At 67.5% G+C, this 100227-nt stretch carries 107 protein-coding genes and 2 tRNA genes (1 of these 109 cut by a window edge); 55 read left to right on the top strand and 54 right to left on the bottom strand.

The features are described from left to right. The first annotated feature begins 359 nt into the window (after window positions 1-359). The 4 genes from J0I99_RS09580 to J0I99_RS09565 all read left to right on the top strand — a co-directional run bounded on the left by J0I99_RS09580 (window position 360) and on the right by J0I99_RS09565 (window position 5110). Window positions 360-3014 carry a DNA translocase FtsK gene (locus J0I99_RS09580; protein WP_291397229.1) on the top strand — a complete coding sequence of 885 codons (2655 nt, stop codon included), beginning with the start codon at window positions 360-362 and terminating at the stop codon, window positions 3012-3014. Between the two features lie 163 nt (window positions 3015-3177). Continuing rightward, the gene (locus tag J0I99_RS09575) at window positions 3178-3822 is read left to right on the top strand and encodes an outer membrane lipoprotein carrier protein LolA (RefSeq protein WP_291397228.1); all 645 of its coding nucleotides are present in this window, start codon (window positions 3178-3180) and stop codon (window positions 3820-3822) included. 84 nt (window positions 3823-3906) lie between these two features. Next, window positions 3907-4713 (top strand): exodeoxyribonuclease III, encoded by an 807-nt coding sequence (locus tag J0I99_RS09570; RefSeq protein ID WP_291397227.1) that lies wholly within the window; start codon window positions 3907-3909, stop codon window positions 4711-4713. A gap of 10 nt (window positions 4714-4723) precedes the next feature. After that, window positions 4724-5110, top strand: coding sequence for a RidA family protein (locus J0I99_RS09565; protein ID WP_291397226.1), 387 nt, complete (start codon window positions 4724-4726; stop codon window positions 5108-5110). Between the two features lie 28 nt (window positions 5111-5138). Here J0I99_RS09565 and J0I99_RS09560 read toward each other — a convergent pair whose 3' ends face one another. The 3 genes from J0I99_RS09560 to J0I99_RS09550 form a co-directional block, all read right to left on the bottom strand. Then, on the bottom strand, window positions 5139-5594 hold the full coding sequence (locus J0I99_RS09560) for a cyclic nucleotide-binding domain-containing protein (protein ID WP_291397225.1): 456 nt from the start codon (window positions 5592-5594) through the stop codon (window positions 5139-5141). A 210-nt stretch (window positions 5595-5804) separates the two neighbouring features. Then, window positions 5805-6488 (bottom strand): response regulator transcription factor, encoded by a 684-nt coding sequence (locus tag J0I99_RS09555; protein WP_291397224.1) that lies wholly within the window; start codon window positions 6486-6488, stop codon window positions 5805-5807. 302 nt (window positions 6489-6790) lie between these two features. Then, window positions 6791-7453 (bottom strand): YggS family pyridoxal phosphate-dependent enzyme, encoded by a 663-nt coding sequence (locus tag J0I99_RS09550; protein ID WP_291397223.1) that lies wholly within the window; start codon window positions 7451-7453, stop codon window positions 6791-6793. A gap of 101 nt (window positions 7454-7554) precedes the next feature. Between J0I99_RS09550 and leuS the strand changes: the two genes are divergently transcribed. Genes leuS through holA form a run of 3 tightly spaced genes read left to right on the top strand, consistent with a single transcriptional unit; the run spans window position 7555 to window position 11751 of the window. Continuing rightward, a complete protein-coding gene (gene leuS / locus J0I99_RS09545; protein WP_291397222.1) occupies window positions 7555-10173 on the top strand; it encodes a leucine--tRNA ligase in 2619 nt (872 codons plus the stop codon). Further along, on the top strand, window positions 10160-10732 hold the full coding sequence (lptE, locus tag J0I99_RS09540; RefSeq protein WP_291397221.1) for an LPS assembly lipoprotein LptE: 573 nt from the start codon (window positions 10160-10162) through the stop codon (window positions 10730-10732). The genes leuS and lptE overlap by 14 nt, the downstream gene beginning before the upstream one ends. Further along, on the top strand, window positions 10732-11751 hold the full coding sequence (gene holA / locus J0I99_RS09535; protein WP_291397220.1) for a DNA polymerase III subunit delta: 1020 nt from the start codon (window positions 10732-10734) through the stop codon (window positions 11749-11751). Before lptE ends, holA begins: the two co-directional genes overlap by 1 nt. A gap of 366 nt (window positions 11752-12117) precedes the next feature. Here holA and J0I99_RS09530 read toward each other — a convergent pair whose 3' ends face one another. The 8 genes from J0I99_RS09530 to hemE all read right to left on the bottom strand — a co-directional run bounded on the left by J0I99_RS09530 (window position 12118) and on the right by hemE (window position 21110). Beyond that, entirely contained in the window at window positions 12118-12987 is an 870-nt protein-coding gene (locus J0I99_RS09530; protein WP_291391561.1) for a ParB/RepB/Spo0J family partition protein, read from the bottom strand. A gap of 28 nt (window positions 12988-13015) precedes the next feature. Beyond that, on the bottom strand, window positions 13016-13816 hold the full coding sequence (locus J0I99_RS09525; RefSeq protein ID WP_291391560.1) for a ParA family protein: 801 nt from the start codon (window positions 13814-13816) through the stop codon (window positions 13016-13018). Window positions 13817-13844: 28 nt separating this feature from the next. After that, window positions 13845-14477 (bottom strand): 16S rRNA (guanine(527)-N(7))-methyltransferase RsmG, encoded by a 633-nt coding sequence (gene rsmG / locus J0I99_RS09520; RefSeq protein ID WP_291397219.1) that lies wholly within the window; start codon window positions 14475-14477, stop codon window positions 13845-13847. After that, window positions 14478-16340: a tRNA uridine-5-carboxymethylaminomethyl(34) synthesis enzyme MnmG gene (mnmG, locus tag J0I99_RS09515; RefSeq protein ID WP_291397218.1), complete on the bottom strand. Its 1863-nt coding sequence runs from the start codon at window positions 16338-16340 to the stop codon at window positions 14478-14480. It abuts the gene before it with no gap. A gap of 332 nt (window positions 16341-16672) precedes the next feature. Next, the gene (gene mnmE, locus J0I99_RS09510) at window positions 16673-17995 is read right to left on the bottom strand and encodes a tRNA uridine-5-carboxymethylaminomethyl(34) synthesis GTPase MnmE (RefSeq protein WP_291397217.1); all 1323 of its coding nucleotides are present in this window, start codon (window positions 17993-17995) and stop codon (window positions 16673-16675) included. 146 nt (window positions 17996-18141) lie between these two features. Continuing rightward, window positions 18142-19407 carry a transcription termination factor Rho gene (gene rho / locus J0I99_RS09505; RefSeq protein ID WP_291391556.1) on the bottom strand — a complete coding sequence of 422 codons (1266 nt, stop codon included), beginning with the start codon at window positions 19405-19407 and terminating at the stop codon, window positions 18142-18144. 238 nt (window positions 19408-19645) lie between these two features. Continuing rightward, window positions 19646-20071, bottom strand: coding sequence for a protoporphyrinogen oxidase HemJ (gene hemJ, locus J0I99_RS09500; protein WP_291391555.1), 426 nt, complete (start codon window positions 20069-20071; stop codon window positions 19646-19648). Between the two features lies 1 nt (window position 20072). After that, entirely contained in the window at window positions 20073-21110 is a 1038-nt protein-coding gene (hemE, locus tag J0I99_RS09495; protein WP_291397216.1) for a uroporphyrinogen decarboxylase, read from the bottom strand. Window positions 21111-21535: 425 nt separating this feature from the next. On the opposite strand from hemE, the gene J0I99_RS09490 reads away from it, so the two are divergent. Genes J0I99_RS09490 through dnaQ form a run of 4 tightly spaced genes read left to right on the top strand, consistent with a single transcriptional unit; the run spans window position 21536 to window position 24469 of the window. Then, window positions 21536-22339: a Maf family protein gene (locus tag J0I99_RS09490; RefSeq protein ID WP_291397215.1), complete on the top strand. Its 804-nt coding sequence runs from the start codon at window positions 21536-21538 to the stop codon at window positions 22337-22339. Beyond that, window positions 22336-23169, top strand: a complete 834-nt coding sequence (locus J0I99_RS09485) for a shikimate dehydrogenase (protein WP_291397214.1) — start codon at window positions 22336-22338, stop codon at window positions 23167-23169. The genes J0I99_RS09490 and J0I99_RS09485 overlap by 4 nt, the downstream gene beginning before the upstream one ends. Then, window positions 23166-23762, top strand: a complete 597-nt coding sequence (gene coaE, locus J0I99_RS09480) for a dephospho-CoA kinase (protein WP_291397213.1) — start codon at window positions 23166-23168, stop codon at window positions 23760-23762. Before J0I99_RS09485 ends, coaE begins: the two co-directional genes overlap by 4 nt. Continuing rightward, entirely contained in the window at window positions 23759-24469 is a 711-nt protein-coding gene (gene dnaQ, locus J0I99_RS09475; protein ID WP_291391550.1) for a DNA polymerase III subunit epsilon, read from the top strand. Before coaE ends, dnaQ begins: the two co-directional genes overlap by 4 nt. A gap of 136 nt (window positions 24470-24605) precedes the next feature. Here dnaQ and secB read toward each other — a convergent pair whose 3' ends face one another. Together secB and J0I99_RS09465 are read right to left on the bottom strand one after the other, a co-directional pair. Continuing rightward, on the bottom strand, window positions 24606-25100 hold the full coding sequence (gene secB / locus J0I99_RS09470; RefSeq protein ID WP_291391549.1) for a protein-export chaperone SecB: 495 nt from the start codon (window positions 25098-25100) through the stop codon (window positions 24606-24608). Between the two features lie 164 nt (window positions 25101-25264). Further along, window positions 25265-25714: an FxsA family protein gene (locus tag J0I99_RS09465; protein WP_291391548.1), complete on the bottom strand. Its 450-nt coding sequence runs from the start codon at window positions 25712-25714 to the stop codon at window positions 25265-25267. 155 nt (window positions 25715-25869) lie between these two features. Between J0I99_RS09465 and J0I99_RS09460 the strand changes: the two genes are divergently transcribed. From J0I99_RS09460 to J0I99_RS09450, 3 genes are read left to right on the top strand one after another with little or no spacing between them, the layout of a single operon-like run. Beyond that, the gene (locus J0I99_RS09460) at window positions 25870-26586 is read left to right on the top strand and encodes a Tim44/TimA family putative adaptor protein (RefSeq protein WP_291397212.1); all 717 of its coding nucleotides are present in this window, start codon (window positions 25870-25872) and stop codon (window positions 26584-26586) included. Between the two features lie 21 nt (window positions 26587-26607). Then, window positions 26608-27189, top strand: coding sequence for a Smr/MutS family protein (locus J0I99_RS09455; RefSeq protein ID WP_291397211.1), 582 nt, complete (start codon window positions 26608-26610; stop codon window positions 27187-27189). After that, window positions 27186-27545 carry a helix-turn-helix transcriptional regulator gene (locus J0I99_RS09450; protein WP_291391545.1) on the top strand — a complete coding sequence of 120 codons (360 nt, stop codon included), beginning with the start codon at window positions 27186-27188 and terminating at the stop codon, window positions 27543-27545. Before J0I99_RS09455 ends, J0I99_RS09450 begins: the two co-directional genes overlap by 4 nt. An 84-nt stretch (window positions 27546-27629) precedes the next feature. On the opposite strand, the gene hslU is transcribed toward J0I99_RS09450, so the two are convergent. Then, window positions 27630-28931 carry an ATP-dependent protease ATPase subunit HslU gene (gene hslU / locus J0I99_RS09445; protein WP_291397210.1) on the bottom strand — a complete coding sequence of 434 codons (1302 nt, stop codon included), beginning with the start codon at window positions 28929-28931 and terminating at the stop codon, window positions 27630-27632. A gap of 123 nt (window positions 28932-29054) precedes the next feature. Continuing rightward, window positions 29055-29612 carry an ATP-dependent protease subunit HslV gene (hslV, locus tag J0I99_RS09440; RefSeq protein ID WP_291397209.1) on the bottom strand — a complete coding sequence of 186 codons (558 nt, stop codon included), beginning with the start codon at window positions 29610-29612 and terminating at the stop codon, window positions 29055-29057. Window positions 29613-29984: 372 nt separating this feature from the next. Here hslV and hisB point away from each other — a divergent pair, with 372 nt between their 5' ends. Further along, the gene (hisB, locus tag J0I99_RS09435; protein WP_291397208.1) at window positions 29985-30572 is read left to right on the top strand and encodes an imidazoleglycerol-phosphate dehydratase HisB; all 588 of its coding nucleotides are present in this window, start codon (window positions 29985-29987) and stop codon (window positions 30570-30572) included. Window positions 30573-30588: 16 nt separating this feature from the next. Here hisB and J0I99_RS09430 read toward each other — a convergent pair whose 3' ends face one another. Then, window positions 30589-30822 (bottom strand): hypothetical protein, encoded by a 234-nt coding sequence (locus J0I99_RS09430; RefSeq protein ID WP_291397207.1) that lies wholly within the window; start codon window positions 30820-30822, stop codon window positions 30589-30591. 24 nt (window positions 30823-30846) lie between these two features. Between J0I99_RS09430 and J0I99_RS09425 the strand changes: the two genes are divergently transcribed. From J0I99_RS09425 to coaA, 8 genes are all read left to right on the top strand, one after another. Continuing rightward, window positions 30847-31197, top strand: a complete 351-nt coding sequence (locus J0I99_RS09425; protein ID WP_291391540.1) for a DUF2628 domain-containing protein — start codon at window positions 30847-30849, stop codon at window positions 31195-31197. Continuing rightward, window positions 31194-31844, top strand: a complete 651-nt coding sequence (gene hisH / locus J0I99_RS09420) for an imidazole glycerol phosphate synthase subunit HisH (protein WP_291397206.1) — start codon at window positions 31194-31196, stop codon at window positions 31842-31844. The genes J0I99_RS09425 and hisH overlap by 4 nt, the downstream gene beginning before the upstream one ends. 148 nt (window positions 31845-31992) lie before the next feature. Continuing rightward, window positions 31993-32730, top strand: coding sequence for a 1-(5-phosphoribosyl)-5-[(5-phosphoribosylamino)methylideneamino]imidazole-4-carboxamide isomerase (hisA, locus tag J0I99_RS09415; RefSeq protein ID WP_291397205.1), 738 nt, complete (start codon window positions 31993-31995; stop codon window positions 32728-32730). Beyond that, the gene (locus tag J0I99_RS09410; RefSeq protein ID WP_291394251.1) at window positions 32727-33044 is read left to right on the top strand and encodes a hypothetical protein; all 318 of its coding nucleotides are present in this window, start codon (window positions 32727-32729) and stop codon (window positions 33042-33044) included. Before hisA ends, J0I99_RS09410 begins: the two co-directional genes overlap by 4 nt. Next, entirely contained in the window at window positions 33037-33258 is a 222-nt protein-coding gene (locus J0I99_RS09405) for a hypothetical protein (RefSeq protein WP_291397204.1), read from the top strand. The genes J0I99_RS09410 and J0I99_RS09405 overlap by 8 nt, the downstream gene beginning before the upstream one ends. Then, the gene (gene hisF, locus J0I99_RS09400; protein ID WP_291394249.1) at window positions 33255-34061 is read left to right on the top strand and encodes an imidazole glycerol phosphate synthase subunit HisF; all 807 of its coding nucleotides are present in this window, start codon (window positions 33255-33257) and stop codon (window positions 34059-34061) included. The genes J0I99_RS09405 and hisF overlap by 4 nt, the downstream gene beginning before the upstream one ends. Then, window positions 34058-34381, top strand: coding sequence for a phosphoribosyl-ATP diphosphatase (locus tag J0I99_RS09395; RefSeq protein ID WP_291397238.1), 324 nt, complete (start codon window positions 34058-34060; stop codon window positions 34379-34381). Before hisF ends, J0I99_RS09395 begins: the two co-directional genes overlap by 4 nt. Continuing rightward, window positions 34381-35322, top strand: coding sequence for a type I pantothenate kinase (gene coaA / locus J0I99_RS09390; protein WP_291397203.1), 942 nt, complete (start codon window positions 34381-34383; stop codon window positions 35320-35322). The genes J0I99_RS09395 and coaA overlap by 1 nt, the downstream gene beginning before the upstream one ends. 80 nt (window positions 35323-35402) lie before the next feature. Here coaA and J0I99_RS09385 read toward each other — a convergent pair whose 3' ends face one another. Continuing rightward, window positions 35403-36404: an adenosine kinase gene (locus J0I99_RS09385; RefSeq protein ID WP_291397202.1), complete on the bottom strand. Its 1002-nt coding sequence runs from the start codon at window positions 36402-36404 to the stop codon at window positions 35403-35405. Between the two features lie 93 nt (window positions 36405-36497). After that, on the bottom strand, window positions 36498-37169 hold the full coding sequence (gene nth / locus J0I99_RS09380) for an endonuclease III (protein WP_291397201.1): 672 nt from the start codon (window positions 37167-37169) through the stop codon (window positions 36498-36500). A 137-nt stretch (window positions 37170-37306) separates the two neighbouring features. Between nth and J0I99_RS09375 the strand changes: the two genes are divergently transcribed. Beyond that, complete coding sequence (locus tag J0I99_RS09375; RefSeq protein ID WP_291394245.1) at window positions 37307-37687, top strand: DUF2244 domain-containing protein; 381 nt, start codon at window positions 37307-37309, stop codon at window positions 37685-37687. A 273-nt stretch (window positions 37688-37960) separates the two neighbouring features. Then, a complete protein-coding gene (locus J0I99_RS09370) occupies window positions 37961-38824 on the top strand; it encodes a methylated-DNA--[protein]-cysteine S-methyltransferase (RefSeq protein ID WP_291397200.1) in 864 nt (287 codons plus the stop codon). A gap of 130 nt (window positions 38825-38954) precedes the next feature. Here the strand turns inward: J0I99_RS09370 and J0I99_RS09365 are convergent, their stop codons facing one another. The 3 genes from J0I99_RS09365 to pyrF all read right to left on the bottom strand — a co-directional run bounded on the left by J0I99_RS09365 (window position 38955) and on the right by pyrF (window position 41251). Then, window positions 38955-39569: a 2,3-bisphosphoglycerate-dependent phosphoglycerate mutase gene (locus tag J0I99_RS09365; RefSeq protein ID WP_291397199.1), complete on the bottom strand. Its 615-nt coding sequence runs from the start codon at window positions 39567-39569 to the stop codon at window positions 38955-38957. Window positions 39570-39580: 11 nt separating this feature from the next. Continuing rightward, complete coding sequence (dapB, locus tag J0I99_RS09360; RefSeq protein ID WP_291397198.1) at window positions 39581-40390, bottom strand: 4-hydroxy-tetrahydrodipicolinate reductase; 810 nt, start codon at window positions 40388-40390, stop codon at window positions 39581-39583. 162 nt (window positions 40391-40552) lie between these two features. Next, window positions 40553-41251, bottom strand: coding sequence for an orotidine-5'-phosphate decarboxylase (gene pyrF / locus J0I99_RS09355; protein ID WP_291397197.1), 699 nt, complete (start codon window positions 41249-41251; stop codon window positions 40553-40555). Between the two features lie 117 nt (window positions 41252-41368). Here pyrF and J0I99_RS09350 point away from each other — a divergent pair, with 117 nt between their 5' ends. After that, a complete protein-coding gene (locus tag J0I99_RS09350; protein WP_291389839.1) occupies window positions 41369-41809 on the top strand; it encodes a MarR family transcriptional regulator in 441 nt (146 codons plus the stop codon). A 75-nt stretch (window positions 41810-41884) separates the two neighbouring features. Here the strand turns inward: J0I99_RS09350 and pnp are convergent, their stop codons facing one another. From pnp to J0I99_RS09315, 7 genes are all read right to left on the bottom strand, one after another. Beyond that, window positions 41885-44020 carry a polyribonucleotide nucleotidyltransferase gene (gene pnp, locus J0I99_RS09345; protein ID WP_291389833.1) on the bottom strand — a complete coding sequence of 712 codons (2136 nt, stop codon included), beginning with the start codon at window positions 44018-44020 and terminating at the stop codon, window positions 41885-41887. A 337-nt stretch (window positions 44021-44357) separates the two neighbouring features. Continuing rightward, window positions 44358-44627, bottom strand: coding sequence for a 30S ribosomal protein S15 (rpsO, locus tag J0I99_RS09340; protein WP_291389832.1), 270 nt, complete (start codon window positions 44625-44627; stop codon window positions 44358-44360). Window positions 44628-44757: 130 nt separating this feature from the next. Next, window positions 44758-46485: a sensor histidine kinase gene (locus J0I99_RS09335; RefSeq protein WP_291397196.1), complete on the bottom strand. Its 1728-nt coding sequence runs from the start codon at window positions 46483-46485 to the stop codon at window positions 44758-44760. A gap of 83 nt (window positions 46486-46568) precedes the next feature. After that, the gene (truB, locus tag J0I99_RS09330; protein ID WP_291397195.1) at window positions 46569-47468 is read right to left on the bottom strand and encodes a tRNA pseudouridine(55) synthase TruB; all 900 of its coding nucleotides are present in this window, start codon (window positions 47466-47468) and stop codon (window positions 46569-46571) included. A 159-nt stretch (window positions 47469-47627) separates the two neighbouring features. Next, a complete protein-coding gene (gene rbfA / locus J0I99_RS09325; protein WP_291397237.1) occupies window positions 47628-48038 on the bottom strand; it encodes a 30S ribosome-binding factor RbfA in 411 nt (136 codons plus the stop codon). Between the two features lie 52 nt (window positions 48039-48090). Continuing rightward, window positions 48091-48420, bottom strand: a complete 330-nt coding sequence (locus J0I99_RS09320) for an L-rhamnose mutarotase (RefSeq protein ID WP_291389827.1) — start codon at window positions 48418-48420, stop codon at window positions 48091-48093. 180 nt (window positions 48421-48600) lie between these two features. Further along, a complete protein-coding gene (locus J0I99_RS09315) occupies window positions 48601-49359 on the bottom strand; it encodes an IclR family transcriptional regulator (protein ID WP_291389825.1) in 759 nt (252 codons plus the stop codon). A gap of 110 nt (window positions 49360-49469) precedes the next feature. On the opposite strand from J0I99_RS09315, the gene J0I99_RS09310 reads away from it, so the two are divergent. Then, entirely contained in the window at window positions 49470-50576 is a 1107-nt protein-coding gene (locus J0I99_RS09310; RefSeq protein ID WP_291397194.1) for a mandelate racemase/muconate lactonizing enzyme family protein, read from the top strand. Window positions 50577-50663: 87 nt separating this feature from the next. Then, entirely contained in the window at window positions 50664-51395 is a 732-nt protein-coding gene (locus J0I99_RS09305) for an SDR family oxidoreductase (protein WP_291397193.1), read from the top strand. 54 nt (window positions 51396-51449) lie between these two features. Here J0I99_RS09305 and J0I99_RS09300 read toward each other — a convergent pair whose 3' ends face one another. Next, window positions 51450-52847: an AtzE family amidohydrolase gene (locus J0I99_RS09300; RefSeq protein WP_291397192.1), complete on the bottom strand. Its 1398-nt coding sequence runs from the start codon at window positions 52845-52847 to the stop codon at window positions 51450-51452. After that, window positions 52844-53032, bottom strand: coding sequence for a DUF4089 domain-containing protein (locus tag J0I99_RS09295; RefSeq protein ID WP_291389818.1), 189 nt, complete (start codon window positions 53030-53032; stop codon window positions 52844-52846). The genes J0I99_RS09300 and J0I99_RS09295 overlap by 4 nt, the downstream gene beginning before the upstream one ends. Window positions 53033-53284: 252 nt before the next feature. On the opposite strand from J0I99_RS09295, the gene J0I99_RS09290 reads away from it, so the two are divergent. Both J0I99_RS09290 and J0I99_RS09285 read left to right on the top strand, forming a co-directional pair. Beyond that, a complete protein-coding gene (locus tag J0I99_RS09290; protein ID WP_291397191.1) occupies window positions 53285-53971 on the top strand; it encodes a fumarylacetoacetate hydrolase family protein in 687 nt (228 codons plus the stop codon). Beyond that, entirely contained in the window at window positions 53968-55068 is a 1101-nt protein-coding gene (locus tag J0I99_RS09285) for an AAA family ATPase (protein WP_291397236.1), read from the top strand. The genes J0I99_RS09290 and J0I99_RS09285 overlap by 4 nt, the downstream gene beginning before the upstream one ends. 16 nt (window positions 55069-55084) lie before the next feature. Here the strand turns inward: J0I99_RS09285 and J0I99_RS09280 are convergent, their stop codons facing one another. Next, window positions 55085-55666 carry an SH3 domain-containing protein gene (locus tag J0I99_RS09280; RefSeq protein WP_291397190.1) on the bottom strand — a complete coding sequence of 194 codons (582 nt, stop codon included), beginning with the start codon at window positions 55664-55666 and terminating at the stop codon, window positions 55085-55087. A 134-nt stretch (window positions 55667-55800) separates the two neighbouring features. On the opposite strand from J0I99_RS09280, the gene J0I99_RS09275 reads away from it, so the two are divergent. Further along, window positions 55801-56754 carry a D-glycerate dehydrogenase gene (locus tag J0I99_RS09275; protein WP_291397235.1) on the top strand — a complete coding sequence of 318 codons (954 nt, stop codon included), beginning with the start codon at window positions 55801-55803 and terminating at the stop codon, window positions 56752-56754. Between the two features lie 37 nt (window positions 56755-56791). On the opposite strand, the gene J0I99_RS09270 is transcribed toward J0I99_RS09275, so the two are convergent. Both J0I99_RS09270 and J0I99_RS09265 read right to left on the bottom strand, forming a co-directional pair. Next, on the bottom strand, window positions 56792-58027 hold the full coding sequence (locus J0I99_RS09270; protein ID WP_291397189.1) for a DUF6596 domain-containing protein: 1236 nt from the start codon (window positions 58025-58027) through the stop codon (window positions 56792-56794). Then, window positions 58027-58401, bottom strand: a complete 375-nt coding sequence (locus tag J0I99_RS09265) for a YciI family protein (RefSeq protein WP_291397188.1) — start codon at window positions 58399-58401, stop codon at window positions 58027-58029. Before J0I99_RS09265 ends, J0I99_RS09270 begins: the two co-directional genes overlap by 1 nt. Window positions 58402-58646: 245 nt before the next feature. On the opposite strand from J0I99_RS09265, the gene J0I99_RS09260 reads away from it, so the two are divergent. After that, on the top strand, window positions 58647-60383 hold the full coding sequence (locus tag J0I99_RS09260; RefSeq protein ID WP_291397187.1) for a GGDEF domain-containing protein: 1737 nt from the start codon (window positions 58647-58649) through the stop codon (window positions 60381-60383). Between the two features lie 38 nt (window positions 60384-60421). On the opposite strand, the gene J0I99_RS09255 is transcribed toward J0I99_RS09260, so the two are convergent. Both J0I99_RS09255 and J0I99_RS09250 read right to left on the bottom strand, forming a co-directional pair. Next, window positions 60422-60688: a hypothetical protein gene (locus J0I99_RS09255; protein ID WP_291397186.1), complete on the bottom strand. Its 267-nt coding sequence runs from the start codon at window positions 60686-60688 to the stop codon at window positions 60422-60424. A gap of 42 nt (window positions 60689-60730) precedes the next feature. Beyond that, window positions 60731-61789 (bottom strand): LacI family DNA-binding transcriptional regulator, encoded by a 1059-nt coding sequence (locus J0I99_RS09250; RefSeq protein WP_291397185.1) that lies wholly within the window; start codon window positions 61787-61789, stop codon window positions 60731-60733. A 161-nt stretch (window positions 61790-61950) separates the two neighbouring features. On the opposite strand from J0I99_RS09250, the gene J0I99_RS09245 reads away from it, so the two are divergent. Next, complete coding sequence (locus J0I99_RS09245; RefSeq protein WP_291397184.1) at window positions 61951-62130, top strand: hypothetical protein; 180 nt, start codon at window positions 61951-61953, stop codon at window positions 62128-62130. 139 nt (window positions 62131-62269) lie between these two features. Here J0I99_RS09245 and hemW read toward each other — a convergent pair whose 3' ends face one another. The 3 genes from hemW to rph are packed head-to-tail and all read right to left on the bottom strand — an operon-like array spanning window position 62270 to window position 64825. Beyond that, window positions 62270-63460, bottom strand: a complete 1191-nt coding sequence (gene hemW / locus J0I99_RS09240) for a radical SAM family heme chaperone HemW (protein WP_291397183.1) — start codon at window positions 63458-63460, stop codon at window positions 62270-62272. Continuing rightward, window positions 63450-64112, bottom strand: coding sequence for a non-canonical purine NTP pyrophosphatase (locus J0I99_RS09235; protein ID WP_291389807.1), 663 nt, complete (start codon window positions 64110-64112; stop codon window positions 63450-63452). Before J0I99_RS09235 ends, hemW begins: the two co-directional genes overlap by 11 nt. Then, window positions 64112-64825, bottom strand: coding sequence for a ribonuclease PH (rph, locus tag J0I99_RS09230; RefSeq protein WP_291389806.1), 714 nt, complete (start codon window positions 64823-64825; stop codon window positions 64112-64114). Before rph ends, J0I99_RS09235 begins: the two co-directional genes overlap by 1 nt. Before the next feature lie 109 nt (window positions 64826-64934). Here rph and hrcA point away from each other — a divergent pair, with 109 nt between their 5' ends. Next, on the top strand, window positions 64935-66020 hold the full coding sequence (hrcA, locus tag J0I99_RS09225; RefSeq protein WP_291389805.1) for a heat-inducible transcriptional repressor HrcA: 1086 nt from the start codon (window positions 64935-64937) through the stop codon (window positions 66018-66020). 90 nt (window positions 66021-66110) lie between these two features. Then, a complete protein-coding gene (gene grpE / locus J0I99_RS09220) occupies window positions 66111-66725 on the top strand; it encodes a nucleotide exchange factor GrpE (RefSeq protein ID WP_291397182.1) in 615 nt (204 codons plus the stop codon). A gap of 157 nt (window positions 66726-66882) precedes the next feature. Here grpE and J0I99_RS09215 read toward each other — a convergent pair whose 3' ends face one another. Genes J0I99_RS09215 through J0I99_RS09205 form a run of 3 tightly spaced genes read right to left on the bottom strand, consistent with a single transcriptional unit; the run spans window position 66883 to window position 68242 of the window. Then, complete coding sequence (locus J0I99_RS09215) at window positions 66883-67224, bottom strand: hypothetical protein (RefSeq protein ID WP_291397181.1); 342 nt, start codon at window positions 67222-67224, stop codon at window positions 66883-66885. A gap of 7 nt (window positions 67225-67231) precedes the next feature. Then, window positions 67232-67864: a bifunctional nicotinamidase/pyrazinamidase gene (pncA, locus tag J0I99_RS09210; protein ID WP_291397180.1), complete on the bottom strand. Its 633-nt coding sequence runs from the start codon at window positions 67862-67864 to the stop codon at window positions 67232-67234. Between the two features lie 15 nt (window positions 67865-67879). Then, window positions 67880-68242 (bottom strand): hypothetical protein, encoded by a 363-nt coding sequence (locus tag J0I99_RS09205; protein WP_291389801.1) that lies wholly within the window; start codon window positions 68240-68242, stop codon window positions 67880-67882. A gap of 192 nt (window positions 68243-68434) precedes the next feature. On the opposite strand from J0I99_RS09205, the gene J0I99_RS09200 reads away from it, so the two are divergent. From J0I99_RS09200 to J0I99_RS09175, 6 genes are all read left to right on the top strand, one after another. After that, entirely contained in the window at window positions 68435-68770 is a 336-nt protein-coding gene (locus tag J0I99_RS09200; RefSeq protein ID WP_291397179.1) for a hypothetical protein, read from the top strand. A 248-nt stretch (window positions 68771-69018) separates the two neighbouring features. Then, window positions 69019-70926 (top strand): molecular chaperone DnaK, encoded by a 1908-nt coding sequence (gene dnaK / locus J0I99_RS09195; RefSeq protein WP_291389799.1) that lies wholly within the window; start codon window positions 69019-69021, stop codon window positions 70924-70926. Between the two features lie 267 nt (window positions 70927-71193). Further along, window positions 71194-72225 carry an alpha/beta hydrolase gene (locus tag J0I99_RS09190; RefSeq protein ID WP_291397178.1) on the top strand — a complete coding sequence of 344 codons (1032 nt, stop codon included), beginning with the start codon at window positions 71194-71196 and terminating at the stop codon, window positions 72223-72225. Between the two features lie 164 nt (window positions 72226-72389). Continuing rightward, window positions 72390-73517: a molecular chaperone DnaJ gene (gene dnaJ / locus J0I99_RS09185; RefSeq protein WP_291397177.1), complete on the top strand. Its 1128-nt coding sequence runs from the start codon at window positions 72390-72392 to the stop codon at window positions 73515-73517. Window positions 73518-73681: 164 nt separating this feature from the next. Beyond that, a complete protein-coding gene (locus J0I99_RS09180; protein WP_291397176.1) occupies window positions 73682-74257 on the top strand; it encodes an NADPH-dependent FMN reductase in 576 nt (191 codons plus the stop codon). After that, window positions 74258-74869 (top strand): histidine phosphatase family protein, encoded by a 612-nt coding sequence (locus tag J0I99_RS09175; RefSeq protein WP_291397175.1) that lies wholly within the window; start codon window positions 74258-74260, stop codon window positions 74867-74869. It begins immediately after the preceding gene. Window positions 74870-75037: 168 nt separating this feature from the next. Here the strand turns inward: J0I99_RS09175 and J0I99_RS09170 are convergent, their stop codons facing one another. Then, the gene (locus J0I99_RS09170; RefSeq protein ID WP_291397174.1) at window positions 75038-75946 is read right to left on the bottom strand and encodes an SMP-30/gluconolactonase/LRE family protein; all 909 of its coding nucleotides are present in this window, start codon (window positions 75944-75946) and stop codon (window positions 75038-75040) included. Window positions 75947-76142: 196 nt separating this feature from the next. Between J0I99_RS09170 and J0I99_RS09165 the strand changes: the two genes are divergently transcribed. The 6 genes from J0I99_RS09165 (at window position 76143) to J0I99_RS09140 (ending at window position 82505) form a co-directional block, all read left to right on the top strand. Beyond that, window positions 76143-77573, top strand: a complete 1431-nt coding sequence (locus tag J0I99_RS09165; RefSeq protein WP_291389793.1) for a HAMP domain-containing sensor histidine kinase — start codon at window positions 76143-76145, stop codon at window positions 77571-77573. Next, entirely contained in the window at window positions 77570-78241 is a 672-nt protein-coding gene (locus J0I99_RS09160) for a response regulator transcription factor (protein WP_291397173.1), read from the top strand. Before J0I99_RS09165 ends, J0I99_RS09160 begins: the two co-directional genes overlap by 4 nt. Window positions 78242-78372: 131 nt before the next feature. Next, entirely contained in the window at window positions 78373-78573 is a 201-nt protein-coding gene (locus tag J0I99_RS09155; RefSeq protein WP_291397172.1) for a hypothetical protein, read from the top strand. Between the two features lie 117 nt (window positions 78574-78690). After that, the gene (locus J0I99_RS09150; protein WP_291397171.1) at window positions 78691-80550 is read left to right on the top strand and encodes an adenine deaminase; all 1860 of its coding nucleotides are present in this window, start codon (window positions 78691-78693) and stop codon (window positions 80548-80550) included. Window positions 80551-80585: 35 nt separating this feature from the next. Then, the gene (gene guaD, locus J0I99_RS09145; RefSeq protein ID WP_291397170.1) at window positions 80586-81902 is read left to right on the top strand and encodes a guanine deaminase; all 1317 of its coding nucleotides are present in this window, start codon (window positions 80586-80588) and stop codon (window positions 81900-81902) included. Window positions 81903-81935: 33 nt separating this feature from the next. Continuing rightward, window positions 81936-82505 carry a nucleoside 2-deoxyribosyltransferase gene (locus J0I99_RS09140; RefSeq protein ID WP_291397169.1) on the top strand — a complete coding sequence of 190 codons (570 nt, stop codon included), beginning with the start codon at window positions 81936-81938 and terminating at the stop codon, window positions 82503-82505. Between the two features lie 105 nt (window positions 82506-82610). Here J0I99_RS09140 and fabB read toward each other — a convergent pair whose 3' ends face one another. Together fabB and fabA are read right to left on the bottom strand one after the other, a co-directional pair. Then, entirely contained in the window at window positions 82611-83834 is a 1224-nt protein-coding gene (gene fabB / locus J0I99_RS09135; RefSeq protein ID WP_291397168.1) for a beta-ketoacyl-ACP synthase I, read from the bottom strand. 23 nt (window positions 83835-83857) lie between these two features. Next, a complete protein-coding gene (fabA, locus tag J0I99_RS09130) occupies window positions 83858-84361 on the bottom strand; it encodes a 3-hydroxyacyl-[acyl-carrier-protein] dehydratase FabA (protein WP_291394104.1) in 504 nt (167 codons plus the stop codon). Window positions 84362-84519: 158 nt separating this feature from the next. Between fabA and irrA the strand changes: the two genes are divergently transcribed. The 5 genes from irrA to J0I99_RS09105 all read left to right on the top strand — a co-directional run bounded on the left by irrA (window position 84520) and on the right by J0I99_RS09105 (window position 90481). Next, entirely contained in the window at window positions 84520-84966 is a 447-nt protein-coding gene (irrA, locus tag J0I99_RS09125; protein WP_291394105.1) for an iron response transcriptional regulator IrrA, read from the top strand. 233 nt (window positions 84967-85199) lie between these two features. Then, window positions 85200-86246 carry an aldo/keto reductase gene (locus J0I99_RS09120; protein WP_291394106.1) on the top strand — a complete coding sequence of 349 codons (1047 nt, stop codon included), beginning with the start codon at window positions 85200-85202 and terminating at the stop codon, window positions 86244-86246. A gap of 237 nt (window positions 86247-86483) precedes the next feature. Further along, the gene (rirA, locus tag J0I99_RS09115; protein WP_291394107.1) at window positions 86484-86960 is read left to right on the top strand and encodes an iron-responsive transcriptional regulator RirA; all 477 of its coding nucleotides are present in this window, start codon (window positions 86484-86486) and stop codon (window positions 86958-86960) included. A 409-nt stretch (window positions 86961-87369) separates the two neighbouring features. After that, window positions 87370-89175 carry an ABC-F family ATP-binding cassette domain-containing protein gene (locus J0I99_RS09110; RefSeq protein ID WP_291397167.1) on the top strand — a complete coding sequence of 602 codons (1806 nt, stop codon included), beginning with the start codon at window positions 87370-87372 and terminating at the stop codon, window positions 89173-89175. A 274-nt stretch (window positions 89176-89449) separates the two neighbouring features. Beyond that, a complete protein-coding gene (locus J0I99_RS09105) occupies window positions 89450-90481 on the top strand; it encodes an aldo/keto reductase (RefSeq protein ID WP_291391245.1) in 1032 nt (343 codons plus the stop codon). 110 nt (window positions 90482-90591) lie between these two features. On the opposite strand, the gene J0I99_RS09100 is transcribed toward J0I99_RS09105, so the two are convergent. Further along, entirely contained in the window at window positions 90592-91656 is a 1065-nt protein-coding gene (locus tag J0I99_RS09100; RefSeq protein ID WP_291397166.1) for a LacI family transcriptional regulator, read from the bottom strand. Between the two features lie 654 nt (window positions 91657-92310). Between J0I99_RS09100 and J0I99_RS09095 the strand changes: the two genes are divergently transcribed. Then, the gene (locus J0I99_RS09095; protein WP_291391247.1) at window positions 92311-92520 is read left to right on the top strand and encodes a hypothetical protein; all 210 of its coding nucleotides are present in this window, start codon (window positions 92311-92313) and stop codon (window positions 92518-92520) included. A gap of 98 nt (window positions 92521-92618) precedes the next feature. On the opposite strand, the gene J0I99_RS09090 is transcribed toward J0I99_RS09095, so the two are convergent. Further along, window positions 92619-92693: transfer RNA gene (locus J0I99_RS09090), tRNA-Gln, on the bottom strand. A 171-nt stretch (window positions 92694-92864) separates the two neighbouring features. On the opposite strand from J0I99_RS09090, the gene J0I99_RS09085 reads away from it, so the two are divergent. Continuing rightward, window positions 92865-92941: transfer RNA gene (locus J0I99_RS09085), tRNA-Pro, on the top strand. Between the two features lie 96 nt (window positions 92942-93037). Here J0I99_RS09085 and J0I99_RS09080 read toward each other — a convergent pair. The 3 genes from J0I99_RS09080 to J0I99_RS09070 are packed head-to-tail and all read right to left on the bottom strand — an operon-like array spanning window position 93038 to window position 96004. Further along, on the bottom strand, window positions 93038-93718 hold the full coding sequence (locus J0I99_RS09080; protein WP_291397165.1) for an ABC transporter ATP-binding protein: 681 nt from the start codon (window positions 93716-93718) through the stop codon (window positions 93038-93040). Further along, entirely contained in the window at window positions 93715-94923 is a 1209-nt protein-coding gene (locus J0I99_RS09075) for an FtsX-like permease family protein (protein WP_291391249.1), read from the bottom strand. The genes J0I99_RS09080 and J0I99_RS09075 overlap by 4 nt, the downstream gene beginning before the upstream one ends. Before the next feature lies 1 nt (window position 94924). Then, on the bottom strand, window positions 94925-96004 hold the full coding sequence (locus tag J0I99_RS09070) for an efflux RND transporter periplasmic adaptor subunit (RefSeq protein WP_291397164.1): 1080 nt from the start codon (window positions 96002-96004) through the stop codon (window positions 94925-94927). Window positions 96005-96088: 84 nt separating this feature from the next. Here J0I99_RS09070 and J0I99_RS09065 point away from each other — a divergent pair, with 84 nt between their 5' ends. Further along, window positions 96089-96715, top strand: coding sequence for a TetR/AcrR family transcriptional regulator (locus J0I99_RS09065; protein ID WP_291397163.1), 627 nt, complete (start codon window positions 96089-96091; stop codon window positions 96713-96715). 67 nt (window positions 96716-96782) lie between these two features. Here the strand turns inward: J0I99_RS09065 and J0I99_RS09060 are convergent, their stop codons facing one another. From J0I99_RS09060 to J0I99_RS09040, 5 genes are all read right to left on the bottom strand, one after another. Next, the gene (locus J0I99_RS09060) at window positions 96783-97277 is read right to left on the bottom strand and encodes a fasciclin domain-containing protein (protein WP_291391252.1); all 495 of its coding nucleotides are present in this window, start codon (window positions 97275-97277) and stop codon (window positions 96783-96785) included. A gap of 95 nt (window positions 97278-97372) precedes the next feature. Next, complete coding sequence (locus J0I99_RS09055; protein WP_291397162.1) at window positions 97373-98074, bottom strand: phosphatase PAP2 family protein; 702 nt, start codon at window positions 98072-98074, stop codon at window positions 97373-97375. Window positions 98075-98241: 167 nt separating this feature from the next. Next, window positions 98242-99168, bottom strand: a complete 927-nt coding sequence (gene rbsK / locus J0I99_RS09050) for a ribokinase (protein WP_291397161.1) — start codon at window positions 99166-99168, stop codon at window positions 98242-98244. 187 nt (window positions 99169-99355) lie between these two features. Beyond that, window positions 99356-99937, bottom strand: coding sequence for an AAA family ATPase (locus J0I99_RS09045; protein ID WP_291397160.1), 582 nt, complete (start codon window positions 99935-99937; stop codon window positions 99356-99358). Continuing rightward, window positions 99934-100227: the final stretch of a glutamine amidotransferase gene (locus tag J0I99_RS09040; protein ID WP_291397159.1), read on the bottom strand. It continues 456 nt past the right edge of the window; only the last 294 of its 750 coding nucleotides appear in the window; the start codon falls outside the window, past its right edge; its stop codon occupies window positions 99934-99936. Before J0I99_RS09040 ends, J0I99_RS09045 begins: the two co-directional genes overlap by 4 nt.

Genomic DNA, 100227 nt, shown 5'->3' with positions numbered 1-100227 from the left:
TCCGTGCGAGCGGCTAAGTCACTGATGCTCCGTCCACTCTCGGTGTCATCCCTGCGAAAGCAGGGACCCAACGCGCAGCCCGCGCCGGTGGAGAGATGGATCCCAGCTTGCGCTGGGATGACAGCAGTGGGTGGGGCGGGATCGTGCACTACATACGATGCCCCCCGGATACGGTGCCTGCTGGCGGAATGACCTTTTGAGCGTGCATCCCTGGGGGGCATGGCCCGGGGTGGCCGATGGCAGTGCCGTGGCCCCCATCCGATTAGCTCGGGATTAACCCTAACCAGCTAGCATCTGGCTCGATCGGCGTGCCGTCTGTGCGCCGGATCAGCGTTACATTTGTAGAGTGTACCCAGACGATGCCGGCACAGCACCTCCTTGAAGACGCCCGTCGTGGTCCCGCCCCTGTCATCGCGATTCGCATCCCGTATCGCCTGCTCGGCGCGATCGTCCTGGGGCTCGTCGGCCTCGTCCTGATCGCCCTGGCCACCTGGTCCGTCGACGACCCGAGCTTCTCCTACGCATCGGGGCAGCCGGCGCGGAACTGGCTGGGCTTTCCCGGCGCCGTCATTGCCGACATCGCCTTCCAGGTCTTCGGCCTCGGCGTCATCCCGCTTGTCGTGCCGCCCGCGCTGTGGGGCTGGGCCCTGCTGCGCCAGCGCGTACCCTCGCGCATGCCGCTGCGCCTGCCCGCCTGGATCGCCGCCGGCGTGCTGAGCTGCGGCCTCTTCTCGTTCATCGCCGCCCCCGAGAGCTGGCCGCTGCCCACCGGGCTTGGCGGGCTCGTCGGCCAGAGCTTCACCAACCTCGCCGTGCTGGCCACGGGCGAGACGCCGCAGCCGGTAACGGCGGTGCTGTTCGCGATCATCATCGCCGCGCCCACTCTGGCGCTGTTCTGGATCGCCATGGGCCTGGGCAAGGTGGCCCTGCCTGAACTGCCCAAGGGCAAGGCCAAAGCCGCGAAAACGAACGGTGCAAGGTCGACGGCCGCCGACGACGCGGACGAAACGGACCGCGATTCGATCTTCGACGTTGTCCTCGGCTACGCCGTGCACCTCGGCTTTGCCACGCGCGCCGCGCTGAAGCGGGCCGGCGTGAAGATCGCCGAACGGCGCGCCGCCGAGAAGCAGGGCGAGGACTGGCGCGGCGAGGCGGTCGAGCCGAGCATCCACGGTCGTACCCCGTCCATCCCTCCGGTCCAGGTCGAGCCATCGCTGGCCGGCGAGCGCCGCTCCATCGTCGGCGCCCATGAGGAGCCGCCCTTCGACGACTACCCGGACGAGCCCGACGACGAGGCCGAGCCGGCCCGCTGGGAGATGCAGACGCCGCTGCGCGGCCCGATGGCCCAGCGCAATCCGGGTCCGCTGCCGCACGCACCCGCCGCCCACCAGCCCATCGCGACGGCCTCGCCCCGGGTGGCGGCGCCGGCCCCACGTGTCCAGCAGGGCATGCGCGCCGCGCGCGAAGCCCAGGGCTCGCTGCTCGCCGAGCCGGCCGGCTTCGAACTGCCGGCGCTGAGCCTGCTGGCCCAGCCCAAGCACAAGGGCCCGAGCCCCGAGCATGCGCCCGAGCGCCTCGAGGCCATGGCGCGCAAGCTCGAGTCGGTGCTGGCCGACTTCGGCGTCAAGGGCGACATCATCAACGTGCGCCCGGGCCCGGTGGTCACGCTCTACGAACTGGAGCCCGCGCCCGGCATCAAGTCGTCCCGGGTCATCTCGCTCGCCGACGACATCGCCCGCTCGATGAGCGCCATTTCGGCCCGCGTCGCCGTGGTTCCCGGGCGCAACGCCATCGGCATCGAGCTGCCCAACGAGCAGCGCGAGACCGTTTACCTGCGCGAAATGCTGGCCTCGTCCGACTTCGAGAAGATGAAGGGCAAGCTGCCGATCTGCCTGGGCAAGACCATCGGCGGCGAGCCGATCATCGCCGACCTCGCGCGCATGCCGCACCTGCTGATCGCCGGCACCACCGGCTCGGGCAAGTCGGTGGGCATCAACACCTTCATCCTGAGCCTGCTCTACCAGATGACGCCGGAGCAGTGCCGGCTCATCATGATCGACCCCAAGATGCTGGAACTGTCGATCTACGACGGCATCCCGCACCTGCTGACCCCGGTCGTCACCGACCCCTCCAAGGCCGTGGTCGCCCTCAAGTGGGCCGTCCGCGAGATGGAGGACCGCTATCGCAAGATGAGCAAGATCGGCGTGCGCAACATCGACGGCTTCAACAGCCGGGTTTCCGAGGCCCAGGCCCGGGGCGAGGTCATCACCCGCACCGTGCAGACCGGCTTCGACAAGGAGACCGGCGAGGCGATCTTCGAGAGCGAGGAATTCAACCTCGAGCCGCTGCCCTTCATCGTCATCATCATCGACGAGATGGCCGACCTGATGATGGTCGCCGGCAAGGAGATCGAAGGCTCGGTGCAGCGTCTCGCGCAGATGGCGCGCGCCGCCGGCATCCACGTCATCACCGCCACGCAGCGCCCCTCGGTGGACGTCATCACCGGCACCATCAAGGCCAACTTCCCCACCCGCATCTCGTTCATGGTGACATCCAAGATCGACAGCCGCACCATCCTCGGCGAGCAGGGCGCCGAGCAGCTGCTCGGCAACGGCGACATGCTGTACATGGCCGGCGGCGGCCGCATCCGGCGCCTGCATGGCCCGTTCGTCGCCGACGGCGAAGTCGAGGCCATCGTCAACCACCTGAAGTCGCAGGGCGCGCCCGACTACCTCGAATCCATCATCGCCGACGAGGACGAGATGGACGAGGACGGCATGGCCGGTGGCGGCGACGATTTCGGCGGCTCGGGCGACGAGCTCTACGACAAGGCCGTCAACGTCGTCCTGACCGACAAGAAGGTCTCGACCTCGTACATCCAGCGCCGCCTCGCCGTCGGCTACAACAAGGCCGCGACACTGATCGAGCGGATGGAACGTGAAGGCGTCATCTCGGCCGCCAACCATGCCGGCAAGCGCGAAATCCTCGTCGGGAATAACGCCGACGGGTATTGAGCGGCGCCCGGTGCCGGCCACGCAGCCGCCTCGCACACGATGTCATCCTGTGTGGGGGGATGGTACCGCCACCAATGGGTCCAACGGAACCTTCCCGCTGTTGCCGCAATTGATGTCTACGTGCATGTTCCGTTTTCCGGAGCACCAAGGACAGACGCCAACGATGATCCGCCGCAGCTTTCTCGCCTTCGCCGCCCTGCTCGCCGCCTTCCCGGCCCTGGCCCAGCAGCAGGGTCCGGCCGAGCCCCGGCCGTTGACCGAGGCCGAGCGCCAGCTGATCACCGAGATCAACGAGCACAACTCCGCGATCAAGACCATGGTGGGCCGCTTCCTGCAGATCGACACGCAGGGCAGCCGCATCGAGGGCACGTTCTTCCTCGAGCGCCCGGGCAAGATCCTGTTCCGCTACAACCCGCCCTCGTCCGAGCAGATCGTCTCGGTGGGCCGCGGCTTCTACGTCGTCGACCGCAAGGAGCAGACCCAGTACGCCTACCCCCAGGACAAGGTGCCGCTGCGCCAGTTCCTTGATAGCAAGATCGACCTGTTCAAGGCCAACATCGTCGCCGTCGCGCAGTCCGCCGACTATTTCTCGGTGACGCTGCAGGATGACACGCCGGCCGGCATCGTCCGCGTGGCGCTGGTTTTCGACACCGAGAGCAAGGACTTGAAGCAGTGGACGCTGACCCAGCCGTCCGGCGCCGAGCTGACCTTTTCGCTCTACGACGTCGACAAAGACGTCGAGATCCCGAAATCCTATTTCTACATCGACCCCAACTTCCGCGCCGTCTCGGCACCGAAGGAGGAGTGAGGCGCCGGTGCCCCGGTTTCCGGCTTTACGCCCCACCTGCCGCTCTGCATAAGAAGCGCCACCCCTGCGGGAGCGCTTCTCTTCATGCCGACCACCCTTGCTACCTGGAACATCAACTCGGTCCGCCTCAGGCTGCCGCTGGTGCTGGACTTCCTGCGCCAATACCAGCCCGACATCCTGTGCCTGCAGGAGATCAAGTGCCTCAACGACCAGTTCCCGAAAAAGGAACTGACCGCTGCCGGCTACCCCTACCAGGCCGTGCACGGGCAGAAGGGCTACCACGGCGTCGCCATCGTCTCGAGATTTCCGCTGACCGACATCTCGAGCCGGGTCTTCTGCGAGATCGAGGAGAGCCGCCACGTCTCGGCACTGGTCGATTTCGGCAAGGGCCCGTTGACCGTGCACAATTTCTACATCCCGGCCGGCGGCGACGAAGCCGACCCCGAGATCAATCCCAAGTTCAGGCACAAGCTGGGCTTTCTTGCCGAGCTGAAGGCCTGGTTCGGCGAGGATCACTTCAAGGAGCGCCAGCTGATCTGCGGCGACTTCAACATCGCCCCGCTGGAGCATGATGTGTGGAGCCACAAGCAGCTGCTGAAGGTGGTGAGCCACACCCCGGTGGAGACCGAGGCGCTCAACGCCCTGCTGACCGGGGGCCACGGCTGGGTCGACCTGGTGCGCAAGCATTTCCCCACCGACCAGAAGCTCTATTCGTGGTGGAGCTATCGCGCCAAGGACTGGGACGCCGCCGACAAGGGTCGCCGCCTCGACCACATCTGGGCCACCGCCGATATCGCCGCCCACGCGTCGGGAGCCGAAATCATCCGCGCCGCGCGCGGCTGGTCGGCGCAGCCATCCGACCACGTGCCCGTCATCGCCCGCTTTGGCTGAGGATCGCGCCATGTCCCGGCATCTCGTCAGCTCCGGCTCCTACCTCGAGCCGGTGATCGGCTTCTCCCGCGCCGTCCGCGTCGGCAATATCGTCGTGGTCGGCGGCACCGCCCCGATCAGGGCCGAGGGGGGCACGGCGGCGATCGGAGATGTCTACCGCCAGACGAAGCGGTGCCTAGAGATCATCGAGACAGCCCTGAAGGACGCCGGCGCCCGGCTCGAGGACGTGACCCGCACCCGGATCATCCTGACTGACATTTCGCTATGGCAGGACGCCGCGCGCGCCCATGCCGAGGCCTTCGGCACCATCCGCCCGGTGACCACGCTCATGCAGGTCAGCGCCTTCCTCGACCCCGACTGGCTGGTGGAGATCGAGGCCGAAGCGGTGATCGCCTGAGTGATTCACGTGGAACCGGGGTTCGGGATCAGCCCTTCCCGAACCGGCCGCGGGCCGCTTCGATGGCGCCGAGATAGCCGGTGAGTTCGCGCCGGATGCGGTCGGCGGCGCGCGCTGCAAGGTCGGGATACTGCGTCGCCAGTTTCATGAAGGCGGTGCGGGGCACGAACTGCGTTTCGACCGCGTCGACCGCCTTGATCGTCACGGGCCGGGGCTTGGCGACGACCAGCGCCATGGCGCCGAGCACGGCACCCGGTTCGTGGATGAGGAAGGGGTTGTTCTCGGCGCCGTCCTGCGTGCTCGACACGGTGCCCGAGACGAGCACATGCGCGCCCTCCGGCATATCGCCGGCAGCGTAGATCACCGAACCCGGCCGGAACTTCTTGCGCTCGGAGGCAAACGCAAGCAGCCGCCGCTGTTCGGCGTCGCAGATCTCGAAGAAATCCGCACGTCCCAGGATCGTCGCCGCGTCGTCGAGTTGCATCCCGCCCTTGTTCCTGCACCGTGTTCCCGACGGGCGGCCATGCAGGCGCCCGTCGACCAACGGTCCTCGATATAGAGCATTTCTGCCCGCTGTCAGGAACCGAATTCACCGTCGTGGTGGAAAGCCCGGGGGATTGTCACCGCCCGCCGGGTCAACCGGCGGGGACGCGGGGAGGGAGGGGGCCCGCGTCCCCGGCCAGACGGCCGGACCTTACGGCACCAGCCTGTAGCCGCCCTCTTCCGTCACCAGAAGCCGGGCGTTGGAGGGGTCGCGCTCGATCTTCTGGCGCAACCGGTAGATATGGGTCTCGAGGGTGTGGGTGGTGACGCGATTGTTGTAGCCCCACACCTCCTTGAGCAGGATTTCGCGGGTGATGGTCTTGGGCCCCTGGCGGTACAGGTACTTGAGGATCGAGGTTTCCTTGTCGGTCAGCCGGACCTTCTGGCCATCGGGCGCTTCCAGCAACTTGGCCGCCGGCTGAAAGCTGTAGGGCCCGATGGTGAACACCACGTCCTCGCTCTGGTCGTGCTGGCGCAGCGAGGCACGGATGCGCGCCAGCAGGACGGAGAAGCGGAACGGCTTGGTGACGTAGTCGTTGGCGCCCGACTCGAGGCCGAGGATCTCGTCGGAATCGCTGTCCTGGGCGGTGAGCATGATGATCGGGCTCTTGAAGCCCTCGCGGCGCAGGATCTTGACCGCCTCGCGCCCGTCCATATCCGGCAGGCCGACGTCGAGCAGCATCAGATCGACATGCGTGCCGCGCACCTTGCCCAGCGCCTCGGCGGCGCCACCGGCCTCGACCAGCTCGAATTCGCGATACGGGCTCAACTGATCGACGAGCGTCGCGCGCAGGTCGACATCGTCGTCAACGATCAGGATGCGCCGTCTATTCATCGTGTTACCCCAAGCCATTGGCCACGTGTCCCCAGTTAGGCCGGGCCCCGGGGGCCCGCCAATCAAAACGGCGTTACACCACCGCTCAATGAGAAACGTGATTTGACACGGGGAAGTTGCATGGCAGCGCGGGTCTTTTCGATAGATCCGCCCGCTGACGCGGACCTGACGACCAGGTCGGGCCGCGAGACGTCGTTCGACGCCCCGGGAGCGCCCTGACAACAGGGGGATGCCGGCTCCGCCCGCGTGACCCCGGCCCCGCCCGCGTGACCCCGGCCTGGCGGCGCGGGGTCGCCTCGGGCCTAGCCGCGGGTCCCGAACAGGGCGCTGCCGACGCGGACATGTGTCGCGCCCATGGCGATGGCGGTCTCGAAGTCGCCGCTCATGCCCATCGACAGTTGCTCGACCCCGGCGTCGCGGGCGAGCGAGGCCAGGTGGGCGAAGTACGGGCCGGCCGGATCGCCCTCGGGCGGGATGCACATGAGCCCGACCACGTCGAGGCCGTGCTCGTTACGGCAGCGCGCGACGAAGGCGGCGGTTTCGGCCGGGGCGATCCCGGCCTTCTGCGCCTCGAGCCCGATATTGACCTGCACGAACACCGGCAGCCGGCGCCCGGCCCGCTCCATCTCGGTCTTCAGCACGCCGGCGAGCTTGTCGCGATCGACCGTCTGGATCACGTCGAACAGGGCCACCGCATCGCGCGCCTTGTTGGTCTGCAGTGGGCCGATCAGGTGCAGTTCTATGCCGTCATAGGAGGCCTTGAGCTCCGGCCACTTGCCCTGCGCCTCCTGCACCCGGTTCTCGCCGAACCGGCGCTGGCCGGCGTCAAGAAACGGCCGGATTGCTGCGGCATCGAAGGTCTTGGACACGGCGATCAGCTCGACATGGTCCGGCGGCGGACCGAACCGGCGGCGGGCCCGCTCGATCCGGCTGGTGATGATCTCCAGGCGCTCTTGGGCGTTCATGGCGCTCTCTGTTGACCGGTTAACGGAATTCTGATGAAGGTCCGGTAGCCAAAAACCCCCGTGAACGCAACGCAAACCGCGGCTTTGAGGACTTTCGTCAAGTGACTGGTAGAACGAGCGAGCGCTACAACCCGCGTGTCGAGGAACCGCGGTGGCAGAAGGCCTGGGACGAGGCACGCTCCTTCGTGCTCGAGCCCGGCGACACGCGCGAGCCTTACTACGTGCTCGAGATGTTCCCCTACCCGTCTGGCCGCATCCACATGGGCCACGTGCGCAACTATACCATGGGCGACGTGCTGGCGCGCTACAAGCGCGCCCGGGGCTTTGCCGTGCTGCACCCCATGGGCTGGGACGCCTTCGGCCTGCCGGCCGAGAACGCCGCCATGCAGAACAAGGTCCACCCCAAGAGCTGGACCTACGCCAACATCGCCACCATGCGGAACCAGCTCAAGTCGATCGGGCTCGGCATCGACTGGACGCGCGAGTTCGCCACCTGCGACGTCGAATACTATTCCAAGCAGCAGAAGCTGTTCCTCGACATGCTGCGCGAGGGGCTGGTGACGCGGCGCCAGTCCAAGGTGAACTGGGACCCCGTCGACATGACCGTGCTCGCCAACGAGCAGGTGGTCGATGGCCGCGGCTGGCGCTCCGGCGCCGTCGTCGAACAGCGCGAGCTGAACCAGTGGGCCTTCAAGGTCTCCGATTTCGCCGAGGACCTGCTCGACGCGCTGGATGGGCTCGAGCAGTGGCCGGAGAAGGTGCGCACCATGCAGCGCAACTGGATCGGCAAGTCCGAGGGCTTGCGCCTGCTGTTCGAGCTGGACGCGCCGCACGGCGACTTCAGCTCGATCGAGGTGTTCACCACGCGCCCCGATACCATCTTCGGGGCGAGCTTCGTCGCCATCTCGGCCGACCATCCGCTGGCCAAGGCGCTGTCGGAGCAGCCGGCGGTTGCCGCTTTCATCGCCGAGGCGCATCGCCAGGGCACGGCCACCGAGACCATCGACAAGGCCGAAAAGCTCGGCGTCTTCACCGGGCTGCACGTGAAGCATCCGGTCAAGCCCGGCGCCACGCTGCCGGTCTATGTCGCCAATTTCGTGCTGATGGACTACGGCACCGGCGCCATCTTCGGCTGCCCGGCGCATGACCAGCGCGACCTCGACTTCGCCCGCCGCTACGGCCTGCCGGTGGTGCCGGTGGTGCTGCCCGAGGGCGCCGACCCGGCCGAGTTCGAGGTCGATGCCGAGGCCTATACCGGCCCCGGCCGCATCTACCACTCCGAGTTCCTCGACGGGCTCGAGGTCGAGACGGCCAAGAAGAAGATCGCCGGCTATTTCGCTGCCCGCACCGTCGACAATCGGCCCCAGGGCAAGGTCGAGGTCAATTACCGCCTGCGCGACTGGGGCGTCTCCCGGCAGCGCTACTGGGGCTGCCCGATTCCGGTGATCCACTGCGAGTCCTGCGGCATCGTGCCGGTGCCGGACAAGGACCTGCCGGTGGTGCTGCCGGAGGACGTCACCTTCGACCGGCCGGGCAATCCGCTCGACCACCATCCGACCTGGAAGCACGTCGTGTGCCCGAGTTGCGGCGGCGCGGCGACGCGCGAGACCGACACCATGGACACCTTCGTCGACAGCTCGTGGTACTACGCGCGCTTCACCGCCCCGCACGCCGACACCCCGACCATCCCGGACGTCGCCAACTCCTGGCTGCCGGTCGACCAGTATATCGGCGGCATCGAGCACGCCATCCTGCACCTGCTCTATTCGCGCTTCTTCACCCGGGCGATGAAGAAGACCGGGCACCTCAGCCTCGACGAGCCGTTCAAGGGCCTGTTCACCCAGGGCATGGTGGTGCACGAGACCTACAAGGACGCAAGCGGCGAATGGCTGTCGCCCGCCGACGTCACCATCTCGGGCGGCGACGTGCGCACCGCGACGCATGCCGCGACCGGCGCGCCGGTCGAGATCGGCTCCATCGAAAAGATGAGCAAATCCAAGAAGAACGTGGTCGATCCCGACGAGATCGTGCGCACCTACGGCGCCGACACGGCCCGCTGGTTCATGCTCTCGGATTCCCCGCCGGAGCGCGACGTGCAGTGGACCGAGGCCGGCATCGAAGGCTCGTCGCGCTTCCTGCAGCGCATCTGGAAGCTGGTCGGCGACGCACTCGAACTGTTCGACGTGCCCGCCGGCGCGCCCGACATGGCCGATGCGGAGACGGCCGCTATCCGCCGCCTCGTGCACCGCACCGTGGCCAATGTCGGCGCCGAGATCGAAGGCCTGCGCTTCAACCGCGCCGTGGCCCAGATCTACGAGCTGAGCAACGGGCTGGCGAAATTCATCGCCGCCACCGCCGCTGCGCCGACCGCCGGGCGCATCGGCGCCCTGCACGAGGGCATCGAGCGCCTGGTGCAGCTGGTCGCGCCGATGATGCCGCACCTGGCCGAGAGCTGCTGGGCCGCGCTGGGCAAGACCGGCATGGTCTGTGACGCCGGCTGGCCGGAGGCTGATCCGGCCCTGCTGGTCGATGCGAGCGTGGTGCTGCCGGTGCAGGTCAACGGCAAGCGCCGCGGCGAGGTGACCGTGCCCAAGGGCTCGCCGAACGAGCTGGTCGAGCGCGAGGCCTTGTCTCTCGAGGCCGTTGCCCGCATGCTGGAGGGCAAATCACCCAGGAAGGTGGTCATCGTTCCGGACAGGATCGTCAATGTCGTGGTCTAGCGCTGATTTGCCGGTCGGACGCACTGCCCCCCTCCCCCCTGAAGGGAGGGAGGACGTCAGCCGCCTGATCCGGAGTGGCCTGATCGCTCTGGGAGTTGTCGGCGCACTCAGCCTGTCCGCCTGCTCCGGCTTCACGCCGGTCTACGGCGAGCGCGGCATCGCCATCGAGCGCCAGGCCTTCCAGTATGCCGAGCCGCAGACCCGGCTCGACCAGGTGATCTACCAGGAACTGGTGCTGCGCCTCGGCCGCTCGACCGACCCCGGCCGCCCGACGGTGAAGATCACCACCAGCACCAGGCATCGCGAGCTCACCCGCTCCGACGTGGCGCGGCCGTCCGAGGCACGCGAGGCCGTGGTGACCGCGCAGATCGAAGTCACCCGCGCCGATGGCACGGTCCTGCTCAAGACCACCCGTTCGGCGGCCGCCTCCTACATGACCGACAGCCAGGCGCTGGCCGCCTCGGAAGCCGAGAAAGCCGCCTACGAGCAGGCGGCGAAGTCGCTGGCCGACACCATCCGCCTCACCCTGCTCGGCACGCTCGGTCAGTCGGGCGCCTGATGGTTGCGCTCAAGGCGCACGAGGTTCAGCGCTTCGTCGACCGCCCCGACCTCGACGCCGGCATCATCCTCGCCTACGGTCCCGATGCCGGCCTCGTGCGCGAGACCGGGCAGCGCCTGGCGCGGCGCTTCGCCGGAAACGACGCCGACAGCATGAACCTGGTGGTGCTCGACGGCACCGAGCTCGACGCCGATCCGTCGCGGCTTGCCGTCGAGGCGCGAACCACCTCGCTGTTCGGCGATCGGCGCGTGATCCGCGTGCGCGGCGCCGGCAAGTCGCTGGTGATGGCGCTGACCGAGCTGCGCGACGATCCCGGCTCGGTAATCATCCTCGAGGCCAGCAACCTAACGCCCAAGGACCCGCTGCGCGCCCTGATCGAGGCGGCGAAACTGGGCCGCGCCCTGCCCTGCTACCCCGACAGCGACGAATCGCTCGGCCGGCTGGTCGCGGAGACCTTTGCCAAGGCCGGCATCCGCGCCGACCAGGACACGGTGGCGGCGCTGCGCGACACGCTTGGCAATGACCGCGAGATCACCCGGCGCGAGCTGGAAAAGCTCGTGCTCTACGCCGCCGACAGCAAGGTGCTGACGCGCGACGACGTGGTGCTGCTGTGCGCCGACAACGCCGCCCTGGTGCTCGACGAAGTCATCGACGCCACCGCCAGCGGCCACGCTGCCCAACTCGATACGGCGCTCGAACGCGCCATCGCGCAGAACGTCAACGCCCAGCAGATCCTCGCCAGCGCGCTCAACCACTTCGCCACGTTGCGGCGCTGGCGCAGCGAAGCCGATGCCGGCAAGCCGGCGGGCTCCGTGCTCGACGGCGCCCGGCCCAAGCCGCACTTTTCGCGCCGCGCCTCGCTGGAGCGGCAGTTGCGGCTGTGGAGCGACGATGCCCTCGCCGCGGCACTGGAACGGTTGCAGCTGGCGGTTGCCGACAGTCGCAAGCGCTACGGCTTGCAGGAAGTCGTCGGTCGGCGCGCACTCCTCGCAATTTGTGCAATGGCTGCAGAGCGTTAGCCGATTGTTTCACGTGGAGCACCGGGCCGATGGGACAGCCGGGCTGACGTGATGAACGGCCCTTTCTGAACGCTCATGAACGATTTCAGACCCCGGACTGCGCTGGAAGTCCGGGGATTCGACGACGCAAGATGCGGCCAAGGTGCAGCATCCGATCATGAACTTCTGCGCACCTTCGGCATCAGGCTCAATCAATGGCGGGCCGCACGCGGTCGCGAGCCGGCTGCGCTGGGACCGGTACAGCTTCGTGCCCCTCACCCGCCCGCTCGTCGAGGCGACGGTGATCGCATGTGCACACAGGGGTGGCGGGGTCGCCTTCTCCCCTTGCGGGAGAAGGAGGGCCGCAACTCGCCTGGGCCGCTGGGGCTACACCCCGTAGCCCGCGAGCTTCATGCAGATGCCGTCGAGCTGCTCCAAGGTGCGGTAGCGGATCTCGAGCCGGCCACCCTGGTCCTTGTGGTCGATGGCGACATGCAGGCCGAGCGCGTCGGACAGGCGCTTTTCAAGCGCCGCCGTATCGGCATCCTTCTGCGCCGGCGCCGCCTTCTTCTTAGGGGCGCTGAGCTCGCGCTGCGTCATTTCCTCGGCTTCGCGCACCGACAGCCCGCCGCCGACGATGCGGCGCGCCAGCCCGGCCGGATCCTCGGCGGTGATCAGCGTACGGGCATGGCCGGCGGTGAGCTCGCCGCGCGCCAGCATGCCGCGCACGTCCTCGGGCAGCTTCAGCAGCCGCAGCGTGTTGGCGACATGCGAGCGCGACTTGCCGATCACCTGCGCCAGGTCGTTCTGGGTATAGCCGAACTGCTCGATCAGCTGCCCGTAGCCCATCGCTTCTTCGAGCGCGTTGAGGTCGACGCGCTGCACGTTCTCGATGATGGCGAGCTCGAGCGCTTCCTTGTCGTCGACCTCGCGGATGACCACCGGCACGTCGTTGAGTCCGGCGCGCTGCGCCGCGCGCCAGCGCCGCTCGCCGGCGATGATCTCGAACTGGTTCGGATCGCTGGTCGGGCGGACCAGCAGCGGCTGCATGACGCCCTTCTCGCGCACCGAGTTGGTCAGCTCCTCGAGCTGCTCGGCATCGAACTCGCGCCGCGGGTTGGCGCGGTTGGCGATGAGGAAATCGACCGGCAGGCGGCGGCCGGCGCCGCTGTCGGCCAGCCGCGCGCCCTCCATGGTGGCCATGTCGCCGATCAGAGCGGCGAGGCCGCGGCCGAGACGGGAGGGTTTCTCGTTCATCAAAGCTTCCTTCATGCCGCCAGCTTGTTCACGCGGCGACCAGCTGCCGCTCGCGGCGGATCACCTCGGTGGCGAGGCGCAGATACGCCTGGCTGCCGGCACATTTGAGATCATAGAGCAGGGCCGGCTTGCCGTAGGACGGCGCCTCCGACAACCTGACATTGCGGGGTATGACAGTATCGTAGACCAGCGACCCCATTTCCGACCGGACGTCGGCCAGCACCTGCTCGCTGAGGTTGTTGCGCCGGTCGAACATGGTCATCACCACGCCCTGGATGCTGAGCCGCGGGTTCAGCGTCGAGCGGATCTGCTCGATCGTCTGCAGCAGCTGGCTCATGCCCTCGAGGGCGAAGAATTCGCACTGCAGCGGCACCAGCACCGCATCGGCAGCGACGAGCGCGTTGATGGTCAGCAGGTTGAGCGACGGCGGGCAGTCGATCAGCACGTAGCTGACCGGCTTGCCGTTGATGGTCAGCTCGTGCATCGCCCTGAACGCGTCGCGCAGCCGGAAGGCGCGGTCGGCCTGCTGCGCGATGGTCAGCTCGACGCCGAGCAGGTCGAGCGTCGACGGCACGATGGCGACGTTGGGGACACTGGTCATCACCGCCGCTTCGGCGACGCGCGCGTCGCCCATCAGCAGGTCATAGCTCGACACATCGCGGCCCTGGCGGTTGATGCCGAGCCCGGTCGAGGCATTGCCCTGCGGATCGAGGTCGACGATCAGCACACGTTCGCCGATGGCGGCGAGCGCGGTCGCGAGGTTGATGGCGGTAGTGGTCTTGCCGACCCCACCCTTCTGATTGGCGAGGGTCAGGATTCGAGGAGCCAAGGGACGGCCTCCGCAGCGTTGCCGCTAACTAACTGGTTTTCCGACGCAACTTGCTGACCTGCAGCAAGACGGCGCCCGTTTCCGTGGCGCTGTTCGTTAATATCACGTCAAAATCCCACGCCAAACGGCTTTCTTCGAGCTCCCGCGCGTAGTCGCGCCCCTTGTGCAGGATTGCCCGGGTTTCCGGGCCAAAGAAGGGGTGGATAAGTCCCAACAGCTCCGGCAGCGCCGCGAGGGCGCGCGAGGTGATCACGTCGAAGCGTGTTTCACGTGAATCAAGCGTGTCGCTGCGCCCGGCATGCACCGCAGCGGCGAGGCCCAGATCGCGGATGGCCTGGCGCAGGAAGGCGACCTTCTTGCCGATCGGCTCGACCAGCTGGAAGCGCGCCGGCCCGCCCTTCAGTGCGATGGCGAGCGGAATTGCCGGCAGGCCGCCGCCTGAACCGATGTCCAGGATCCGTTCATCCGTGGGGCGAAGCAGCGGCAGAATCTGGATGGAGTCGACGATGTGCCGCTCCCACAGGGCCGTCTCTGTTTCACGTGAAACAAGATTCTGCACCGCGTTCCATTTACGCAGCAGGGCAGAAAACGATTCCAGGTCGCGGCGGACCTCTGGCTCGGGCCGGGCGAAGTACGGCGCATAGAGGGTGATTTCGGCCATTCAGCCAGCCTGGCGCAGGCTGCCGCGCCGGATCACCGACAGGATCAGGGTGATGGCAGCCGGCGTAACCCCATCGATGGCCTGGGCCTGGGCGATGGTGGCCGGGCGGCGATCAGACAGCTTCTGCCGGATCTCCATCGACAGCCCGGGCAGCGCGGCATAGTCGAACCAGTCTGGGATCTCACGGCTTTCGTCGCGCTTCATCGCCGCGATGTCCGCCCTCTGGCGATCGAGATAGACGGCATACTGCGCGTCGATGCTCAGCTGTTCCATCACCGCCGGGGCGACGTTGGCCAACTCCGGCCACAGCGGCAGCAGGCGATCGGCCGTCATCTCGGGGTAGGACAGCAGCTCGAAGGCGCTGCGCTGCTGGCCGTCGGCATTGACGGCGAGGCCGGCCTTGCGCGCCGTGGTGGGTGAGACCGTCAGCGAATCGAGCAGTTGCCGCCCGGAGCGCAACGCCGCCTGCTTTGACCCGAAGCGCTCCCGCCGCTCCGCGCCGACCAGCCCGACCGCAATGGCCGCCGGGGAGAGGCGCTGGTCGGCATTGTCGCTGCGAAGGTGCAGCCGGAACTCGGCGCGCGAGGTGAACATGCGATACGGCTCGGACACACCGCGCGTCACCAGGTCGTCGACCATCACGCCGAGGTAGCTTTCGGTGCGTGACAGACGCAGCGGCGCATCGCCGCGCACTGCGAGCCCGGCATTGGCGCCGGCGTAGAGACCCTGTGCCGCCGCCTCCTCATAGCCGGTTGTGCCATTGATCTGGCCGGCCAGGTACAGGCCCGGCAGCCGCTTCAGCTCGAGCGTCGGGCGCAGTTCGCGCGGATCGACATAGTCGTATTCGATGGCGTAGCCGGGCCGGATGATCCGGACATTCTCGAGGCCCGGCATGGACTTGAGGAAGGTCTCCTGCACCTCGGCGGGCAGCGACGTCGACAAGCCGTTGGGATAGATCGTTGGGTCGTCGAGGCCCTCGGGCTCGAGGAAGATCTGGTGGCTGTCGCGATCGGCGAAGCGGACCACCTTGTCCTCGATCGACGGGCAGTAGCGCGGCCCGCGGCTCTTGATGCGGCCCGAGTACATGGCCGAGCGATGGATATTGTCCGCGATGATGCGATGCGTTTCGGCCGTGGTGCGGGTGATGAAGCAGCTGACCTGGGGCGTGGTGATGGCATCGGTCAGAGCCGAGAACGGCTCCGGCGGATCATCGCCGAGCTGCTCCTCGAGCCCGGAGAAATCGATCGAGGTCGCATCGAGCCGGGCCGGGGTGCCGGTCTTGAGACGGCCCAGCGTGAGGCCGAGCGCTTCCAGGCGGGTCGAGAGGCCGAGCACCGGTTTTTCGCCGACGCGGCCCGCCGGCACCGTCTCTTCGCCGCGATGGATAAGGCCGCGCAGGAACGTGCCGGTGGTGAGCACGACCGCCCCGGCGCCGAAGCGCCGGCCGTCGAGCAGCACGGCGCCAGTGATGCGGCCGCCCTCGACGACCAGATCGTCGACTTCGCCTTCGATAACGGTGAGGTTGGACTGGCTGGTGATCGCCGCCTGCATGGCCTGGCGATAGAGCTTCCGATCGGCCTGGGCGCGCGGACCCCGCACGGCCGGGCCCTTGCGCCGGTTGAGGACGCGGAACTGGATGCCGGCGGCATCGGCGACGCGACCCATCAGCCCGTCCATGGCGTCGATCTCGCGCACCAGGTGGCCCTTTCCGAGCCCGCCGATGGCCGGATTGCAGCTCATTTCGCCAATGGTGGCGAACCTGTGGGTGATCAGCGCCGTGGGCACGCCGAGGCGCGCCGACGCCGCCGCGGCTTCACAGCCCGCATGCCCGCCACCCACGACAATGACGCCGAAATCGCTCATCGCACCAACTCTCTGAGGGAAGGGGGTCTACGCCACTGTTTCACGTGAATCAACCGGGGCCGGACGGGCGGTGGTGCTGGGGTTTGACGCGGAAGCCTCACTCCAGTGCATTCGGCGCTGGTTCAAACGGAGATCCCCGCTTCGCGGGGATGACGCGGGGTGGGTGTCAGGCAGGTGCGCGAGCAGGGGCTCAGGTCACCGCCTGCGCTAGTCGAGAGTTGGATTCCTGCTTGCGCAGGGATGACAGCCGGTGGGAAGGCGGCTCCCGCCGATGATGGTGCCCGTATCCCCCGGTGCGAGAAGCTTCAGGTCCGTCGGCTGCTTCACGTGAATCACTTGCCGATGCAGAAGGCGCTGAACAGGTGGTCGAGCACCGCTTCGGCGTCCATACGGCCGAGAAGGCGTTCGAGCGCGTGGGAGGCGCGGCGGAGGTCCTCGGCCGCGAACTCCAGCTCATCGACGTGGGAGGTGGCATCGGCGAGGGCGGCACTGGCGGCGTGCAGCGCCTCGCGGTCGCGCTCATGGCTCACCAGGATGTCCGCGGTGTGGGCGGCGGGTGCGCCCGACACGCGGTGCAGGAAGGCGAGCAACTCGCTGACGCCGGCCCCCGTCGTCGCCGACACGGAGTGCCGGGCGCCCTCGACGGTACCGAGGTCCTTCTTGGTCGCGATCGTCACCACGTCCGGGGGATTCCAGGCCGGCTGGTCCGGTTCACGGAGGTCGGGAGGTGCCACGCTGACCTGGTCGGGAGCCTGGAGCCATAGGACGAGATCGGCGGCGCGCATGGCGGCGCGGGCCCGATCCACACCGATGGCCTCGGCCCTGGAGGTGGTCTCCCGCAGCCCGGCGCTGTCGATGAGGATGATCAGCTGTCCATCGATGTCGAGCGGAATCTCCTTGAGATCGCGGGTCGTGCCCGGTTCATCCGAGACGATCGCAGCATCCGATCGCGACAGCGCGTTGAGCAGGCTGGACTTGCCAGCATTGGGCGGCCCCGCCAGCACCACGCGATAACCATCGCGCAGGATGCGGCCCTGGCGATAGACCGACAGCGCCCCATCGATGGCCGTGTGGAGGGCCTGGGCATCGTCGGCCCAGCTTGCCGGACTGGCATCGACGTCGCCCTCGTCGGAGAAATCGAGCCGCGCCTCGATATCGGCCCGCATGTCGAGCAGTTGCTCGCGCCAACGCTCGACTTGCCGGGTCAGCCCGCCCTCGAGCCGGGCATGCGCCAGTCTTCGCTGGTTCTCGGTCTCGGCAAGGATCAGGTCGCCAAGCCCCTCCACCTCGGTCAGGTCCAGCTTGCCATTCTCGAAGGCGCGGCGGGTGAATTCGCCGGCCTCGGCGAGCCTCATGCCGGGCTGTGAAGCGAGACCGCGGAGGATGGCACGCACTACCGCCGGGGAGCCGTGCACCTGGAGTTCGGCGCAGTCCTCGCCGGTGAAGCTGTGTGGGCCGGGCATCCAGGCGACGAGGCCACGGTCGAGGGTTTCGCCGCCGATCGAGATGTCGGTGAGCTTCAGCCGGCGCGGCTCGGGCAGGGCGCCGAGCATGTCGGTGAGCACGCGGGCCGCGGCGGGACCGGAGAGGCGGATGATGGCGACGCCTGACGGCACAGAGCCCGAGGAGAGGGCGATGATGGTGTCATTGCTCATTGGGGTGTCTCCCCGCACTCCGGGTCGTGCCCGTGAATGCGGAACCTCCGATTGAGGTCAACACCGTGCCCACCAAAACAGAGATCCCCGCTTTCGCGGGGATGACGTCGCGTTTGTCAATGAGACCGGCGGACACCCGAAGATGCCTAAGTGTTCATCGAGTCAAAGAAGTCGGAGTTGGTCTTGGTCTGGCGGATCTTGTCCATGAGGAACTCCATCGCGTCGACCGTGCCCATCGGGTTGAGGATGCGGCGCAGGACATACATCTTGCGCAGGATATCGGGCTCGACCAGCAGTTCTTCCTTGCGCGTGCCCGACTTGGTGACGTCGAGCGCCGGGAAGATGCGCTTGTCCGAGACCTTGCGGTCGAGGATGATTTCGGAGTTGCCGGTACCCTTGAACTCTTCGAAGATCACTTCATCCATGCGGCTGCCGGTATCGATCAGCGCCGTGGCGATGATGGTCAGCGAGCCGCCATCCTCGATGTTGCGCGCGGCGCCGAAGAAGCGCTTGGGCCGCTGCAGCGCGTTGGCGTCGACACCACCGGTCAGCACCTTGCCCGACGACGGCACAACGGTGTTGTAGGCACGGCCGAGGCGGGTGATCGAATCGAGCAGGATGACGACGTCGCGCTTGTGCTCGACGAGGCGCTTGGCCTTCTCGATCACCATTTCGGCGACCTGTACGTGGCGCGACGCCGGCTCGTCGAAGGTCGAGGAGATGACCTCGCCCTTCACCGAGCGCTGCATGTCGGTGACTTCCTCGGGGCGCTCGTCGATGAGCAGCACGATGAGGTAGCACTCGGGATGGTTGACGGCGATTGATTGTGCAATGTTCTGCAACAGTACCGTCTTACCGGTACGCGGCGGAGCAACGATCAGAGCACGCTGGCCCTTGCCGAGCGGCGCGACCAGGTCCATGACCCGCGCGCTCTTGTCCTTGATCGTCGGATCCGGCAGCTCGAGACGCAGGCGCTCGTCGGGATAGAGCGGCGTCAGGTTGTCGAAGTTGATCTTGTGGCGGACCTTCTCGGGGTCCTCGAAATTGATCGTGTTGACCTTGAGCAGCGCGAAGTAGCGCTCGCCTTCCTTGGGGGAGCGGATCTGCCCCTCGACCGTGTCGCCGGTCCTGAGCGAGAAGCGCCGGATCTGGCTGGGCGAGACGTAGATGTCGTCCGGGCCCGGCAGGTAGTTGGCATCGGGGGACCGCAGGAAGCCGAAGCCGTCAGGAAGGACCTCCACCACGCCTTCGCCGGTGATATCCACTTCGCGCGCCGCCAGCTCCTTGAGGATGGCGAACATCAGTTCCTGCTTGCGCATGGTCGAGGCGTTCTCGACGTCGTTGCTCTCGGCGAACTGCAGCAGTTCGGCAGGCGTCTTGGCCTTCAGCTCGCTGAGCTTGATACTTTCCATTGCGCGTTTGGACCCTTGGGTAAACGAAGTGGCGGGGATGTCGATAGAAGGGGGGTGTGGTGCCCGGAAAGCGCCGGGGAGGCGCCCAGTGGTCAGGCAATGCGCCTCAGATAGCCAAAAGCGCGGCTACATTCAAGTCCGGAACGGCGGGGCGGATTCACGTGAAGCGGTCGGCTTCGGCCTGACCGCGTGGTTTGCGGGCCGTTCCAGGTCGTTCGCGCGGCTGGGTCGCCGCCGCTCAGAACGGCTTCACCACCACTGCGATGACGATGACGATGGCGATGACGAACGGGATCTCGTTGATGGCGCGGAAGAACTTGCCCGACCGGGTGCTCCGGTCATTGGCGAAATCGCGCAGCAGCCTGCCGTAGAAACCGTGCACGCCGCTGAGCGCGATCACCATCACGGCCTTCAGCCACATCCAGCCTTGGCTGAAATCGACGATGCCGAAGCCGAAGGCGAGCCATAGCCCGAATACCCAGGTGGCGATCATCGCCGGCGTGGTGATGCCGCGGTAGAGCCGGCGCTCCATGACCTTGAAGGTCTCGGACTGCACCGAACCCTTCTCGGCCGCGGCGTGATAAACGAACAGGCGCGGCAGGTAGAGCAGTCCCGCCATCCAGGCGATGACGCTCAGGATGTGCAGCGCCTTGACCCATTCCATCTCAGAGTGCTCCCCGCGCCACTTCGATCAGACGCTCGACATGTGCGATCGGCGTCTCCGGCAAGATGCCGTGGCCGAGATTGAAGATATGCGGCCGGTCACGGAACGCCGCCACGATGGCGCGCGTCCGGACCTCCATCTGTTCCCCGCCCGCCAGCAGCCGAAGCGGATCGAGATTGCCTTGTACGCCGATTCCCGGCGGCAGGTTACCGGCGAATGCCAGCGGCGTGGCGAAATCGAGCCCGAGCAGGTTGACCCCGGTGCGCGCGGCATAGGCCGGCAGGTTGCCCGCTGCGCCGCGCGGAAAGCCGATCACCGGTGCATCCGGGATGGCCTGGCGCAGGCCTTCGACGATGCGGCGGTTGGGCTCGATCACCCAGTCGCGGAACGCCACTTCGTCGAGATTGAGGGCCCAGCTCTCGAACAGCTGCACGACATCGGCACCGGCGCGGAACTGCGCCCCGAGATAGGCGATGCTCGCTTCGACGAGGATGTCGATCAGCCGCGCGAACGCCGCCGGCTGGCGCAGCGCGAACAACCGCGCCGCCGCCTGGTCGGGCGAGCCGCGCCCGCCGATCATGTAGGTGGCAACCGTCCAGGGCGAACCGCAGAAGCCGATCAGCGTCTTGTCCGGAGCGAGGCTGGTCCGAACCCGGCGCACGGTCTCGATGACCGGGCTCAGCTTCTCCAAAGCCCGGCTCGGATCGAGCCCAGGGATCGTCTCGACCGTCACAGGCTCGAGGATCGGGCCCTCGCCCGCCTCGAAGCGGACCGACTGGCCGAGGGCGTCGGGAATGACGAGGATGTCGGAGAACAGGATCGCGGCGTCGAGATCGAAGCGACGCAAGGGCTGCAGTGTCACTTCGGCAGCGAGCTCTGGCGTGTAGCACAGATCGAGGAAGGTCCCGGCCCTGGCGCGGACCTCGCGATACTCCGGCAGGTAACGCCCGGCCTGCCGCATGATCCAGATCGGAAGCCGCTCCTGTCGGCGTCCAAGGACAGTCTCGAGCAGGGGTTTGTTCACGGCGTCGGCCGTCATGCCCTCTTCCAATCAAAAAGAGATTCTAGATTCTTCATCTTCATTATCATGGCGGTGTTTTGCAGGAATTCGCGTTTGCCCACAACGGCGGTGCGTGGCGACACAAGCGCGCGGACGGAGCGCCGTCGGGGCTGTTGAAAGGGCGGCGGTGGAGCCGGGGGGCGGCGGCCGGAGTCGGCCGTGTTAACTGGGCATTAACCATGCCACAATCGTTAGCAATCCGTTAACGGGACTGTTGATGACCATCGGGTATCCGCAACCGGTTATCCCCACAACTCACCTTAACCCTTTGTTAACTCTCCCGCGTCGCCGGGCTGTTGATGGATCGGCATGGAGCGGGGAGAAGCCGGTCTTGCTCGCCGACGGCCGGATTTTCCACCGGGCCGGAACTTGAGCATTGGAGGACAGTGTGGAAAACCGCTGCCATGCTGATCCTTGCTTCGAAAAGCGTCGCGCGAAACGCCCTGCTGGCCGGCACCGGGCTGCGATTCGTGGCGAGTCCAGCGCAAATCGACGAGCGGGCCGTGGAAGCCGCCGTGCTGGGGAAAGGCGGCGGTGCCGTCGAGGTGGCCCGGAGGCTGGCCGAGGCCAAGGCATTGACGGTGGCCGCGACTCACCCCGGGGCGCTGGTGATCGGGGCGGACCAGGTGCTGGCGGTATCGGACAATGCTGCAAGCGCCGCGGCGTCTGTTGGGTCGCCTTCTCCCCTTGAGGGAGAAGGTGCCCGAAGGGCGGATGAGGGGTTTGCTTCCGAGTCCGTTGTCGCTCGTCGCTACGCTCCGAACGCGCAGACTCCGTCTGCGCACCCCTCATCCGGCGCTTCGCGCCACCTTCTCCCTCAAGGGGAGAAGGAAGGGCAGCGTGGCGCGGCGAGCATCCTCCACAAGCCCATCGATATGGCCCAGGCGGCGCGGCAGCTCGATCGGCTGCGGGACCGGACACACCATCTCCACTCCGGCATTGCCCTCGCCCGTGATGGCGTCGTGCTGTGGTCGGAGGTCGAGACGGCATCGCTGACCATGCGCGCCTTCTCCGCGGACGAGCGGGACGCCGTGCTGGCGCTTGAGGGCGAGGCGGTGCTGGCTTCGGTCGGCGCCTACCGCCTCGAGGGGCCGTCGATCCGGCTGTTCGAGCGCATCGAGGGTGACTATTTCACTATCCTTGGCCTGCCGCTGCTGCCATTGCTGGCGGCGCTCAGGCGCCACGCCCCCGAATTGCTGCCGGAATGATTCACGTGAAAAAAGCCTTCGTCATCGGCCATCCGATCAAGCATTCGCGCTCGCCGCTGATCCACGGCACGTGGATCGCCGAGCACCGCATCGACGGCAGCTACGAGGCGATCGACGTGGCGCCCGAAGCGTTGCCGGCCTTCGTCGACAGCATCCGGGCCGGCGCCTTCGTCGGCGGCAACGTCACCATCCCGCACAAGGAAGCGGTGTTCGCGCTCTGCGACAGCGTCGATCCGCTGGCGCGGACCATCGGGGCGGTGAACACGCTGGTGGCCCAGCCGGAGGGCCGCATACACGGCTTCAATACCGACTACATGGGCTTTCTCGGCAATCTCGACCAGAACGCCCCGGGCTGGAGCGACCGGCGCGTTCGCGCCATCGTGCTCGGTGCCGGCGGCGCGGCGCGCGCCGTCCTCGTGGCGCTGCGCGAGCGCGGCTTCAGCGAGATCGTGCTGCTCAACCGCACGGTGGACAAGGCAGTGGCGCTGGCCGCCGAGATCGGCGGGCCGGTCGTTGCCGGGGCGCTGGGCGAATTTGCCAGTTATGCGGCGGGCGCCGGCCTCGTCGTCAACACCACCTCGATCGGCATGCACGACACCCGCTTCGAGGATCTCGAGCTGGGGCTGCTGTCCAGGACGGCGCTGGTCACCGACATCGTCTATGTGCCGCTGGTGACCCCGCTGCTGGCCGATGCGCGGGCCCTCGGCCTGCGCACGGTGGACGGGCTGGGCATGCTCCTGCACCAGGCCATCCCTGGGTTCGAGGCCTGGTTCGGCGTGCGGCCCGCGGTGACGCGGGAGCTGCGCGCCCGGGTGGAGGCGACGCTGTGACCTTGAAGCTCGGCCTCACCGGATCGATCGCCACCGGCAAGTCGACGGTGCTGGCGGCATTCGCCGAACTGGGCGTGCCGGTGTTCTCCTCGGACGAGTACGTGCACGAACTCTATCGCGGCGCCGCGGTGGCGCCGGTGGAGGCGGCGTTTCCCGGCGTCACGGCCAATGGCGTTATCGACCGGGAAAGGCTCGGCCGCGTGGTGCTTGGCCAGCCCGAGCGCATCCGGCAGCTCGAGGCCATCGTGCACCCGCTGGTGCGCGACGGAATCCGGACCTTCCTCGCCGAGGCCGAGGCGCGCGGCGAGCCCATCGCCGTGGTCGACATCCCGCTGCTGTTCGAGAACGGCGTCGACTGGGGCCTCGACGGGGTGATCGTCACCACCGTCGACGAGGCCGAGCTGCGTCGGCGCGCCCTGGCCCGGCCGGGGATGACGGTGGAAAAGCTGGATGCCATCCTTGCCCGGCAGCTGCCCCAGGCTGAAAAGATCAGGCGCGCCACCCATGTATTCGACACCTCGGGCACCATCGCAGCGACACGCAGCGCCGTGCGCGCGCTGGTGACGAGGCTCAGGGCCAGAGACCAGCGATGACCCGTGAAATCGTCCTCGATACCGAAACCACCGGCCTCTCGCCGACGAGCGGCGACCGGGTGGTGGAGATCGGCTGCGTCGAGCTGCTGAACCACATTCCAACCGGCCGGCACTTCCACGTCTATCTCAACCCCGAGCGCGACGTGCCTGACGAGGCGTTTCGCGTGCACGGGCTGTCGACCGAGTTCCTGCGCGACAAGCCCCTGTTCGCTGCCGAAGCCGACAATTTCCTCGAGTTCATCGCCGATGCGACGCTGGTCATCCACAACGCCGACTTCGACATGGGTTTTCTCAATTTCGAACTCGAGCGCCTGGGCCGGTCGCGGCTTTCCAACCCGGTGATCGATACCGTGATGGTGGCGCGCGAGCGCCATCCCGGCGCCCGTGTCAGCCTCGACGCGCTGTGCAAGCACTACGGCATCGACAATTCGAGGCGCGTGCTGCACGGGGCGCTGCTCGACAGCGAGATCCTCGCCGATGTCTATCTCGAGTTGATCGGCGGCCGGCAGGTGGCGCTGTCTCTGAGCAGCGACCAGCGCATCGAGATGGGCCGGTCGGCGGTGTTCGCGCCGGCCCGGCAGCGGCCGGTGCCGCTCGCGCCGCGCCTGAGCGATGCCGAGCTCAAGGCGCATGCGGTGCTGGTCGGCACGCTGGGCGCCGACGCGCTGTGGGTGACCTACTCGGAAGTGTCGGTGGCGGCGGAGTAGGGGCTGCATGGCTGCCCCAGCTACTCATTGCCGCGAAAGCGGGAATCTCGGCTTGCGCTGGCGCCAGAAACGGAGATCCCCGCTTTTGCGGGGATGACATCGTGGATGGAGGCAAATGGGTGCCGCCTGGCGGCGATCAGTTCGCCGCGCCCTGGGCCTGCTGTGCCTGCATCGCCTTGAGGTTCTGCACGTAGAGCGCCATGAAGTCGACCGGCTCCATCATCAGCGGCGGGAAGCCGCCGAGCTGGACGACGGTCGCCAGCACGTGGCGGGCGAACGGGAAGATCATGCGCGGGCACTCGACCATCAGCAGCGGCGCCAGCTGGTTCTCGGGCACGTTCTTGACGCGGAACACGCCGCCATAGACCAGTTCGACATTGAACAGCACATTGCTGTCGCGCTCAGCCTTGGCGTTGAGGCTGATCTCGACGGCATAGAGGTCGTCGGCCTGCTTCTTGACCCCGACATTGATGCCGACGTTGAAGTTCGGATTGGCGCCGCCGAGCAGCACCGAGCCGGGCGCGCCCGGATTCTCGAAGCTCAGGTCGCGGGTATACTGGCCCACGAGGCTGTAGCTGGGCGCGGGAGTGGTGGTCGCGTTGGCCGCGCCGGCCGGGGTCTGGTCAGCCATTTCGGAGGGTTCCTCGAACTCTATTTCGGCGCGCTGGCTAGCATTTTTGGGAGGGCCTCACAAGCGCTCGAGCGCCTCAGGTCCGAGAGTCCGGCACTTTGCGCTCCCCTCGCTGTCGAGGGGAGAGGCCGGGGGTGGGGGTCGCAGGGCGGGGCACGGGGCCCTCAGCGCGGCCGCCACTCGTCCGAATCGAGCTCGATCGTTTCGTCCTCGACGCGCGGCGGGGCATAGCCGTAGCTGGCGCTGGTCGTGGTCGCGACGACCTGGACGCGCGAACGGAGCCAGGCGTAGAGCGCGCCGCGCAGCGGCGGGATCAGCAGCAACAGGCCGAGAAGGCCGGTGAAGTAGCCGGGCACGATGAGCAGGATGGCGGCGAGGCCGACCATCATGGTGTCGGCGAGCGAGCGCGCCGGCAGCTGGCCCCGACCCAGCGTGTCGCGCATCTGGTTGACGACGGAAATGCCCTGGTGGCGCAGCAGCAGCACGCCGGCCGCCGCCATCACCAGCACGCCCAGCAGGGTCGGCCACAGCCCGATGGCGTTGCCGATCACGATGAAGCAGGCGATCTCGATCAGCGGCATGGCGAGGAACAGCAGAAACAGCAGGCGGCCCACGGCGTTACCCTTTCGAAAGCACTGCGTCATATCGGCCGTGACGGCCGCTTCAGCCAAACGTGAACTGGTTTCCGGCTGAACGTTTTCCTATATATAGGTCAGCAAGTCCGGCCGCCCATGGCCGGCCGTCCCTTTTCTCGCGAGACCCGTGCCCGATGGATCAGTTTTTCGATATCCCCACGCTGATCGTGATCGGTCTGGCGATCGTGGTGCTCTATCGGCTGCGCCAGGTCTTGGGGACACGCACCGGCAACGAGCGCACGCCGGCCCAGCGCCAGCGCGAAGTGGCGGCGGCCAAGCCCGGCGAGGAGAACGTCGTGCAGATGCGCCCGCGCCCGGTGCCGCAGAGCAACGAGGACCAGGAGCGCTACCAGCGCAAGCTCGAGGCCGAGATCACCCAGTTCGCCCATGGCGACGAGGCGGTGGCGGCGGGGCTGAAGGCAATTGCCGAGGCCGACCCGGCCTTCTCGCCCAAGAGCTTCATGGAAGGCGCCAAGGCGGCCTACGAGATGATCGTCACCGCCTTTGCCTCGGGTGACCGGCAGACGCTCAGGAACCTGCTCGAAAAGGACGTGTTCGACGGCTTCGAGAAGGTGATCAAGGATCGCGAGGCGGCCGGCCGCAAGGTCGAGGTCACCTTCGTCGGCCTGCCCAAGGTCGAGATCTCGGAGGCCGAGCTCGACAAGCGAAACGCCAACGTCACCATCCGCTTCCATGCCGAGGTGGTCTCGGCCACCCGCGACAAGGACGGCGCCCTGATCGAGGGCAATGCCGACCAGGTCACCAATATCGCCGACGAATGGACCTTCGCGCGCAACCCCAAGTCGCGCGACCCCAACTGGAAGCTTGTCGCCACCAGCCAGCTCGAATAGGCCGGCAGCGGGGGCTTTGCCATGGCCAAGCGCCGGTCGGACGGGAAGGGACAGCTCCCGGACTGGCACCTTTGGCATGAGGTCCGGCAGACCGTCGCACCATTGCGGCCGCCGCGCCGCCCGTTCGTCGACCTGGAGGCCGAACCGCTGCCGTTGCCGGCGGCGCCGCTGCCCAAGCCGCACCGGCTGATGCCCGTCATGCCGCCATACCAATCCGACGGGCGGCCGGCGAGGAAGCCGCGGGCCGGCATCGAGCCCAACCTCAAGCAGCGCCTGCAGCGCGGCCGCGTCGAGATCGACGGCACCATCGACCTGCACGGCATGCGCCAGGTCGAGGCCCATGCCGCGCTCACCCGCTTCATCCATGCGCGCGCCGCCCGCGGCGACCGCACGCTGCTCGTGATCACCGGCAAGGGCCTGAAGAAACTCGGCGACGATGCCGCGGTGATCATCGAGCGCGGCGTGCTGCGCGCCATGCTGCCGATCTGGCTCAGCGAGCCGAACCTTGCCCCGCTTGTCGCCGGCTGGGACGTCGCCGCCCAGGGCCATGGCGGCGACGGGGCCTTCTATGTCCGTCTGCGGCGGGAGCGCGACTATCGATGACGCCACTGGGAGAGCGGCTGCGGGCCATGCGCGACGAGCGCGGCGTGACGCTGAAGGAGATGGCGGCGGCGCTGCAGGTGTCGAGCGCCTATCTCAGCGCCCTCGAGCACGGCCGGCGCGGCAAGCCGACCTTCACTTTGCTGCAGAAGATCATCGCCTATTTCAACGTGATCTGGGACGACGCCGAGGACCTGCAGCGCCTCGCCGAGATGAGCGATCCCAAGGTCGCGATCGACACCGCCGGCATGCCGCCCGCGGCGACCGAACTGGCCAACCGCCTCGCCCGCGACATCGGCAAGCTGAGCCCCGAGGACCTGGCGTTCCTCAGCACCGAAGTGATCCGGCGGACGAAGTAGAGCCGGCCGCCGCAACGGAGATCCCCGCTTTCGCGGGGATGACCTGATGGGTGGGGACGCGTGGAGCCGGACCGAGGCGACGCGCTACAGCACGAAGCGGCTGAGGTCGGTGTCCGCCGCCATCTTGCCGATGCGCTCGGCCACGTAGGCCTTGTCGATGGTGATGGTCTGGCCTGCCTTGTCCGGCGCGTCGAACGAGATGTCCTCGACCAGCCGCTCGAGGATGGTGGCGAGCCGGCGCGCGCCGATGTTCTCGACCGTGGCGTTGACATGCACGGCCGCGTCCGCGATCGCCTCGATCGAGTCGGGGGTGAAAGCGAGCGTCAGCCCCTCGGTCTTCATCAGCGCCACGTACTGCTTGATCAGGCTGGCGTCGGTGTCGTTGAGGATGCCGATCAGGTCATCGCGGCTCAGCGCGCTGAGCTCGACCCGGATGGGCAGGCGCCCCTGCAGCTCGGGCAAGAGGTCCGAGGGCTTGCTCACGTGGAAGGCGCCGGAGGCGATGAACAGGATGTGGTCGGTCCGCACCGGTCCGTACTTGGTCGAGACGGTCGTGCCTTCGATCAGCGGCAGCAGGTCGCGCTGCACGCCTTCGCGGCTCGGGCCCTGGCCGACGCCTTCGCGGTTGGCCACCTTGTCGATCTCGTCGATGAAGGCGATGCCGTGGTTCTCGACCAGCTCGATGGCTTCCTTGGTCAGCGCATCCTGGTCGAGCAGCTTGTCGGCCTCCTCGGCCATCAGCGGGGCGTGCGCGTCCTTGACCTTGACCTTGCGCTTGACGCCGCGGCCGCCGAAGGCCTTGCCGAGCATGTCCTGGATGTTGATGACGCTGGCGCCCGGCATGCCGGGAATCTCGAAGCCGCCGGCCGGGGCCTGGGACGTCATCTCGACCTCGATCTCGCGGTCGTCGAGCTCGTTGTTGCGCAGCTTCAAACGGAAGCTGTCACGGGTCGAGGGCGTCGCCGACGAGCCGACCAGCGCATCGAGCACGCGTTCCTCGGCATTGTGGTGCGCCTGCGCCTGCACCTCGTTGCGCTTCTTGTCGCGCAACAGCGAAATGCCGGCCTCGACCAGGTCGCGCACGATCTGCTCGACGTCGCGGCCGACATAGCCGACCTCGGTGAACTTGGTCGCCTCGACCTTGATGAACGGGGCCTGCGCCAGCCTGGCAAGGCGCCGGCTGATCTCGGTCTTGCCCACGCCCGTGGGCCCGATCATCAGGATGTTCTTGGGAGTGACCTCGGCGCGCAGCTCCTCGGGAAGCTGCTGGCGGCGCCAGCGGTTGCGCAGCGCCACGGCGACGGCGCGCTTGGCGTCATGCTGGCCCACGATGTAGCGATCGAGTTCGGAAACGATCTCGCGCGGGGAGAAATTGGTGTCGGTCATCAAACTTCCTTCCGGACGCCCGTTGCAGCGCGTCCTCGTGAGCGTCCCCGGCAAGAGTGCCCTTGCGGGTTTCCGGTTCGGGAACGCAACCACTGATATGGCGCCATACGGCCGCCGGACTCTCTAGGTCTCGATGGTCTCGAGCGTGACGTTCTCGTTGGTGTAGATGCACACCTCGGCGGCGATCTTCATCGCCTTGCGGGCAATCTGCTCGGCATCGAGGTCGGTATTCTCGCTGAGCGCCAGGGCGGCGGAATAGGCGTAGTTGCCGCCCGAGCCGATGGCGATGGTGTCGTGGTCGGGGGTCAGCACGTCGCCCGTGCCGGTGAGCACCAGCGTCACGTCCTTGTCGGCGACGATCATCATGGCCTCGAGCCGGCGCAGGTAGCGGTCGGTGCGCCAGTCCTTCGCCAGCTCGACCGCGGCGCGCATCAGCTGGTCCGGATACTGGATCAGCTTGGCTTCCAACCTTTCAAACAGCGTGAAGGCGTCGGCCGTGGCGCCGGCGAAGCCGCCGATCACCTTGCCGTCGGCGAGGCGCCGGACCTTCCTGGCGCTGTGCTTCATCACCGTGTTGCCGACCGAGACCTGTCCGTCCCCGGCCACCACCACCTTGTTGCCCTTGCGCACGGCGACGATGGTCGTGCCGTGCCAGCCGGGGAAGTCGTTGTCTTGCGACATGGGGGAGGTACTCCAGAACTGTTCCGCCTTATTTAGGGGTGGCGCGGGCGAATGCAAACCGCACTGGACGGTTGGGTAGGTTCGCGGGGGTGACTGGGTGCTTGCGGGCACGGCGTTGCACCAATCACAGGTCGTCATCCCGGCGAACGCCCGGGACCCATCGCTCGGACGGTCGGGTCGGCTGGTGAACGCGGCGGTCCTTCGGTGACGGGCCGGAGGGGGCCCGGTTGTGGTAGAGCTGGTGCACTGGGTCCCGGCGTTCGCCGGGATGACGGCCGGGACGTGTGGTGGTCATGCAACGGCGTCCCCTTCACCGCATCTTCACCCGTCCGGCGCTATCTGCTAGAGCCGCCGCGCCGAGAGGATTGAGCCATGCGAACTGCTGAAATCGCCCGCAAGACCAACGAGACCGACATCACCGTGTCGGTGAACCTCGACGGGTCGGGCAAGCACGACATGCGGACCGGCATCGGCTTTCTCGACCACATGCTCGACCAGCTGGCCAAGCACTCGCTGATCGACATGACGGTGCGCGCCAAGGGCGACCTGCATATCGACTTCCACCACACGGCCGAGGATGTCGGCATCGCGCTGGGCGAAGCGGTGAAGCAGGCGCTGGGCAACAAGAAGGGTATCCGGCGCTATGCGTCGTCGGACCTGCCGATGGACGGGACGCTCACCCGCGTCGCGCTCGACGTCTCGGGCCGGCCGTTCCTCGTCTGGAAGGTCGAGTTCACCCGCGACAAGGTCGGCGAGATGGACACCGAACTGTTCCGCGAGTGGTTCCAGGCCTTTGCCATGAATGCCGGCATCACGCTGCACGTCGAGACCTTCTACGGCGACAACAACCACCATATCGCCGAGAGCGCCTTCAAGGCGCTGGCCCGGGCGCTGCGCAGTGCCGTCGAGATCGATCCGCGCGCGGCTGACGCGATCCCGTCGACCAAGGGTACGCTCTGACCCGGCAGCGCGGGTATCAGCTGAAGCCGTGCAGGGCGGCCGAGCCGAGGACGAACAGGGTGAACAGGGCCATCAGCCCGATCAGCCCGATGGCGAGCCAGCGGAGAAAATTGGCCTGTCCCAGCGGTTCGGCGTGGGTGTCCTGGTCGTGCGACATTGAGCTCTCCTCGTTGCCCATGGCATGGCGGGCCTGGTGGCCGATCCCCTCGATCTTCCAACCGCCGCGGTTTTGCTCTAAGGCGAACCGCATAGCCCGATCCCTTGAGGTTATCCCGTGACCCTGTATTCCGTCTATGCACGTCCGAGCGACGGCCCGATTGCGGTGGCCGATCGCTTCTCGTGGTCCGCTGCCCTCGTGCCGCCGGTTCACGCGCTCGTGCATGGACTGTGGCTGCTGCTCACCGGCTGGGCCTTCGGCACGGCGCTGATCGTGGCGCTGTCGCCCTGGATCGGCGGCGCGGCCAGCTTCTGGCTCTACGTGCTGATGGCCGTGCTGATCGGCTTCGAGGCGCCGGCCTTCCGCCGCGTCAAGGCGGCGCGCAGCGGCGGCGCCTATCAGGGCGACTATGTCGCCCAGGCCGAGGACCTCGCACTTGTCGAATACATGAAGCGGCAGTCCGCATGAGCACGGTCACCATCATCGACTACGGCTCGGGCAACCTGCGCTCGGCCCACAAGGCCTTCGAGCGCGCCGCGCGCGAGACCGGCACCGGCGACACCATCCTCGTCACCGACGATGTCGAGGCGGTGCGCCGCGCCGACCGCATCGTCTTGCCGGGTGTCGGCGCCTTTGCCGATTGCCGCGCCGGGCTCGATGCCGTCACCGGCATGGTCGAGGTACTCGAGGAGCGCGTCATCCGGGGCGGGGTGCCGTTCCTCGGCATCTGCGTCGGCATGCAGCTGATGGCGACCGAAGGGCGCGAAAAGGCGGTCACCAAAGGGCTCGGCTGGATCCCCGGCTCCGTGGTGCGGCTCGAGCCGAAGGGCGGGCTCAAGGTCCCGCACATGGGCTGGAATACGCTCACCTTCCGCCAGTCGCATCCGCTGCTGCAGGGCATTCCCGACGGCGAGACCGGGCTGCACGCCTATTTCGTCCACTCCTACCACCTTGAGACCGAGCGCCCGGAGACGCTGATCGCCACGGCCGACTATGGCCAGCAGGTCACCGCCATCGTCGGCCGCGACAACATGCTGGGCACGCAGTTCCACCCGGAGAAGAGCCAGACCCTCGGGCTGCGGCTGATCGGGAATTTCCTGCGGTGGAAGCCTTGAGACTGTTCGCTTGGTTGCCCCTCACCCTGGCCCTCTCCCCAGAGGGGAGAGGGAACGCTTGTTTCGCTGACCGTGCAGCTACCGCCCCCTCGCCCCTTTGGGGCGAGGGAAGGGGTGAGGGGCTGGCCAAGCCCACGGAGCCTTCTGCATGATCCTGTTTCCCGCTATCGACCTGAAGGATGGGCAGTGCGTCCGGCTGAAGCTGGGCGACATGGCGCAGGCCACCGTGTTCAACGACGATCCGGCCGCGCAGGCCCGGGCGTTCGAGAGCCAGGGTTTTGAATACCTGCATGTCGTCGACCTGAACGGCGCCTTTGCCGGCGAGAGCGTCAATGGCGCCGCCGTCGAGGCCATCCTCAAGGCCGTGACGTTCCCGGTGCAGCTGGGCGGCGGCATCCGCACCATCGCCCATATCGAGAGCTGGCTGGCGAAGGGCCTGGCCCGCGTCATTCTCGGCACGGTCGCCGTGCGGGATCCCGAGCTGGTGCGTGAAGCGGCGCGGCTGTTCCCCGGCAAGGTGGCGGTCGGCATCGATGCGCGCGGCGGCAGGGTGGCGGTCGAGGGCTGGGCGGAAACCTCCGAGCTGACGGCGATCGAGCTGGGGCAGCGCTTCGAGGGCGCCGGTGTCGCCGCCATCATCTACACCGACATCGACCGCGACGGCGTGCTCAAGGGGATAAACTGGCCCTCGACGCTGGAGCTGGCGCGGGCCGTGTCGATCCCGGTGATCGCCTCGGGCGGACTCGCCTCGATGGACGACATCCGGACGATGACGTTGCCGGAGTACCAGGTGCTCGAGGGTGCCATCTCCGGCCGCGCCCTCTACGACGGGCGCATTGATTCACGTGAAGCACTGGCGCTGCTCAAGCAGGTGAGGGCGGCGTGACCGCACCGCGCTTTCCGTGGTGGCCCTACCTGATCGCGCTGGCGCTGATCTTTGTGGGCGCCATGGCGCCGATCGCGCTCACCGTCTATGCGGCGAACGTGGCGCAGGGCCACGGCTGCACGGTGACGGACGGCGTGCTCGACCCGTGCATCGTCGATGGCGTCGACAAGGCGGGCCAACTGCAGGCCATGGCCAATACCTTCTGGTACGCGCTGGTGACCTGGCCGGCCGGGATCGTGCTCGCCTTCGCCTGGCTCGGCATCCTGTTCTGGCATCGCGGGCGCTGGAAGCGGCGGGCCGGCTTCGATGCCTGAGCGGCGCAACAGGCCGATCCTGATCCGGCGGGTGAACCTGTTGTGGTATCCGCTGGCGCTGGTGCCCATCCTGGCCCTCGGCTACCTGAGCCTCGGCGGATTCCTGCCGGCGCTGGTCGCACCGCTCGTCCTCTTCGCGCTGTTTTTCTGGATTTTCAGCTTCGTCTTCGCCATAGCGGGCAAGCTGACCAAGCCCCGGGAGCCCCGGCAATGACTTTGAAGACCCGCATCATCCCCTGCCTCGACGTCAAGGACGGTCGCGTCGTGAAGGGCGTGCAGTTCGTCGACCTGATCGATGCCGGCGACCCGGTCGAGGCGGCGATCGCCTACAACGCCGCCGGCGCCGATGAACTCACCTTCCTCGACATCACCGCGAGCTCCGACAACCGCGACACCATTTTCGACGTGGTGGCGCGGACGGCCGAGCATTGCTTCATGCCGGTCACGGTGGGGGGTGGCGTGCGGAAGGTCGAGGATATCCGCAAGCTTCTCCTCGCCGGAGCCGACAAGGTGGCGATCAACACCGCGGCGGTGAACGATCCCGACTTCGTCGCCCGCGCCGCCGACAAGTTCGGCGACCAGTGCATCGTCGTCTCGATCGACGCGCGCCGCCGCCAGACCCGCGCGCCCGGCCAGCACAACATGGACGAGTGGGAGATCTACACCCATGGCGGCCGCAACCCGACCGGGATCGACGCGGTGGAGTTCGCCGCGCGGATGGTCGAGCGCGGCGCCGGCGAGCTGCTGGTCACCTCGATGGATCGCGACGGCACCAAGTCCGGCTTCGACCTCGAGCTCACCCGCGCCATCGCCGACAGCGTGCATGTGCCGGTGATCGCCTCGGGCGGCGTCGGCTCGCTCGACGACCTCGTCGACGGGGTCAAGAAGGGGCACGCCTCGGCGGTGCTGGCGGCGTCGATCTTCCACTTCGGCACCTTCACGGTCGGCGAGGCCAAGGACTACATGGAGCGCCACGGCATCCCGATGCGGCGCGACAGCAACGCGGGAGAGATCTGATGGGCTTCACCCTCGAAGCGCTCGACCAGCGGGTGGCGGCACGCGCCACCGCTTCGCCGGAGGAGAGCTGGACGGCAAAGCTGCTCGCCGCCGGCATCGAGCGGGCCGCCAAGAAGTTCGGCGAGGAATCGGCCGAGCTGATCATCGCGGCGGTGACCCGCGACCCGGCCGGCACCACCGCCGAGGCCGCCGACGTGCTCTATCACCTGCTGGTGCTGCTGCGCGGCGCCGGCGTGCCGCTTGCCGACGTGATGGCCGAGCTCGAAAAGCGCACCGCGCAATCGGGCATTGCCGAGAAGGCGGGGCGGAGAAAGTCGTGATGGCCGAGCAGCTCGAGCCCTACCACTATTTCACCAAGGCGGAGTGGAGCCGTTTTCGCGCCGACGAGCCGATGACGCTCGAGCCGGCCGACATCGAGCGGCTGCGCGCCCTGACCGACCCGATCTCCTTCGCCGAGGCGGAGCAGATCTACCTGCCGCTGAGCCGCCTGATCTCGCTCTATGTCGAGGCGACGCAGGAGCTGCACCGCGCCTCGACCCGCTTTCTCGGCGCCGACGACCGCAAGGTGCCCTACATCATCGGGGTCGCCGGTTCCGTGGCGGTGGGCAAGTCGACCACCTCGCGCATCCTGCGCGCGTTGCTCAGTCGCTGGCCGAACTCGCCCAAGGTCGACCTCGTCACCACCGACGGCTTCCTGTTCTCGAACGCGAGACTCGAGGAGCTCAAGCTCGCCGAGCGCAAGGGCTTTCCCGAGAGCTACGACCGGGCGGGGCTGATCCGCTTCCTCTCCGACATCAAGTCGGGCAAGCGCGACGTGAAGGTGCCGGTCTACTCGCACCTCGTCTACGACATCGTGCCGGGCCAGTACGTGACCATCGACCGGCCGGACATCCTGATCGTCGAGGGGCTTAACATCCTGCAGCCGGGCGAACTGCCCAGATCCGGCCGGCCGATCCTGTTCGCCTCGGACTTCCTCGATTTCTCGATCTTCATCGATGCCGACGAGAAGGACCTGACCGACTGGTTCATGGAGCGCTTCCGGCGCCTGCGCCAGACCGCCTTCGCCGATCCCAAGAGCTTCTTCCACCGCTTCACCCAGATGAGCAGCGAGGAAGCCGAGAAGTTCGGCAGGTGGGCCTGGACCGAGATCAACCTGCCCAACCTGCGCGACAACATCCAGCCGACCCGAAGCCGCGCCGACCTGGTGCTGACCAAGGGGCCGAGCCACACCATCGAGCGGGTGGCGCTCAGGAAGGTGTAGCGCGCTTGGCCACCCCTCACCCTAACCCTCTCCCCGGAGGGGAGAGGGGACGTTGTGGCGCCGCCGGCGCAGCCGAGCCCTCAGACCCCGATCCCATGCCCCGCTGCCATGGCCTGCAGGTCCGCCACCGGGCGGGCGCCGATATGCGAGATCACTTCGCTGGCGGCAAGGCACCCGGCCTGCAGCGCGGTGCGGAGGTCGCGTTCGCGGGCGAGGGCGAGCAGGAAGCCCGACGCGAACAGGTCGCCGGCGCCGGTGACGTCGACCACCTCGGGCACGGCATAGGCCGGCACCGTGATGATCTCCCCATTGGCGATGGCCATCGCGCCCTGCGCGCCCATGGTGATGGCGGCGAGTTCGGCATCCTGGGCAATCGCCTGCACCGCCCCGTGGAAGTCGGTCTGGTAGAGCGCCTTCAGCTCCTCGATATTGCCGAACACGATGTCCATGGTCTTCGAGCGGATGAGGTCGAGGAACTCGTCGCGGTAGCGGTGCACGCAGAACGGGTCCGAGAGCGTGAACGATGCCGCCTTCTCATGCTTGTGGGCATAGTGGGCCGCGGTGACGAAGGCCTTCTTGGCCTCGGTCGGGTCCCACAGGAAGCCTTCCATGTAGGTGACCGTGGCGGCGCCGATCTCGTCTTCCCGGATGTCGGCGGGGGTCAGTTGGTGGCAGGCGCCGAGGTAGGTGTTCATGGTGCGCTCGCCGTCGGGCGAGAGCAGGATCATCGAGCGCGCCGTCGCCGGCCCGTCGACGAGGCGGGACACCCCGTAGTGGACGCCGATGCGCTTGAGGTCGTCCGCGAACACATCGCCCAGCGGGTCCGCCGCGACCTTGCCGACGAAGGCGGCGCGCCCGCCCAGCGAAGCGACGCCGGCCGCCGTATTGGCCGAGCTGCCGCCCGAGATCTGGCGCTTGTCGGCCGGCATGCGCTGGTAGAGGTATTCGCTGCGCTCGGCATCGACGAGGTGCATGATGCCCTCGGACAGCCCCTCGCACTCGAGAAAGCCCGGCTCGATGGGGGCGATGACGTCGACGATGGCATTGCCGATGGTCAACACGTCGAACCTGGCCTCGGCCATCGGCAATCCTTGTCTGCTGGGGAGAAACGAGCCGGCGCCGGACTTAGAGGAGAATTGCGCCGCGCGCAACGGATTGAGGCGTCGCGCCGCCGCTCACGCCCCCTTCGGCGGCGGGGTCTTCGGCTCGAACCGGCACCATGGCGCGATGATGCAGCGCCAGCACTCCGGCTTGCGCGCCTTGCAGATGTAGCGACCGTGCAGGATCAGCCAGTGGTGGGCGTGCAGCAGGTATTGGTCTGGCACGACCTTCAAGAGCCCGGTTTCGACTTCGAGCGGGGTCTTGCCCGGTGCGAGGCCGGTGCGGTTGGCGACACGGAACAGGTGCGTATCGACCGCGATGGTCGGCTGGCGGAAGGCGATGTTGAGAACGACGTTGGCGGTCTTCCGCCCGACGCCCGGCAGGCTCTCGAGCGCCTCGCGGTCTGCCGGCACCTCGGAGCCGAACCGCTCGACCAGCTGCTGGCTGAGGGCGAAGACATTCCTGGCCTTGGTGCGGAACAGGCCGATCGTCTTGATTCGCTCCTCGATCCCGGCGGCCCCCAGCGCCACCATCTTTTCGGGCGTATCGGCGAGCTGGAACAGCGTCTTCGTCGCCTTGTTGACGCCGGCGTCGGTGGCCTGGGCCGAGAGCACCACCGCCACCAGCAGGGTGAACGGGTTGACATAGTCGAGTTCGCCCCGGGGCTCGGGGTTGCTTGCCGCAAAAGCGCCGAAAATGGCCTCGACATCTGCCTTCGGCAGTGACTTCACTTTTTTCTGTGCCATTCCGTCGTCCTGATTCCAGGCTTATAGTGATGCCCAAGATGACGACCCAAACGCAAGCGAGGCCGCTCTTTGCGGCAAAGCTCACGCCCCATCGCTCGATGGGACGGAGGGGCCTTCATGCCGTTGTCGTTGTCGCGATGCTGCTCACCATCATTCCCGGCATCGCCTTCGTTTCCATGGGGGCCTGGCCGATCGTCGGCTTCATGGGCCTGGGCGTGGGGCTGATCTGGTGGGCGTTGAGCGCGCACCAGCGCGACGGCAGGCGCTACGAGCAGGTGACGCTGTGGCCCGACCAGCTCGAGCTGAAGCAGGTCGATGGGACCGGCAAGGAAACGCTGACGCGGTTCAACCCGTTCTTCGTCAAGCTGGTGATCGACCGCGACTACAACGAGCGCACCACGGCGCTGCATCTGAGGACCCGCGACCGCGACGTGGAGCTGGGCGCCTTCCTCAACCCGGACGAGAAATCGAGCTTCGCCAAGGCCTTCGGCACGGCGCTGAAGCGCTCGCGGGGCTGAGCCGCTGGCCCTGTCCACGGTGTCATCCCCGCGAAAGCGGGGATCCCTGTCTTTGGCAGGCACCGCAAACAGAGGTTCCCGCTTTCGCGGGAATGACCCGGTGGCAGGATCGAGCGCCGTCGCGTCCCTCCCCCTTGAGGGGAGGGATCGAGGGAGGGGGTGGTCGGGTGATCATCGATGGACCCCCACCCCCAGCCCCTCCCCTCAAGGGGGAGGGGGGGATCCCGTCAAATCCGGGTCGCATCCGCTTCCCCGCGCGCCTATTCTGCCCCCATGAGCAAGCACGAAACCATCATCGCCAATTCGGACTATGAGACGGTGCAGGCGGCCATCGCCTATCTCAGCGAGACCCTGCCCGACGAGATCGACCTGCCGCGCTTTGCCCGCGCCCTCGGGCTGACCGAGCGTCAGCTCACCGACCTGTTCCGCCGCTGGTGCGGGCTCTCGCCCAAGAGCTTTGCGCAATGCGTCGCGCTGAACCACGCCAAGCAGCTGCTGGCCGACAACCAGAGCGTGCTCGATACGACCTACGCGGTCGGCTTGTCCTCCACCTCGCGCCTGCATGACCTGTTCGTGACGCACGAGGCCATGCCGCCCGGCGCCTATCGCAATCGCGGCGAGGGGCTGGAGATGACCTGGGGCGTCGCGCCTTCGCCGTTCGGCACGGCGGTGCTGACGATGACCGAGTACGGCCTGTCCGGCATCGGCTTTGCCGACGAGGGGATGAGCGTTGAGGCGGCCTTCGACGACCTCGCCAGGCGCTGGCCCAATGCCAGCTATCGCCGCGACGACCGCGCCGTGGCGCCGGTGGCGGCGCGCGTCTTCGACCCCTCGCGGTGGAAGGCGGACGAGCCGGTGCGCGTCGTGCTGATCGGCACCGATTTCGAGATCAAGGTCTGGCAGACGCTGCTGCGGATCCCGGTGGGCACGGCCACCACCTACCAGAAGGTCGCCGACCATATCGGCAGGCCGACCGCCGCACGGGCGGTGGGCGCGGCGGTGGGCAAGAACCCGATCAGCTTCGTCGTGCCGTGCCACCGCGTCGTCGGCTCGAGCGGGGCGCTGACCGGCTATCATTGGGGCGTGCCGCGCAAGCGCGCCATCCTGGGCTGGGAGAGCGGGGTGGTGGGGGGCTGACCGTCCCCTCACCCGCCTCGCTGCGCGAGGCACCCTCTCCCTCAAGGGGAGAGGGAAGGCTGTGCCCTGTTTCTTCCCCTCTCCCCTTGAGGGAGAGGGGTGGCGCGAAGCGCCGGGGTGAGGGGCACTGTCAGACCGCCACCGTCCCCGCCAGTTTCCCGTCCGCGTCGATCTTGTAGACCACCGGCTCACCGGTCGCGAGTTCGCGCTTCAGGATCTGCTCGGGGGTCAGGTTTTCGATGGCCATGACGATCGAGCGCAGCGAGTTGCCGTGGGCGGCGATCAGCACCGTCTTGCCGGCTTTGAGTAGCGGCAGGATTTCCCTGTCGAAATAGGGCAGCGTGCGCGCCGCCGTGTCCTTGAGGCTTTCGCCGCCCGGCGGGGGGACGTCGAAGGAACGGCGCCAGATCAGCACCTGCTCCTCGCCCCACTTCTGGCGCGCGTCGTCCTTGTTGAGCCCGGCGAGGTCGCCGTAGTCGCGCTCGTTGAGCTGTTTGGAGCGGGTGATCGTCACCTCGGTGATGCCGAGCACCTCGAGGATCAGGTCAAGCGTGTGCTGGGCCCGGCGCAATGCCGAGGTGAAGTAGACGTCCGGCACCAGCCCGGCCTGCTTCAGCCGCTCGCCAGTCGCCTTGGCCTCCCCGATCCCCTTCTCGGTGAGGTCCGGGTTGCGCCAGCCGGTGAACAGGTTCTTCAGGTTCCACTCGCTCTCGCCATGGCGCACGAGGATCAGCGTACCGGTCATCCAAATGTCCTTCAGTTGAAGCCGAGCACGTCGGCCATGGAATAGAGGCCGGGCCGCTGGTCGCGGGCCCAGAGCGCGGCCCGCACGGCGCCTTCGGCGAACAGCGCGCGGTTGTCGGCGATGTGGTTGAGCTCGATCCGCTCGGACGGGCCGGCGAGGATCACCTTGTGCTCGCCGATGACATTGCCGCCGCGCAGCGTGGCAAAGCCGATCGTGCCGGCCTGGCGCGGGCCGGTATGGCCGTCGCGGACGCGCACCGAGTGGGTCCCGAGGTCGACGTTGCGACCGCGCGCGGCTGCTTCGCCCAGCATCAGCGCGGTACCCGAGGGGGCGTCGACCTTCTTGTTGTGGTGCATCTCGAGGATTTCGATGTCGAAGCCGGGCAGCGCCGCCGCCGCCTGCCTGACGAGCCCCAGCAGCAGGTTGACGCCGAGCGAGAAATTGCCGGCCTTGACGATGCGCGCGCCGTCCGCCGCGGCCTGCGCGATGGCGGCCTCGTCGGCCTCGCTGCAGCCGGTGGTGCCGACGATGTGGACGAGTCCGCGCCGCGCCGCTTCCCGCGCCAGGAGGACGGAATTGGCCGGGGCGGTGAAATCGATGATGGCCTCGGCGCCGGCGAGGGCGGTGTCGAGATTGTCGGTGATCGTGACACCCAGTGCGTCGAGGCCGGCCAGTTCGCCCGCATCCCTGCCGATGACCGGCGCGCCCGAGCGGTCGAAGGCAGACTGGAGCACGAGGCCCGGCGTCGCGGCGATGGCCCGGATATTGGCGCCGCCCATGCGTCCGCCCGCTCCGGCGACTGCTACCTTCAGGTCTGACATGCCCGGCTCCCGACGACTACTATGTGGCCTATACCCCACCGGGTTATTGCCGCGAAAGCGGGAATCTCTGCCGCCCTCCCCCTTGAGGGGAGGGATCGCGGGAGGGGTGGTGCCGCGATTGCCGATGGATTCCCACCCCCAGCCCCTCAAGGGGGAGGGGAGCTAAGCTACCCGCTTCGCCCCGCCCATTTCGGCGAGGATGTCGAGTGCCGCTGCCCGCGGGCTGGCCGCGGCGGTGATCGGACGGCCAACGACGAGGTGGCTGGCGCCGGCGCGCAGCGCCTCGGCCGGTCCGGTGACGCGCTTCTGGTCGCCATGGGCCGCGCCGGCGGGACGGATGCCGGGGGTGACCACAGCCATCGATGACCCGATGATGCCGCGCACCATTTCCGCCTCGTTGGGCGAGCAGACGATGCCGCCGATGCCGGCGGCCCTGGCCTGTTCGGCGCGCAGGGCCACGAGCCCCGCCGCATCCCGCGCGTAGCCGGCCTCGGCGAGGTCGGCATCGTCCATCGAGGTCAGGACGGTGACGCCGAGCACGGTGAGATTGGAGCCCTGTGCCGCCTTGGCGGCCGCGCGCATCGTCCTGGGATAGGCGTGCACGGTGACCATCGTCGCGCCGGTCCTGGCGATGGCGGCGACGCCCTTTTCGACCGTGTTGTCGATATCGAGCATCTTCAGGTCGAAGAACACGCGCTTGCCGGATGCGAGCAGGGCCTTGCCGAGGTTGAGCCCGTCGCCGCCATAGAACAGCTGGTAGCCGATCTTGTAGAAATCGACCGTGTCGCCGAGCTCCGCGACCAGGCGTTCGGCCTCGTCTCTTGTGTCGAGATCGAGCGCCACGATGAGCGTTCCTGCCATCAGATGTCTCCGGATTTGCCGGCTAGTGCCATGCGTCGCGGGCCATGGTCAAGTCTTGTACTGGTCCATCGCAGCACTCACTATGCTGCCATAGGAAATCGGATTCGGTTGGGTTTGATGCAGCAGCAGGCGCTTTCCGCCACCGTCGCCTGGGTGCGGCTCGAACGCGCCATGGCGGCCTTCGAGGCGGACCTGAAGAAGCGCTTCGGCCTCACCGGCCTGCAGCTGCAGGTACTGCGCATCTGTGCCGAACGCCCGCAACTGCCGCTCGCAGCGTTGCGCAAGGCGCTGGTGATGCATCCCGCGACGCTCGGCCAGTCAATCGACGAGTTGCGCCGGATGGAACTCGTTACGGTGCGGACGGACCCGAACGATCGCCGCGCCCGCCTGGTCGGGCTGACCGACAAGGGCAGTGCGCTGGTGCGCGAGGTGCCGTCGGCCGGCCCTGTCCGGCTGCGCGAGGTCGACCATGACGTGGCGCGCCTGGACCGGCTGAAGCTGGCGCTCGAGGACGCCATCGACCTGTTCGGCCTCGGCGACTGGGCCCCGGGGCGCTGACCCCCCTCCTGGCCCCGGGAACGACAAAGGCCCGGGATCGCTCCCGGGCCTTGCTGTTCCTGATCGGCGGATCGCTTACTCGGAAACGTCTTCCCTGGCGCGTTCCTTGCCGGTCTCCTGGTCGACGATCTTCATCGACAGCTTGACCTTGCCGCGATCGTCGAAGCCGAGCAGCTTGACCCACACCTTGTCGCCTTCCTTGACCACGTCGGTGGTCTTGGCCACGCGCTGGTCGGCGAGCTGGCTGATGTGGACGAGGCCGTCCTTGGCGCCGAAGAAGTTCACGAACGCGCCGAAATCAGCGGTCTTGACCACGGTGCCCTGGTAGATGGCGCCGACTTCCGGCTCATCGGTGATGCCCTTGATCCACTTGATGGCGGCGTCGATCGCCTTGCCATCCGAGGACGACACCTTCACCGTACCGTCGTCGTTGATGTCGATCTTGGCGCCGGTCTTCTCGACGATCTCGCGGATCACCTTGCCGCCGGTGCCGATCACTTCGCGGATCTTGTCGGTCGGGATGGTGATGGTCTCGATGCGCGGAGCGAACTCGCCCACGCTGGCGCGCGAGGTGTCGAGCGCCTTGGCCATCTCGCCCAGGATGTGCTCGCGACCGCCCTTGGCCTGGCCGAGCGCGACCTTCATGATCTCCTCGGTGATGCCGGCGATCTTGATGTCCATCTGCAGCGAGGTGACGCCGTCGGCGGTGCCCGCAACCTTGAAGTCCATGTCGCCGAGGTGATCTTCGTCACCCAGGATGTCCGACAGGACGGCGTAGCGGTCGCCTTCGAGGATGAGGCCCATGGCGATACCGGCCACCGGCTTCTTCATCGGCACGCCCGCATCCATCAGCGCCAGCGAGGTGCCGCACACGGTCGCCATCGAGGACGAGCCGTTCGATTCGGTGATCTCGGAGACGACGCGGATGGTGTAGGGGAACTCTTCCGCCTTGGGGCGGATCGGATTGATGGCGCGCCAGGCGAGCTTGCCGTGGCCGATCTCGCGACGACCGGGCGAGCCCATGCGGCCAGCTTCACCGACCGAGTAGGGCGGGAAGTTGTAGTGCAGCATGAAGTTCACCTTCTGGGTGCCTTCGAGGCTGTCGACGAACTGCTCGTCGTCGCCGGTGCCGAGCGTCGCGACCACGAGGGCCTGCGTCTCGCCACGGGTGAACAGGGCCGAGCCGTGCGTGCGCGGCAGCACGCCGACTTCCGCCACGATCGGACGGACCGTGGTGAGGTCGCGGCCGTCGATGCGGGTCTTGGTGTCGAGGATGTTCCAGCGGACGATCTTGGCCTGCAGGTTGTGCACGACCTCGCCCAGGTCCTCGGCCGACACGGTGCCGGCTTCGATCTGGGCAGCAAAGTGCTCCTTGACCTTGGCATTGGCGGCATCGACGGCGGCGTAGCGCTGGGCCTTGTCGGTGATCTTGTAGGCTGCGCGCAGGTCGGCCTCGGCGATCGCCAGCACGTCCTTTTCAAGCGCCGAGTAGTCCGGCGGGGTGAAGTCGCGCGGTTCCTTGGCGGCCAGCTCGGCGAGCTTGATGATCGCGTCGATGACCTTCTGCGAAGCGGCGTGGCCGAACATCACGGCGCCGAGCATGATTTCCTCGGACAGCTCCTGGGCTTCCGATTCCACCATCAGCACCGCATCGTGCGTGCCGGCCATGACGAGGTCGAGCTTGCTGTCGGCGCGCTTGTCGACGGCGAGGTTGAGGACGTATTCGCCGTCAACGTAACCGACGCGGGCCGCGCCGATCGGGCCCATGAACGGCACGCCCGAGATGGTCAGCGCGGCAGAGGCGGCGACCATCGACAGCACGTCGGGATTGTTCTCCATGTCGTGCTGGAGGACGGTGACGATGACCTGCGTCTCGTTCTTGTAGCCCTCGGGGAAGAGCGGACGGATCGGGCGGTCGATCAGGCGCGAGGTCAGCGTCTCGGCTTCGGTCGGGCGGCCTTCGCGCTTGAAGTAGCCGCCCGGGATCTTGCCGGCGGCGAAGTACTTTTCCTGGTAGTTCACGGTCAGCGGGAAGAAGTCCTGGCCCGGCTTCGGCTTCTTGGCCGAAACGACGGTGGCGAGGACGACGGTCTCACCGAGGGTGGCGAGCACGGCGCCGTCGGCCTGGCGGGCGATCTTGCCGGTCTCGAGGGTGAGCGGCTGGCCGCCCCAGTTGAGCTCGACTTTGTGGTGATCGAACTTGATGGGCATGTTCTGTCTTTCCATTCTGTTCGAATGAGCGGGAACGCGGGGGCGTAGTGGCCCCGCGAACTCATCCGGTGTGCCAGCGAGCGGAGCACCCCATGTGCTGCGCCAGCCCAAAATCGGCACGGTTTCCGCGCTGACTCCCACCTGTCCGGTGGGGCGGAACATGGACAAGACGATGAGCCGCTCAATTCTCTTTGGGGGAGAGCGCCCTCTGGCGCCATGAGCGGCCGATGATCTCGCCATGCTCCGCGTAGTTCGTCAGCCTACGCATACGTGGACGGCGGTTCCGCCATCCAGAGGATCGCGGGGCGTACCCCGCGACCAAGTTATCGACCTTGCCTCAGCGGCGCAGGCCCAGGCGCTCGATCAGCGCCTTGTAGCGCGCTTCGTCGGTCTTCTTGACGTAGTCGAGGAGACGACGGCGCGTCGAAACCATCTTCAACAGGCCACGACGGGAATGGTTATCCTTGTTGTGGCTCTTGAAGTGTTCGGTGAGATTGGCGATGCGCTCGGAGAGGATCGCGACCTGGACTTCCGGCGAGCCGGTGTCGTCCTTCTTGGTGGCGAAGTCCTTGATAAGCGCAGTCTTCCGCTCAGCGGTAATCGACATCGGAATGGTCCTTTCAATTGAGGATCAACGGGACGCTGCCGCCCGGGATGTCGTCCAGGCGGAGCCATGAGCAGTGCCGGCGAGCCGGAACTTGGCGCGCTCTATAGGGGAAAGCCCCGCCAAATGCCAGTTATTTGTCGCCCGGGTTGCGGTCCGCTCCGTCCTCGCGGCTGTTCAGCGTTTCGTTCGGGTCGAGCGAGGCCATCGGGATCGAGAACCGCCAGGTGATGCCCCGCGCATGGGCCGCGCGGCTGACTTCGCCATTGAGCGAGCGTCCGACCATGTTCTCGAGCACGGTCGTGCCGAAGCCGCGGCGGGGCGGCGCATCGACCGGCTTCCCGCCGGTCTCGTGCCAGACGAAGGCGACCCGGTCGCCGGACCGCATCCAGCTTACCTCGAGGTGACCGCCCTCCTTGCTGAAGGCGCCGTACTTGACCGCGTTGGTGGCAAGCTCATGCGCCGCCATGCCCAGGATCTGGGCGGCCTGCGCATTGAGCCGCAGCGCCGGGCCTTCGACCACCACCTGCTGCCCGTCGACCGGGCAGAACGGGTCGATCTGGCCGACCAGCAGTTCCTTGAGGTCGACGCCGGCCACGCCATGCGCCAGCAGCAGGTCGGTCGAGCGGGCCAGCCCGAAGATGCGTTTCTCGAAGCTCGACACGAATTCGGGCACGCTGTCGGCGCCGCGTGCCGTCTGCTTGGCCATGGCCGCGATGATGGTCATCTGGTTCTTGCTGCGATGCGCCAGCTCGCGCATCAGGAAGCGCACCTCGGTTTCGGCCGCCTGCCGGCGCCGGGACGCATCGCCCAGGGCGGCCGAGACTGTTTCGATCTCGGCGATGGGGAAGCTGCGCGCCTCGACCGGCTGGCCGGCGCCCAGCCGCTTGGCGTCGGCCTCGAGCCCGTGCACGGAGCGCCCGATCTGCAGGCTCACCGCGTAGATGACCAGCACCACCAGCGCCGCGAGCAGCACGCCGCCGGCAAGCAGCGACCAGAACGCGTCGGCCAGCGGCTTGGCGACGACCCCGCGCTCGGCCCAGGCCACGACGCTCCAGCCGGTCAGCAGCGATTGCTGGGTAACGGCGAGATAGTCGATCCCGCCCGAGCGGATGTCGCGCCAGCCGGGGGTGGAGCCAAGCTGGTCGTGGGCAATCAAGGTGAAGGCTTCCCCGGTGCTGCCGCCGGCTCCGGAGGTCGCGATGATGATGCCGCTGCGGTCGAGCAGGGCCACGCGCCAGCCGTCCGGCATGCGGCTCGCCAGCAGCGCCATCGACAGCTGGCCGGCGGTGCGGCTGAGGCCGAGGAGGAACGGATCGCGCCCGCCCGGGAACACCGGCATCAGGATATTGACCACCCATTGCTGCGAGACGGTGCCGAACACGGCATCGGAGATCGCCACCTCGCGCGTATCGAACGCCCGTTGCGCCGTCTGCACGTCCCCGACCCGGGTGACCCGCTGCTCTGCCAGGCTGACTCGTGTCGACAGGTCGGAGGTCATGTCGGGATGGACGAGGTAGACGTAGGAGCCGGTGCCGGCGAGGGCCTGGGTCACGCGCGAATGGAAGGCCGGGTAGTCGGCCGGCGTGACCGGCGGCATGGTCGCGAGCACGCGCAGCGTCGTCACATTGGCATTGATCTCGCGGTCGACCGCCTGGACGATGGCCCGGGCATTGCCGGTGATCAGCGTCTCGACCACGCGCTCCTGCGCCTCGTTGTTGCGTTGCAGCAGTACCGCCGAGAAGATGAAGGCAGGCACCAGCGCGACCAGCGCGAGGACGAACAGGTACACCGCAATCGGCCGCGCGATGAGCCGGAGCCGACGACCGCCTGTCTCAGCCGGGACAGACCCGTCAGCCATCTCTCGCCCCGGCAGACATCGTCCGGCCCCTAACTGTCACCAAGTGCTGCACAATGCATCTGGCCGCGACTTGGTTCCAGCCTTCAGCCGGCAATGACGCGATGCGGCTTGAACCGCCCCATTTCGACGCACCCGAGCGCCACGGCCGCCCCCGCGCAGCTGGCCCAGGCGGCCTCGAGCGCGACCGGCCCGCGCGGGCCGGTCAACAGCACCGGGTTGCCGTTCCGCACCGCCGATGCCTGGTCGGGCGTGAGCCGGACCTCGGGCAGCAGCAGCAGGCCGGCGGTGACGGGTTGCAGCAGGCTGTCGCGATCGGCGGCGGCCTCGAGTTCCGCCAGCGTCACCGCCTGCGCCTCGCCGAACGGCCCGACCATGGCGCGGTGCAGCTTGACCACGTGCGCGCACGAGCCGAGGTGGTGCGCCAGGTCCCGCGCCAGCGCCCGCACATAGGTGCCCTTCTCGCAGGTCATTTCCAGCGCGCTGGTCGCCCCGTCATGCGCGACGAGGCGCAGCGCCTCGATGAATACCGGCCGGGGCTCGAGCACCACCGTCTCGCCGGCGCGGGCAAGGTCGTAGGCCCGCTCGCCGTCGATCTTGATCGCCGAGAAGGCCGGCGGGGTCTGGAGGATCTCCCCGGTAAAGGCCGGCAGCGCTGCCGTGATCGCCGCCGCGTCCGGCCGGACTTCGGAGCGGGCGCAGATCTCGCCCTCGGCATCGTCGGTGGTGGTCTGCTCGCCCCACTTGATGGTGAAGCGGTAGACCTTCTGTCCGTCCTGCACCGCGGGCACGGTCTTGGTCGCTTCGCCCAGCGCGATCGGCAGGATGCCGGTGGCCAGCGGGTCGAGCGTCCCGGCATGGCCGGCCTTCTTGGCCCCGAACAGCCAGCGGACCTTGCCCACCGCCTGGGTCGAGGTCATGTCGTAGGGCTTGTCGAGGACGAGCCAGCCGGAAACGTCGCGCTTGTTCGATTGGGGTTTGGACATTGCTGGCACCTTCGAGCCAAATACGCCGGGTGTCATTCCTGCGCAGGCAGGGATCAATCTCGCAGCCCGCGCTGGTGGAGGGTTGGGTCCCTGCTGGCAGGGATAGGGATGACTGCCGGGGAGTGCGGATTGAACGAGATCAAGCCGCACCACGGCTGCCTATTCGTCGTCTTCGTCGTCGCGCAGGTCGCGCTGCACCCGTTCGGAGCGCAGCAGGGCATCGATCTTGCCGAATTCCTCGAACGTGTTGTCGACGAAGAACTTGAGGTCCGGCGCGAATTTCAGGTCGAGCTCCGGCGCGATGCGGCCGCGGATGAACTTGTGGTGCCGGTTGAGCGCGGCGACGACTTCGTCGGCGCCTTCGCCGCCGAGCGGCATGACGTAGGCATTGGCGAGCTTCAGGTCCGGTGTCATCCGCACTTCCGGTACAGTGATCACCTTGCCCTCGAGCAGCGGATCTTCGATCTCGCCGCGCGAGAACAGCTGCGCCAGCGCATGGCGCACCAGTTCGCCCACGCGCAGCATGCGCTGGGTCGGGCCGGTGGGCTTGTGGGTATCGCGTTTCATCAGCCCGAGTTAGGCGCTTCAAACGCGCGCGTCAACGGCGGCGGGCGGGGCCGCTTCAGTCGGTATGAAACACCTCGTCCACCGCAGCCCACCACTCGCCGTCCTTCCGCGTCTCGAGCGGCGACTGCATCGGCATGCACAGCGCCCACCAGTCCTGCGTCACCGGGTCGGCCGCCATCGCCGCCATGTCGGCCTCGTAGTCGGTGCCGACATATTCGAAGTAGGAGAACAGCAGGTTCTCCGGCTGCTTGAGGAAGATCGAGTAGTTGCGGATGTTGCTCCGCCTGATCTGGGCCAGCACGTCCGGCCACACCGCCGCATGCACCCGCACATATTCCGCCACCGCCTCGGGCTTGAGGCCAAGCACTGCGCCGTATCGCTTCATCCTATTCCTCCTCGCGCACCCATTTGTCGTCATTCACCGGGTCATCCCTGCGCAAGCAGGGATCTCTGTTTGCCGCACTCTCCGCAAACAGAGGTTCCGGCCTTCGCCGGAATGACTCCGTTGGTGGGGTAGGCTCAGAACAGCAGACGCAGATGACTTGGGCCAACCCCTCCGTCCGGCCTAGCCGCGCACCTGCGAAATCTCCTCGCCGCAGCCGATCAGCATCTCCATCACCCGGTCCCGGCCCGGCGCTGTCCGGACGTCCAGCCGCTCGGAATAGGGGCAGGTGAGCACCGCCAGCACCCGACCCATCGGCCCCAGGATGGGCACCGACAGGTTGCTGACCGCCGCGATCTGCCGGCTCGGCATGTTCTCGTAGCCCTGCCGCCGCACCTGCTTCAGCCGCTCCTCGAGCGCAGCCGTGAGGCCTTCGGGCGGGTCCTGCTCGTCGAGCATCAGCCGGCGCTCGTCGGGCCCGGCGAAGGCGAGCAGGATATGGCCCGAGCCGGTGTTGACGAGGCTGATGCGCGAGCCGACCCGGATCGAGACGTTCCAGTAGCCCGGCCCGTCGACCTGGGCCGCCACCACCAGCGCGCCGCGGTCGTAGGTGGCGAGGTGGCAGGCCTGCTCGGCGTCGCGGGCAAAGCGCCGCATCACCGGCAGGGCCTGGCTGAGCAGCCGCTGCAACGGCGGGCGGGCATAGGCGAGCTCGAACAGCTTGAGCGTCACTTCGTAGCGGTCGGCCGAGGTGCGCCGCACGTAGCCGCGCCGCACCAGCCGGTCGAGCATGCGGTAGATCTCGTTGGGCGAGCGGTCGAGCGCCTTGGCGATCTCGGCCTGGCTCAGCCCCTCCTCGGTGCCGGCCAGAAGCTCGAGGATGTCGAGGCCCTTGTCGAGCGCCGGGGCACGGTATTTGTCCGGATCCTCGAGCTGGCTCACGCTCCCCCCATAGGCATGATTGACGCCCCGCACCCCTCGTGCTTACTCACGAATAGTCTTTTCACATATGCACAACAAGCCGGATCAGAAGCCGGCTGCGGGAGAGAGCCATGGCGCGCATCGCGCGGGTCGAAGTGCTGATGGTCGACCTCCAGCCGAAAGTGAAGCGGGTCGACGCTATCCAGTCCTTCGTCTCGCAGGAAACCCCGATCGTGCGCATCACCGATGCCGACGGGGCCGTGGGGACCGGCTACAGCTATACCATCGGCACCGGCGGTCACTCGGTGATCGAGCTGCTGAAGCGCACGCTGGTGCCGGCGATCATCGGCCGCGAAGCGCACGAGATCGAAAAGCTCTGGCGCGACCTGCTGTTCCTCACCCACGCCACCACTACCGGCGCCATCACCTCGATCGCGCTCGCCGCGATCGACACGGCGCTGTGGGATCTGAAGGCGCGGAAACTGGGGCTGCCGCTGCACCTGCTCGCCGGCGGGGCGCAGGACGCGATCCCGCTCTACACCACCGAGGGTGGCTGGCTGCACCTCGAGGAGTCCGCGCTGATCGAGGACGCCCTGCGCGCCAGGTCCGACGGCTTCGGCGGCTGCAAGCTCAAGGTCGGGCGCCCCATCCACGAGGACGTGCGCCGCATCGCGGCGGTGCGCGAGGCGGTGGGCCCCGGCTTCGAGATCTTCACCGATGCCAACCAGCGCTTCAACGTCGACGAAGCCATCCGGCGCGCCCGCGCCTACGAACCGCTCGACATCGGCTGGTTCGAGGAGCCGCTGACGGCGGAGGATATTTCCGGGCACACCCGCCTCGTCGCGCACACCTCGATCCCGATCGCGGTGGGCGAGAGCCTCTACTCGCCCATCCACTTCCGCGAGTATCTCGAGCGCCATGCCTGCTCGGTCATCCAGGTCGATGTCGGCCGGATCGGCGGCATCACGCCCTGGCTCAAGGTCGCGCACATGGCGGAGGCCTTCAACATCGCGATCTGCCCGCATTTCCTCATGGAACTGCACGTCTCGCTGTGCGCCGCCATCCCGAACGGGCGCTGGGTCGAGTACATCCCGCAGCTAGACGAATTGACGACTGAGGCAATGACCATCCGCGATGGTAAAGCCATCCCCTCGAACAAGCCGGGCCTCGGCATCGCCTGGGACTTCGACGCTATCGAACGGATGACGGTCGAAGGCTCGCACTCGATACACCTCTAGGTCGACCCCATGCACTGCATGTCCCAAATCCTCGACATCGGGCTTGAGGCGGCCGCCTCAGCCAACACGTAACGACAGGAGACTCCAATGGCCGACCTGAGCGGCAAGATCGTCCTCATCACCGCCGCGGCGCAGGGCATCGGCCTTGCCTCGGTCCGTGCTTTCGTCAAGGCCGGCGCCAAGGTGATCGCGACCGACATCAACGCCGAAAAGCTCAAGGAGCTCGACGGCACGCCCAACGTGACGACGCGCGTCCTCAACGTGCTCAGCACCGAGGAGGTGAACAAGGCGGTCGCCGAGATCGGCCGCATCGACGTGCTGTTCAACTGTGCCGGGGTCGTCCACAACGGCACGATCATGGAAATGCCCGACAAGGATCTCGAGTTCGCCTTCGACCTGAACGTCTGGGCCCAGGTCCGCGCCATCAAGGCCGTGCTGCCGCAGATGCTCGAGCGCGGCGAAGGCACGATCATCAACATGGCGACCGTCGCCTCCTCGGTGAAGGGCGTGCCGAACCGCGCCGCCTACACCATTTCCAAGGCGGCCGTGATCGGCCTCACCAAGTCGCTGGCCGCGGACTATACGTCCAAGGGCATCCGGGTGAACGCCATCGCCCCGGGCACGGTCGACTCACCGTCGCTGCACGAGCGCTGGAAGGCCACCGGCGACTTCGAGGCGGCCAAGAAGGCGTTCATCGCCCGCCAGCCGATCGGTCGCATCGCGCAGCCCGAGGAAGTCGCCGACCTCGCCGTCTACCTCGCCGGCGCCACCTACACCACCGGCCAGGTGCACATCATCGACGGCGGCTGGACGGCCTAGGCGCGCCACGTCTGCCGGGGTCTGGGGCTGGTCGATCGGTATCGACCGGCACCTTCAGTCGTCGGCAAACCCCCGGGCCACCGGCGCGCGGCAGGTGCCCTGCGTCTCGAGCTGGTGCGCGAGCCTGAGGCAGATGTCCTCGCGCCAGGGGGCCGCGATCACCTGCACGCCGAGCGGCAGGGCTTCGCCGTCGAGCCATACCGGCACGGCGGCGACCGGCAGGCCGATGAACGAGATCGGCTGGGTGAAGATGCCCATGTTCTGCCGCACCGGCAGCTCGATGCCGCCGAACGGCGCGGTCTTCTGGCCGATCAGCGGCGCCTTCATCGGGGTCGCCGGCGCCAGGATGGCGTCGACCTCGTCGAACAACCTCAGCACCTTCTCGCGGAAGGCGCGGCGCACCTTCTGCGCCCGCTCCACCCATACCGCCGGCAGCATGGCGCCGGCGAGCAGCCGGTCGCGTACCTCGGGGTCGAAATCGTCGGGACGCTGGCGCAGCCGATCGAGATGCAGCGCCGCCCCTTCGGCCATGGTGATGAGGAAGGCGGCGGCGCGGGCCGCCTGCGCATCGGGCAGGGTCACCACCTTGGTGGCATCGAGCGCCCCGGCCACCTTCTGCACATGCGCCTGCGCTTCCGCCGGGCCGGCGAAATAGTCGCCGGCAACGGCGATTCTCAGGCCCGGCACCGGATGCCTGAGACGGGCCGCGGTGGGTTCGTTCACCCGCTTGGTCTGGGCTGGGTCAGCCTCGTCGAAGCCCTGCAGCGCGTCATAGGCCAGCGCCAGGTCCTTCACCGAGCGAGCGAAGGGGCCGAGATGGTCGAGGCTCGAAACGAACGGAAACGTATGCGCCCGGCTGAGCCGGCCATAGGTGGGCTTCAGCCCGAACAGGCCGCACAACGAGGCCGGCACGCGGATCGAGCCATTGGTGTCGGAGCCAAGGCTCAGCGGCACCAGACCGGCCGCCACCGCGGCGGCCGCCCCGCCCGACGAGCCGCCCGTCATGCGATCGAGCGCATGCGGGTTGCGCGACGGTCCGTCGTGGACGTTCTCGCCGGTGAAGTCGTAGGCGTATTCGCCCATGTTGAGGGCGCCGACCAGCATCGCCCCGGCCGCTTCGAGCCGGGTGACCAGCGTTGCATCCTGTCGTGCCGGCGGATTGTCGCGATTGATCAGCGATCCGGCGCGGGTCACCACACCCTTGATGTCGTACAGGTTCTTGGCGGCGAACGGCACGCCGGCCAGGGGTCCCGGATCCTGGCCCTCGGCCACCTTGGCGTCGACGGCGTCGGCGGCGGCCAGGGCCCGCTCGGCGGTGACCTCGGTAAAGGCTCCGAGCATTGCATTGTGCCGGTCGATGCGGGACAGCGCGGCTTCCACCACGGCCCGGGCCTTCAGCGCGCCCGACCTCACGCTCGCGGCGATCTCGGCTGCGCCCGACGTCGCCTTCATGGGCGATAGACCGGGGCAGGTTCGGCGTCGTCCGCGAGTTTGACCTGTTCGACCAGCGCCGCCATCTTGCTGGCGGTCTTCAGGTTCAGCTTGATCCCGGCACGATGCTCCGGTGCGACATGCAACTGCAACAACGGGGCCGTGGCGTCGATCAGCGCATCGGCATCGAAGGGTTTGTAGGCCATGGCGGGTGACGCTCCCGTGGACTGGAGGCTAACCCATCCCACGATACCGGCACGCCCGGCAATATCCCGATCCACGACATCTCGCCGGGCTTTGCGCCGCGTCCGGGCCGGGCGGTGGGGAAATCGAGATTCCGGCTTCCGCGTCGTCGTCGTCGTGGCATAACCGGCGCGCGGGTGTCGGCAGCAAAGTTCCTGTTTTGTACTTGACGAGACTTCGCGTAAGGTTCGTCGCGTTCAAGCTTGGAATCCAACATGGCCGACTACGTCATTGCCCCGCCGCCGCAGGCTGCCATCCCGGTCGCGGGCGGCGGATTGTTTCCGGTGCGCCGCGTCTATTGCGTCGGCCGCAACTATGCCGAACATGCGCGCGAGATGGGACACGACCCCAATGCCGAGCCGCCCTTCTTCTTTTCGAAGCCGGCCGATGCGGTGGTGACCGGTGGTGCCGACGTGCCGTATCCGACGCGGACCGAGAACCTCCATCACGAGATCGAGCTGGTCGCGGCCATCGGCACCGGCGGCAGCGATATCGCCGTCGCCGACGCCATGGCGCATGTCTGGGGCTACGCCGTCGGCATCGACCTGACCCGGCGCGACCTGCAGGCCTGGGCCAAGAAGGCGGCAAAGCCCTGGGAAGTCGCCAAGGGCTTCGATCACTCCGCCCCGATCGGGGCGCTGGTGAGGGCCGAGAGCGTCGCGACCCCGCTCAAGGGCGCGATCGAGCTGCGGGTCAACGGCGACATCCGCCAGTCCGGGGACATCTCCGACATGATCTGGGACCTGGCGCATGTGATCGCGGAACTTTCGCAGTACTTCGAGCTCTTCCCCGGCGACCTGGTCATGACCGGCACGCCTGCGGGCGTGGGCGCCGTGGTCGCGGGCGACCGGCTCGCGGGCGCCATCGCCGGCATCGGCACGGTGGAGTGCCGCATCGTCTGATGGAGTGGTCGCCGCAACAAGACGAGGCGCTGCAGGCGGTCTCCAGCTGGCTCAAGGACAAGTCGGGCAAGCAGGTGTTCCGCCTGTTCGGCTGGGCCGGGACCGGCAAGTCGACGCTCGCCCGGCACCTGGCGCAGGGGGTGAAGTCGGTGAAATACGCCGCCTTCACCGGCAAGGCGGCGATGGTGATGCGCAAGTACGGCGCGCGCGGCGCCTCGACCATCCACAGCCTCATCTACACGCTCGTGTCGGACAAGGAGGGCGAGCCGCGCTTCGCCCTCGATCCCGAGAGCGAGGCGATCACCGCCGACCTCATCGTCATCGACGAAGTGTCGATGGTCGACGAGGCCCTCGGCCGCGACCTGCTGAGCTTCGGCACCAAGGTGCTGGTGCTGGGCGACCCGTTCCAGCTGCCGCCGGTACAGGGCACCGGCTTCTTCACCGCCGACGAGCCCGACTACATGCTGACCGAGATCCACCGGCAGGCGGCTGACAACCCGATCATCCGCATGTCGATGGATATCCGCGAGGGCGGCTATCTCGAACATGGCCGTTATGGCGAAAGCCTCGTCATCCCCCGAGCGGACGTGGACCGCGACGCGGTGATGGAGGCCGACCAGGTGCTGGCCGGCCGCAACAAGACGCGCGTCGCCTACAACGACCGCATCCGCGAACTGAAGAACCTGCCCAGCCACGAGCCGGTCGCCGGCGACCGCCTCGTCTGCCTGAGGAACAACCCGATCAAGAAGCTGCTCAACGGGCAGATCTGGACCGCCGCCGAGGTCAAGAAGCGCTCCAACGCGCGCTATTCGATGACCCTCGATCCGGACGAGCCCACCACCGGCAAGGCGACGCAGGCCAAGGTGGTGACGCACGCGGCGTTCTTTTCGGGCGAGGAGGATGCGTTGAGCTGGCCCGAGCGCCGGCAGTACGACGAGTTCACCTTCGGCTACTGCCTGACCGTGCACAAGGCGCAGGGTAGCCAGTGGGACAATGTCTACCTGTTCGACGAGAGCTTCGTCTTCCGCGAGGACCGTGCCCGCTGGCTCTACACCGGCGTCACTCGCGCATCGGAGCGGATCACGGTCGTGAGCTGAGGCGCTGACCAGGCCGTCAGTCGAATTCCTCGCCCTTGTAGACGCCCCACAGTTCGTCCTGGTGCAGCCAGCCGTCGAAGCTCTGCGGGCCGCCATTGACCGGATGGGTGGTGGCGACGACTTCGCACCACGTGCCGGTGCATTCCTTGATGTCGACGCGGAAGTTCGGCGTCAGCCAGGCACGCACGCCGGCATTTTCGTCAGCCGAGCGCAGCAGCGCGATCTGCTCGCCGGCCGGCTTCCATGGCGCCACCAGCCCGGCGCGCTTGCCGACCAGCAGGTTCTGATGCAGCCAGCCCTCCGAGCCGTCGGCATCGCGAATCTTCCGCCAGGTGTCGAATTCCTGGATGATCTCGACCGGCGTGCCGGCCTTCACGTAGACCCAGGCCACGCCATACTTGGTGCCGGGGCCGACGCGCACGTTGATCGGCGTCGACCGCGTGGTGACGAAGCGCGGCAGGGGCAGGCCGCTGGGACCTTCGGCCGCGCTGATCGCGGCGGTGGGGAGCAGGGGCAGGCCGAGGAGCAGGACGCTGAGGGCAGCGCCGATTCGCCGCCCGATGGCGCGCCTCGAAAGGAGCAGGGAGCTGCCGATCATGACTTTGCAGGGGTGTGCTTTTTTTCTATCACTAGGCAAAAGACCTTAATGGTCGCTGAAAGGCACCTCACTTGACGCTCAGCCGACCCAGCATCTTCGTCACCCGGCGCCTGCCCGAGCAGATCGAGGCGCGGATGGCGACGCTGTTCGACATGAGCTGCAAGCCGGTCGACGGCGTGCTCAGCGCCGATGCGATCGTGGCCGGGGCCGAAGGCCGCGACGTGCTCGTCACCTCGATCAATGATACGATCGACGCCGCACTGATCGCGCGGTTGCCGCCGACCGTCAAGCTCATCGCCCAGTTCGGCAATGGCTACGACAACATCGACATCGAGGCCGCCTATGCCGCCGGCCTCACCGTCACCAACACGCCCTCTGTCCTGACGGAAGACACCGCCGACATGGCGGTGATGCTGATGCTGGCACTGCCGCGCCGCCTGGTCGAGGGCGCCGGGGTGCTGCCGAAGACCGGCGAGTGGCCCGGCTGGTCGCCGACCTGGATGCTCGGCCGGCGGCTGCGCGGCAAGGCGCTGGGCATCGTCGGCATGGGCCGGATCGGCACTGCGGTGGCGACGCGGGCCAAGAGCTTCGGCCTCGCCATCCACTACTTCTCGCGTCACCGCCGGCCGCCGCAGGTCGAGGAGGCGCTCGGCGCCACCTACTGGGACACGCTCGACGAAATGGTGGGCGAGGTCGACATCGTCTCGCTGCACACCCCGCTGACCCGCGCCACCCAGCACATCCTGAATGCCGCGCGGCTAAGCCGGATGCGGCAGGACGCCTGGGTCGTGAACGTGTCGCGTTCCGAGCTTGTCGACGAGGCGGCGCTGATCGCCGGGATCGAGTCGGGGCATCTGTCCGGCGCGGCTCTCGATGTGTTCGAGAACCGCAACGGCATCGATCCACGCCTGCTGCAGCTGGCGCGCGACAATCGCGTGGTGCTCACCGCGCACATGGCTTCGGCGACGCTCGAGGCGCGACTGGAGATGGGCGAGACGGTGATCGTCAACATCCGCGCCTTCATCGACGGCGCCCAGCCCCCGCACCGCGTGCTGCCCGAAGGCCGGGGGAAGCTCGCGCGCGGGTAGGGGGTACTGGGGCAGGCGGCCCGTCGCCTACCTCCCCTCAAGGGGGAGGTGAGCCAAGCGCCCGCAAGCGCCGCTCGAGGAAGCGGCGCTCCGGTCCCTGCTGGGTCAGCTCGAGCGCGGCGACATAGGCCTCGCGGGCCGCGTCCCTGCGGCCAAGCCGGCGCAAGAGGTCGGCGCGGGCGGCGTGGGCGTAGCGGAAGCCGGTGAGCGGGCCGGCCGCCAGCAAGGCGTCGATTTCGCCGAGCCCAGCCTCCGGCCCATCGCGCATGGCCAAAGCGACGGCGCGGTTGAGGGCGATCACCGGCGAGGTGTCGGCCTGCGCCAGCAGGTCGTAGAGCCCGACGATCCTGGCCCAGTCGGTGGCCTCAGCAGTCGGCGCCGTGGCATGCGCGGCCGCGATCGCCGCTTCGATGGCATAGCCGGCAAGCGGCCGCATGCGCAGCGCGGCCTCGGCGAGGTGCGCCCCCTCGGCGATCGCGGCCCTGTCCCAAAGGCTCCGGTCCTGGTCGGCGATCAGCACGATATCGCCCGCCGGATCGGTGCGGGCGTTCCGGCGAGCATGGTTGAGCAGCATGAGGGCGAGCAGGCCCTCGAGCTCGGACTGCGGCTCACGCAGCAGCCCGCGCAGCAGACGGGCGAGGCGGATCGCCTCGGCGCACAGGTCGACGCGCACCGCCGTCTCGCCGTGGCTTGCCGCATAGCCCTCGTTGAAGATCAGATAGATGGTGCGAAGGACCGCATCGAGCCGCTGGAGCATCTGTTTCGGCTCTGGCACCTCATAGGGCAGCGCGAGATCGCGGATACGTGCCTTGGCCCGGACGATGCGCTGCGCGATCGTTGCCGGCCTGGCGAGATAGGCCGCCGCGATCTCCTCGGTCAGCAATCCGCACGTCTCGCGCAAGGTGAGCGCCACCTGTGCATCCGGTGGCAGCTCGGGGTGGCAGCACACGAAGATCAGCCGCAACTGGTCGTCGGCGATGGGCTCGGCAGTGGTGGCCATCTCACCCTCCTCGATCACGGCGAGCGTCCCGGCGATACGGGCAAAGCGGCTCCGCCGGCGCATCCGGTCGATGGCCCGGAAGCGGCCAGCCGAGACCAGCCAGGCGCGCGGATTGGCCGGCACCCCATCCTGCGGCCAGCGTTCGGTGGCGGCGAGGAAGGCGTCGTTGAGCGCCTCCTCGGCGCGGTCGAAATCGCCAAGCAGCCGGATCAGCGTCGCCAGCACGCGCCGCGACTCCTGCCGCCAGACGGTTTCGATGCACCCTTGATCCATCAGCCCGCCGGCTGCTCGTGTTGCGGAATCTCGTACATGGCCCGCACTTCTATGGTGCCATACTTTGCCAGCGGAATGCCGGCGGCGATGCGGACGGCATCGTTGAGGTCGCGTGCCTCGATCAGGACGAAGCCGGCGAGCTGCTCCTTGGTCTCGATGAACGGGCCGTCGGTCGCCGACATGGCGCCGTTCCGGACGCGCACCAGCACGACGTTCTCGGGAGGCTGAAGCGCCTCGGCCACGACCAGGTTGCCGTTGGCCTTGAGTTCTTCGTCATAGGCGAGCGAGTCGATGTCCAGTTGCCGCTGCTCGGCCGGGCTCATCGCGGCGATGGTCGCCTGGACGTCGAAATGGACAAGGCAGATATATCTCATGGCAGGTGCTCCGGGTGTTTCCATGAGCTGGTCGAATGGGCCGGCACCGGTTCGACAGCCCGGGCGGCAACTGAGCCAGATTTTTGTATCCCTGTCGAACGGCAGGCATTTTAGCGATTTCGTAACCGCTGCCTTCACCAGCCTGGTTCACTCCGCGCTAAGCGCTTTTCCCGATGCCGCGACGCGCCCCTGCAGATATCGGGCATCATGCCATGGATTGCGGGTAGCCGTGGGGGCTCCGAGCCGTGTTTGCCAATTTCGACAGGATGAAGGAACGGACGCTGCCGCTGCCGGCACCGCACCGGCTGTCGCGCGCCCTGTCGGCCGCGACGGTGATCCTGGTGGTGGCACTGGTCGCAACCGCCATAGCCGGCTTCATGCATGTGAGCACGCAACAGCGTGCCTCGGCCGACCTGCGCGCCCAGGACCAGATGCTGCGCGGCATCTACCAGGCGCTGACCGAAGCGGACGCCGATGCCCTGCACTACCTGAGCGGCGAGGCCGATGCGCTGCGCGCCCATCTCGCCCAGGTGGCGCTGCTGACCGGCAGCGAGGCCGCCGTCCTGAGCGTCCTCGGGACCATCGACACGCCGACCGCGGCGGCACAGCCGGCCGCCGGTGTCGTCGCCGACCTCATCGAATCATGGAGCAGCGCCGTTCGCCTCGCGACGGCCGGCAATCCCGAGGCCGGGCGCCTGCTGCTCACCGAGCGGCGGTCGGGCGCGATCGTGACGGCCGTCGGTGCCGCGGTGGAGCGCGTGTTGCTCGACACCGAAGCGCGCGTCGCCATGCACGAGGACCGCATCCAGTTCGGCATCGTCATGATCCTGCTGCTGCAGCTCGGCGCCGGCCTGCTCGCCATCCTCGGGCTCATCTACGCCTTCAGCTCGAGCCGCGGCGAGGCCGACAAGCGTGCCGCCGCCGTCGCCGCCGCCGATCGCTCGCGCGAGCAGGTGGCGCGCCTGTTCGAAATGGCCGACGTGCTGCAGTCCGCCTCGGACCACACCGACGCCAACGCCGTGCTCAAGGCCACGGCAGCCGACCTCGTCCCCGGCTTTTCCGGGGCGCTGTACGTGTTCAACAACTCGCGCGACCGGCTGGTGCTCTCGACCACCTGGGGCCGGGCCGAGAACGATGCCCTGCCCGAAACCATCAACCCCAGTACGTGCTGGGGCCTGAAGCGCGGCAAGCCGCACATGAACCGGGGCGACGGTTCCAAGCTGTGCTGCGGGCACCATGTCGGCACCGAAACGACGCTCGAGATCCCGATGATCGCGCGCGGCGAGATCGTCGGCCTGCTGCAGCTGTTCGCCGGCGGCGTTGCCGCCGAGGAGCGTCTAGGCACCGTGACCGAACTCGGCTCGGCTCTCGCCGACGGCATGAGCCTGGCGCTTGCCAACATGGCGCTGCGCGAAAAGCTGAGGAACCAGGCGCTGCGCGACCCGCTGACCGGCCTCTACAACCGGCGCTACATGGAGGACTGCCTGCAGCGCTTCGTGCGGCTCGCTGAGCGCGAGAACCGCGAGGTGTCGCTCGTCATGGTCGACCTCGACCACTTCAAGCGGCTCAACGACGAGCATGGCCATGCCTTCGGCGACCAGGTGCTGCGCGATGCCGCCCTGGCGCTCACCAGCTCGCTGCGCGAGACCGACATCGTATGCCGCTTCGGCGGCGAGGAACTGGTGATCATCCTGCCCGATTGCCCGCTCGATCGCGCCGCCGACAAGGCCGAGGTGCTGCGCGTGCGGATCGAGGAGCTGACCAATACGCACGGGGCCGAGATCACCGCCTCGTTCGGCGTGGCGTCGCTCCCCAACACCTCGCAGAATGTGGGCGACCTGCTCTCGGCTGCCGACCAGGCCCTGTACAAGGCCAAGCAGAGTGGCCGCAACCAGGTGGCCAAGGCGCCGTTGCGGCCGTTCCGGATCGATCGCCTGGTCGAGGACGGGGTCGAGGACTTCCCGCGCGCCGCCGCCGAATAGGCCCGGCCGCCCCGCAACATCCCGACGGCCGGAGAGTTCTAGAACTGGTCCAGCGCCATCTGGCTCTGCACCTGCTGCATCAGGAGGTTTTGCTGCTGCAGGTCGCGCTGCAACTGGCTCAGCGTCTGGTCGAGCAGCTGTCGCTGGGCCCGCTGGTTGGTCGACTGCACCAGTTCGTCCTGCAGGCACAGGGTGTGACCGAGGTTGTTGTCGCCGTAGTGCGTCGCGGCCGTGTCAGGGACCGGGAAGCAATAGGCCTCTGCGCTGGTGGCGAGCGCGAGGAAGGTGGCAACTGCGACAAGCATGCGCATGGCGTGAATCTGGGGCGGCGGAACCCGTTCCGCAAGTCAAGACTGCGTGGGCGCGGCACTGCTCTGCCGGACGATCAGCTCGAGCGGCAGCACCTCGCGGTGGATCTTTCCGTCCCCGTCGAGAATCGCCCGCACCGCGCGCCGGCCGATTTCGGCGATGGGCTGGGCCACGGTGGTGAGCGGCGGAGTGAAGCGGGCCGCTTCCGGCACGCCGTCGAACCCGACGATCGAGATATCGGCAGGAACACGCAGGCCCCGCCGAGCGAGTTCCTCGATGGCAAGCATCGCGACCCTGTCGGACATGCACAGGATTGCCGTCGGGCGCTCCCCGGCGAGAAGATGATCGAGGCCGCGGGCCACGCTTTCGGCGGTGCCGCGCGTCTCGTAGATGGGGACCGATTCACGTGAAACGCCGTGCAGCGCCAGTTCCTCGAGATAACCGCGGGCCCGGTCGCGCGAGGTGGAATAGGTGGCCTCGGCAATGCGGGCAGCGTCGACCGGCCCCTCGCTGAAATCGTCGAACTCGAGCGCCAGGATGCCGTAGCGACGGTGTCCGAGCCGGGCGAGGTGCCGTGCCGCCATCTGCGCGCCGGCGTAATCGTCGACCCCGATGGCCGAGATGGAATCGTCGGGCTTGCCCAGCGCCAGGGCGACGAAGGGCAACTGCCGCTCGCGCGTCAGCTCGATCATCTTCTCGCCGTTCTCGATGCAGAGCAGCACGAAGCCGTCGACCAGGGCGCTCTGGATGTTCCAGCTGAGCCGCTCCTCGTTGCGCGCCGAGACCAGCGCGAGACCTGCGCCACGCGCGTCGCACAACTCCGAAATGCCGCGCATCAGTTCGCGCGCGAAGGGATCGTCGAAAAAATACGAAAGCGGCTCGGCCGTGGCGACGCCGATGGCGTTCGACTTGCCGGCCCTGAGCAGGCGACCGCGCGGGTCGGGACCGGCATAGCCGAGCTGGCGCGCGGTCTCGCGCACGCGCTCCCGCACTTCGGCGCGCACCAGGCCCGGCCGGCTGAACACGTTCGACGCCGTGCCCTGCGATACTCCCGCGGCCTTCGCCACGTCGCTCAGACGCACCAGATCGCGTGCCATTTCCTGCCTTTCCGCCAGATCCGTTCCCGCTCCTGTATCAGCTCCCTTGTATCGGTTCAAATTCCGCTTGACTCGGCGGCGCGGAGGGTGTGAATTGAACCGATTCAAGCAATCGTGTGCGTCGCGCGATTGAATCGGTTCAAGTCAAAGGGAGACTTGTGATGATACCTGCCAGCTATCTGTTCAGGGACGTATTCGACCGGCGTTGGGGCCGGTTTCCAGACCATGCCGATCGCGTCGCTGCCACGCGTCCCATCGGCCCCGACCGACCGGCGCTCGTGCAGTTGCGGGCCGACCGCGGACTGCTCGATCCTGCTTCCGGGCCGCGCCGCGGGCTCTGAAGGGCAGGGCTGACGTCGACCCCCTCGTTTCCTGGCCGGCGTGACAGCGATTGCTCTTCGGCTGCGGACCACGCCCGCAATGGGGTCGGCCCGCGGCTGAATCGGTCCGTGGATGGGCGTCGCCGGCAGAAAGGCGGGTTCAGGCGGCGAGGTCCGCCACGACTGCGTCCAGCACCGGCCAGCCCTTGTCGGTGACCCGAAGGAAACCGTTGGGCAGGGTCTCGACGAAGCCGATCGCCTTGAGCTCGTTGATCTGGCGCTCGGAAATGGCCCGGCCGGCGATGCGGTGGAAGCGGCGCGGATCGATGCCTTCGCGCAGGCGCAGGCCCATCACCAGCATTTCGTCGCCCTCTTCCTCCCAGGTGAGGATGTCGTCGGTCACGAGCCCATGACCGCGCGCCAGTACCTTCTTGTGCCAGTCGAACGGCATCTTCTCGGTGGCGGTGGCGTGGCGCTGGTTGTTGATCAGCAGCCGCCCATGCGCGCCCGGGCCGACGCCGACATACTCGCCGTAACGCCAGTAGATCAGGTTGTGCCGGCTCTCCTGCCCGGGGCGGGCATGGTTGGAGATCTCGTAGGCCGGCAAGCCGGCCTTGTGGGTCAGTTCCTGCGTCAGTTCGTAGAAATCGGCGCTCAACTCCTCGTCGGGCATCTTCAGCTTGCCGGCGCGGAACAGGTCGTAGTAGCGCGTGCCCATCTCGATGGTGAGCTGGTAGAGCGAGACGTGGCCGGCCTCGGCCAGCCACAGCGCTTCGGTCAGCTCGTCTTCCCAGTCGGCGAGCGTCTGCCGGGGGCGCGCGTAGATGAGATCGAAGCTCGAGCGCGGGAAGATCGACTGCGCCAGCCGCACGGCGGCGATCGCCTCGTCCACCGTGTGGCGTCGGCCGAGCTCGGCCAGCGGGCCTTCGCGCAGCGACTGCACGCCGAGCGATACGCGGTTGACCCCGGCATCGCGATAGCCGCGGAAGCGGTCCGCCTCGACCGAGGTCGGGTTGGCCTCGAGCGTGATCTCGACGCGCCTGTCGATGCTCCAGTGCTGGCCGATGGCGTCGAGGATGGCCCCGACCGAGCGCGGATCCATCAGCGACGGCGTGCCGCCGCCGAAGAAGATCGACTGCACCGTGCGCCCCGGCGTCTGGCGGGCGAAATAGGCCAGCTCCCTGGCATAGGCCTCGACATAGGCGGTCTCGTCGAATTGCCCACGATGGACGTGCGAGTTGAAATCGCAATAGGGGCACTTGGCGGCACAGAACGGCCAGTGGACATAGACCCCGAACAGCCCGTTCGAGCGCGGGTCGACGGAGTTGTGGCCCAGCGTTTCAGTGCTCAATGCCGCCTCCCAGGACGTCGTCGACGAACAGCGCGAAGGCCTTGGCGCGGTGCGACAGGCCGACCTTGCCGGGGGACCACGAATGCTTCATCTCGGGTGCCATCTCGCCGAAGGTGATGTCGTAGCCCTGCGGCATGAACACCGGATCGAAGCCGTGCCCGCGCTCGCCGCGCGGTGGCCAGACGATGGTGCCGTCGACGCGGCCGACATAGAGCTGGTCGCGTCCATCCGGATGCGCAAGGCACAGCGTGGCGTTGAACGAGCCGCGTCGCTCCGACGGCCCCTGCGCCCCGGCAGCCTGCAGCGCGTCCTCGACGCGGCGCATGCCCACCGAGAAGTCGCGGCCGTTGGCGGTCTCCGCCCAGTTGGCGGTGTAGACACCGGGCTGGCCACCCAGTGCATCGACGGCGAGGCCGGAATCGTCCGCCAGCGCGATGCAGTTGCTGGCCCTGGCCGCGGCGTGGGCCTTGATCCGGGCGTTGTCGATGAAGGTCGTCCCGGTCTCGTCCGGTTCGGGCAGGCCGAGCTCGCCGGCTGACACGATCTCGAGCCCGAAGCCGTCAAGCAGCTCCTTGAACTCCCTGAGCTTGCCCGCATTGTGAGTCGCCAGCACCAGTCGGTCGCCACGCCGCAATGTGAGCTTGCCGGCCATCAGGCGAGGGCCGCCTTCTGCAGGATCGTCAGGTCCGCAATGCCCTTCTCGGCGAGCGACATCAGCTGCTCGAGTTCCTCGCGGCTGAACGGCTCCTGCTCGGCCGTGCCCTGGATCTCGACGAACTTTCCACTGCCGGTGAGCACGAAATTGGCGTCGGTGTGGGCCTCGACGTCTTCCACGTAGTCGAGATCGAGCACCGGCGTGCCGCGATAGATGCCGCAGCTGATCGCCGCCACCGAATCACGCAACGGCTCGCCGCGGGTGAGGCTGCGGGCCTTGAGCCAGCCGATGGCGTCGGCCATGGCGACATAGGCGCCGGTGATCGCGGCGGTACGGGTGCCGCCATCGGCTTCGAGCACGTCGCAGTCGAGCGTGATCTGGTTCTCGCCCAGGGCTTCCATGTCGACCACCGCACGCAGCGAGCGGCCGATCAGGCGCTGGATTTCCTGGGTCCGGCCCGATTGCTTGCCGGCGGCGGCCTCGCGGCGGGTGCGCGTGTCGGTGGAGCGCGGCAGCATGCCGTATTCGGCGGTCACCCAGCCGAGGCCCGAGCCGCGGCGCCATGAGGGCAGGGTCGTCTCGACGGTGGCCGTGACATAGACGCGGGTGCCGCCGAAGCTGACGAGGCAGCTCCCTTCGGCCTTGGGGGAGACGTTGCGTTCGAGCGTCACGGCCCGCATCTGGTCTGGCTGGCGTCCGGAAGGGCGCATGTGGTCAAATCACCTGAAAAGTCATGTTAACCGCCTCTTAACCCTCGTACGGGCCGGGAACAAGGCGAGCCGGCTTGGCGTCGCACCGCTTTCGCCCTAAATGGTGAACATGCCCGATCGCAGCAAAGCCCCCGAAGACGTGCTCGCGGCGCTGAACGTCCGCAGCCAGGACATCTTCCGCAAGCTCGTCGAGCGCTATCTCGAGACCGGCAGTCCGGTGGCGTCGCGCGATCTCGCCCGCATGCTGAGCGTGGGCCTCAGTCCCGCCTCGGTGCGAAACGTCATGGCCGATCTCGAGGACCTCGGACTGATCGCCGCCCCGCACACCTCGGCCGGACGCCTGCCGACGCAGCAGGGCCTGCGCTTCTTCGTCGATGCCATGCTGGAAGTGGGCGCCGTCAACGAGGACGAGAAGGCCCAGATCGCCAAGCAGATGCACGGCCCGGCCCAGCACGGCCAGGTCGAGGACCTGCTCACCGAAGCGAGCCAGCTGCTCAGCGGACTGAGCCATGGCGCCGGCGTCGTGATCGCCACCAAGGCCGACCTGGTGCTCAAGCATATCGAGTTCATCCGGCTCGACGCCGAGCGGGCCATGGTGGTGCTGGTGGGCGAGGACGGTTCGGTCGAGAACCGCATCCTGCCGCTGCCGCCGGGACTTGCCGCCAGCGCGCTGACGCAGGCTTCGAACTACCTGGCGCATTTTGCCGTCGGCAAGACCATCGGCGAGACGATCAAGACCCTCAGGGCCCAGCGCAGCCAGACCCTCAGCGAACTCGACGAGTTGACCCACAGGCTGGTCGAGGCCGGGCTCGCGACCCTCACCGACAACGGCGCCGCCGCGCCGCCAACGGTGATCGTGCGCGGCCGTGCCAATCTTATCAACGACACCATGGCCTCCGAAGAGCTGATGCGCGTGCGCCAGCTGTTCGAGGAACTCGAGAGCCGCGACGGGTTGATCGAGCTGCTGGGCGATACCGAGCAGGCACAGGGGGTGAAGATCTTCATCGGCTCGGAGAACAAGCTGTTCTCGCTGTCGGGCAGCTCGGTGATCCTCTCCCCCTACAAGGACGCCAACCAGAAGGTCGTCGGCGTGCTCGGCGTCATCGGTCCGACGCGGCTCAACTATGCCCGCATCGTGCCGGTGGTCGACTATACCGCCAACGTCGTCTCGGCCATGATGGCGCGAAAGAGCTGAGGCCGGGGAACCTTTCCAAGGCTTGAATCTTCTCTCCTGTTGGCCGATATGCGGGGCAACGCGTGTAGCGACAAGCATTCAAGGTCAGGCATGAACGACGATACGACCAAGCCCGAGGACGACAAGGTTGCGCCGGCCGCCGAGGCCCAGACCAACGATTCCAATACGGTCGAGGGTACGGCAGCGGCCGATGTGGTGGAGACACTGAAGGCGGAGAATGCCGAACTTCGCGACAAGCTGCTCCGCACCGTGGCCGAGATGGAGAACCTGCGCAAGCGCACCGAGCGCGAGATCGCCGACACCCGCGCCTATGCCATCACCGGGTTCGCCCGCGACATGCTGACCGCGACTGATTCGCTCAGCCGCGCCCTGATGGTGTTGCCGGCCGAGGCCCGCGACACTGCCGACGGCGCGATGAAGTCGCTGATCGAGGGCATCGAGATGACCGAGCGCGAGATGCAGCGGCTGCTCGCCAAGCACGGCGTCAGGCCTATCGAGGCGGAAGGCCAGAAGTTCGACCCGCACAAGCACGAGGCGATGTTCGAGGTCCCCGATCCGACCCGTCCGGAAGGCACGGTGGTGCAGGTGGTGCAGGCCGGCTTCGCCATCGGCGACCGCGTGCTGCGTCCCGCCATGGTCGGCGTCGCCAAGGGTGGCGGTGCCAAAGGCCAGCCGGCAGAGGGCGGCGTCGACAAGAGCGCATAAGCGCAGCCCGTAACGACACGAAAGGCGCCCTGCTCCAGCGGCGCCTTTTTGTTGACCGCGGGTTCTGGAGACGGTCTCCAAACCCGCTGTCATCCCCGCGCAAGCGGGCAGCCCGCTTTCGCGGCAATGACCCGGTGGCTGGGAGACCGGATGCGCTCTACTGCGCCAAATCGGGGCAGGCGGTCACGTCGTATTTGGCGCCGGGCTGGCCCATTTCGGCCACCACGCGGTTGTCGTAGTCGTCGCGGATGGCGCTGATCGCGGCTTCGTCCCTGCCTTCCGACTGCAGCATCAGCTCGGCGCGGCTGCCCAGATTCTCGGACCAGGCCTCGTACTGGTCGCCTTCGGCGTCGTTGCCGGCATCGTAGGCGTCGGCGCTCAGCCAGTAGAGGGCGCTGCCGCACCAGAGCAGGCGGTCGACGGCCGGGGACAGCTCCTCGGCTTGGGCGGTCCGGCCCAGCGCGGCGAACAGCAGCAGCCCCAGTGTGATGCTCCGCATCTTTCCCTCAGGCGATGTCGCCGGCGACGATCCGCTCGACCCCGGCCGCCGCCATGTCGGCCCAGGCCCGGGCCAGCGAGCCGCCGGTATCGATGGCGCGACAGGCATCCTCGATGACATAGGTCTCGAAGCCGGCGTTGGCGGCATCCACCGCTGTCCAGTTGACGCAGAAGTCGGTGGCGAGCCCGGCGACGAACAGGCGCCTGAAGCCGCGCTCTCTGAGGTACCCCTCGAGTCCGGTGCGGGTCTTGCGGTCGGCCTCGCGGAAGCCCGAATAGGAATCGACGACGTCGTGATAGCCCTTGCGGATGATCATTTCGGCATGCGGCAGCTCGATCTCGGCCGAGAACTCGGCGCCATGCGTGCCCTGAACGCAGTGGTCCGGCCAGAGCACCTGCGGTCCGTAGGGCAGTTCGATGACGTCGTAGGGCTTGGTGCCGGGATGGCTCGAGGCGAACGAGATATGCCCGTCCGGATGCCAGTCCTGGGTCATGGCCACGTGCTTGAACTGGCGCCCGAGGCGGTTGACGAGGAGGATGATCTCGTCGCCGCCGGCCACGGCGAGCGCACCGCCGGGCAGGAAATCGTACTGCAGGTCGACCACGAGCAGCAGGTCGTCGGAGCGGGGAGTGAAAGCCATGCGGGTCTTGTCTTCTTACTGGCCGATCAGGGCCGAACAATCCTGGAATGAATATGGTGGGTCCTCGCCTGTGCGGGCGGAACCGTTGACGATGCGGCTGACGGACTCTTCGAGCCGGCTGCGGTATTCGGCCAGCGCCTGGTCGGAATAGCCTGCCTCGAGATAGATCGGGATGGCGCGGTCGATCAGAGCCTCCCCGCCGCGCTGGAACACGGCGGCAGCCGCGAGCTTTTCCGGCGTGGCGTCGGCGGGGGCGTCGTGCGTCATCACCTCGAATGCGGTGCCGCACCACATGTCCATCTGCGCCTCGGCCGGAACCTGCTGCGCCACGGCGGCGACCGGCAGGAGGACCATTGCGTAGGCGAGGAACCTCTTCATGTATCGTTCCCTGGGCGGCAAACACGTTCCTTAGACCACGAGGCGGGACCCGGCGACAAGCCGCGCGGGCGCCGCAGGCGTGCGGGAAGGTTTGACTAACTACGCCCTCAGGCGGCCTTTGAGCCTTATGCGCGTAAAATGGTAGGGAAAGCCCGGCAATCGCAGAAGCGGTTGCGATCACTGGGGGCTACCATGAAACATGTGATGCTGGGCGGCGCCGCCGCCTTGATGCTGGCCGCACTGCCCGGCGCAGCGCTGGCCGAGGACCTGAAATTCGTCCTCACCAACTCCTCCTCCTACGCGGTCAAGAGCTTCTACACCTCGCCCGCCGACATCGACAATTGGGAAGAGGACGTGTTCGGCGAGAACTACCTGCCGGCCGGCAACTACGTGACGGTGACCATCGGCGATGGTCGCGAACAGTGCGTCTACGACATGAAGTTCGTGCTCGAGGACGATTCGGAATTCGTCGAGAAGGGCATCGATCTGTGTGCGCTCGGCGAATACACGCTGTCGGACTCGCAGTAAGCGGCTGACGACACCAGGGTGCGGCCCCGCTGCACCCTGCGGACACGCCGCCTCAGGCTGGTGCCCAGCGCTCGCGCTTTCGTGACAATATGTCCGAACGGCGCTTGCAGCGCCAAAACCCCCCTCCTATATAGCCCTCAAGGCCCGGTGACGGGTCAATTTCAGCAAGGGAATCCGAACCCCGTGAGGGACAAGAGAGACTGCCGCGAGGGGTTTCAAACGGGTTCGCCAGGAAAGAGGCAGTAGGTATGGGTAAAGTCATCGGTATCGACCTCGGTACGACCAATAGCTGCGTCGCGGTCATGGACGGCAGCGCCCCTAAGGTTATCGAGAACGCGGAAGGCGCGCGCACGACGCCGTCGATGGTGGCCTTCAGCAAGGACGGCGAACGTCTCGTCGGCCAGCCGGCCAAGCGTCAGGCCGTCACCAATCCGGAAGGCACGCTGTTTGCGGTCAAGCGTCTCATTGGCCGCCGCTACAACGACCCCATGGTCGAAAAGGACAAGGGCCTCGTCCCCTTCAAGATCGTCAACGCCGACAACGGCGACGCCTGGGTGCAGGTGGACGGCAAGAAGTACTCGCCGTCCGAAGTGTCGGCGATGATCCTGACCAAGATGAAGGAAACCGCCGAGTCCTATCTCGGTGAGTCGGTCACCCAGGCGGTGATCACGGTTCCGGCGTACTTCAACGATTCGCAGCGTCAGGCCACCAAGGATGCCGGCAGGATCGCCGGCCTCGAGGTCCTGCGCATCATCAACGAGCCGACGGCCGCGGCGCTCGCCTACGGCCTCGACAAGAAGAACACCGGCACGATCGCGGTCTATGACCTCGGCGGCGGTACGTTCGACATCTCGGTGCTCGAGATCGGCGACGGCGTGTTCGAGGTGAAATCCACCAACGGCGATACGTTCCTGGGCGGCGAAGACTTCGACATGCGCCTCGTCGACTACCTTGCCGACGAGTTCAAGAAGGACCAGGGCATCGACCTGCGCAGCGACAAGCTCGCGCTGCAGCGCCTGAAGGAAGCGGCGGAAAAGGCCAAGATCGAGCTCTCGAGCTCGACCCAGACCGAAATCAACCTGCCCTTCATCACCGCGGACGCCTCGGGCCCCAAGCACCTGACGCTCAAGCTCACCCGGGCCAAGCTCGAGGCGCTGGTCGACGACCTGATCCAGAAGACGGTCGAGCCGTGCAAGCAGGCCCTCAAGGATGCCGGCGTCACGGCAGCGCAGATCGACGAAGTCGTTCTCGTGGGCGGCATGACCCGCATGCCCAAGGTCGTCGAGACGGTGAAGGCCTTCTTCGGCAAGGAACCGCACAAGGGCGTGAACCCTGACGAAGTCGTGGCCATGGGCGCCGCCATCCAGGCCGGCGTGCTGCAGGGCGACGTCAAGGACGTGCTGCTGCTCGACGTGACCCCGCTGTCGCTCGGCATCGAGACGCTGGGTGGCGTGTTCACCCGCCTGATCGACCGCAACACCACGATCCCGACCAAGAAGAGTCAGACCTTCTCGACCGCCGAGGACAACCAGAGCGCGGTGACCATCCGCGTGTTCCAGGGCGAGCGCGAAATGGCAGCCAACAACAAGCTGCTCGGCAACTTCGACCTCGCCGGCATTCCGCCGGCCCCGCGCGGCGTGCCGCAGATCGAGGTGACCTTCGACATCGATGCCAACGGCATCGTGCAGGTCTCGGCCAAGGACAAGGGCACCGGCAAGGAGCAGCAGATCCGCATCCAGGCCTCGGGTGGCCTAAGCGACGCCGACATCGAGCGCATGGTCAAGGAAGCCGAGGCGAATGCCGAAGCCGACAAGAAGAAGCGCGACGCTGTCGAAGCCAAGAACCAGGCCGAATCGCTGATCCACTCGACCGAGAAGTCGCTGAAGGACTATGGCGACAAGGTCTCGGCCGAGGAGAAGGGCGCCATCGAGACGGCGATTGCCGACCTCAAGGGCGTGATCGAAGGCGACGATGCCGAGGTGATCAAGGAAAAGACCGCGACGCTGGCGGAGGCTTCGATGAAGCTGGGCGAGGCCATGTACAAGGCGTCGCAGGCCGAGGCCGAGGCCAAGGCGGCCGGTTCGGACCAGGGCAAGGACGACGACGTCGTCGACGCCGAGTTCGAGGAAGTCCCGGACGACAAGAAGTCGGCCTAAGCTCTTCGAGGTGAAATGCGAGGCCCGGCAGCCGTGCCGGGCCTTTTCGTTTTCCGCGGCTCGGCTCAAGTCGGGCAGTCGTCACTATCTGACATGCGTCATGCTCTTCCAAATCCCGCCGCAAGGCGGCCCCAATGTCTTCACATCGCGCGCTAGAGTGGGGAGCGTTGAGACGTGGATGCGGCAACTGCCGGCAGCAGTGCATCCGTTGAGGTCGAGGGTCCAGGCCACGGACCCGAGGCCGGGGTGGCGACGAAAGGGTTCTGGATGTCATCGGTAGAGGTGCGGCGGCTCGCGCAGAACAGCGAGTCCGATGCGTCGACGTCACTGGAGCGTCCGGCGGACCGGCTCGATGCCGACATGCGGCATGTGCTGGGCGTGCTTGAAGCGATGGGCGGCAAGCGCATCGAAGCGTGCACTTCGCCCGAGGCCCGGGCCCTGCCGACGCTCGACATGGCGTTGCGGCGGATCCTGCGCGACCACGTCGACGACATGGGCGTGAGCATGGAGATGCGGCTCGTTTCCGGCCATGGCGGCGACGTCCGGGCTCGCATCTACGTGCCGCAGAACGACCTCGCCACCGCCGCGCGGCCGATGATCCTGTTCCTGCACGGCGGCTTCTTCGTCCTCGGCGACGTCGACAATTTCGATGCGAGTCCGCGAGCGCTCGCGGCGCGGACCGGCGCCGTGGTCGTCTCGGCGCACTACCGGCAGGCGCCCGAGCACCGCTTCCCTGCCGCACACGAGGACGCCTGGGCCGCCTGGCAATGGTTGCTCGAACATGCGGAATCGCTCGGCGGCGATCCCAAGCGAGCCGCTGTCGTCGGTGAAGGCTCGGGCGCCAACCTCGCGGTCAATGTCGCGCTGCGGGCCAAGGCCGAGGGCAAGCCGATGCCGCTGCACCTGGGGCTCGTGACCCCGATGGCGGCGATGCTGTTCGACCTGCCCTCGCACAAGCACAACGCCGCCACCTTCCCCTACAGCACCGCGACGCTCGAATGGGCGGCGCGGAAACTGTTCCGCAGCAAGGATGACGCGCACGATCCGCGCATGAACATCGCCGGCCGGCTCGACCTCGACGGCTTGCCGCCGGCGACCGTGATCCTTGCCGATGCCGATCCGCTGCGGTCCGAGGGCGAAGCATTGGCCGACGCCATGCGACGTTCCGGCGTGTGGGTCGACGAGACCCTCTACGAGGGCGTCACGCACGGCTTCTTCGGGCTCTACCGCGTGGTCAACAAGGCGATGTTCGCTCATGGCCAGCTCAGCCGGAACCTGGTCGCCGCATTCGGGGGCTGAGCCTCGTCAGCCACCGCGGTGGATAAGCCACACCCGGGCGCTTCGTCGAACGTCATACGTCCGATAGCATTGAAGCAGTCCGCACCTATGGTAAGAGCGCAACGCAGTACTTATCTAGCCGGAATGCCTGGGACGGGGCACTGGGCAGCTGGGATCGAGACGGATTGGCCAAACGCGACTTTTATGAAGTGCTCGGTGTACCCAAGGGCGCCGACGAAGCGGTGCTGAAAGGCGCCTACCGCAAGCTTGCGATGCAGTTCCACCCGGACCGCAATCCGGGCAATGCCGAAGCCGAGCACAAGTTCAAGGAAATCTCCGAAGCCTACGACACGCTGAAGGATCCCCAGAAGCGGGCGGCCTACGACCGCTTCGGGCACGCTGCGTTCGAGAATGGCGGCGGGCGCGGCCCGGCCGGTTTCGGGCCGGAATTCACCTCCTCGATGTCCGACATCTTCGAGGACATTTTCGGCGACTTCATGGGTGGGCGGGGCGGCCGCGGCGGGCAGTCGCGCCTGCGCGGCTCGGACCTGCGCTACAATCTCGAGATTTCGCTGGAAGAGGCCTTCACCGGCCGCACCGTCGATATCGACGTGCCGACACTCGCCAGCTGCACCACCTGCGACGGCTCGGGCGCCAAGCCCGGCACCGGCATGTCGACCTGCCGGCACTGCAACGGCCAGGGCAAGGTGCGCGCGGCGCAAGGCTTTTTCACCATCGAGCGGACCTGTCCGATCTGCAACGGGCGCGGCCAGATCCTCGAGCAGGCCTGCACCGATTGTGGTGGCCAGGGCCGGCGCCAGCAGAACCGCACGCTCAGCGTCGACATCCCCAAGGGCATCGAGGACGGCACCCGCATCCGGCTCGCCAACGAGGGCGAGGCCGGTCTGCGCGGCGGGCCGCCGGGCGACCTCTACATCTTCATCTCGATCAAGCCGCACGACCTGTTCCAGCGCGACGGCGCCGATCTCTATGCCCGCGTCCCCATCGCCATGACCACGGCGGCGCTGGGCGGCGAGTTCGAGGTGCCGACGCTCGATGCGGCCCGCGCCCGGGTCAAGGTCTCGAACGGTACCCAGCCCGGCCAGCGCGTCCGCTTGAAGGGCAAGGGCATGCCGATCCTTCGTTCCAAGGATTTCGGCGACCTCTACGTCCAGCTCGACGTCGAGACGCCGCAGAACCTTTCGAAGCGCCAGCGCGAGCTGCTCGAGGAGTTCGAAAAGGAATCGACCCGCGAGAACTCCCCGACCAGCGAGGGGTTCTTCGCCAAGCTCAAGAGCATCTTCGAGGGCTGAGCCCTCACCCGTCTCGGCCTTCGGCCGATCCACCCTCTCCCCGACGGGGAGAGGAACAGGGATGATCACCGACGGAGCAGGAGTCTACTTCCGTCGGAGGGTGGCGCGTAGCGCTGGATGCGGGTCCTTCCACCAGCCCCCGCAAATCGGCTAGCGTCCGCGCCATGACCGACACCACCTCCCCCAAGAAGACCGCCATCACCATTTGCGGCTCGCTCCGCAAGGACTCGATCAACGCGAAGCTGCGCCGGCACATGTCGCAGAAGCTGCGCGAAGCCGGTGTCGAGGTCACCGACCTCGACCTCGCCGATTTCGAGATGCCGATGTTCAACCAGGACATCGAGGACGCCGGCGAGACGCCGGAGGCGGCGAAGCGGCTGGCGGACATGTTCCGTACCTACGACATCGTCCTCATCATTTCGCCCGAGTACAATGGCGGGGTCACGCCCCTGATTGCCAACGTGATCTCGTGGGTCAGTCGCGAGAAGCCGAACCCGTTCAAGCATGCGATCTTCGGCATCGGTGGGCTGAGCGACGGCAAGTACGCCACCATTTTCGCGCTGTCGCACCTGCGCGACACGCTGAGCAAGATTGGCGCGCTGGTCGTTCCGACCCTGCTCGGCCTCGGCCCCTATCCCGACGTGCTCGACGAGAACGACGAGCCGATCGAAGGCAACATCAAGTGGAAGGTCGGCCAGATGGTGCGCGAGCTGACCCATTTCTCGCGCGGCGGCATCTGAGTGAGTTACGCACTCTACGTCACCCACCCGCAGGTCGTGCAGAACCCCAGCGTCCCGGTGCCGCGCTGGGGCCTTTCCGAACTCGGGCGTGCGCGAGCGGAACGATTCGCGAACCACGGGCTCGTCCGGCGCTCGAGCCGCATCGTCTCAAGCCCGGAAACCAAGGCTCTCGAGCTCGCCGCGATTCTTGCGGCACCGTCTCGGCTGCCTGTGGAGAGCGGGGATAACTTCGCCGAAAACGATCGCGCCAGTACCGGCTATGTCGGCTCCGAAAGGTTCGAGCAGCTGGCCGATGCCTTCTTTGCCGCGCCCGACCGGTCCGCCGAGGGTTGGGAAACGGCGCTCGACGCGCAGAAGCGGATCGTCGCCGCTTTCGCGACCACCCTCGCAGCTCATGATCTGGCGCAGCCCATCGTCTTTGCTGGTCACGGCGCCGTGGGCACGCTGCTCAAGTGCCATCTCGGCAGGCGCGCCATCGCCCGCTCGGAGGACCAGCGCCGCATCGGCAACCCGGGCGGCGGCAATGTCTACGTGATCCGCCTCGCCGACCGCGCGCTGCTCACCGACTGGATCGCAATGGAAGAGGTGCCCGAAACGGTGGCGGGCCTGTAGCCCCGTCCCTCAGGCGGCCCGTTGCTCCGCCGCATCCGGGGGAAGCGGCGGAAGTTCTGCGCCCGCACGAGCCGCAGCGGTTCTGAGGGGGCCGGAATCGCCCCCCTCAACCGTACGTCCATGAACGCCCCCCGCCACAGGCGAGGGGTCGGGTGGGGCAATGCCGCCTTACTGCAACGCCACCGGGTAGGCGTAGAACGTGCCCGGATCCTCGTTGCCGCCCATCTTGGAGAATTTGGACTCGAGCACCCACAGGGTGGAGCCGTTCTTGGTCACGGCGACCGGCATGTCCCAGCCGCCCTCCTCGACCACCTTTATATTGGCGGTATCACCGTCGAAGGTCACGGCGCTGACGCGGCCGGCGGCGTTCTCGGCCAGATACAGCACGCCGTCGTCGCCGAAGCGCATGCCGTCGGGGCCCTTGATCTCCTGGCTGAGGGTGAGTTCGGTGAGCGCCCCGGCGCTGCCGTCGGCATTCATCGCCAGCCGGAACAGCTTGTTGGTCGACACGCCGTTGAGATAGAGCGCGCCATCGGGGGCGAAGCTCAGGCCGTCGACGCTGGCGAGCGCCTCATCCTTGACCAGTACCTCGGCACTGGAGGCGCCCGGCGCCACCTTAAACACCTGGCTGCCGGCCGTATCGGCAATAAAGGCGGTGCCATCGGCGGCGGTGGCGATGTCGTTACAGAACGTGCCGTCGCCGAGCGGGACGGTGGTCTTGAGCGCGCCCGAACTCAGCTCGTAGCTGCGCAGGATCGAGCCCTTGCCGGCGCCGCTGAACAGCGCCAGGTCGGAATAGCAGGCCCACAGGTTGCCGTTCTTCTCGTCCGCATAGACCCCGAGCACGGCGGCCGGTCCGTCGGTCGCCGGCGCGATCCAGCTTTCGGCGGTGGTGGCGCCCGGGGCCGCCTTGTAGATCTGCCCGGTGCCGACACTGCCGACAATCAGGGTGCCGTCGGCGGTGGAGGTCAGGCTTTCGGGGAAGATTCCCTTGTCACCGATCTGCACCTTGTCGGCGGCGACCGCCGCTCCGCCGAACGTGGCCAGCAAGAGGCCCGAGGCGAGAATCATCCGCATTCTACTCTCCCATTTCCGATTAGGGCGACAGACTGCCACCAACCGGCAATGGAGCCGGCAATGCTCGGTATTGGTCGCGCCTCTGGCGAGGGCGACGCCGCTTCCCGGTTCCGCCAATGCCGGCCATTGCGGCCGGGGGCTTTGCTTCGCCCCACCCCCCGAATAGACATGCTCGCATGGACGGGGAACTCAGATCGTGACGGTGCGGGGGCGGATTGTCGGGCTTGGGCTGGCCAGCCTTGCCGCGCTGGTCGCGATGATTGCCGTCATGGCCTACGGGCTGTCCCTCGCCGATCACTACGTCAAGCGCGTCGACGCGGTGCACCGGCGCTTCGAGGCGATTGCCGAGCTCGACGGGCGCATCAACGCCTATGGCAAGGAAGTCGCCTCGGTGCTGCTGCTGGGGCGTACCAGCATGCCGAACGTGCAGAATGCGCGCATCGGCATGGAGCGTACCTTCGCGCGCCTGACCCGCGCCACCCGCGACGAACTCGCGGCCCTCGACAGCCGGACTATGGAATCGGAGATGATCGAGCTCGAGGACGTGCGCCGCATGATCGAGCTCTATCATGCCATCGACATGTCGGCCGCCCGTGCGCTGGCCGCGTCGCGCGATGGCGATGCTGCGCAGGCCACCGAACTCTATGGTCGCGAGGTCGCTTTCCGTCTCGCCAACGAGCTGCAGCCACTGGTCGACAGCGCGCTGACCGACGAGCGCAACGAGGTGGCGACGGAACTGGCCGCCGTGCAGCGCGACCAATCCACCGTCGTCATGCTGGCGGGCGCGCTCGCGCTGGTGTCCGCGGCGGTGCTCGGCGGCCTCGGGCTGCTGCTCCACCGCTCCATCCGTCGCTCGGATGCACGGCTCGAAGCCGAGATCGCCGACCGCACCAGCGAATTGACCGCCGCCAATGCGCGACTGAGGGCCGTCGACGTCAAGCGCACCCAGTTCCTTGCCGACGTCAGCCACGAGCTGCGCACGCCACTCACCGTGCTGCGCGGCGAGGCCGACGTGGCGCTGCGCGGCAAGGCGTCCGGACCGGAGCTGATGTCGGCGCTCGAGCGTATCCGCGGCCAGTCGGTCGAGCTCTCCAGCCTGCTCGACGACCTCATCGCCTACGCCCGCAGCGACGCCGAAAGCCAGCAGCACCACCCGGCTGTGCTCAAGCTCGAGGACATCGTCGCCGCTGCCGTGGCCGAAGGCCAGGTCCTCGCCGAACCGCGCGAAGTGGCCGTGGTTACCGCGCTTGGCGATGGCGGGGCCCGGGTCGATGCCGATTTCCGTCGCCTCAGGCAGGCGCTGATGATCGGCCTCGACAACGCGGTCAAGCACTCACCGCCCGGCAGCCGCATCACCGTTACGACCAGCCGTGCGGGCGACAGGGTCGGCATCGCCATCGCCGACCAGGGCTCGGGCATCAGCGAGGAGGATCGGCTGCACGTGTTCGAGAGGTTCTATCGCGGCAGCAAGGAAGGCGAGCTGATGAACCAGGGTCTCGGCATCGGCCTGGCCATCGCACGCGACATCATCGAGCGGCATCATGGCACGATCGGGCTCGAGAACGGCCCCGAGGGCGGAGCGGTGCTGGCGATTACCCTCCCGGTGGCGGCGGAGCAGCGGCCATGAAGATCCTTGTCGTCGAGGACGACCGCCGCATCGCTTCGTTCCTCGAGCGCGGGCTGACGGCCGAAGGCTACCAGGTCAGCGTCGAGCACGACGGGCGGGATGGGCTCGAGCGGGCGCGGCAGGGCGATTTCGACATCGTCATCCTCGATCGCATGCTGCCCTATGTCGACGGACTGGAGATCGCCCGGCTGCTGCGCGAGGAACGGGCCAGCGCGATGATCCTGATGCTGACCGCCAAGGACAGCCTGAGCGACAAGATCGAGGGGCTGAAGGGCGGCGCCGACGACTACCTGACCAAGCCCTTTGCCTTCGACGAACTGCTCGCCCGGCTGCTGGCGCTCGGCCGCCGCCGCGGCGAGGCGGGCCAGGAAACCACCCTGCGCAGCGGCCCGCTGCTGCTCGACCCGCTCTCGCGGCGCGTGACGCGCGACGGGGCACCGATCACCCTCACGGTGCGCGAGTTCGACCTGTTGCGCTACCTCATGGCCAATGCCGGCAAGGTGGTGAGCCGCGAGCGGCTGCTCAACAGCGTCTGGGAATACGGCTACGACCCCGGCACCAAGATCGTCGACGTCTACGTGCGCTACCTGCGCGCCAAGATCGATGCCGAGGGCCAGCCCTCGCTGATCGAGACGGTGCGCGGCGTCGGCTACATGATGGCGCCCTGATCCTCGCCGCGATGATCGGCGGGGGGAGGAAGGGGGACGATCGCTTCTCTCCATATTCTAACCGAATGCTCAATCGCATCTAACGTCTGAGACTTAGCCTGAGCGGGCTGACAGACGACGAGATTGGTGCGATGTCCGACGAACTATGGCCGGCAATCAAGGTGGAGCGGTTCCTTGACGAGTCGCCGAGGCAGTACGAGGCCCGCCGCGCCGAGATCGTCTCCATCATCACCGGCTTTCGCAATGGCCGCTACGAAGGCGCGCTCGCGGAGCGGATGGAAGAGCGGCTGATCGCGCTGCAGGACGGGTTGCTGCTGCCGGTCGCGGCCTAGCACCGCTGACTGGCGGGAACGGAGCGGTGGGAGGCGCCCTATCCAAGATCCGCGACCATTGCGCCGACTGTCGTAAACCGCTTTACTAAAGCCGTTGCGTCAGCCGGAAACCGATCGATGAAGCTCCCCGACGACCTGATCCTCAACCCTGAGGATGAAGTTGCCCTGCGCCAACACCTGACGCTGGTAGCGCTGGCCAGGCGCCCGGCTGACCTGCTGATCGAGGTGGGGCGGATGCTGGCCGTGCACTCGCGGCATTGGCTCGAGGACTACGAGATCGTCATCTCCGGCCGGCGCATCGCCTATGTCGGACCGCGCGGCAGTTATCGCGGCGACGTGAAGGCGCGGGTGAGCTATCCGAACCTCAGCGCCGTGCCCGGCTTCGGCGAAGTGCACAAGCATATCGAATCGACCCACATCACGCCGGAGTACGAAGCGGCGCTCGTCGTGCCGCGCGGAAACACCTGGACCTGCGAGGCGAGCCATGAGTTCGCCAACGTCAATGGGCCCAAGAACCAGGAGTTCTGGCAGAAGTCGCGCCTTGCCGGCTCGCCGCTGAAGATCTTCATCCAGCCGGGCTCGGCCGTGCCGCCGAGCGCCTGGGAAGAGTCCGGCGGCTACTATGGCTACGAGGAGCAGGCCGGGTTCCTCGACAACGACATGGGCACGGTCAGCCTCGACGAGGTGATGGACTGGCCCTCGGTGTGGAACCCCGAAAATCCGGGCTATATCCGCATGTGGGGCATGATCGGTGCAACGATGGAAAAGCGCGGCGTCGTCGAGGGGCACGGCTCCGGCCTGATCGACCCGCACGATCTCTCGGCTTTCGCGGCGGCCGGCATCTCGTCGGACCACGAGGTCTGGGCCTTCGAGGAGGCCTGGCAGCGCCTGAGCCACGGCATCTTCACCGAGCTCCGCCCGTTCTCCTATGACGTCATAATGCCCCAGCTGATCGAGCGGCTTGAGGACTGGCAGAACGTTGCCTTCACCACCGACGACCGCTCGGCCACCGAGACGCTGGAGAAGGGCGCCTCGGACTACAATGTCCGGCTTGCCATCGAATACGGGCTGGCGCCCGAGATCGCCATCCAGTGCGCCACCATCAACCCGGCCCGGCACATGCGGATCGACCAGTGGGTCGGCTCGATCGCGCCGGGGCGCTATGCCGACATAGTATTGCTCGACGACGTGAAGACGCTGTCGATCCGGCACGTCTATGCCGACGGCCAGCTGATGTCGGATGGCACGCGCTTCATCGGCCCGCTGCCCAAGATCGATTGGCCGGACTGGGCGCGAAGGACCATGAATGTGGGGCGGACGCTCAGGGCATCCGACTTCGCCATCAAGGCGGCGCCGGGACGTGAGACCATGCAGGCGGCGGTGCTCAGGCCCTTCCACTGGAACGAGGATTTCTGGGTGCGCACCCTGCCCGTCGCCGATGGCGAGGTGCAGCGCGACACCGATGCCTTGATCACCAAATGGGCGCTGATCGATCGCTATCGCGGCGATGGCGCGGTGGCGAAGATGTTCTGGGCCGGCTGCGGGCCGGTGGACGAGGACACGGCGCTGTGCTCCTCGGTGGCGCATGACAGCCACAATGTCTGGTGCGTCGGCTCGTCCGACGCGGCCATGGCCATGGCGGTCAACCGGCTGCAGGAGATCGATGGCGGCTGGGTGCTGGTGCACCGGGGCGAGATCCTCGCCGAGATGCGCTTCGAGATCGGCGGGCTGATGACGGCCCGCCCGGCCGAGGCCTATGACGCCGACATGCAGGCGTTCTACGCCGCGGCGGCCAAGGTGGAGTGGATGTATCTGAGCGGCGGCGACAACCTGTGGAAGCCCGGCTTCCCCGAGCACTTGAAGTTCGCGACGCTCACCTGCTCGCCCTGGCGCTGGGTGCTGGTCGCGCCGTCCGAGGCCTGCCCCGAGGGTTTTGTGAACGTGCAGACCGGCGAGCAGCACGCGGTGGTCTGGTGACGGGCCTGCGTGGACGCGCTATCCGGGGCCATTTCGTGCACGCGCCCGACCGGGGCGCGGTGGAAGTGCTTGAGGATGCGGTTGTTTTCGTCGGCGAAGACGGGCGCATCGAGCGCATCGCGCCGGCGCGCGATGGAGTGCCGGAGGGCACGCTGGACCTGCCGCCCGACCGGCTGGTGATCCCCGGCTTCGTCGACCTGCATGTGCATGCCCCGCAATATCCGCAGCTGGGCCTCGCGCTCGACGAGCCGCTCGAGGTCTGGCTGGGCAAGTACACCTTCCCGCTCGAGGCCAGGTACGCCGATCTCGACTTCGCCCGCGAGGCCTATGGCAGGCTGGTGAAGGACCTGCTGGCCGGCGGCACGACCACGGCGCTCTACTTCGCTACCGTGCATAGGCAAGCCACTGAACTGCTTGCAGGAATTTGTCTGAACCTGGGCCAGCGGGCGCTGGTCGGCAAGGTGGTGATGGACCTTGCCGAGAGCTGCCCGGACGACTATCGCGATGCCTCGCCCGCGGCGGCGATCGCCGACAGCCGTGCCGTGATCGAGGCGATCCGGGCGCTGCCCGACAATGATCGCGTGCTGCCGGTGATCACCCCGCGCTTCATCCCGTCCTGCAGCGACGAGGCGCTGGCCGGGCTCGGCGCGTTGGTCGCCGAATGCGCCTGCCACGTGCAGACCCATTGCTCGGAGAGCAACTGGGCGCATGGCTATGCCATTGACAGATATGGAAAAACGGATACCGAGGCACTGGACGGCTTCGGGCTGCTGACGCGCAACACCGTGCTGGCGCATTCGGTGTTCCTGACCGACAGCGACATGGACAGGGTCCGGTCGCGCGGCGCCGGCGTGGCGCATTGCGCGCTCTCCAATGCCTATTTCGGCAATGCGGTGTTTCCGCTGCGCAAGGCGCTGGAGAGGGGCCTCAATGTCGGGCTCGGTACCGATATTTCCGGCGGCCCGTCGGCCTCGATGCTGGAGGCGGCGCGGATGACGGTGGCGGTGTCCCGCATGCTGCAGGATGGCGTCGATCCCGACGATTCACGTGAAACGCGGGGCCGGCCAGAGTCGCGGATCGACCTGTTGACGGCCTTCCACCTCGCCACGGCCGGTGGCGGCATTGCGCTCGATCTCGACATCGGACTTTTCCGCCCCGGCTACTATTTCGACGCGCTGATTATAGACGCTGCGGCGGAGGCGGGGACAATCCGCCTGTTCGGCGCACAACCGGCTGATCGGATTGAGCAAATCCTCTATACGGCGATCCGTCCCAATATCGCGGCGACCTATGTCGGCGGGGACCTTGTGGCCCACAACCACGAAAGCGCCGCCGCTCTGCCACGGACCTGAACGGGTCCTGTCAGTCTGTTCAGGAGTGTGAACGTGCCCAAATCCGTCTATCTCGCCGGCCCCGAGGTCTTCCTGCCCAACGCGCGCGAAATCCTCGACCTGAAGATCGCGCTGACGCGCGAGGCCGGGCTGGTGCCGGTGTCGCCGGGCGATCTCGAGTTCCCCAGGACCAACTCCAGATGGGAGCTGGGCCTCGCCATCAGCGCCATCGACGAGCAGTTGATGCACTCGGCCGACGCGATCATCGCCAACCTGACCCCGTTCCGCGGCATCGCGGCCGACACCGGCACGTGCTTCGAGCTCGGCTTCATGTGCGCGCAGAACAAGCCGGCCTTTGCCTACACCAATGTGCGGGCGGATCATGGCGAGCGCACGCGGGCACATTTCGGCGGCGAGTGGTACGCCGATGCCGAGGGCAAGCCGCGCGGGCCGGATCACATCCTGATCGAGGACCTGGGTTTCGTCGACAACCTGATGATGCACGGTGGGGTGGTGAACCGGGGCGGCGAAGTGGTGGTGGGCGATGCGCCGGCGGGTCAGGAGTTGACGGACATGACGGCGTTCAAGCGCGTGCTGGCGGTAGCCGCGAAGGCGCTTGGGTAGTTGGGCCCCTCCCCGGAGGGGAGCGGGTCGGGGCGGGGGCCATCGGCGATCGCCAAACCACCCCCTCCCTCGATCCCTCCCCTCAAGGGGGAGGGAGGTCGCCGCTCACGCGTCGGGGTGCTGGAACACGAGCGTGGCGTTGGTGCCGCCGAAGCCGAAGCTGTTGGAGAGCGCGATGCCGATATCGACGTTGTCGCGGCGCTGCCGGAGGATCGGCATGTCGGCGAAGGCCGGGTCCAGTTCCTCGATATTGGCGCTTTCGCACAGGAACCGGTTGCGCATCATCAGGATGCAGTAGATCGATTCCTGGACGCCGGTGGCGCCGAGCGAATGGCCGGTCAGCGACTTGGTGGCCGAGATCGGCGGGCACGCTTCGCCGGAGCCGAACACGGTGCGGATCGCTTCCATTTCCCTGAGGTCGCCGACCGGGGTCGAGGTGGCGTGCGGGTTGATGTAGTCGACCTTGCCCTTCACGGTCTCGAGCGCCTGCTGCATGCAGCGGATGGCGCCTTCGCCCGAGGGCGCGACCATGTCGTAGCCGTCCGAGGTTGCGCCGTAGCCGACGAGTTCGGCATAGATGGTCGCGCCGCGCGCCTTGGCATGCTCGAGCTCCTCGAGCACCAGCACGCCGGCGCCGCCGGCGATGACGAAGCCGTCGCGCTTGCTGTCATAGGCGCGCGAAGCCTTCTCGGGCGTCGCGTTGAAGTCGGTGGACATCGCGCCCATGGCGTCGAACAGGTTGCTGAGCGACCAGTCGAGATCCTCGTGGCCGCCGGCGAAGACGATGTCCTGCTTGCCCCACTGGATCTGCTCGTAGCCGGCGCCGATGCAATGCTTGGACGTCGCGCAGGCCGAGCTGATCGTATAGTTCACGCCCTTGATGCCGAACGGCGTGGCCAGCGTCGCCGAGGCGGTCGAGCTCATCGCCTTGGGCACGGCGAGCGGTCCGATGCGCTTGGGGCCCTTCTCGCGGGTGATGTCGGCGGCCTCGACCACGGTACGGGTCGACGGGCCGCCCGAGCCCATGATGATGCCGGTGCGCGGGTTCTGGATGTCTTTCTCTTCGAGCCCGGAATTGGCGATCGCCTCCTGCATGGCGATGTAGTTCCAGGCCGCGCCCTTGCCCATGAAGCGGGTGGTGCGGCGGTCGAGCACCTCGAACGGATCGAGCTTGGGCGCGCCATGCACCTGGCAGCGGAAGTTGAGGTCCGCATAGTCCTGGGCGAACACGATGCCGGGCTTGGCCTCCCTGAGGCTGACCAGCACCTCATCGAGATTGTTGCCGATCGAGGAAACGATCCCCATCCCGGTTACGACGACACGTCTCATGCTGGAATCCCCCGGCGCGCTGGTCAGGTGAAGAGGCCGACCCGAAGGCCGGACATCTCATATATGATCTGGCCGTCGGCTTTCACCCAGCCATCGGCGATGCCAAGCACCAGCTTGGACTTCATCACCCGTTTCAGGTCGATGCCATACTCGACGAGTTTGACATCATTGGTGATCTGGCCGGAAAATTTCACCTCGCCGCAGCCGAGCGCACGCCCCTTGCCGGGCGAACCGTCCCAGCACAGGTAGAAGCCGAGCATCTGCCACACCGCGTCGACGCCGAGGCACCCCGGCATCACCGGGTCGCCGATGAAGTGGCACTGGAAGAACCACAGGTCCGGATTGACGTCGAGTTCGGCGCGCACCAGGCCCTTGCCATGGGCGCCGCCTTCGCGGCTGATCTGGGTGATGCGATTGAACATCAGCATTGGCGGGGCCGGGAGCTGGGCGTAGCCGGGGCCGAAAAGCTCGCCTTTGCCGCTCTGAATCAGCTCGTCGTAACCGTACGCGTTCTTCCGATCCGTCATGGGCCGCGGCTTTCTCCATCGGTCAGCTGGGGTTCGTTACTAGAGAGCGTGCGACAGGGGGTCAAGCGGCGCGCTCCCGCGACCGAGCGCCGCTTGTGCCCGATCCTGCCAAAAGTTATAAGCTCTGAACTTGATAGGGCCTGTCACCAAAGGACCAGATGACCGACCGCAGCCTGATTAGCCGTCCCGTTCCGTCTCGACGCCCGTGCCTGACGGCGGTGCTGCGCATGGCCGGCCTTCGCCCGACGCGGCAGCGCGTTGCCCTGGCCGAGCTGCTGTTCAGCGGCACGCACCGGCATGTCAGCGCCGAGCAGCTGCACGCCGAGGCGCACAGCTCCAACGTCAACGTGTCGCTGGCGACGATCTACAACAGCCTGCACCAGTTCCGCGAGGCGGGCCTGTTGCGCGAAGTCGCGATCGACGCCTCGCGCTCCTATTTCGACACCGACACCTCGGACCACCATCACTTCTACCTCGAGGACGAGCAGCGGGTGATCGACATCCCCTCCTCGGCGATCGTGATCCAGAACCTGCCGCAGCCGCCCAAGGGCATGAACATCACGCATGTCGACGTGGTGGTGCGGGTCAGGAAGAGCCGCGGATAGGCCACCCCGCCGGGCCTGCCAGTGCGGCGCGGCCCGCGCCGGCGCCGACCGAACGCGATATCCAGGCAGCGATCAGCCCCCCGGCAGACGCCGGCTGATCCGGGCTGGCCCTGCCATTCGGGGTGGGGTCGTCCGGCGCGCGATCATGTCGCCGCATCGGCCAATGGACCCACTCCCCTTATGCGTCGTCCCGGTCTAGGGTCCGCCCGAAGAAGAGCCATGCGGAGGGAATCATGGATTATCGCCTGCTGGGCCGCTCCGGCCTCAAGGTCTCGGCGCTTTCGATCGGCACCGTCACGTTCGGCAATGACGGGCTGTGGGGGGCGACCGAACTCAAGGACGCGCAGCGCCAGATCGACCTCTGCCTCGACCACGGCGTCAACCTGATCGACACGGCCAACGTCTACAACGCCGGCAAGTCGGAGGAAATCCTCGGCGCCGCGCTGGTCGATGGCCGCCGCGACCGCCTGCTCATCTCGTCCAAGGTGCGCTTTTCGACCGGCCCGGGCCCGAACGATCGCGGCCTCAGCCGCTGGCACATCATCCGCCAGGCCGAGGCCTCGCTGAAGCGCATGAAGACCGATGTCATCGACATCTACCACGTGCACGAGTGGGACGGGCAGACGCCGCTCGAAGAGACCATGGAGGCGCTCGACACCCTGATCAAGCAGGGCAAGGTGCGCTATGCGGCCTGCTCCAACTATTCCGCCTGGCACCTGATGAAGGCGCTCGCCATCGCCGACGCCGCGCACCAGCAGCGCTTCGTCGCCCAGCAGATCCACTACACCCTCCAGGCCCGCGAGGCCGAGTACGAGCTGATCCCGCTCGCCCTCGACCAGGGCGTGTCGCTGCTCATCTGGTCGCCGCTCGGCGGCGGCTGGCTGTCGGGCAAGTATACCCGCAACTCGAAGCCCGACAGCGGCCGGCAGGTCACCGGCTTCCGCGAGCCGCCCATCTACGACTGGGACAAGCTGTGGGACATCGTCGATGTGATCAACGAGGTCGCCGCCGCGCATGGCGTGTCCGGGGCCCAAGTGTCGCTGGCCTGGCTGCTGCAGCGGCCTGCGGTCGCCTCGGTCATCATCGGCGGGCGCACCACGGCGCAGTTCGAGGACAACCTCAAGGCGGCCGAGCTGAAGCTGACGGCCGACGAGGTCAAGCGGCTCGACAAGGTCAGCCAGCCCAACCTGCTGTATCCGTACTGGCACCAGAGTTTTACCGCGCGCGATCGCCTCGGCGAAGCCGACCTGGCGCTGCACCGGCCCTATCTGGCCGACTGAGCGGGCCGACGCTCTCGGCCTTTCGCATGGACTTGCCCCGTGCGTCCGGACCGCGCGGGGCAAACGGCATGCAAATGCGCTGCGTTATCCTGAACGGGTCGCTCAACTTTGCTTGACGTAGTTTGGAACTGTTATAGGTTGGGCCCGCCGCCATGGCGCGGCCGGGCTTGTTCCCGGCCTTGGCCCGCGCCCGGCGCCGCAGGGTGGAGCCGCATTCCGCCCGCACCGGAGCCCCTGATGCGACTGACCCGCCAATCCAACTACGCCATCCGCACCCTCATCTATTGCGCGGTGAACGATCCCGGTCTGAGCCGCGTGGCCGACATTGCCCGGGCGCACGGCATTTCCGAGCTGTTCCTGTTCAAGCTGATCAAGCCCTTGGTCGAGAACGGCCTGCTCGAGACCGTGCGCGGGCGCCGCGGCGGCATCAGGCTCGGCCGCCCGGCCGAGGAGATCACCCTGCTCGACACCGTCCGCCTCACCGAGGAGAGCTTCTCGATGGCCGAGTGCTTCGAGGACGCCGACGTGACCTGCCCGCTGGTCGACAGCTGCGATGTCAATGCCGCACTGCGCGAAGCGCTGGGCGCCTTCTTCAACGTGCTCGACAGCCACACCATCGCCGACCTTGCCAGTAAGCGCCGCTCGCTGCGCCAGCGCCTCGGCCTGAGCTTCGACGAGATGGAGCCGGTGCTGGCGGCCCAGGCCGCCCACTGAGCCAGCTCGCCAGGGCCGCCGCTCGCATCCCGAGTGGGTGGCGAAAGTCGGGACATGGCAATGGGCAAGACGGATGCCGGACCGACTCCAGAAGTCCGGCACCCGCCCTCTTCACCGCACACATCCCGACCCGGAGGGACGCTTTCAACCGGTGCGGCGGAACCTGCAATTCGGTAGCGCCGCACGGGGCCAGGAACCTGCGGGGGGCGGGTGAGGCCCCTGGCCACGTATCGACGTCGTGAACCCGCTTGGGTTCACCAGACCCATGCCTGCGCAAGCTTGAACGCCGACTGACGCGCCCTTTCAGCCACGGTTCAGCGATCCTGTGCCGCCGGCGCGAGTCGGTCGCGTTGATCTGGGGGCGGCGACATGCTCTATGCCCCCGACCCCGTACCCGGACCGATTGCCCATGGTCGCAGCGCCCATTCTCTTCCTGCAGGATATCCGCCTTCGCCTCGGCTCGACCGAGCTGCTGGAGGGGGCAGAACTGTCGCTGCTGCCGGGCGAGAAGGTGGCCCTGGTCGGGCGTAACGGCTCGGGCAAGTCGACGCTATTGAAGATCGCCGCCGGCGAGATCGAGCCCGATTCCGGCCGTCGCTTCCTGCAGCCCGGCGCCACCATCCGCTACCTGCCGCAGGAGCCCGACCTCAGCGGCTTCCCCAATGTGCTGAGCTATGTCGAGGCGGGGCTCGAGGCCGGCGACGACCATTATCGCGCCACCTACCTGCTCAACCATCTCGGCCTCAGCGGTGCCGAGGAGCCGTCGCGCCTGTCCGGCGGCGAGGCGCGCCGCGCCGCGCTGGCCCGCGTGCTGGCGCCGGAGCCCGATATCATCCTGCTCGACGAGCCGACCAACCATCTCGACCTGCCGGCCATCGAGTGGCTCGAAAGCGAGCTGGCCTCGATCCGCTCGGCCCTCGTCATCATCAGCCACGACCGGCGCTTCCTTGCCGATCTGACCCGCGCGACCGTCTGGCTCGACCGCGGCACCGCGCGCCGCCTCGATCGCGGCTTCGGCAGCTTCGAGGAATGGCGCGACCAGGTGCTGGAGGAGGAAGAGACTGCCCGCCACAAGCTCGATCGCCAGATCGTGCGCGAGGAGCACTGGCTGACTTATGGCGTCACCGCCCGGCGCAAGCGCAACGTCCGCCGCCTCGAAGGCCTGTTCAACCTGCGCCAGGAGCGGCGCGACCTGAAGCGCTCGGTCGGCGAGGTGAAGATCTCGGTGGCCGAGGGCGAGACCTCGGGCAAGCTGGTGATGGAAGCCAAGGGCATCTCCAAGGCCTTCGGCGACAAGCTCATCGTCGACGACTTCACCACTCGCATCATCCGCGGCGACCGCGTCGGCATCATCGGGCCGAACGGCGCCGGCAAGACGACGCTGATCAAGCTGTTGACCGGCGAGCTCGCCCCCGACAGCGGCACGGTGCGGCTGGGCGCCAACCTCGAGCTCGCCAGCCTCGACCAGCGCCGCGCTTCGCTCTCCAGCGACATGACGCTCAAGGAAGCCGTGACCGGCGGCGGCTCGGACACGCTGGTGATCAACGGGCAGCCGAAGCACTTCATGGGCTATCTCAAGGACTTCCTGTTCACCCCGGAACAGGCCGGCACCGTCGTCTCCAAGCTCTCGGGCGGCGAGCGCGGCCGGCTGGTGCTGGCGCGCGTCCTGGCGCTGCCCTCCAACGTCCTGGTGCTCGACGAGCCAACCAACGATCTCGACCTCGAGACCCTCGACCTGCTGCAGGAGATGCTCGGCGACTACCCGGGCACGGTGATCGTCGTCAGCCACGACCGCGACTTCCTCGACCGCGTCGCCACCTCGGTGATCGTCGCCGACGGCGGCGGGCGCTGGACCGAGTATCCGGGCGGCTATTCCGACATGGTCACCCAGCGCGGCTACGGCGTCACCAGGCCCGATGCGGCACAGAAGCCGAAGGCCAGCAAGGCGGTCGTTGCGCCCCCGCCCCCGGCGCCGAAGCAGAAGCTCAGCTTCAAGCAGAAGCACGCGCTCGAAACCCTGCCCAAGGAAATGGCGCGGCTCGAGGCCGAGATTGCAAAGCTGAACGCCGCCCTTGCCGACGGCAGCCTCTATGTCCGCGATCCCAAGGCGTTCGGCGACAAGTCGAAGGCGCTCGCCGACGCCCAGGCGGCGCTCGGCAGGGCCGAGGACCAGTGGCTCGAGCTCGAGGCTTTGCGCGAAGAGATCGAGGGGTAGGGACCGCGCGAAGCGTCGCCCTTCTTTCACTCGTCTCTCCAGCACCACCGGGGCATCCGCGCGAAAGCGGGGATCTCCGTTTGGCCGCACACTCCGCAAACAGAGGTTCCCGCTTTCGCGGGAACGACACCGTGAGGCACGGCGGGCATGGATGTGGCGGAGACGCCGCTCGACTTCGCCCTCATCTCATCATCGCCATCCACCGATGTTCGACTCGACGTCTCTCGGCCGGCGCGGTACACCGGGTTGAAGCGATTCAAGCGGAGGACCCATCATGCAGTATCGCAAGCTCGGCAACAGCGGTGCCGTCGTTTCGAGCCAGACGCTGGGCACCATGACCTTCGGCGCCGAGGCGGACGAGGCGACCTCCTTCGCGCTCATGGACGACTATGTCGCCGCCGGCGGCAATCTGCTCGACACTGCCGATGTCTACTCGGCCGGCACGTCGGAGGAGATCGTCGGGCGCTGGCTCAAGGCCCGGCCCGAGGCGGCAAGGCAGGTGATGATCACCACCAAGGGCCGCTTCCCGATGGGCACCGGCCCGAACGAGGCTGGTCTTTCGCGACGGCATCTCGGCCAGGCGCTCGACGCCTCGCTGCGCCGGCTCGGCGTCGACCATATCGACCTCTACCAGATGCATGCCTTCGACGCGCTGACCCCGCTCGAGGAGACGCTGCGCTTCCTCGACGACGCGATCCGCAACGGCAAGATCGCCTATTACGGCTTTTCCAACTTCATCGGCTGGCAGCTGACCAAGGCGGTGTTCCTGGCCAGGATCGGCAACCTCGCCCCGCCGATCACGCTGCAGCCGCACTACAACCTCTTGGTGCGCGACATCGAGCACGAGATCGTCCCGGCGGCGCTCGACGCCAGTATCGGGCTGCTGCCCTGGTCGCCGCTCGGCGGTGGCTGGCTCACCGGCAAGTACAAGCGCGACGAACTGCCGACGGGCGCCACCCGGCTCGGCGAGAATCCCAATCGCGGCCAGGAATCCTATGGCCCGCGCAATTCCGACGAGCGCACCTGGCGCATCATCGGCGCGCTCGAGGAGGCGTCGATCGCGCTCGGCAAGTCGATGGCGCAGGTCGCGCTCGCCTGGGTCGCCGACCGGCCGGCGGTGAGCTCGGTGATCCTGGGCGCCCGCAGCCGCGTACAGCTCGCCGACAACCTCGCCGCCGCCGACCTGAGGCTGCCGGCCGAGATCGCCGAGCGCCTCACCGAGGCCAGCGCGCCGGTGCAGGCCGACTACCCCTATGGCAAGGGCGGCGTCAACCAGCGGCACCGCAAGATCGAGGGCGGACGGTAGGCGGACCTCCCTCCCCCTTGCGGGGAGGGATCGCAGGAGGGGGTAGTTCGGGGATCGCCGACGCACCCCCGCCCCCAACCCCTCCCCTCAAGGAGGAGGGGAGTCGCCCCTCAGAACCACAGTTCCGGCTGGTGCAGGATCTGCAGGGTCTCCGGCGCTTCGCCCTGGATGCGGCGGAGCAGCAGCTCGCCCGCCTGCTGGCCGGCGAGCGCGGTGTCCTCGAAGATGGTGTCGACCTGTGGTCGCACCAGGCTGAAGATGCCCGAGGTCTGCTTGGCCACCACCTGGACGTCCGTGCCGATCCGGCGGCCGGCATCGGTGAGCCCGGCCATCACCGCCAGCGCCGCGGCGTCGCCGGTGCACACGAAGCCGTCGGGGGGAGCCGGCTCGCCGACGCGCCGCATCACCGCCAGCCGGATTTCCTCGGCGGTGTTGTCGAGCGTCGCTCCGGCCATGATCTCCCAGTCGAGCCCGGCCGCGCCGACGGCCTGCATGAACCCGTCCCTGAGGTGATGGCCGAAGCTGAACCGCATCGGCGGCAGGATGATCGTCACCTTGCGGCAGCCCTTGGCCTTCAGGCGCATCACTGCGTGATGGGCGAAGGCATGGTTGTCGTAGTCGACATAGGGGTGCGGCGCGGGGAAGGCCGTGCGGCCATGCGAGACGAAGGGGAAGCCTTCCTCGATCAGCAGCTTCACCCGGTCGTCATGGGGCTCGATGCGCGAGAAGATCACCCCGTCCGCCGCCTTGTTGCGCAGCACGTAGAGGATGGGATCGATCGGGCGGGCGCTGCGGGCGCTCGGGGTGATCACCAGGTGATAGCTCGTGCCAGCGAGCGCCGCGGTCAGCCCCGACACCATGGATTGGCCGAAGCCGAGGATCTCGTCGTGCGGATCGAGCATCAGCGCGATGACATTGGTACGCCCGGTCTTGAGCCTGAGCGCCGTGCGGTCCGGCACATAGCCGATCTCGGCGGCGATCTTCTGCACCCGGATGCGGGTCTCGTCGCTGAGCTCGGGCGCATTGTTGAGGGCGCGCGAAATCGTGGTGATGGCGAGCCCGGTCATTTCCGCGATGGTGCGCAGCGTCGGCTTGCCGCTCGGCCTGCGGCCGGGGCGGGGCTGCGGGACAGGAATCCTGCCGCGCTTCGTGTCGCGCGTTTCGCTCTCGGCCAAGTGGTGGTCCTCCCGTCGGGATAGGGGCCTGCTCCCGAGGTCCGCCAACACCTGAGGTGTAGCCCATGGTCCGCCCGAGTTCAGCGCAACAGCTTATGCAATCGATTGCAGGGCGGGAAGTCCGGGCGTTCACGCCATCGCTAGACTTTCGTCGGAAGCGGCGCCACCTGGCGCAACGCGTTCGCTTCGCGGGGCCAGGACCGGCCCTGGCAGCCCCTGCCATTGCGCGCCGCCGATCCCGGCGGGCACGAAATTCCGCTTCCATCCAAACATTTTGGAACGCCGCGGTCTGGCGCGAGGCCGCTGCGCTCCCTATCTTGCTCGACATCTGCGGGGGCGACGAAAGCGGGATGGACCGGCGGGCGTCGCTGCCCTAGAAGAGTCGAGTGGCCGACACGACTTGGCCATGAAAAAGCTGCGGGGGCGGAGGCATGCTCCCCGCATTGGAATCACCCAGGCCACTGGCCGCCGGAAGGAGACGAAAATGCACATCGCTATTCGCACCACTCTCCAAACCGGAACCATCGGTAAATGGGTACGCCGCTCCGTAGGGTGTCGCCGAACCAAACGAATGTGACCTGCCGTCACCTGTTCGTCTCAGAGTTCCGCTAACACCCCGGCCGTCCACCCAGACGTGCCGAATGGAGGTATTCCATGCAGCATGCCCGTTTCGAGAAGCCACATGGCGCAAAGCCCATAGCCGTCGATATCGACGGCGAGCCCAAGGGCGTCCTGGTCGCGCACGCCGACGGTTATCGCTTCCTCGCCGTCAAGCTCGACGCCTTCGCCGCGGACGGCAAGGTGTTCGATACCGTCGAGGCCGCCGAAGCCGCAATCCGCGACGTGCTTCGCCCCCACGCCTGATCGAGGTGCGGGCCACGCCCGCGCCGCCCCTCCGGCTGGTGAGGGCAGACACAAGGCTCCCGGAAATCAGGGGCTTTGGCGGCGATGCACTGGGAGACTGGCTGGGGCGCTAGGATTCGAACCTAGGAATGGCGGTACCAAAAACCGCTGCCTTACCACTTGGCGACGCCCCAACGGGCGCGTACCTACACGCTTCACAATGCTGACGCAACCGATCGAAAAAGGGCGCAGTTAGGCGCTTGAGTTGGTTGGGGAGCGAGTCTATAACGCGCTCGCAGCCGCTGGCCGCCTGCCGGGAAAGTCTTGCTTTCCCCAGCGTGGCGGGACGCCAGCCGGCAACCTGACGGAGTATAGCGCAGCCTGGTAGCGCACCTGCTTCGGGAGCAGGGGGTCGCGTGTTCGAATCACGCTACTCCGACCATTGAGCCCCGGCCTCTCGCGAGGTCGGGGTTTTTCATTGTGCGCGTCCTTGCCGTTCGACCGGGAACCGAAGAGGGCGGCGAGGGCGATGCGGGACCTACACCACAGCCCCGTTGTCCAGGCGCACTTGCCGGCGGCACCTTGCGGCGACCGTGTCGTCATGGGTGGAGATCAGGTAGCTGGTGCGCTCCGCCTGGCTGATTTCGGCGATGAGGTCGAGCACCTGCCGCGCCGAGTCCTTGTCGAGGCTGCCGGTCGGCTCGTCGGCCAGCACCAGTTCGGGGCGGTTCATCAGGGCGCGCGCGATGGCGACCCGCTGCTTCTGGCCGCCGGACAGCTGCGTCGCCCGGTAGTCGACCCGGGATTCGAGCCCGACGCGCGCCAGCAGTTCCCGGGCCCGGTCCCGCGCCCGTGCCGTCTCGCGTCCATCGCGCAGCGCCGCCGGAAAGACGACGTTCTCGAGCGCGGTGAAATCGGGCAGGAGATGGTGGAACTGGAACACGAAGCCGATATGGGCGTTGCGAAATTCCGTCAGTTCGGCGTCGCTGGCCGACGTCAGGTCGCGGCCGAGCATGACGTGCGAGCCGGACGTGGGGCGCGCCAGCGTGCCCAGAATGGTCAGCAGCGTCGATTTGCCGGAACCGGACGGCCCGAGCAGCGCGCACAGCTCGCCCTCGGCCAGGGTCATGTTCACGCCCTTCAGCACCGGCGTTTCCACGGCGCCCTCGCGGAAGGTCTTGACCAGGTCGCTGACCACAAGCACGGGCGCGGCACTCATTGCGATATCACCGTGACGGGCTCGACGCGCGCCGCCGAGCGCGAGGGCAGGATCGAGGCCAGCGTCGCCGCCACGACCGTCAGCAGCAGGGCCAGCCCGTAGGCCCCCTGGCGAACGTCGATGGGCAACCCGGCCGATCCGGTCAGCTCGGGAGGCGGGAAGGGAGCAAGGGCGGCATACCCCAGCCCGGTGCCGAGCAGGCCCCCGATGAGGCCGATGAGGGCGCCTTGCACGATGAACACCAGCGTGACGAAGCCGCGGCTGGCGCCCATCGCCCGCATGATGCCGATCTCGGGGCGGCGCCGGTAGGTCGACAGCGACAGCGCGCTGGCGACGCCGATGACGATGGTGATGAGGGCGAAGGCCTTGATCAGGTTGCCCGAGCTGGCCTGGGCCCGGAGCCCGTCGAGAAGCTGGGCGTTGTTCGCCGTCCAGGGCGTGGCGTCGAGGCCGGTATCGGCCGCAATGCGCCGGGCTATCGCGTCGGCTTGGTAGACGTCGTTGAGCTTGACCTCGATCCGCGACAGGCCTTGCGGGATCTCGAACAGGGTGCGGGCAGCAGACAGGCTGACGAAGGCGGCCCGTCCGTCGAGCGCCTCGACGCCAACCGCAAACAGGCCGCCGACGAGAAACGACCGCTCTATGCCGCGGTCAGAGCGCAGCCGCACCACTTGCCCCACTCGCACGCCGAGGTCATCGGCGAGCTTCTGGCCGAGGACGATGTTGCTGCTGGTCAGTTCGGTGCTGCCGGCAGTCAGGCGGCTGCCGAGATCGGCGATGGCCGTGACCTTGTCGGGCTCGACCCCGGTCACTGACACGGCGGCGCGACGCTCGCCGCGGAGCATGAAGCCGTTGCCCACGACCTGGGGCGATATCGCCTTCACCTCCGACATGGCTTCGATCAGCGGAACAAAGGCATCCGCCGAGCGCAGCAGGGTCCGCTGCGCGCTGGAGCGCTGCCGGACCAGCAACTGCCGGATGTGGCTGTCGACGGCGATGGCATCGGCATCGGCATCGGGCGCCTCGATCGTGATGTGCGAGATGTTGCCCACGGTGCGCTGCACCAGCAGGACCGCGAGGCCGCCGATCAGGGCACTCATGAACACGAAGACGAACACGCCGACGGCCACGCCCGAGATCAGGAGCGCCGTCTGGCTCTTGTTTGCCGTGAGATAGCGGAATGCGACCTTGAGGACGAAAGGCATGTCAGTTGCCTGCCACCGCCTGGCCCGGCTTGACCTTGTCGGGTTCCAGGATGACCCGGTCGCCAGCCTCGAGGCCGGTGGTGATCTCGAGCCGCTCCGCCGGCCAATCGATCAGCGTCACGTCGCGCTGGCGCGCGACGCCGGCGTCGTCGACGAACACGAAGGACCGCGTCGCCTCCGTCCGGACGGCACCGCGCGGAACCGAGATCGCGCTCGGGTTCTCGGCCACCACGATGTTGACGTTGATCGTCAGCCCGATCGGAAGCGAGACCGGTGCATCGAAGCTGATCTTGATGGCGCGGCCGCCGGTCTGCGGATCCACCGTGGGCGCCGCGAAGGTCACCGTGCCCCATTGCGGCAGGGTCACTCCCGCCGGCTTGAGCAACGCCTTGAGCCCGGTACGGATCTGCGACGAATAAAGCTCGTCGACATCGGTCTCGACCAGCAACTCGCTGGTGTCGGCCAGGGTGAACAGCTCCGACTGGGCATCGACGATCTGGCCCTCCTCGGCGGCGCGCGACAGGATGACCCCGTCGAACGGCGCGCGGAAGGCGTATTGGTCGCGCTGCGTCCGGGCCTGGTCCAGCGACGCCTGCAGCCTCGACACCTCCTGGTCGGCAGCATCGAACTCGGCCTGCGCGTCGTTGAGGGTGGCGCGCGTGACATTGTCCGCGAGGGCCTGCGTGCGCTCGAGAACAGCGCGCGCCTGGTCGCGGCGCACCTTGCCGGCCTCGAGCGCAGCGGTGGCCTGTTCGACCTGCGCCCTCGGTTCGCTGTCGTCGAGCTGCGCGATGAGCTGGCCGGCAACGACGGCATCGCCGATATCCGCGCTCACCGACACGAGACGGGCCTGTACGGTGGAGCGCAGCACCACGCTGCGCCTGGCCGCCACGCGTCCGTTGACGGCGAGGACCTGCGAGACCGGCCCCTTGGCCACGGTCTCGACCTGAACGACGAGCGGCTTGGGCTCCCAGGGCCGCATGACCGAGGCATAGGCCACGAGAGCGACGCCTATGGCAAGGCCGGCGACCATCCACCTGGCGCGGCGCTTGCGGGGCTGTGCCGCTGACGCTTTCGGCATTCTATATTTCCTATCACGAGTGATATATGGAACGTACAGCACCTTGCGGTGGTTGGGAAGCAGGGTCCGACAAGGAGGCGACCGATGGCCCGCCCGGCAGGCAGCCGCGACAAGCAGTTCGAATCGCGCCGCCTGGCGCTGATCGCGCTCGCCCGCGCGCACCTCTCTCGACCCTCGGGCCGGCATGCCAGCTGGCGCGAACTCGCCGTAGCCTGCGGGGTCTCGACGTCGACCCTGGCGCACTATTTCGGCGGGCGCGAAGCGCTGGTCGAGGCCATCCTGCACGACGCCCGCAAGCAGGGCGACGCCTATCTTGCCATGGCTGCGCGACCCTCAGGTCCGTTTGCCGACTCGATCCGCGAGCTGGTCGGGATGGTCGCGCAGGGGCTCGATCGGGGCGTCATGTCGCTTCAGGTGATCGGCCTGACCGAGGGGCTGGGCAGTTCGAGGTCCGCTCACGCGTTCCTCGGCCACCACCTCGAGCCCATGCTTTCCGCCATCGGCCAGCGCCTCGATGCCCATGTCGCCCGTGGGGAGATGCGGCCAGGCACGGCCCGTTTCGCCGCCATCGGCCTGCTTGCTCCCTTGGTCATCGCGCGCCTGCACCAGTCCGAACTGGGCGGGGCGGCCGACTATCCGCTGTCGCTCGCGCAGTTCGACGTCGAGCACGCCGAGGCCTTTATCCGCGCCTACCAGGCCCTTCCGTCATAGGAGAGGGGCCATCGCCGGACCGGTTGCCTGCCGAGGGCACTCACGCCCTCGGCAGCGCCACGGGTGGTCAGGGCAGCAGTACCGTGTCGATCACGTGGATGACGCCGTTGTCGGCCTTGACGTCGGCCTGCACGACCTTGGCCGTGTTCGAGCCGGACACGGTGACGCCGCTCGACTTGGCGGAGATCGTCAGCCGTTCGCCCGGGTTCAGGGTCTTCACGTGGAAGGGCTTGCTCAGCAGCTGGTTCGACATCAGCACGCGAGGCAGCACGTGCATGGTGAGGATCGCCACCAGCTTGTCCTTGTTCTCGGGCTTCAGCAGGTCCTCGACAGTCCCGGCCGGCAGGGCGGCAAAAGCCGCATCGGTCGGAGCGAAGACCGTGATGTTATCGGTCGTGGACAGCGCTTCGGCGAGACCCGCGGCCTTGGCGGCGGCGAGCAGCGTCTTGAACGTGCCCACGGAGGCGGCCGTCTCGACGATGTTCGCGGCCTGCGCGACGGTGGCGCCGAGCGAGCCAAGCGAAATTGCCGCGGCGAGGGCCGCAGCCTTCAGGATGTTCATGCATTCCTCCATCTGTTCGATCCACTCATCTGAGTGACCGCGCCAGCTACGGAGAGCTTGAGTCGAAAGTTTCACCCATCCGACCGGGCGCGCGACTATTGCTGGGCGCGCGGAGTTGTCGGTCGCCGATCGTGTCCCCAGAGCAGCGAATAGCCGGCCCAGGAAATCAGGGCCCATGCCGTGCCCAGTGACCAGCCGGCGAGAACGTCGGTGGGGTAGTGCACGCCCAGGTAGACCCGCGACACCCCGACGATCACCGTCAGAAACACCCCGAGGCCGATGAAGTACACCTTCAACCGGCGCTGGGAGATCGCCTCGGCGAGCAGCAGGCCGAGGGTCAGATAGACGACGGCCGAGACCGTCGCGTGCCCGCTTGGAAAGCTCGCGGTGAACACCCGCGCCGCGGCCGCAACGTCAGGACGCGGCCGGTCGAACACCATCTTCAGCCCGGTCGACAGGATGGTGCCGCCAATCACCGCGAACCCGACGAACAGCGCTGTCCGGCCCTTGCCGGAAAGGGCGAGGTGGAGGACGACGGCCACCAGCACGAGGCCGAGTACCGTGAAGCTGCCCAGCCCGGTGATGTCGCGCATCGCTTCCTCGAGCCAGGGCGGCCCCCACGGGTCGTTGGGATTGCCGGCTTCGCGGAAGAACGCCATGACGGCATTGTCGAAGGCGAGACTGTCGCCCTCAATGACCTCGTCTGCGACGGCTCCGAAAGCCCAGAGCAACAGGGCGGCCAGCCCGGCCAGGACATAGGGGATGCGACGGGATGGCGCAGGCGCAAGGTTGGTCATCGGGATCTCCGGGTGGCAGCTAACGCAGACGGGCTGCAAAGGTTCGCGCGGACGCCGGTCCCGAGGAGCACGGGTGCGTGACCCGGAACGCGTCGGCATGCCCAACATGTCCCGCGCTCTCGCCCGCAACCCCGGCACGGCGAAGGACACGCAGCCAGCCTCGTCCCCTAGCCGGCAAGCAGCGCCTCGATCTCGGCCCGCGTCGGCATCGATGGAGCCGTACCCGGGCGCTGCACCGAGATGCCGGCGGTGGCGCAGCCGAAGCGGATGGCCTCGACCGGCGACTGGCCCTCGGCCAGTGCCACGGCAAAACCGCCGTTGAAGGCGTCGCCGGCGCCGGTCGTCTCGACCACCCTGGCGACCTTGAATGCCGGCACCATGTGCGTCCCCGCTTCGCCGTGCAGCAGCGCGCCCTTGTCGCCCAGGGTGATCAGCGCGTTCTTCGCACCGCGCCGAACGAATTCCTTGGCCGCCACCAGCGCCTCCGCCTCGGTCTCGACCTTGAGCCCGGTCAGCGTCGCCGCCTCGGTCTCGTTGGGCGTAACGTAGTCGCAGAGCGCATAGATCGCATCGTCGACCTGCACCGCCGGGGCAGGGTTGAGGATGGTAGTGACGCCGTGTCGGCGGGCCAGGGCGAGCCCGGCCATCGCCGTTTCCACCGGCTGCTCGAACTGGGTGATCAGCACTTTGGAGGATGCGATGACGCGCTCGGCAGCCAGCACGTCGGCGGGCGACAGGTTGGCGGCGGCGCCGCTCTCGACGATGATGGCGTTGTTGCCGGTTTCGGTCGAAACGAAGATGAACGCGGCGCCGGTCGGGGCGGTGTCGTCGATGATGACCGCGGAGGTGTCGACGCCATCGGCGGCCCAAGCCTTCCGTGCCATGTCGCCAAAGGTGTCGCGGCCGATGCGGGTAATCATGCGCGCATCGCCGCCGGCGCGGGCCGCCGCGATCACCTGGTTCGAGCCCTTGCCGCCCGGCCCGTCCTTGAAGCCTTGGCCGAGAATGGTCTCGCCCATCAGCGGCAGGCGTGGGGCGCGGAACGCCAGGTCCGCGACGAAAATGCCGAGTACGGCGACCGGTGCGCGCGCCATTGATCTTCCTCCCTATGGTGGCCGGATGCTGTCCCGCGTCTCGGCCGGGGGCACCGCCAGTGCCCAAAACTCGGTGTCATCCCAGCGCAGGCTGGGAACCAACTCTTAGCCGGCGCAAGCGGCGAATGGGTCCCTGCTTGCGCAGGGATGACAGCCGGAGTGCACTAAGTGCTCCGGCGTTCCCAAATCAGCTCAGCTTGCCCGCCTTCAAGGCCTGAAGGATCCAGTCGCGATAAGTCTGGTCCTTGTTCTCGATCTCGGGCGATACCTTGCTGGCTTCGGTCATGAAGTAAAGATAGTCCCGCCCCATGGCCTCGCCGCGGCCGGTGTGCATGTCGACGGCGAAATCCGGAATCTCCGGCATGCGCTCGCCGAACGCCACGTTGTGCTTGGCCCAGTTGACCATGTCGTCGGTGGTGCGGTCCTTGCTGCCCGAAGCCATCACGCGGATGGCGTGGGCGGCGAACAGGAACCGGTCGTGCTCGGGCCGGGCGAAGCGCTCATGCATGCGATAGAGCGTATCGACCAGCACCGGCGCGTCCAGGTTGCCGTAGCCGACATCCTCGACCGAGATCACCTGCAGCCGGGCCCACATCTTTTCCTCGAGCTCGGGCGAAGTGATGAACATCTCCCAGCCGAGCAGCACGGCGTTGTCGACGAGGCCGCGGCGGATGGACTTCTGCAACGCCGAGATCACCTCGTCGGCCGGAAAGCCGTTCTCGGTGGTGGTGCGCTGCCAGGGATCGGGCGCCTGCTTGACTTTGGTCATTTGCGCGCCACCCAGTTGGCGATGTTGTTCCACAGCGGGGCGTAGCCGGCCCAGTCGACGAAGGGGGGCGGGGCCCAGTGCGGCCCGCAGTCGGAGGTGAAGACCGCCGAGCGGCCCTTGCCGTATTCGCCGACGGCGATCAGCGGATCGCCGCCGACCCGCACCAGCACCTCGGCATCGGGCTTCGCCGCCACCTCGTTGTAGCCCAGCAGGGCCGGCCACTCGGGGGGGATGCCCCTGGTGATCGGGTGGCCGGGATCGCCGACATGGGCCACCACGCCCTGGGGATT

The organism is Devosia sp. (assembly GCF_017307495.1).
GTDB lineage: Bacteria > Pseudomonadota > Alphaproteobacteria > Rhizobiales > Devosiaceae > Devosia_A.
This window is presented reverse-complemented; position numbering and strand designations above follow the sequence as displayed.

What these genes read in the sequence shown, in the direction of transcription:
- J0I99_RS09580 (WP_291397229.1), top strand. Translation starts at nt 360, where the DNA reads ATGCCGGCACAGCACCTCCTTGAAGACGCCCGTCGTGGTCCCGCCCCT.
- J0I99_RS09575 (WP_291397228.1), top strand. Translation starts at nt 3,178, where the DNA reads ATGATCCGCCGCAGCTTTCTCGCCTTCGCCGCCCTGCTCGCCGCCTTC.
- J0I99_RS09570 (WP_291397227.1), top strand. Translation starts at nt 3,907, where the DNA reads ATGCCGACCACCCTTGCTACCTGGAACATCAACTCGGTCCGCCTCAGG.
- J0I99_RS09565 (WP_291397226.1), top strand. Translation starts at nt 4,724, where the DNA reads ATGTCCCGGCATCTCGTCAGCTCCGGCTCCTACCTCGAGCCGGTGATC.
- J0I99_RS09560 (WP_291397225.1), bottom strand. Translation starts at nt 5,594, where the DNA reads ATGCAACTCGACGACGCGGCGACGATCCTGGGACGTGCGGATTTCTTC.
- J0I99_RS09555 (WP_291397224.1), bottom strand. Translation starts at nt 6,488, where the DNA reads ATGAATAGACGGCGCATCCTGATCGTTGACGACGATGTCGACCTGCGC.
- J0I99_RS09550 (WP_291397223.1), bottom strand. Translation starts at nt 7,453, where the DNA reads ATGAACGCCCAAGAGCGCCTGGAGATCATCACCAGCCGGATCGAGCGG.
- lptE (WP_291397221.1), top strand. Translation starts at nt 10,160, where the DNA reads ATGTCGTGGTCTAGCGCTGATTTGCCGGTCGGACGCACTGCCCCCCTC.
- holA (WP_291397220.1), top strand. Translation starts at nt 10,732, where the DNA reads ATGGTTGCGCTCAAGGCGCACGAGGTTCAGCGCTTCGTCGACCGCCCC.
- J0I99_RS09530 (WP_291391561.1), bottom strand. Translation starts at nt 12,987, where the DNA reads ATGAACGAGAAACCCTCCCGTCTCGGCCGCGGCCTCGCCGCTCTGATC.
- rsmG (WP_291397219.1), bottom strand. Translation starts at nt 14,477, where the DNA reads ATGGCCGAAATCACCCTCTATGCGCCGTACTTCGCCCGGCCCGAGCCA.
- mnmG (WP_291397218.1), bottom strand. Translation starts at nt 16,340, where the DNA reads ATGAGCGATTTCGGCGTCATTGTCGTGGGTGGCGGGCATGCGGGCTGT.
- mnmE (WP_291397217.1), bottom strand. Translation starts at nt 17,995, where the DNA reads ATGAGCAATGACACCATCATCGCCCTCTCCTCGGGCTCTGTGCCGTCA.
- rho (WP_291391556.1), bottom strand. Translation starts at nt 19,407, where the DNA reads ATGGAAAGTATCAAGCTCAGCGAGCTGAAGGCCAAGACGCCTGCCGAA.
- hemJ (WP_291391555.1), bottom strand. Translation starts at nt 20,071, where the DNA reads ATGGAATGGGTCAAGGCGCTGCACATCCTGAGCGTCATCGCCTGGATG.
- hemE (WP_291397216.1), bottom strand. Translation starts at nt 21,110, where the DNA reads ATGACGGCCGACGCCGTGAACAAACCCCTGCTCGAGACTGTCCTTGGA.
- J0I99_RS09490 (WP_291397215.1), top strand. Translation starts at nt 21,536, where the DNA reads ATGCTGATCCTTGCTTCGAAAAGCGTCGCGCGAAACGCCCTGCTGGCC.
- J0I99_RS09485 (WP_291397214.1), top strand. Translation starts at nt 22,336, where the DNA reads ATGATTCACGTGAAAAAAGCCTTCGTCATCGGCCATCCGATCAAGCAT.
- dnaQ (WP_291391550.1), top strand. Translation starts at nt 23,759, where the DNA reads ATGACCCGTGAAATCGTCCTCGATACCGAAACCACCGGCCTCTCGCCG.
- secB (WP_291391549.1), bottom strand. Translation starts at nt 25,100, where the DNA reads ATGGCTGACCAGACCCCGGCCGGCGCGGCCAACGCGACCACCACTCCC.
- J0I99_RS09460 (WP_291397212.1), top strand. Translation starts at nt 25,870, where the DNA reads ATGGATCAGTTTTTCGATATCCCCACGCTGATCGTGATCGGTCTGGCG.
- J0I99_RS09455 (WP_291397211.1), top strand. Translation starts at nt 26,608, where the DNA reads ATGGCCAAGCGCCGGTCGGACGGGAAGGGACAGCTCCCGGACTGGCAC.
- J0I99_RS09450 (WP_291391545.1), top strand. Translation starts at nt 27,186, where the DNA reads ATGACGCCACTGGGAGAGCGGCTGCGGGCCATGCGCGACGAGCGCGGC.
- hslU (WP_291397210.1), bottom strand. Translation starts at nt 28,931, where the DNA reads ATGACCGACACCAATTTCTCCCCGCGCGAGATCGTTTCCGAACTCGAT.
- hslV (WP_291397209.1), bottom strand. Translation starts at nt 29,612, where the DNA reads ATGTCGCAAGACAACGACTTCCCCGGCTGGCACGGCACGACCATCGTC.
- hisB (WP_291397208.1), top strand. Translation starts at nt 29,985, where the DNA reads ATGCGAACTGCTGAAATCGCCCGCAAGACCAACGAGACCGACATCACC.
- J0I99_RS09430 (WP_291397207.1), bottom strand. Translation starts at nt 30,822, where the DNA reads ATGCGGTTCGCCTTAGAGCAAAACCGCGGCGGTTGGAAGATCGAGGGG.
- hisH (WP_291397206.1), top strand. Translation starts at nt 31,194, where the DNA reads ATGAGCACGGTCACCATCATCGACTACGGCTCGGGCAACCTGCGCTCG.
- hisA (WP_291397205.1), top strand. Translation starts at nt 31,993, where the DNA reads ATGATCCTGTTTCCCGCTATCGACCTGAAGGATGGGCAGTGCGTCCGG.
- J0I99_RS09405 (WP_291397204.1), top strand. Translation starts at nt 33,037, where the DNA reads ATGCCTGAGCGGCGCAACAGGCCGATCCTGATCCGGCGGGTGAACCTG.
- hisF (WP_291394249.1), top strand. Translation starts at nt 33,255, where the DNA reads ATGACTTTGAAGACCCGCATCATCCCCTGCCTCGACGTCAAGGACGGT.
- coaA (WP_291397203.1), top strand. Translation starts at nt 34,381, where the DNA reads ATGGCCGAGCAGCTCGAGCCCTACCACTATTTCACCAAGGCGGAGTGG.
- J0I99_RS09385 (WP_291397202.1), bottom strand. Translation starts at nt 36,404, where the DNA reads ATGGCCGAGGCCAGGTTCGACGTGTTGACCATCGGCAATGCCATCGTC.
- nth (WP_291397201.1), bottom strand. Translation starts at nt 37,169, where the DNA reads ATGGCACAGAAAAAAGTGAAGTCACTGCCGAAGGCAGATGTCGAGGCC.
- J0I99_RS09375 (WP_291394245.1), top strand. Translation starts at nt 37,307, where the DNA reads ATGCTGCTCACCATCATTCCCGGCATCGCCTTCGTTTCCATGGGGGCC.
- J0I99_RS09370 (WP_291397200.1), top strand. Translation starts at nt 37,961, where the DNA reads ATGAGCAAGCACGAAACCATCATCGCCAATTCGGACTATGAGACGGTG.
- J0I99_RS09365 (WP_291397199.1), bottom strand. Translation starts at nt 39,569, where the DNA reads ATGACCGGTACGCTGATCCTCGTGCGCCATGGCGAGAGCGAGTGGAAC.
- dapB (WP_291397198.1), bottom strand. Translation starts at nt 40,390, where the DNA reads ATGTCAGACCTGAAGGTAGCAGTCGCCGGAGCGGGCGGACGCATGGGC.
- pyrF (WP_291397197.1), bottom strand. Translation starts at nt 41,251, where the DNA reads ATGGCAGGAACGCTCATCGTGGCGCTCGATCTCGACACAAGAGACGAG.
- J0I99_RS09350 (WP_291389839.1), top strand. Translation starts at nt 41,369, where the DNA reads ATGCAGCAGCAGGCGCTTTCCGCCACCGTCGCCTGGGTGCGGCTCGAA.
- pnp (WP_291389833.1), bottom strand. Translation starts at nt 44,020, where the DNA reads ATGCCCATCAAGTTCGATCACCACAAAGTCGAGCTCAACTGGGGCGGC.
- rpsO (WP_291389832.1), bottom strand. Translation starts at nt 44,627, where the DNA reads ATGTCGATTACCGCTGAGCGGAAGACTGCGCTTATCAAGGACTTCGCC.
- J0I99_RS09335 (WP_291397196.1), bottom strand. Translation starts at nt 46,485, where the DNA reads ATGGCTGACGGGTCTGTCCCGGCTGAGACAGGCGGTCGTCGGCTCCGG.
- truB (WP_291397195.1), bottom strand. Translation starts at nt 47,468, where the DNA reads ATGTCCAAACCCCAATCGAACAAGCGCGACGTTTCCGGCTGGCTCGTC.
- J0I99_RS09320 (WP_291389827.1), bottom strand. Translation starts at nt 48,420, where the DNA reads ATGAAGCGATACGGCGCAGTGCTTGGCCTCAAGCCCGAGGCGGTGGCG.
- J0I99_RS09310 (WP_291397194.1), top strand. Translation starts at nt 49,470, where the DNA reads ATGGCGCGCATCGCGCGGGTCGAAGTGCTGATGGTCGACCTCCAGCCG.
- J0I99_RS09305 (WP_291397193.1), top strand. Translation starts at nt 50,664, where the DNA reads ATGGCCGACCTGAGCGGCAAGATCGTCCTCATCACCGCCGCGGCGCAG.
- J0I99_RS09300 (WP_291397192.1), bottom strand. Translation starts at nt 52,847, where the DNA reads ATGAAGGCGACGTCGGGCGCAGCCGAGATCGCCGCGAGCGTGAGGTCG.
- J0I99_RS09295 (WP_291389818.1), bottom strand. Translation starts at nt 53,032, where the DNA reads ATGGCCTACAAACCCTTCGATGCCGATGCGCTGATCGACGCCACGGCC.
- J0I99_RS09290 (WP_291397191.1), top strand. Translation starts at nt 53,285, where the DNA reads ATGGCCGACTACGTCATTGCCCCGCCGCCGCAGGCTGCCATCCCGGTC.
- J0I99_RS09280 (WP_291397190.1), bottom strand. Translation starts at nt 55,666, where the DNA reads ATGATCGGCAGCTCCCTGCTCCTTTCGAGGCGCGCCATCGGGCGGCGA.
- J0I99_RS09275 (WP_291397235.1), top strand. Translation starts at nt 55,801, where the DNA reads ATGGCGACGCTGTTCGACATGAGCTGCAAGCCGGTCGACGGCGTGCTC.
- J0I99_RS09270 (WP_291397189.1), bottom strand. Translation starts at nt 58,027, where the DNA reads ATGGATCAAGGGTGCATCGAAACCGTCTGGCGGCAGGAGTCGCGGCGC.
- J0I99_RS09265 (WP_291397188.1), bottom strand. Translation starts at nt 58,401, where the DNA reads ATGAGATATATCTGCCTTGTCCATTTCGACGTCCAGGCGACCATCGCC.
- J0I99_RS09255 (WP_291397186.1), bottom strand. Translation starts at nt 60,688, where the DNA reads ATGCTTGTCGCAGTTGCCACCTTCCTCGCGCTCGCCACCAGCGCAGAG.
- J0I99_RS09250 (WP_291397185.1), bottom strand. Translation starts at nt 61,789, where the DNA reads ATGGCACGCGATCTGGTGCGTCTGAGCGACGTGGCGAAGGCCGCGGGA.
- J0I99_RS09245 (WP_291397184.1), top strand. Translation starts at nt 61,951, where the DNA reads ATGATACCTGCCAGCTATCTGTTCAGGGACGTATTCGACCGGCGTTGG.
- J0I99_RS09235 (WP_291389807.1), bottom strand. Translation starts at nt 64,112, where the DNA reads ATGGCCGGCAAGCTCACATTGCGGCGTGGCGACCGACTGGTGCTGGCG.
- rph (WP_291389806.1), bottom strand. Translation starts at nt 64,825, where the DNA reads ATGCGCCCTTCCGGACGCCAGCCAGACCAGATGCGGGCCGTGACGCTC.
- hrcA (WP_291389805.1), top strand. Translation starts at nt 64,935, where the DNA reads ATGCCCGATCGCAGCAAAGCCCCCGAAGACGTGCTCGCGGCGCTGAAC.
- grpE (WP_291397182.1), top strand. Translation starts at nt 66,111, where the DNA reads ATGAACGACGATACGACCAAGCCCGAGGACGACAAGGTTGCGCCGGCC.
- J0I99_RS09215 (WP_291397181.1), bottom strand. Translation starts at nt 67,224, where the DNA reads ATGCGGAGCATCACACTGGGGCTGCTGCTGTTCGCCGCGCTGGGCCGG.
- pncA (WP_291397180.1), bottom strand. Translation starts at nt 67,864, where the DNA reads ATGGCTTTCACTCCCCGCTCCGACGACCTGCTGCTCGTGGTCGACCTG.
- J0I99_RS09205 (WP_291389801.1), bottom strand. Translation starts at nt 68,242, where the DNA reads ATGAAGAGGTTCCTCGCCTACGCAATGGTCCTCCTGCCGGTCGCCGCC.
- J0I99_RS09200 (WP_291397179.1), top strand. Translation starts at nt 68,435, where the DNA reads ATGAAACATGTGATGCTGGGCGGCGCCGCCGCCTTGATGCTGGCCGCA.
- dnaK (WP_291389799.1), top strand. Translation starts at nt 69,019, where the DNA reads ATGGGTAAAGTCATCGGTATCGACCTCGGTACGACCAATAGCTGCGTC.
- J0I99_RS09190 (WP_291397178.1), top strand. Translation starts at nt 71,194, where the DNA reads ATGTCATCGGTAGAGGTGCGGCGGCTCGCGCAGAACAGCGAGTCCGAT.
- J0I99_RS09180 (WP_291397176.1), top strand. Translation starts at nt 73,682, where the DNA reads ATGACCGACACCACCTCCCCCAAGAAGACCGCCATCACCATTTGCGGC.
- J0I99_RS09170 (WP_291397174.1), bottom strand. Translation starts at nt 75,946, where the DNA reads ATGCGGATGATTCTCGCCTCGGGCCTCTTGCTGGCCACGTTCGGCGGA.
- J0I99_RS09160 (WP_291397173.1), top strand. Translation starts at nt 77,570, where the DNA reads ATGAAGATCCTTGTCGTCGAGGACGACCGCCGCATCGCTTCGTTCCTC.
- J0I99_RS09155 (WP_291397172.1), top strand. Translation starts at nt 78,373, where the DNA reads ATGTCCGACGAACTATGGCCGGCAATCAAGGTGGAGCGGTTCCTTGAC.
- J0I99_RS09150 (WP_291397171.1), top strand. Translation starts at nt 78,691, where the DNA reads ATGAAGCTCCCCGACGACCTGATCCTCAACCCTGAGGATGAAGTTGCC.
- fabB (WP_291397168.1), bottom strand. Translation starts at nt 83,834, where the DNA reads ATGAGACGTGTCGTCGTAACCGGGATGGGGATCGTTTCCTCGATCGGC.
- fabA (WP_291394104.1), bottom strand. Translation starts at nt 84,361, where the DNA reads ATGACGGATCGGAAGAACGCGTACGGTTACGACGAGCTGATTCAGAGC.
- irrA (WP_291394105.1), top strand. Translation starts at nt 84,520, where the DNA reads ATGACCGACCGCAGCCTGATTAGCCGTCCCGTTCCGTCTCGACGCCCG.
- J0I99_RS09120 (WP_291394106.1), top strand. Translation starts at nt 85,200, where the DNA reads ATGGATTATCGCCTGCTGGGCCGCTCCGGCCTCAAGGTCTCGGCGCTT.
- rirA (WP_291394107.1), top strand. Translation starts at nt 86,484, where the DNA reads ATGCGACTGACCCGCCAATCCAACTACGCCATCCGCACCCTCATCTAT.
- J0I99_RS09110 (WP_291397167.1), top strand. Translation starts at nt 87,370, where the DNA reads ATGGTCGCAGCGCCCATTCTCTTCCTGCAGGATATCCGCCTTCGCCTC.
- J0I99_RS09105 (WP_291391245.1), top strand. Translation starts at nt 89,450, where the DNA reads ATGCAGTATCGCAAGCTCGGCAACAGCGGTGCCGTCGTTTCGAGCCAG.
- J0I99_RS09095 (WP_291391247.1), top strand. Translation starts at nt 92,311, where the DNA reads ATGCAGCATGCCCGTTTCGAGAAGCCACATGGCGCAAAGCCCATAGCC.
- J0I99_RS09080 (WP_291397165.1), bottom strand. Translation starts at nt 93,718, where the DNA reads ATGAGTGCCGCGCCCGTGCTTGTGGTCAGCGACCTGGTCAAGACCTTC.
- J0I99_RS09075 (WP_291391249.1), bottom strand. Translation starts at nt 94,923, where the DNA reads ATGCCTTTCGTCCTCAAGGTCGCATTCCGCTATCTCACGGCAAACAAG.
- J0I99_RS09070 (WP_291397164.1), bottom strand. Translation starts at nt 96,004, where the DNA reads ATGCCGAAAGCGTCAGCGGCACAGCCCCGCAAGCGCCGCGCCAGGTGG.
- J0I99_RS09065 (WP_291397163.1), top strand. Translation starts at nt 96,089, where the DNA reads ATGGCCCGCCCGGCAGGCAGCCGCGACAAGCAGTTCGAATCGCGCCGC.
- J0I99_RS09060 (WP_291391252.1), bottom strand. Translation starts at nt 97,277, where the DNA reads ATGAACATCCTGAAGGCTGCGGCCCTCGCCGCGGCAATTTCGCTTGGC.
- J0I99_RS09055 (WP_291397162.1), bottom strand. Translation starts at nt 98,074, where the DNA reads ATGACCAACCTTGCGCCTGCGCCATCCCGTCGCATCCCCTATGTCCTG.
- rbsK (WP_291397161.1), bottom strand. Translation starts at nt 99,168, where the DNA reads ATGGCGCGCGCACCGGTCGCCGTACTCGGCATTTTCGTCGCGGACCTG.
- J0I99_RS09045 (WP_291397160.1), bottom strand. Translation starts at nt 99,937, where the DNA reads ATGACCAAAGTCAAGCAGGCGCCCGATCCCTGGCAGCGCACCACCACC.